The organism is Arenicella xantha (genome assembly GCF_003315245.1).
In the GTDB taxonomy this organism is placed as follows: domain Bacteria; phylum Pseudomonadota; class Gammaproteobacteria; order Arenicellales; family Arenicellaceae; genus Arenicella; species Arenicella xantha.
Genome location: NZ_QNRT01000001.1, coordinates 814,364 through 929,706, shown reverse-complemented (window position 1 = coordinate 929,706; position 115,343 = coordinate 814,364). Strand labels below are relative to the sequence as shown.

The 115,343-nt window shown below is 48.0% G+C and carries 99 protein-coding genes (1 of these 99 cut by a window edge); 60 read left to right on the top strand and 39 right to left on the bottom strand.

Annotated features, from left to right (window positions below; all coding sequences use genetic code 11):
- The 3 genes in view from DFR28_RS03910 to DFR28_RS03900 are tightly spaced (at most 50 nt apart) and all read left to right on the top strand, a layout consistent with a single transcriptional unit that may run on beyond the window.
- Positions 1–1,115, top strand: the final stretch of a protein-coding gene (locus DFR28_RS03910; protein WP_113952972.1) for a PD-(D/E)XK nuclease family protein. Its footprint begins 1,642 nt before the window's first position; 1,115 of the gene's 2,757 nt are visible here — the last part of the coding sequence; its start codon lies off the left edge, out of view; it ends in the stop codon at positions 1,113–1,115.
- Positions 1,108–4,458 carry a UvrD-helicase domain-containing protein gene (locus tag DFR28_RS03905; RefSeq protein WP_170131965.1) on the top strand — a complete coding sequence of 1,117 codons (3,351 nt, stop codon included), beginning with the start codon at positions 1,108–1,110 and terminating at the stop codon, positions 4,456–4,458. The genes DFR28_RS03910 and DFR28_RS03905 overlap by 8 nt, the downstream gene beginning before the upstream one ends.
- A 50-nt stretch (positions 4,459–4,508) precedes the next feature.
- Positions 4,509–5,561, top strand: coding sequence for an aldo/keto reductase (locus DFR28_RS03900; protein WP_113952970.1), 1,053 nt, complete (start codon positions 4,509–4,511; stop codon positions 5,559–5,561).
- Between the two features lie 71 nt (positions 5,562–5,632).
- Here the strand turns inward: DFR28_RS03900 and DFR28_RS03895 are convergent, their stop codons facing one another.
- A complete protein-coding gene (locus DFR28_RS03895; RefSeq protein ID WP_113952969.1) occupies positions 5,633–6,109 on the bottom strand; it encodes a peroxiredoxin in 477 nt (158 codons plus the stop codon).
- Positions 6,110–6,283: 174 nt separating this feature from the next.
- Positions 6,284–6,580: a hypothetical protein gene (locus DFR28_RS03890; protein ID WP_113952968.1), complete on the bottom strand. Its 297-nt coding sequence runs from the start codon at positions 6,578–6,580 to the stop codon at positions 6,284–6,286.
- Between the two features lie 324 nt (positions 6,581–6,904).
- Here DFR28_RS03890 and ung point away from each other — a divergent pair, with 324 nt between their 5' ends.
- The 13 genes from ung to DFR28_RS03825 all read left to right on the top strand — a co-directional run bounded on the left by ung (position 6,905) and on the right by DFR28_RS03825 (position 18,206).
- Positions 6,905–7,588 (top strand): uracil-DNA glycosylase, encoded by a 684-nt coding sequence (gene ung, locus DFR28_RS03885; protein ID WP_113953408.1) that lies wholly within the window; start codon positions 6,905–6,907, stop codon positions 7,586–7,588.
- A gap of 13 nt (positions 7,589–7,601) precedes the next feature.
- Positions 7,602–8,699 (top strand): DNA polymerase IV, encoded by a 1,098-nt coding sequence (gene dinB / locus DFR28_RS03880; RefSeq protein WP_211316846.1) that lies wholly within the window; start codon positions 7,602–7,604, stop codon positions 8,697–8,699.
- Between the two features lie 113 nt (positions 8,700–8,812).
- Positions 8,813–9,376: a 1-acyl-sn-glycerol-3-phosphate acyltransferase gene (locus DFR28_RS03875; protein WP_170131964.1), complete on the top strand. Its 564-nt coding sequence runs from the start codon at positions 8,813–8,815 to the stop codon at positions 9,374–9,376.
- 195 nt (positions 9,377–9,571) lie between these two features.
- Positions 9,572–10,477: a 5'-nucleotidase gene (locus tag DFR28_RS03870; protein WP_113952965.1), complete on the top strand. Its 906-nt coding sequence runs from the start codon at positions 9,572–9,574 to the stop codon at positions 10,475–10,477.
- Positions 10,478–10,538: 61 nt separating this feature from the next.
- Positions 10,539–11,867: a trypsin-like peptidase domain-containing protein gene (locus tag DFR28_RS03865; protein WP_113952964.1), complete on the top strand. Its 1,329-nt coding sequence runs from the start codon at positions 10,539–10,541 to the stop codon at positions 11,865–11,867.
- 108 nt (positions 11,868–11,975) lie between these two features.
- A complete protein-coding gene (gene rpe / locus DFR28_RS03860) occupies positions 11,976–12,647 on the top strand; it encodes a ribulose-phosphate 3-epimerase (protein WP_113952963.1) in 672 nt (223 codons plus the stop codon).
- Between the two features lie 256 nt (positions 12,648–12,903).
- Positions 12,904–14,508, top strand: a complete 1,605-nt coding sequence (trpE, locus tag DFR28_RS03855; RefSeq protein WP_113952962.1) for an anthranilate synthase component I — start codon at positions 12,904–12,906, stop codon at positions 14,506–14,508.
- Between the two features lie 8 nt (positions 14,509–14,516).
- Positions 14,517–15,128, top strand: a complete 612-nt coding sequence (locus DFR28_RS03850) for an aminodeoxychorismate/anthranilate synthase component II (protein WP_113952961.1) — start codon at positions 14,517–14,519, stop codon at positions 15,126–15,128.
- The gene (trpD, locus tag DFR28_RS03845) at positions 15,125–16,165 is read left to right on the top strand and encodes an anthranilate phosphoribosyltransferase (RefSeq protein ID WP_113952960.1); all 1,041 of its coding nucleotides are present in this window, start codon (positions 15,125–15,127) and stop codon (positions 16,163–16,165) included. The genes DFR28_RS03850 and trpD overlap by 4 nt, the downstream gene beginning before the upstream one ends.
- A 15-nt stretch (positions 16,166–16,180) precedes the next feature.
- A complete protein-coding gene (gene trpC, locus DFR28_RS03840) occupies positions 16,181–16,978 on the top strand; it encodes an indole-3-glycerol phosphate synthase TrpC (RefSeq protein WP_113953407.1) in 798 nt (265 codons plus the stop codon).
- A 72-nt stretch (positions 16,979–17,050) separates the two neighbouring features.
- The gene (locus DFR28_RS03835; RefSeq protein ID WP_113952959.1) at positions 17,051–17,464 is read left to right on the top strand and encodes an OsmC family protein; all 414 of its coding nucleotides are present in this window, start codon (positions 17,051–17,053) and stop codon (positions 17,462–17,464) included.
- A complete protein-coding gene (locus tag DFR28_RS03830; RefSeq protein ID WP_211316844.1) occupies positions 17,461–17,856 on the top strand; it encodes a VOC family protein in 396 nt (131 codons plus the stop codon). Before DFR28_RS03835 ends, DFR28_RS03830 begins: the two co-directional genes overlap by 4 nt.
- A gap of 131 nt (positions 17,857–17,987) precedes the next feature.
- Positions 17,988–18,206 (top strand): hypothetical protein, encoded by a 219-nt coding sequence (locus DFR28_RS03825; RefSeq protein WP_113952958.1) that lies wholly within the window; start codon positions 17,988–17,990, stop codon positions 18,204–18,206.
- Between the two features lie 20 nt (positions 18,207–18,226).
- On the opposite strand, the gene DFR28_RS03820 is transcribed toward DFR28_RS03825, so the two are convergent.
- The 4 genes from DFR28_RS03820 to DFR28_RS03805 all read right to left on the bottom strand — a co-directional run bounded on the left by DFR28_RS03820 (position 18,227) and on the right by DFR28_RS03805 (position 22,180).
- Positions 18,227–19,285: an ABC transporter ATP-binding protein gene (locus tag DFR28_RS03820; RefSeq protein ID WP_113952957.1), complete on the bottom strand. Its 1,059-nt coding sequence runs from the start codon at positions 19,283–19,285 to the stop codon at positions 18,227–18,229.
- A gap of 2 nt (positions 19,286–19,287) precedes the next feature.
- Entirely contained in the window at positions 19,288–20,190 is a 903-nt protein-coding gene (gene argF, locus DFR28_RS03815) for an ornithine carbamoyltransferase (RefSeq protein WP_113952956.1), read from the bottom strand.
- A gap of 16 nt (positions 20,191–20,206) precedes the next feature.
- The gene (locus DFR28_RS03810) at positions 20,207–21,358 is read right to left on the bottom strand and encodes an acetylornithine/succinylornithine family transaminase (RefSeq protein WP_113953405.1); all 1,152 of its coding nucleotides are present in this window, start codon (positions 21,356–21,358) and stop codon (positions 20,207–20,209) included.
- 198 nt (positions 21,359–21,556) lie between these two features.
- Positions 21,557–22,180 (bottom strand): urate hydroxylase PuuD, encoded by a 624-nt coding sequence (locus DFR28_RS03805; RefSeq protein WP_113952955.1) that lies wholly within the window; start codon positions 22,178–22,180, stop codon positions 21,557–21,559.
- Between the two features lie 229 nt (positions 22,181–22,409).
- On the opposite strand from DFR28_RS03805, the gene DFR28_RS03800 reads away from it, so the two are divergent.
- From DFR28_RS03800 to DFR28_RS03780, 5 genes are all read left to right on the top strand, one after another.
- Positions 22,410–23,615, top strand: coding sequence for an argininosuccinate synthase (locus tag DFR28_RS03800; protein ID WP_113952954.1), 1,206 nt, complete (start codon positions 22,410–22,412; stop codon positions 23,613–23,615).
- On the top strand, positions 23,602–24,315 hold the full coding sequence (locus DFR28_RS03795) for a TIGR04283 family arsenosugar biosynthesis glycosyltransferase (RefSeq protein ID WP_211316841.1): 714 nt from the start codon (positions 23,602–23,604) through the stop codon (positions 24,313–24,315). Before DFR28_RS03800 ends, DFR28_RS03795 begins: the two co-directional genes overlap by 14 nt.
- Positions 24,312–24,953 carry a TIGR04282 family arsenosugar biosynthesis glycosyltransferase gene (locus tag DFR28_RS03790; RefSeq protein WP_113952953.1) on the top strand — a complete coding sequence of 214 codons (642 nt, stop codon included), beginning with the start codon at positions 24,312–24,314 and terminating at the stop codon, positions 24,951–24,953. The genes DFR28_RS03795 and DFR28_RS03790 overlap by 4 nt, the downstream gene beginning before the upstream one ends.
- Before the next feature lie 174 nt (positions 24,954–25,127).
- Positions 25,128–26,177: a ketoacyl-ACP synthase III gene (locus DFR28_RS03785; RefSeq protein ID WP_113952952.1), complete on the top strand. Its 1,050-nt coding sequence runs from the start codon at positions 25,128–25,130 to the stop codon at positions 26,175–26,177.
- 30 nt (positions 26,178–26,207) lie between these two features.
- Positions 26,208–27,128, top strand: a complete 921-nt coding sequence (locus DFR28_RS03780; protein WP_113952951.1) for a helix-turn-helix domain-containing protein — start codon at positions 26,208–26,210, stop codon at positions 27,126–27,128.
- Between the two features lie 70 nt (positions 27,129–27,198).
- Here DFR28_RS03780 and DFR28_RS03775 read toward each other — a convergent pair whose 3' ends face one another.
- From DFR28_RS03775 to DFR28_RS03750, 6 genes are all read right to left on the bottom strand, one after another.
- The gene (locus tag DFR28_RS03775; protein WP_113952950.1) at positions 27,199–28,077 is read right to left on the bottom strand and encodes an SDR family NAD(P)-dependent oxidoreductase; all 879 of its coding nucleotides are present in this window, start codon (positions 28,075–28,077) and stop codon (positions 27,199–27,201) included.
- Positions 28,078–28,393: 316 nt separating this feature from the next.
- Positions 28,394–28,960, bottom strand: coding sequence for a hypothetical protein (locus tag DFR28_RS03770; protein ID WP_147250917.1), 567 nt, complete (start codon positions 28,958–28,960; stop codon positions 28,394–28,396).
- Positions 28,961–29,035: 75 nt separating this feature from the next.
- Positions 29,036–29,794, bottom strand: a complete 759-nt coding sequence (locus DFR28_RS03765) for a SapC family protein (RefSeq protein WP_113952948.1) — start codon at positions 29,792–29,794, stop codon at positions 29,036–29,038.
- Between the two features lie 42 nt (positions 29,795–29,836).
- A complete protein-coding gene (locus DFR28_RS03760) occupies positions 29,837–31,360 on the bottom strand; it encodes a tryptophan halogenase family protein (RefSeq protein WP_113952947.1) in 1,524 nt (507 codons plus the stop codon).
- Positions 31,361–31,533: 173 nt separating this feature from the next.
- Complete coding sequence (locus tag DFR28_RS03755; protein WP_211316840.1) at positions 31,534–34,308, bottom strand: TonB-dependent receptor; 2,775 nt, start codon at positions 34,306–34,308, stop codon at positions 31,534–31,536.
- 585 nt (positions 34,309–34,893) lie between these two features.
- Positions 34,894–36,024, bottom strand: a complete 1,131-nt coding sequence (locus DFR28_RS03750; protein ID WP_113952946.1) for a zinc-binding dehydrogenase — start codon at positions 36,022–36,024, stop codon at positions 34,894–34,896.
- Positions 36,025–36,479: 455 nt separating this feature from the next.
- Here DFR28_RS03750 and DFR28_RS03740 point away from each other — a divergent pair, with 455 nt between their 5' ends.
- The 4 genes from DFR28_RS03740 (at position 36,480) to DFR28_RS03725 (ending at position 41,215) form a co-directional block, all read left to right on the top strand.
- Entirely contained in the window at positions 36,480–37,505 is a 1,026-nt protein-coding gene (locus DFR28_RS03740) for a hypothetical protein (protein WP_113952944.1), read from the top strand.
- 68 nt (positions 37,506–37,573) lie between these two features.
- The gene (gene ggt / locus DFR28_RS03735) at positions 37,574–39,250 is read left to right on the top strand and encodes a gamma-glutamyltransferase (protein WP_113952943.1); all 1,677 of its coding nucleotides are present in this window, start codon (positions 37,574–37,576) and stop codon (positions 39,248–39,250) included.
- A 76-nt stretch (positions 39,251–39,326) separates the two neighbouring features.
- On the top strand, positions 39,327–39,956 hold the full coding sequence (udk, locus tag DFR28_RS03730) for a uridine kinase (RefSeq protein ID WP_113952942.1): 630 nt from the start codon (positions 39,327–39,329) through the stop codon (positions 39,954–39,956).
- Between the two features lie 29 nt (positions 39,957–39,985).
- Positions 39,986–41,215, top strand: coding sequence for a NupC/NupG family nucleoside CNT transporter (locus tag DFR28_RS03725; protein WP_113952941.1), 1,230 nt, complete (start codon positions 39,986–39,988; stop codon positions 41,213–41,215).
- Positions 41,216–41,230: 15 nt separating this feature from the next.
- Here the strand turns inward: DFR28_RS03725 and DFR28_RS03720 are convergent, their stop codons facing one another.
- Both DFR28_RS03720 and DFR28_RS03715 read right to left on the bottom strand, forming a co-directional pair.
- Complete coding sequence (locus tag DFR28_RS03720; RefSeq protein WP_113952940.1) at positions 41,231–42,274, bottom strand: hypothetical protein; 1,044 nt, start codon at positions 42,272–42,274, stop codon at positions 41,231–41,233.
- Between the two features lie 105 nt (positions 42,275–42,379).
- The gene (locus DFR28_RS03715) at positions 42,380–45,547 is read right to left on the bottom strand and encodes a TonB-dependent receptor (protein ID WP_113952939.1); all 3,168 of its coding nucleotides are present in this window, start codon (positions 45,545–45,547) and stop codon (positions 42,380–42,382) included.
- Positions 45,548–45,809: 262 nt separating this feature from the next.
- Here DFR28_RS03715 and DFR28_RS03710 point away from each other — a divergent pair, with 262 nt between their 5' ends.
- A complete protein-coding gene (locus tag DFR28_RS03710) occupies positions 45,810–47,069 on the top strand; it encodes a NupC/NupG family nucleoside CNT transporter (RefSeq protein WP_113952938.1) in 1,260 nt (419 codons plus the stop codon).
- Between the two features lie 45 nt (positions 47,070–47,114).
- On the opposite strand, the gene DFR28_RS03705 is transcribed toward DFR28_RS03710, so the two are convergent.
- The gene (locus DFR28_RS03705) at positions 47,115–48,521 is read right to left on the bottom strand and encodes an alanine/glycine:cation symporter family protein (RefSeq protein ID WP_113952937.1); all 1,407 of its coding nucleotides are present in this window, start codon (positions 48,519–48,521) and stop codon (positions 47,115–47,117) included.
- 182 nt (positions 48,522–48,703) lie between these two features.
- Between DFR28_RS03705 and DFR28_RS03700 the strand changes: the two genes are divergently transcribed.
- Together DFR28_RS03700 and DFR28_RS03695 are read left to right on the top strand one after the other, a co-directional pair.
- Positions 48,704–49,909, top strand: coding sequence for an aromatic amino acid transport family protein (locus DFR28_RS03700; protein ID WP_113952936.1), 1,206 nt, complete (start codon positions 48,704–48,706; stop codon positions 49,907–49,909).
- A gap of 70 nt (positions 49,910–49,979) precedes the next feature.
- Positions 49,980–50,933: a hypothetical protein gene (locus tag DFR28_RS03695; protein ID WP_113952935.1), complete on the top strand. Its 954-nt coding sequence runs from the start codon at positions 49,980–49,982 to the stop codon at positions 50,931–50,933.
- On the opposite strand, the gene DFR28_RS03690 is transcribed toward DFR28_RS03695, so the two are convergent.
- Positions 50,894–51,949: a TAXI family TRAP transporter solute-binding subunit gene (locus tag DFR28_RS03690; protein ID WP_211316839.1), complete on the bottom strand. Its 1,056-nt coding sequence runs from the start codon at positions 51,947–51,949 to the stop codon at positions 50,894–50,896. The two genes, DFR28_RS03695 and DFR28_RS03690, sit on opposite strands and share 40 nt — an antisense overlap.
- Positions 51,950–52,387: 438 nt before the next feature.
- Here DFR28_RS03690 and DFR28_RS03685 point away from each other — a divergent pair, with 438 nt between their 5' ends.
- On the top strand, positions 52,388–53,254 hold the full coding sequence (locus DFR28_RS03685) for a hypothetical protein (RefSeq protein ID WP_113952934.1): 867 nt from the start codon (positions 52,388–52,390) through the stop codon (positions 53,252–53,254).
- 8 nt (positions 53,255–53,262) lie between these two features.
- Here the strand turns inward: DFR28_RS03685 and DFR28_RS03680 are convergent, their stop codons facing one another.
- On the bottom strand, positions 53,263–54,591 hold the full coding sequence (locus DFR28_RS03680) for an ABC1 kinase family protein (protein ID WP_211316838.1): 1,329 nt from the start codon (positions 54,589–54,591) through the stop codon (positions 53,263–53,265).
- A 125-nt stretch (positions 54,592–54,716) separates the two neighbouring features.
- Between DFR28_RS03680 and ggt (DFR28_RS03675) the strand changes: the two genes are divergently transcribed.
- Entirely contained in the window at positions 54,717–56,504 is a 1,788-nt protein-coding gene (gene ggt / locus DFR28_RS03675; RefSeq protein ID WP_211316837.1) for a gamma-glutamyltransferase, read from the top strand.
- A gap of 45 nt (positions 56,505–56,549) precedes the next feature.
- Positions 56,550–57,149: a flavin reductase family protein gene (locus tag DFR28_RS03670; RefSeq protein ID WP_113952933.1), complete on the top strand. Its 600-nt coding sequence runs from the start codon at positions 56,550–56,552 to the stop codon at positions 57,147–57,149.
- Positions 57,150–57,442: 293 nt separating this feature from the next.
- Here DFR28_RS03670 and ahpF read toward each other — a convergent pair whose 3' ends face one another.
- Both ahpF and ahpC read right to left on the bottom strand, forming a co-directional pair.
- On the bottom strand, positions 57,443–59,014 hold the full coding sequence (gene ahpF, locus DFR28_RS03665) for an alkyl hydroperoxide reductase subunit F (protein WP_113952932.1): 1,572 nt from the start codon (positions 59,012–59,014) through the stop codon (positions 57,443–57,445).
- 74 nt (positions 59,015–59,088) lie between these two features.
- Positions 59,089–59,652 carry an alkyl hydroperoxide reductase subunit C gene (gene ahpC, locus DFR28_RS03660; protein WP_113952931.1) on the bottom strand — a complete coding sequence of 188 codons (564 nt, stop codon included), beginning with the start codon at positions 59,650–59,652 and terminating at the stop codon, positions 59,089–59,091.
- 226 nt (positions 59,653–59,878) lie between these two features.
- On the opposite strand from ahpC, the gene DFR28_RS03655 reads away from it, so the two are divergent.
- The gene (locus DFR28_RS03655) at positions 59,879–60,775 is read left to right on the top strand and encodes a hydrogen peroxide-inducible genes activator (protein ID WP_113952930.1); all 897 of its coding nucleotides are present in this window, start codon (positions 59,879–59,881) and stop codon (positions 60,773–60,775) included.
- Between the two features lie 115 nt (positions 60,776–60,890).
- Positions 60,891–61,250, top strand: a complete 360-nt coding sequence (locus tag DFR28_RS03650) for a hypothetical protein (protein WP_113952929.1) — start codon at positions 60,891–60,893, stop codon at positions 61,248–61,250.
- A 22-nt stretch (positions 61,251–61,272) separates the two neighbouring features.
- Here the strand turns inward: DFR28_RS03650 and DFR28_RS03645 are convergent, their stop codons facing one another.
- The 3 genes from DFR28_RS03645 to DFR28_RS03635 all read right to left on the bottom strand — a co-directional run bounded on the left by DFR28_RS03645 (position 61,273) and on the right by DFR28_RS03635 (position 62,951).
- Positions 61,273–61,815, bottom strand: a complete 543-nt coding sequence (locus DFR28_RS03645) for a dihydrofolate reductase family protein (RefSeq protein WP_113952928.1) — start codon at positions 61,813–61,815, stop codon at positions 61,273–61,275.
- Between the two features lie 221 nt (positions 61,816–62,036).
- The gene (locus tag DFR28_RS03640; protein ID WP_211316836.1) at positions 62,037–62,477 is read right to left on the bottom strand and encodes a DUF1801 domain-containing protein; all 441 of its coding nucleotides are present in this window, start codon (positions 62,475–62,477) and stop codon (positions 62,037–62,039) included.
- On the bottom strand, positions 62,478–62,951 hold the full coding sequence (locus DFR28_RS03635; RefSeq protein ID WP_113952927.1) for an Lrp/AsnC family transcriptional regulator: 474 nt from the start codon (positions 62,949–62,951) through the stop codon (positions 62,478–62,480).
- A 99-nt stretch (positions 62,952–63,050) separates the two neighbouring features.
- On the opposite strand from DFR28_RS03635, the gene DFR28_RS03630 reads away from it, so the two are divergent.
- The 3 genes from DFR28_RS03630 to tdh all read left to right on the top strand — a co-directional run bounded on the left by DFR28_RS03630 (position 63,051) and on the right by tdh (position 67,123).
- A complete protein-coding gene (locus DFR28_RS03630; protein WP_113952926.1) occupies positions 63,051–64,811 on the top strand; it encodes a trans-sulfuration enzyme family protein in 1,761 nt (586 codons plus the stop codon).
- Positions 64,812–64,902: 91 nt separating this feature from the next.
- A complete protein-coding gene (locus tag DFR28_RS03625) occupies positions 64,903–66,093 on the top strand; it encodes a glycine C-acetyltransferase (RefSeq protein WP_113952925.1) in 1,191 nt (396 codons plus the stop codon).
- A 1-nt stretch (position 66,094) separates the two neighbouring features.
- Entirely contained in the window at positions 66,095–67,123 is a 1,029-nt protein-coding gene (tdh, locus tag DFR28_RS03620; protein WP_113952924.1) for an L-threonine 3-dehydrogenase, read from the top strand.
- 78 nt (positions 67,124–67,201) lie between these two features.
- On the opposite strand, the gene DFR28_RS03615 is transcribed toward tdh, so the two are convergent.
- The gene (locus DFR28_RS03615; protein WP_113952923.1) at positions 67,202–68,479 is read right to left on the bottom strand and encodes a metal-dependent hydrolase family protein; all 1,278 of its coding nucleotides are present in this window, start codon (positions 68,477–68,479) and stop codon (positions 67,202–67,204) included.
- 98 nt (positions 68,480–68,577) lie between these two features.
- Here DFR28_RS03615 and rarD point away from each other — a divergent pair, with 98 nt between their 5' ends.
- Positions 68,578–69,474 (top strand): EamA family transporter RarD, encoded by an 897-nt coding sequence (gene rarD / locus DFR28_RS03610; protein ID WP_113952922.1) that lies wholly within the window; start codon positions 68,578–68,580, stop codon positions 69,472–69,474.
- A 41-nt stretch (positions 69,475–69,515) separates the two neighbouring features.
- Here the strand turns inward: rarD and DFR28_RS03605 are convergent, their stop codons facing one another.
- Complete coding sequence (locus DFR28_RS03605; RefSeq protein WP_113952921.1) at positions 69,516–70,691, bottom strand: vWA domain-containing protein; 1,176 nt, start codon at positions 70,689–70,691, stop codon at positions 69,516–69,518.
- A gap of 9 nt (positions 70,692–70,700) precedes the next feature.
- Positions 70,701–71,552, bottom strand: a complete 852-nt coding sequence (locus tag DFR28_RS03600; protein ID WP_113952920.1) for an AAA family ATPase — start codon at positions 71,550–71,552, stop codon at positions 70,701–70,703.
- A gap of 91 nt (positions 71,553–71,643) precedes the next feature.
- On the opposite strand from DFR28_RS03600, the gene DFR28_RS03595 reads away from it, so the two are divergent.
- Positions 71,644–72,261, top strand: a complete 618-nt coding sequence (locus DFR28_RS03595) for an alpha-ketoglutarate-dependent dioxygenase AlkB family protein (protein ID WP_113952919.1) — start codon at positions 71,644–71,646, stop codon at positions 72,259–72,261.
- Positions 72,262–72,386: 125 nt separating this feature from the next.
- On the top strand, positions 72,387–73,217 hold the full coding sequence (locus DFR28_RS03590; protein WP_113952918.1) for a mechanosensitive ion channel family protein: 831 nt from the start codon (positions 72,387–72,389) through the stop codon (positions 73,215–73,217).
- A 91-nt stretch (positions 73,218–73,308) separates the two neighbouring features.
- Here the strand turns inward: DFR28_RS03590 and DFR28_RS03585 are convergent, their stop codons facing one another.
- A complete protein-coding gene (locus DFR28_RS03585; RefSeq protein WP_113952917.1) occupies positions 73,309–74,934 on the bottom strand; it encodes a tetratricopeptide repeat protein in 1,626 nt (541 codons plus the stop codon).
- Positions 74,931–76,757 (bottom strand): O-linked N-acetylglucosamine transferase, SPINDLY family protein, encoded by a 1,827-nt coding sequence (locus DFR28_RS03580; protein WP_113952916.1) that lies wholly within the window; start codon positions 76,755–76,757, stop codon positions 74,931–74,933. The genes DFR28_RS03585 and DFR28_RS03580 overlap by 4 nt, the downstream gene beginning before the upstream one ends.
- A 409-nt stretch (positions 76,758–77,166) precedes the next feature.
- On the opposite strand from DFR28_RS03580, the gene DFR28_RS03575 reads away from it, so the two are divergent.
- From DFR28_RS03575 to gshA, 11 genes are all read left to right on the top strand, one after another.
- A complete protein-coding gene (locus tag DFR28_RS03575; protein ID WP_113952915.1) occupies positions 77,167–79,176 on the top strand; it encodes a UvrD-helicase domain-containing protein in 2,010 nt (669 codons plus the stop codon).
- A gap of 288 nt (positions 79,177–79,464) precedes the next feature.
- The gene (gene petA / locus DFR28_RS03565; RefSeq protein ID WP_245941728.1) at positions 79,465–80,100 is read left to right on the top strand and encodes a ubiquinol-cytochrome c reductase iron-sulfur subunit; all 636 of its coding nucleotides are present in this window, start codon (positions 79,465–79,467) and stop codon (positions 80,098–80,100) included.
- The gene (locus tag DFR28_RS03560) at positions 80,100–81,494 is read left to right on the top strand and encodes a cytochrome b (RefSeq protein WP_113952913.1); all 1,395 of its coding nucleotides are present in this window, start codon (positions 80,100–80,102) and stop codon (positions 81,492–81,494) included. Before petA ends, DFR28_RS03560 begins: the two co-directional genes overlap by 1 nt.
- Before the next feature lie 14 nt (positions 81,495–81,508).
- Positions 81,509–82,303: a cytochrome c1 gene (locus tag DFR28_RS03555; protein ID WP_113952912.1), complete on the top strand. Its 795-nt coding sequence runs from the start codon at positions 81,509–81,511 to the stop codon at positions 82,301–82,303.
- 143 nt (positions 82,304–82,446) lie between these two features.
- Positions 82,447–83,070, top strand: coding sequence for a glutathione S-transferase N-terminal domain-containing protein (locus tag DFR28_RS03550; protein WP_113952911.1), 624 nt, complete (start codon positions 82,447–82,449; stop codon positions 83,068–83,070).
- Between the two features lie 34 nt (positions 83,071–83,104).
- A complete protein-coding gene (locus tag DFR28_RS03545) occupies positions 83,105–83,533 on the top strand; it encodes a ClpXP protease specificity-enhancing factor (protein ID WP_211316835.1) in 429 nt (142 codons plus the stop codon).
- Positions 83,534–83,646: 113 nt separating this feature from the next.
- Positions 83,647–84,186, top strand: coding sequence for an ATP-dependent protease subunit HslV (hslV, locus tag DFR28_RS03540; RefSeq protein WP_113952910.1), 540 nt, complete (start codon positions 83,647–83,649; stop codon positions 84,184–84,186).
- 1 nt (position 84,187) lies between these two features.
- A complete protein-coding gene (gene hslU / locus DFR28_RS03535; protein WP_113952909.1) occupies positions 84,188–85,534 on the top strand; it encodes an ATP-dependent protease ATPase subunit HslU in 1,347 nt (448 codons plus the stop codon).
- Positions 85,535–85,638: 104 nt separating this feature from the next.
- Complete coding sequence (locus DFR28_RS03530; RefSeq protein WP_113952908.1) at positions 85,639–85,980, top strand: hypothetical protein; 342 nt, start codon at positions 85,639–85,641, stop codon at positions 85,978–85,980.
- Between the two features lie 48 nt (positions 85,981–86,028).
- Positions 86,029–86,865 carry an SDR family oxidoreductase gene (locus tag DFR28_RS03525; protein WP_113952907.1) on the top strand — a complete coding sequence of 279 codons (837 nt, stop codon included), beginning with the start codon at positions 86,029–86,031 and terminating at the stop codon, positions 86,863–86,865.
- Between the two features lie 93 nt (positions 86,866–86,958).
- Positions 86,959–88,536, top strand: a complete 1,578-nt coding sequence (gshA, locus tag DFR28_RS03520; RefSeq protein ID WP_113952906.1) for a glutamate--cysteine ligase — start codon at positions 86,959–86,961, stop codon at positions 88,534–88,536.
- On the opposite strand, the gene DFR28_RS03515 is transcribed toward gshA, so the two are convergent.
- The 6 genes from DFR28_RS03515 to ald all read right to left on the bottom strand — a co-directional run bounded on the left by DFR28_RS03515 (position 88,533) and on the right by ald (position 96,169).
- Positions 88,533–89,711, bottom strand: coding sequence for a mechanosensitive ion channel family protein (locus DFR28_RS03515; RefSeq protein ID WP_113952905.1), 1,179 nt, complete (start codon positions 89,709–89,711; stop codon positions 88,533–88,535). The two genes, gshA and DFR28_RS03515, sit on opposite strands and share 4 nt — an antisense overlap.
- Before the next feature lie 497 nt (positions 89,712–90,208).
- Positions 90,209–90,904 (bottom strand): lysophospholipid acyltransferase family protein, encoded by a 696-nt coding sequence (locus DFR28_RS03510; protein ID WP_113952904.1) that lies wholly within the window; start codon positions 90,902–90,904, stop codon positions 90,209–90,211.
- 3 nt (positions 90,905–90,907) lie between these two features.
- Positions 90,908–91,474 (bottom strand): D-glycero-beta-D-manno-heptose 1,7-bisphosphate 7-phosphatase, encoded by a 567-nt coding sequence (gene gmhB, locus DFR28_RS03505; RefSeq protein WP_113952903.1) that lies wholly within the window; start codon positions 91,472–91,474, stop codon positions 90,908–90,910.
- A 3-nt stretch (positions 91,475–91,477) separates the two neighbouring features.
- Entirely contained in the window at positions 91,478–93,571 is a 2,094-nt protein-coding gene (glyS, locus tag DFR28_RS03500) for a glycine--tRNA ligase subunit beta (protein WP_113952902.1), read from the bottom strand.
- Positions 93,564–94,466, bottom strand: coding sequence for a glycine--tRNA ligase subunit alpha (glyQ, locus tag DFR28_RS03495; RefSeq protein WP_113952901.1), 903 nt, complete (start codon positions 94,464–94,466; stop codon positions 93,564–93,566). Before glyQ ends, glyS begins: the two co-directional genes overlap by 8 nt.
- Before the next feature lie 587 nt (positions 94,467–95,053).
- Positions 95,054–96,169: an alanine dehydrogenase gene (gene ald / locus DFR28_RS03490; RefSeq protein ID WP_113952900.1), complete on the bottom strand. Its 1,116-nt coding sequence runs from the start codon at positions 96,167–96,169 to the stop codon at positions 95,054–95,056.
- 172 nt (positions 96,170–96,341) lie between these two features.
- Between ald and DFR28_RS03485 the strand changes: the two genes are divergently transcribed.
- The 8 genes from DFR28_RS03485 to DFR28_RS03450 all read left to right on the top strand — a co-directional run bounded on the left by DFR28_RS03485 (position 96,342) and on the right by DFR28_RS03450 (position 104,939).
- The gene (locus DFR28_RS03485; protein ID WP_113952899.1) at positions 96,342–96,827 is read left to right on the top strand and encodes an Lrp/AsnC ligand binding domain-containing protein; all 486 of its coding nucleotides are present in this window, start codon (positions 96,342–96,344) and stop codon (positions 96,825–96,827) included.
- Positions 96,828–96,879: 52 nt separating this feature from the next.
- The gene (locus DFR28_RS03480) at positions 96,880–98,271 is read left to right on the top strand and encodes an L-serine ammonia-lyase (RefSeq protein WP_113952898.1); all 1,392 of its coding nucleotides are present in this window, start codon (positions 96,880–96,882) and stop codon (positions 98,269–98,271) included.
- A gap of 375 nt (positions 98,272–98,646) precedes the next feature.
- Positions 98,647–100,056, top strand: a complete 1,410-nt coding sequence (gene glnA, locus DFR28_RS03475; RefSeq protein ID WP_113952897.1) for a glutamate--ammonia ligase — start codon at positions 98,647–98,649, stop codon at positions 100,054–100,056.
- Between the two features lie 191 nt (positions 100,057–100,247).
- Positions 100,248–101,312, top strand: coding sequence for a nitrogen regulation protein NR(II) (gene glnL, locus DFR28_RS03470; protein ID WP_113952896.1), 1,065 nt, complete (start codon positions 100,248–100,250; stop codon positions 101,310–101,312).
- The gene (gene ntrC / locus DFR28_RS03465; RefSeq protein ID WP_113952895.1) at positions 101,305–102,687 is read left to right on the top strand and encodes a nitrogen regulation protein NR(I); all 1,383 of its coding nucleotides are present in this window, start codon (positions 101,305–101,307) and stop codon (positions 102,685–102,687) included. The genes glnL and ntrC overlap by 8 nt, the downstream gene beginning before the upstream one ends.
- 79 nt (positions 102,688–102,766) lie before the next feature.
- Complete coding sequence (locus DFR28_RS03460; protein WP_113952894.1) at positions 102,767–103,444, top strand: TIGR04211 family SH3 domain-containing protein; 678 nt, start codon at positions 102,767–102,769, stop codon at positions 103,442–103,444.
- A gap of 123 nt (positions 103,445–103,567) precedes the next feature.
- Entirely contained in the window at positions 103,568–104,458 is an 891-nt protein-coding gene (locus DFR28_RS03455; RefSeq protein WP_170131963.1) for an AraC family transcriptional regulator, read from the top strand.
- Positions 104,459–104,609: 151 nt separating this feature from the next.
- Positions 104,610–104,939, top strand: a complete 330-nt coding sequence (locus DFR28_RS03450) for a hypothetical protein (protein WP_113952892.1) — start codon at positions 104,610–104,612, stop codon at positions 104,937–104,939.
- 71 nt (positions 104,940–105,010) lie between these two features.
- On the opposite strand, the gene DFR28_RS03445 is transcribed toward DFR28_RS03450, so the two are convergent.
- The 4 genes from DFR28_RS03445 to DFR28_RS03430 form a co-directional block, all read right to left on the bottom strand.
- Entirely contained in the window at positions 105,011–105,487 is a 477-nt protein-coding gene (locus DFR28_RS03445) for a GNAT family N-acetyltransferase (RefSeq protein WP_281268350.1), read from the bottom strand.
- Positions 105,468–106,472 (bottom strand): ferrochelatase, encoded by a 1,005-nt coding sequence (hemH, locus tag DFR28_RS03440; protein WP_113952890.1) that lies wholly within the window; start codon positions 106,470–106,472, stop codon positions 105,468–105,470. The genes DFR28_RS03445 and hemH overlap by 20 nt, the downstream gene beginning before the upstream one ends.
- 141 nt (positions 106,473–106,613) lie before the next feature.
- Positions 106,614–107,705, bottom strand: a complete 1,092-nt coding sequence (gene nadA / locus DFR28_RS03435; RefSeq protein WP_113952889.1) for a quinolinate synthase NadA — start codon at positions 107,703–107,705, stop codon at positions 106,614–106,616.
- A gap of 148 nt (positions 107,706–107,853) precedes the next feature.
- The gene (locus DFR28_RS03430) at positions 107,854–108,663 is read right to left on the bottom strand and encodes a hypothetical protein (protein WP_211316833.1); all 810 of its coding nucleotides are present in this window, start codon (positions 108,661–108,663) and stop codon (positions 107,854–107,856) included.
- Positions 108,664–108,858: 195 nt separating this feature from the next.
- Here DFR28_RS03430 and sohB point away from each other — a divergent pair, with 195 nt between their 5' ends.
- Together sohB and DFR28_RS03420 are read left to right on the top strand one after the other, a co-directional pair.
- Positions 108,859–109,884: a protease SohB gene (gene sohB, locus DFR28_RS03425; protein ID WP_113952888.1), complete on the top strand. Its 1,026-nt coding sequence runs from the start codon at positions 108,859–108,861 to the stop codon at positions 109,882–109,884.
- A gap of 134 nt (positions 109,885–110,018) precedes the next feature.
- Positions 110,019–110,213, top strand: coding sequence for a hypothetical protein (locus tag DFR28_RS03420; protein ID WP_113952887.1), 195 nt, complete (start codon positions 110,019–110,021; stop codon positions 110,211–110,213).
- Here the strand turns inward: DFR28_RS03420 and DFR28_RS03415 are convergent.
- Positions 110,210–112,981: a CehA/McbA family metallohydrolase gene (locus DFR28_RS03415; protein WP_113952886.1), complete on the bottom strand. Its 2,772-nt coding sequence runs from the start codon at positions 112,979–112,981 to the stop codon at positions 110,210–110,212. The two genes, DFR28_RS03420 and DFR28_RS03415, sit on opposite strands and share 4 nt — an antisense overlap.
- A 39-nt stretch (positions 112,982–113,020) precedes the next feature.
- The gene (locus DFR28_RS03410) at positions 113,021–115,165 is read right to left on the bottom strand and encodes a carboxy terminal-processing peptidase (protein WP_113952885.1); all 2,145 of its coding nucleotides are present in this window, start codon (positions 115,163–115,165) and stop codon (positions 113,021–113,023) included.
- Between the last annotated feature and the right edge of the window lie 178 nt (positions 115,166–115,343).

The following is a 115,343-nucleotide window of genomic DNA, read 5'->3' as shown; positions in this document are numbered from 1 at the left end:
AGGTGTTAGATCATCTGCTTGAGTGTGCCGATGAACGTATCGTGAGTTTCGCACGCAGCGCGGATCAAGATAGTGATATCGAAATGGGCCCCGCCGCTAGATTTCGTGATGCGATGTTTGTTGCTAAAGCCGCTCCTTTGTCAATAGAAGGGGATTCTCCTGTGGCGCAAAGCGAGGTTGAGCTGGAACCGTTTGTCGATGTTCAAGGTTTGCCTTGGCGTGCCGCTTTATCGCCTAAAGGTGGGTCGAGAATTTTCGAAAATCAGTCACAGTGCGCGTTCAAGGCATACGCCACGCATCAGCTGCAGTGTCAATCACAGGATGATGCTGAGTTTGGTTTAGATAATTTGGATCGTGGCAATGTCGTGCATCACCTGCTTGATAAGCTATGGGCGCAACTCCAAACCCAGAGAACTTTGAATCAAATGCCGGTTGATGAGCGCGCGCGTTTAGTGGCGTCGCTGATTGAACAAGTGTTAGAGAACAATGAGCTTGAATTGAATGCTGAGAAACTCCAGCTATTACGGCTCGAAACGCCTCGCCTGCTACGACTATTGGTGGAATGGTTAGCGCTGGAGTCCGCTCGGCCTGAACCATTTTCGGTGGTGGAGCGAGAGCAGCCTAGGCGTGGAAATATTGGCGGTATTGCATTCGACTACATCATCGACCGTGTTGATTTGACCGACGCAGGGCGCAGCGTGATTATCGATTACAAAACCGGCAATGTGAACCGCAATGATTGGCTTGAGGATCGCCTGCGAAGTCCGCAAATGCCGCTATATGTATTGGCTTTGGATGCCGAAAAAGAAAAGCAAACCTCGGGGATTGCCTTTGCGTCGGTGCGCCAAGGAGATCACAAGTTCGTGGAATTGTCAGAAACCGGAATCTTTCGCGAGGCGAAGAAGCCACAAAACGATTTGCAGCAGAAGTGGCAGGAGCGACGTTCGGTTTGGCCGCAACTGTTGACCCAGTTGGCCGCTGATTTTTTGGCAGGGCAGGCATCGGTTAACCCGATTGATGAACAAGTTTGCAATTACTGTGACTTGCACGCAATTTGTCGTGTTTCTCAGTTACGAATTGCGGCTGGCAAGCTATTAGGTGATGCCGATGATTAATGACTATCAAGCACGTCAGGATGCGCTCGACCCAGAGCGTTCGTTCATTGTGCAAGCGCCGGCAGGGTCAGGTAAGACAGGCTTATTGGTGTATCGTTTATTGACATTGTTGGCGCGTGTCGATCAGCCTCAACAAGTGTTAGCGATTACCTTTACGCGAAAAGCTACCGCTGAAATGCGCGCTAGGTTGATGGAGCTGTTGAGTGACGCGGCTCACGGCGAGGAGGCCGACAATGCTTTTGATCAACAAGGTTTGGATTTGGCGAAAGCCGTTTTAGCTCGAGACCAACAGCAAGGCTGGCAGCTGCTTGACGCGCCCTATCAATTGCAGATTCTTACGATCGACGCATTTTGTGCCAAGCTTACCGGCAGTATGCCATGGCTTAGTCGTTTGGGGGATCGCCCGCGTACTACCGACCGTGCCGATGTACATTATGCGGCAGCCATTGAACAGCTATTTGCGGAGCTGTTGGAGCCAGAATCGAGTGTTGCGTCGGCCTTGCAAGCGGTTCTTTTGGAACTCGATTTTAATTACGATAAAGCGCGTCGCCTGTTCACCTCCATGCTGGCAAAGCGAGACCAATGGTTGCGTCATTTAGTGCAAGGAGATCTGCTGGCGATGCGTTCAGAGGTAGAGTCCGCATGGTATCAAGTAGAATGCGGCACGATTGACCGCGTGCGTGAAGCGCTGCCTTATGGTGTGCTTGCGGACTTAGTTCGACTAGGCGCGGAAGCCGCGGCTAAGCGCATTGAAAAGTATGGCCCAGGATCACCACTGGATAGCCTGCTTGATTTAACATCTGCTGATGACTTGACGATTAGTCATTGGAAGGCAGTTTGCCATTTATTATTGACCGGTGAAAACTTTCGTAAAACGGTCAATATCACACTCGGGTTTGAAGCTAAGTCAGACCAACGAGAGCAAATGTTAGCGGTTTTAAAGAATGTTAGTGATGACCCCGCGCTCGCCTTAGCTCTGCTGGATGTGCAGACGCTGCCCGATTCAGAATTATCGTTAACTGATTGGCAGCAGTTGCAATCACTTGAATTGGTGCTGAAAGCGTTGGCCGGATTTCTACAGTTGCGATTTCGAGCTAGCGGGGAATGTGACCACAGCGAGGTCACGCAGCGCGCCAATTTGGCGTTGCGAGAATTGGAAAACCCCACGGATTTGGGCTTGCGGTTAGACACACACTTGCAGCACATTCTAGTCGATGAATTTCAAGACACGTCACATGGACAAATAGAATTATTAAAGCGCTTAACCGCAGGTTGGGAGATTGATGAAAGTCCGCCTAAGACCTTGTTTTTAGTTGGCGACCCAATGCAATCAATCTATCGTTTTCGAGAGGCAGACGTGAGCCTGTTTTTACAGGTGGCTGATAACGACCAAACCCGGCTGTTTCCTAATATTGCAATTGAAGCGCTTACGTTAAGTGAGAATTTCCGTTCTTCGTCGGATCTTGTTAGTTGGTTTAATCATACGTTTCAGCATAGCTTTCCGAATCGGAATAATGTGCTTACTGGTGCGATCACCTATTCAGCGGCGAGTTGCGATCGTCAGCAAAGCGGCCCTCAAGTTGACTATTTGCTGACGCTTGATGATGCACATGAGGCGACGCTGATTGTTGAGCAAGTTCAAGCGGCGATTAACGCGTTGCCCGACGACAAGGCGCAAGTGGCGATTTTGGTTCGTACCCGAACTCAGTTGAATACCTTGTTGCCGGCCTTGCAACAGGCCGACATTCATTATCTCGGCGTCGATATTCAGCCACTGCATGCGTTGCCCGCGGTAATCGATGTAATGTCTTTGTGTAAAGCAATTTGTCGTGACGATGATCGTGTTAGTTGGTTGTCGCTATTACGTGGGCCTTGGTGTGGTTTGAGTCTGGTCGAATTGAAACACCTTAGTGACCGTCCGGAACCAACCGTTTGGGAGCAGCTGTTAAATCTTGATTTCGCGTTGCTGAACGCTGAGTCTCGATCGCGTTTGACCCGATTTAAGTCGGTAATGCTCGAAGTAATGGCGCAACGTCAACAGGTTTCTTTGGCTGGCTTAACTCGTTGGGCTTGGCATCAGCTGGGTGGTGAAGCCACAGGGTTTGAGGCGACCAGTGAAGATATTGATACGGTATTTGAGCTGATTGATTCGTTGCAACGTGGCGGCGATTTGCCGTCGATGCGAGAGTTAGAAGAGGCAATGGCCAAACTTTATGCTCGTCCTCAGGTCGCGCGCGGCGAAAGCAAGGCTCGTGTTGTGGTATCGACCATGCATAAGTCTAAAGGCTTGCAGTATCACACGGTCATTTTGCCATGTTTAAGTCGGAGTGCACGTAGCAGTGACAAAGACGTGTTGATGTGGGCGGAGCACCAAGATGATGACGGCGACTCGCGCTTATTGTTGGCCCCCTTTAGTGCTCAACAAGACTCTGGAAGTCATTATGATTATTTGCGTAAACTTGAATCTAAACGAGATTCAAATGAAGCAATTCGCTTAATGTACGTGGCTTGTACACGGGCTGAGAGCAAGCTCATTCTATCGGCTAAAGTTAAATTAGATCCAAAGACTAACGATGTGCGTGCGCCTGCTAAAAATAGCTTATTAAGTACGGTTTGGGGCGCGCTTGAGCCACATTTTCAGTTATCTGAATCTGGTACGCCGTCGCCTCAGGTGACGGACACTGACATGGATCAAACACTGTATCGTTTGCCATCTGATTATTCACCAAATCTTGCCTCTTCGGTTGATTGGCAGGTGGCTACGCGTTTGCATGCTCAGCCTTCAGCGCCGGACGAGCAAGTCGAGTATGAGTGGGCGACTCAGGTTGCAACAGGGGTTGGTATTGTGTTGCATGATTGGTTGCAGTTTAATCGACACTCGGTATTGACTGCCGAGGTAGATGAATTACTCCGTAGGCGTTGGCGAGCAGAATTACTGTCGCTGCGTGTGCCAGAGGACCGACTCAGTATGGCGTTACGGCGTCTGGAAAACGGAGTTAAGGCGATTCAACAAGACTCGGATGCGCACTTTTTGTTTGATGACTATGCCATCGCAAACAACGAATACGCTATTGCGGCGTATGAAGATGGCATGGTTAATACTTATCGACTAGATCGTACCTTTGTTGATCAACATGGCGTACGCTGGATTGTTGATTACAAAAGTACCGACACTAATCGTTCTGATCTCGCCAGCTTTGTTGATGAACAGGTTGCACAGCGACATCGGCCGCAGCTTGAAAAGTATGGTGCGCTGATGCGTCAAATTGACACTAGGCCAATCAAGCTGGCAGTATACTTTCCGCTCTTACAGCAAATGCGTGTTTGGGATTTTTCAGGCTAATCACATACCGATTTGCCGCTACTACAACTAACCATAGAGAACAGCAACGAATGAAAACCGTAAAACTCGGAAGCAGCGATTTACAGGTCAGTGAAGTATGCCTTGGGTCGATGACCTGGGGTAACCAAAATACACAAGATGAAGCGTTTGCGCAGATCGATTATGCTTTAGAGCGCGGTATAAATTTCATTGATACCGCAGAGATGTACGCGGTGCCGCCTAGCAAGGAAACCTCAGGGTTGACGGAAACCTATATTGGCAACTGGATAGCGACAAACAAGAGTCGCCGTGATGAATTCGTGCTGGCGACAAAAATTGCTGGTGTTGGAATTCCGTGGATTCGCGATGGCGGTAAGATTGACGGCGATGCGATTAGGCAGGCTGTAGACGGGTCGCTACGGCGTCTGCAAACCGACTATATTGATCTGTATCAGTTGCACTGGCCGAACCGTATGTCGCCACACTTTTCTAAGCATTGGCCAGGTCAGGTTGACCCAACTGACACCGATATTGAGCAAGAGCGTGCCGGGTTATTGGAAATATTGCAGGCACTCGATGAAATGATGCAGGCTGGTAAGATCCGCCATATAGGTTTGTCCGACGATACACCATGGGGCATCAGTGAGTATTTGCGGCTAGCCGAGTTGCATGACTTACCCAAAATGGTGTCAATTCAAAATGAATTTAGCTTATTGCATCTTAAGGATTGGCCGTATTTAATTGAAAACTGTGTGTTTAACGATGTGGCCTATCTGCCGTGGTCGCCGTTGGCTGGTGGTGCGTTGTCAGGTAAATATGCAAATGGCGCGAAACCGGCTGGATGTCGTTGGACGATGCAGCAGCGTAATGGCATTTTCCGCGACACTGCTCATTCGCACGAAGCGATTGCGGCGTATAAAGAAGTTGCAGACCAGCATGATCTGAGTTTAGTGCAATTGTCTTTAGCGTGGGTTTATCAATTAGCTGGTGTAACCTCAACCATTATTGGCGCAACCTCAATGGAGCAGTTGGCCGAGGACTTAGATGCTTACTCAGTCGCGCTCTCGGCCGAGGTTTTGGCGGATATTGACGGCGTCATAAAACGTTTCCCTCAACCGTTTTAGTTGGCTCAAACAAAGTAAAGTGAGATCGACCAGCAGCGATTAGCTGGTCGATCATCAGTTCAACTACAGTGTTATGTCAGTTGTCCTAAGATTGTCTCTGCGTCGCTGACCTCAAAGCCATTTGCAGGTTCTACATTAAGCTGAGTGACTACGCCATTGTCTACCATCATGGAGTAGCGTTGCGAACGTACGCCACCGAAATCGCCGGTATTCAGAGTGAGCCCTAAAGCTTCAGTCAGGGCTGCTCCACCATCGGCAATCATAGTGAGGTTCTCGGCATTCTGACTTGCTTGCCAAGCCTTCATGACAAACGCGTCGTTTACCGATAAGCAGGCTACCACGTCAATGCCTTTTGCAATGAAGTCATCATATTTAACTACAAATCCAGGCAGGTGTGCCTCAGAGCAAGTTGGTGTAAACGCACCAGGAAGTGCAAACAGCACGACTTTTTTATTGGCAAAAAACAGTTCAGCGCTAGTGCTTGCCTGACCATCTTTGTCGATTGTGGTAATGCTTGCTGCAGGAATAGAGTCGCCAATTTTGATCATGATAGTTATTTCCTAATTTTGGGTTGTTGAGTGAGATTCGTTACGCCTCAGTATAGCCTAAGGTGTGTATTGCGCTTCATTAGCTGGGCGTTAAAAAGCCCGGCGATGCCGGGCTTCGAGTGATACTAAATCGCATTTCAATTTTCAATAGCGTTTTAAAATTTGCGTCACAGCTTAATCATCAGTATTCCAAGTTTGCGGTTCTTCATTGAGCTTCTTGGTGGCTGCGTTGATGTCCTCAGCGAGTGCATCTTCGGCCTTAGCCGCGTCGGCATCAGTTAATTTACGACTCTCTACTGGAGCTAATTTATGGTCGGTATTGGTCATCTCTTTTAATTCAACAATTCGCTCTTGTTTGGGCTTTTGTTCAGATTCATGCTGACCAGCGTAGCTTGCCAAGCCGATCAAGGCGAAGGTCGCAACGGTCAATACCTTGAGGAAGTTGGGCAGAACTGGGTTTTTATTTGACATAGGAATTACTCCTGATTATTTGTGGTAGTGGGTAGTTTTTATGATTGCAGCGATTAATAGGGTAGGCTGGCAATCGATGCAATTTTAGGATGGGTACATTTGCGGCTCAATGAGACTTAAGTTTCGTTAATTCATATTCTTGATTTATGAACGAATTGTTAGACAGGCAATGGCGCGTAGTTTGAGTAAAAAACTGCTGTAAACTAGGATTTCTGCGAGAGCGATGGATTATTTATTATTAGTGACGATTGTTAGCTACTGGATATTTCCTTCGAGTTCTTACCTAATGTTAATAAATACGGTGTCATTAATTCGCTTTTTATGATGATTGATAGAGAAATTAAGCTTGAAGATCAGTGGCTTAGAGCGTTGAAGGGTGAGTTTGAGCAGCCCTATATGGAGCTGCTTTCAGCATTTCTTCGAGAGGCTAAAGCCAGTGGTAAAGTGATCTACCCGAGTGGTGCTGATATTTTTTCTGCATTTAATGCGACGCCGCTGGACGATGTCCGGGTGGTCATCCTTGGACAAGATCCGTATCACGGGCCCGGTCAAGCTCATGGCTTAAGTTTCAGTGTGCCGCCAGGCGTAGCGATTCCGCCATCACTACGGAATATGTATAAGGAGCTGACGACTGATATGGCGTGTGACTATCCATCACACGGCAATCTAACTGAATGGGCTAAACAAGGCGTGCTGTTGTTAAACTCGGTGCTGACCGTTGAGCAGGGGCGTGCTGCAAGCCATCAGGGCAAGGGTTGGGAGCAATTTACCGATCGCGTGATTAATGTAGTTAACCAGCGGTGCGAACATGTGGTGTTTTTGTTGTGGGGTGCGTATGCGCAGAAAAAGGGGCAAGTCATCGACCGGCAGCGTCATTTAGTGCTAACCGCTCCGCATCCTTCACCGTTATCTGCACATCGAGGTTTTATAGGGTGTCGGCATTTTTCGCAGGCTAACAATTATTTAGTCCAGCATGGTAAGGCTGCCATCAATTGGCAGATTCAATGAGCTAGGCTAGCCGGTGACTCGCAAAATTGTACACATCGACATGGATGCTTTCTTTGCATCGGTGGAGCAACGGGACTTTCCAGAATTGCGCGGCAAGCCAGTCATTGTGGGCGGTAAGCCGGAGAGTCGTGGCGTTGTTGCGGCGTGCAGCTATGAGGCCAGACAGTTTGGCGTGCATTCGGCGATGCCGTCGTCGCGTGCGGTAAAGTTGTGTAAAGACGCGATCTTTGTGCCGCCTAGGTTCGATGCGTATCGTCAGGCGTCTGCTGGTATTCATGAGGTGTTCAAGCAGTACACCAGCATGATTGAACCGTTATCACTAGATGAAGCCTATTTAGATGTAACGGAGCGAGCGGCGGCCTTAGGGTCGGCTACCGCAGTGGCGCAAAGAATCAAGCAGGACATTAAGTCGACTGTTGATTTGACCGCGTCGGCCGGTATTTCATACAACAAGTTTTTAGCCAAGATTGCTTCTGATATGGATAAGCCTGATGGCCTCTATGTTATTCGACCAGAGCACGCTGACGCGTTTATACAGCAATTGCCGATTCGAAAATTTTTTGGAGTGGGTAAGGTTACCGAACAAAAAATGCAGCGCTTAGGTATTTTTACTGGCGCCGATTTGCGCTCACGTACCGAGGTGGAATTGCAGACTGAGTTTGGTCAAGCTGGAGCGTATTATTATCGCGTAGCTCGAGGTATTGATGAGCGACCGGTTAGAGCGCATCGAACGCGTAAGTCGATCGGTCAGGAAACCACGTTTAGTGGCGACGTGGTTGATAAACAGTTTATCTGGCAGACCTTGCAAACTATCGCGGCTAGCTTGGAGTCGACACTTGAGGCTAAGCAACTGGCCGCACGGACCTTGACGTTAAAGCTGCGTTACTCGGATTTTCAGCTCAATACACGCAGCAAAACTACGGCGAGCGTATTTGTTAGTGTGTCAGATATTACTGGGACCTTGCCTGAGCTATTACGCCGAACTGAGGCTGGGCATCGTCCGATTCGATTAATTGGTATCACGCTGTCCAATTTGGTGAAACATGACCCAGAGCAAGGCTCGCTGGCGATTGTCGAGGTGCGTGAAAGTTCCCAGCTCGGCTTGTTTTAATTAGATGATTCAGCAAGTAAATCTTGTTGTGTCGCAACTTGACTGCCGTAGATCGGAAAATTGTTTTATTATGGGCGATTGCGCGTCGCGCCAATACAAACAAGTTGAGTAATGTGAAACAGAGAATTTGCCACTATATCTTGTTCAAGCTGCTTGGCTGGCGGATTATTGGCGACCCGCCAGTGGACGAAAAGTATATCTTTGTGGCGGTTCCGCACACCAGCAATTGGGACTTCGTTTATGGTTGGTTGGCGATCCATGCGCTGGATCTCAATGTGAAGATCTTTGCCAAAGATGCATTTTTCATCTGGCCGTTGAATTATCTCTGTCGGTTTCTGGGAGTCGAGCCGATCAATCGTCGTAAGCGCACAAATTTTGTTGACTCGATGACCGAGCGCTTCGAACAAGCGGATGGATTACGTTTGCTGATAACACCAGAGGGAACGCGTGGCTATCAGGAAACGTTAAAGAGTGGCTATTACTATTTAGCTAAGAAAGCCAATGTGCCGATTGTGGTGGCGGGTCCTTGTTTTCAAAATAAGACATTTACCATCTTGCCGCCGCGCCCGCCATTGGCTGACTTTAAAACTGACCAGAGCCAAGTCATCGCATTTTGTAAAACGCAGGTTGGTAAGAATCCTGAGCAAACCTTTAGAGAGCCGCGCGTCGATGATTAACTACCCATGGGCGCCGCACATAATATGTTATTGACATGCTTAGCTGAGGTGAAATTAAATAGAGTATCTATTTTGCACTGCGTGAAATGTGTCGGGACTCTAAATAGTTTGTTAGCTTTGCTTGCGAACTAAACAATATTGATACACTGATTCAATGGTAGGAAAAACAGCATTATTAAATGGGGTGGGGTGCCGATGAATGATGAGCAAAAGTTGGTGATTGCCATTTCGTCGCGCGCGTTGTTTGATCTTGATGAAGGGCATAAGGTCTTTGAGCAAGAAGGTATTCAAGCCTATTGTCGATATCAAATAGAGCGGGAAAATGACCTGCTAGAACCTGGTGTTGCGTTTCCACTTGTTCAAAAATTACTCAAATTGAATGATCTCAGCCCAGTTCGCGAGCGAGTTGAAGTGATTCTTCTGTCACGCAATTCTGCCGATACGGGTTTGCGAATCTTTAATTCGATTCAGCAGCACAACTTACCTATTACGCGCGCTGCGTTTACTAATGGCAGCAGCCCATTTAAATATGTGGAGCCGTTTGGTGCGGATGTCTTTTTATCGAGCGATCCCCGCGATGTGGCAAGCACCTTGGCGGCAGGGTTCGCCGCGGCCACCATGCTGCCGTCTAATTTTAATAAATCGGCTGATCATAATGCGCAGCTAAGCATTGCCTTTGACGGCGATGCTGTGGTGTTCTCCGACGAAGCAGAGCAGATTTACAAACAGAAAGGTTTGGTGGAATTCTCACGGCATGAAGTAAAATCGGCTAAACGACCACTTCCAGGCGGGCCATTCCGAAACATGTTGGCAGCACTACACAGCATTCAATCTGAATTTTCGGTCGACGAATCGCCGCTTCGAACTGCAATTATTACGGCGCGTTCTGCGCCGGCACATGAGCGTGTTATTCGAACTTTGCGGGCGTGGAATATTCGAATTGACGAGGCTGTTTTTTTGGGTGGCTTACCCAAGGGCGAGTTTCTTCGCACGTTTGGGGCCGACATCTTTTTTGACGATCAGGAAGGGCATTGTGATTCGGCCCGGCAACATGTTCCAACTGGGCATGTGCCAAACGGAATCGCAAATTCTAAGAGTTAACCGAGATTCAGGAGTGACGCATTAGACCTCGCACTGTAATCCGTAGTTGTAGAGAGAGAATATGAAATCATTAATTGCTCTATGTTATTTAGGGTGGCTGGTTTCGCTCACCGCTAACGCAGCATTGCCGCTCGCGGTTGAGGGGCAGCCATTACCGTCTCTTGCGCCGATGATAGAGCGGGTTCAGACCGCCGTGGTTAGAATTTCGGTTCCGGCTAGAGTGCAGAGTCGCCGCGACCGCTTCGATGACCCGTTTTTTCGACGATTTTTTGACCAGCGCCGGATCCAAGCTACCGATTCGTTTCACCTCGGAGTTGTGATCGATGCTGACAATGGGCTGATTTTGACTAATGAGCACAGTGTGCGTGGTACCAATACAGCGGCTGTTACCTTGAGCGATGGTCGTGAGCTTGAGGGGCGCGTGGTGGGCAGTGATTTGGCTTCCGATGTGGCAATTCTTGAAATCGATGCCAAAGATCTATCTGCGATTCCGGTTGGAGACTCGAGCCTCATGCGGGTTGGCGATTTTGTTGTATCAATTGGGGATCCTTTGGGGGAGCAGAACACTGTGGTGACAGGCGTGATTAGCGCGTTGGCGCAACGTAACAGTCTGCAACCACACCGCAAATTTATTCAAAGTGATGCCGCCGTTGGCAGTGGAATATTGGTTGATCTTGATGGCAAACTCGTCGGTTTGAATACCGCAAAGACCGCGCAAACCGCGAGTAGTTCACGAATAGGGTTTTCGACACCGGTCAATATGGCGTTGCGCATCGGTGAGCATTTAGTTAAATATGGCGCACCGCAACGTGGATTTTTGGCGGTTCAGGTGCAAGACTTAACCCCTGATCTGGCGCGTGCTTTTGATATAAAACAATTAGGCGGTGCAGTGATAACCAATGTCATTGCGGGTTCCAGTGCTGAGCAAGCAGGCTTGACGCCGGGTGACGTTATCTTGGCCGCTGGCAGTCAAACTATTTACCGAGGTAATGATTTAAGGTCATTAGTCGGTCAGCAGTTCGCTGGCGATACGCTTGAGTTAACAGTGGCACGGCAGGGGCAGCGCGTTACGCTCAGCCCGATCTTAGAGTCATCGACTAAACCTTCTAATACTGGCTCGATGGTGCACCATCAACTTGACGGTGCTACGTTGGGCAATATTGATGCTCGACAGGTCAGTACCAGTGTTGGCGAAGGTGTATTGGTTCGCAATGTTGAACGAGGCAGTGTTGCTTGGGAGCACGGGGTTCGAACTAACGATATAATCGTATCAGCCAATCGCAAGCCGGTTAGAGATATGGATTCGTTTCGCAAAGCCATTCAAGGTAAGGAAGTGCTGATGCTTAATATTGTGCGTGGCAACGGGGCATTATTTTTGCTTTTACAGTAAATCTTAACTTTTGCGATAAAAAAAGCGCTGGCTTGGTTATAATTGGCGCGCTACTAAGCTAACCCATGCTCGCATGTTATTGCTGAGTGAATCGATAGAGAATTTGCCATGACCGACTATGTAATCGCGCCGTCTATTTTATCCGCCAATTTTGCCCGCCTGGGTGAAGAAGTTGATAATGTGTTGGCAGCGGGTGCTGACTGGGTGCATTTCGATGTTATGGATAATCATTATGTGCCGAATTTAACTATTGGGCCGATGATTTGTCAGGCTTTGCGAGATCATGGTGTGACAGCCCCTATCGACGTACATTTAATGGTGGAACCGGTAGACCGTATTATTCCCGATTTTGCTGATGCTGGTGCATCGATGATTACTTTCCATCCTGAAGCCAGTAAGCACGTTGATCGTACCCTCCAGCTCATTAAGAGCCATGGTTGCCAAGCCGGATTGGTATTGAATCCGGCTACTCCATTGAGTATCTTGGAATGGGCCATCGAAAAAGTTGACATGGTGTTGCTGATGTCAGTCAATCCAGGCTTTGGTGGGCAGTCCTTTATTGAGCACGTAAAGCGCAAGATTGTCGCCACGCGCGCCCTAATCGATGCCAGTGGGCGCTCGATTCGGCTCGAGGTTGATGGCGGTGTAAAGGCGAATAACATCGGCGAGTTGGCGGCCTTAGGTGCTGATACGTTTGTGGCGGGTTCGGCAATTTTTAACGCGGACGACTATGCGAGTGTTATTAGTGAAATGCGTGCCAATATCGCGCAGTCTGTGTAGGCTTGATACAGAATTACTTGACCTAGACCAAAACTCAAGCAATCATTAGCAATACAAGGATTTTCCTTATTTCAAATACATGCAATATCAGGTAAACATACAGATCAAACATTGCCAGACAATAGAGTCTTGGCGAAGCTGGCGAGTCTAATTCGTTTCGCTTAGCTGTGCCTGAGCGGTCGGTGCCCTACTTAGGTGGTGGCCTGTTTGATTTTTTGCGGTGTATATCCGCTGCTTTTCCTGAGAATTTATTGTCATGTCTTCCAATACCAACTTGCACTACAATGTGCCCCGCGATACGTCAACGTCGGTTAATGCACCGCACCAATCTCAAGCTTCGTCACCGTTGAATCAAGAGCGTCAAGCGTTTAACCAGCGCGCCGACCGGTTGCGAGCGCAGGGTTATACCCACCTGCCGGTAATTCGCGAAACGTTAGCCGATTTAGATACTCCAGTTAGCACTTACCTGAAATTGGCGGCGCAGCCATACACTTACCTATTTGAATCGGTGCAAGGTGGCGATAAATGGGGGCGATACTCGATTATTGGCTTACCGTGCAATAAGGTCTACCGCTTTTTCGGTTGCGAGCTTGAAGTTGAAGAACAGGGAGAGCTTACTGAGTCACGTAGTGTGGCTGACCCATTGGAGACCGTGCGTGAGCTACAAGCTCAGTTTAAGGTTGCCGATGTGGCTGGCGCTCCAGATATGTTGGGAGGCTTGGTGGGATACTTTGGTTATGAAATAGTCGGCCATATTGAGCCGCGTCTCAACTTAGCGAGCAAAGAGGATGCCATCGGTACGCCAGATATTATGTTAATGGTGTCTACTGATGTGTTGGTATTCGATAATTTGTCAGGCCGTATTTTTATGGTGACCTTGGCCGATTTATCGGTGGATAATGCCTTTGACATAGCGGAAGCACATTTGGATGCGTGCGTAGCAGGCTTGGCGTCGAGTTTTGCAGCACCGGTTGTTAAGGCTAATGAGCAAACCACCACAGAGAGCGAGTATCAGTTGCATTTCAGTCAACCGGAATTCGAGGCTGCGGTTGATCGATGCCGCGACTATATTCGTGACGGCGACATTATGCAGGTGGTTTTATCTCAGCGATTATCGGTGCCGTATGCTGGCCGACCTTTTGACCTGTATCGTGCATTACGCACCATCAACCCGTCGCCCTATATGTATTTTATGGACATGGGTGGCTTTGAAATTGTAGGTTCGTCGCCAGAAATATTGGTGCGCCTACAAGACGATTCGGTAACGGTTAGGCCGATCGCTGGCACGCGGCATCGTGGAGATACTCTGGAATCCGACCAGGCGCTTGAGGTCGAGTTGCTCAATGACGATAAAGAGTTAGCAGAGCATTTAATGCTCATAGATCTAGGGCGCAATGATGTCGGGCGAATTGCCACCATTGGTTCGGTGCGCTTAACCGAGAAGATGCAAGTTGAGCGGTACTCACATGTGATGCACATAGTGTCAAATGTCGATGGCACGATTAAGCCAGAGTATGACGCGATTGATGTGCTGAAAGCCACGTTTCCGGCAGGCACTGTCAGCGGTGCACCGAAGATTCGAGCGATGGAAATCATTCATGAGCTCGAGCCAATTAAACGGGGTATCTATTCAGGTGCGGTAGGCTATTTAGGCTGGAATGGCAACATGGATACCGCCATCGCGATCCGCACAGCCGTGATTAAGGACGGTGTGCTAAATGTGCAAGCTGGCGCCGGAATTGTGGCTGACTCGGTTCCAGCCAGTGAATGGGAAGAAACGCTCAACAAGGCGCGTGCCATGGTGAGCGCTGTCGAGATGGCAACCCAAGGTCTAGGGTTTAACAAACGCCCAAGCGTTTAGGAGCTGTTATGTTAGTAATGATCGACAACTACGACTCTTTCACCTACAACTTGGTTCAATACTTTGGTGAGCTAGGTGAAGAGGTTAAGACATTTCGTAATGATGAAATCACGCTGGCTGAGATAGATGCGCTAAAGCCAGATCGAGTGGTGCTGTCCCCCGGTCCATGTACGCCAGATGGTGCCGGTATATCGCTCGCGGCAGTGTCGCATTTTGCCGGTCGTATTCCTCTGCTGGGGGTTTGCCTGGGGCACCAAAGCATAGGCCAAGCGTATGGTGGTAAGGTGGTTCATGCCAAGCAGATTATGCATGGTAAAACGTCAGCAATACAACATATAGGAGAGGGAGTTTTTGACTCCTTGCCGAATCCGTATATTGTCACTCGCTATCATTCCTTGGTGGTCGAACAAGCCTCGCTACCTGCATGCTTAGAGGTAACTGCGTGGACTGATGACGGTGAGATTATGGGGTTGCGACATCGAGAACTGGCGGTGGAAGGGGTGCAGTTTCACCCTGAATCGATACTGACCGAGCACGGGCACGATTTACTTAAGAATTTTCTCGAACAAACCGAACCAGTAAGAACCATTCCAACATCAGTAAACGGTGGCTTATCATGAACATTCAACACGCTATCGCTCAGGTCGTTGATGGCCATTCTCTAAGTCGTGCTGAGATGCGATCCGTTATGCAGCAAATTATGACAGGCGAATGCACTGATGCGCAGATAGGCGGCTTACTTATTGGGCTGCGAATGAAGGGTGAAACGGTAGACGAAATAACCGCTGCCGCTGAAGTGATGGCCTCTTTGGCTGATGCAGTGTCGGTGAATACGGATAATTTGATCGACATAGTTGGCACCGGTGGCGACGGCACGAGTACGTTTAATGTCTCGACTGCCGCGTCGTTTGTGGCTGCTGGTGCTGGCGCTAGTGTGGCCAAGCACGGTAATCGGTCGGTCTCCAGTAAATCTGGCAGTGCTGACTTATTGGAGCAAGCCGGTGCAAACCTGTCTCTAAATGCAAACCAAGTCGCCGCTGTGATTGAGCAATCTGGTGTTGGTTTTATGTTCGCTCCAATGCATCACAGTGCGATGCGTTATGCGATCGCGGCACGTAAAGAAATGGCGGTTCGCACTTTGTTCAATGTGCTGGGGCCGCTGACCAATCCCGCTGGCGTAAAACGTCAGGTGGTTGGTGTGTTTTCGCCGTTGTTAACAGAAATTTTGGCGCATGTATTGCAGCATCTCGGGAGTCAGCATGCGCTAGTGGTGCATTCGGATGATGGTATGGATGAAATTAGCATTTGCGCTCCAACCCAAATTACCGAATTGTCGAATGGCACAATCAGAACTTATCAGGTGCAGCCAAGTGACTTTGGTTTAAGCGCGGCAAGCATTGATCAGATCGTGGTCGACAGCCCAGAACAGTCGTTGGCCTTAGTGGATCAAGTATTAGCTGGGCAGCCTGGTGCTGCTCGCGATATCGTTTTACTCAATGCCGGCGCTGGAATCTATGTGTCTGGCTTAGCAGAGTCACTTGCTGATGGTGTGCAGCAAGCGGCAAATTCGATTGACAGTGGTCGAGCGCGTCAGGCTAAAGAAAACTACATTGCGGCAACCAATCACGAAACCAATGCTGCAAAGCAGGGGGCTTAAATGACGCATGCCGTTATGTCGACCGGTTCTGATGTGCTGGACAAAATCATGTCATACAAACAACAAGAGGTTGAGCATGCTAAGCGTCAGCGCACGTTGGCGGACGTTCGATCTGAGGCTGATGACACGGGGCCATGTCGCGGATTTGTTAGTAGTTTGAATCAATCCGTTGCAAAGGGGCACTCTGCGGTGATTGCTGAAGTTAAGAAAGCGAGCCCTAGCAAAGGTGTGATTCGTGCTGATTTTAGGCCAGCCCAGATTGCTGAAAGTTATCAGAAATATGGTGCTGCGTGTTTGTCGGTGTTGACTGACGAACACTTCTTTCAAGGTTCTGCTGATTACTTTGCGTTGGCTCGCGAAGCTTGCACCTTACCGATGTTACGCAAAGATTTTATGTTAGACGACTACCAAGTCTACGAAGCTCGAGCAATGGATGCCGATTGTGTTTTATTGATCGTCGCGGCCTTGGAAGATGGCTTAATGCAGGACTTGGCTGGTCGTGCGTTAGAGTTGGGTATGGACGTGTTGGTTGAAGTTCACAATGAAGAAGAGTTGCACCGAGGTCTGCAACTCGATATGCCGATGATTGGCATTAATAATCGCGACTTGCGTAACTTCAGCACATCACTAAACACTACGCTTGATCTGCTAAGCTCAATCCCCGATGGCGTGCTAGTGGTGACTGAAAGCGGTATCCATGAGCCAGCAGACGTACAATTGATGCGCGACCATCAAGTTAACAGCTTCTTAGTTGGAGAAGCGTTTATGCGAGCTGACGAACCAGGCAAACGTTTGCATGAACTGTTCTTTTAGTTAAGCCGAGTTGGCCAAACTACTAGCTAACCTATTACTACGATCGACAATATAACAAGCGAATACCAGATTATGAAAGCAGTCGTTGAGTTACAGAAAAATGTGAACTTTAAAGCCACATCAGGGACAGGTCACACCATTCAAATGGACGGTGCGGAACAGTACGGTGGCGAGAATATGGGCGCACGACCGATGGAGGTGTTGCTGATTGGTATGGGCGGTTGCGCGTCATTTGATGTGGTGCATATATTACGAAAGCGGCGCTTAGAAGTCACTGGCTGCGTCGCAGAGTTGGACGCCGAGCGTGCTGAAACCGACCCGAAAGTGTTTACCAAAATACATCTTCATTTTAAAGTTAGTGGAACAGGCTTAACCGATAAAGCCGTCGCGAAAGCGGTGCAGTTGTCGGCTGAGAAGTACTGTTCTGCATCGATTATGCTTGGTAAAACAGCCACTATTACCCATTCACATGAGATTATCGAATGAGCTTAACTAGACCTCCGCATGCTGGCATGCGACATGTCGCATTGAATGTGCTTGACCTTGCCTTGGTCGAATCGTTCTACGTAGATCTGCTTGGATTTAATGTAGAGTGGCGTCCCGATCAAGAAAACGTATATTTATGCAGCGGTGTCGACAACTTAGCGCTGCACGTGGTGGAAAACACGGGTGACAAGGCGCAAGTTTTGGCGCACACCGGCATAATTGTGGATGAGATTGAGCACGTAGATGCTTGGTATAATTTCCTACTAGAGAACAAAGTTAAAATGGCAGCCGCACCAAGAACGCACCGCGACGGCGCGCGGAGTTTCTATTGTCATGACCCTGAAGGGACTGTGGTTCAAGTTCTTTACCATCCTCCGCTATCTAAGGGTTAAGGTATCGATTAGTTTTCCTCTTTAGCCCTAACCTTAAATGTGCCTGTAAAGAGCGCGTCACATGGCTGCATTATACTGACAAGTAATTACTCGTTGATGTGCTGTCAGAGACTAATTATTAGGGGGAGACTATGACCGTTTTAAGTGCAAAATTTAATCGTCGCAAAGCAACTCGTTCACACAATTGGCTTACCGTAGTGAATCCGATAAATCAGCGTTCGCTACTCCAAGCATGTGACGACTGTGGTGTTGTTAAGTCAGAAAATTCTGTTGCTCGATGCTGCAAGGCACCAAAGGGGCGGGCACTGATTTCAGGCGCTATGGCACTCAATCAGACTATCGCGATCTAAGCTCTACGCGTGCGGTTCGTTTAGGCCGGCTGTTGTTCGAAGCAGACAAGGTGGTCGGCTTCTATGCTTACGCCTATTACGTCACCAATTTCGTAGTCGTCATGGCTTGGTACCAAGCTAAGCAGTGTGTCGCCGCTTTCTGTTTCAATAGTGTAGAGCGTTTGCGCACCTTTAAATGCTTTGCGGGTAACGCGCGCGCGAATCGGGCTTTCAGGAGCATATTTAACGTCATCAGGGCGGATTAGCATGTCGACATCTTTGCCAATATGTTGATGATTGACACTCTCACCGCGGACCTCACCGAAGTTTGTGATGACAACATTGTCTTCCACCATTTGACCTCGAACAAACACACCGTCGCCAATAAAATTTGCCACAAAGCGATTATTGGGCGCGTGGTAAAGGCCGAAGGAGCTATCCCATTGCATTAGTTGGCCGTTGGCCATCACACCGACTTGGTCGCCTAACGCAAATGCGTCGTGTTGGTCATGAGTCACCATAATGGCGGTAATGCCGGACTCTTTCAACAGAGAGCGTACTTCATAGCCTAAGGTTTCACGTAGTGCGGTATCTAGGTTTGAAAAGGGCTCATCCATTAATAACAGCTTCGGTTGTGGGGCCAATGCTCGCGCTAACGCAATGCGCTGACTCTGACCACCTGAAAGCTCATGAGGGTATTGGTTTCGATAATCAGCCATGCCCACTAGATGAAGCATGTCGTCCACTCGTTGTGCTCGCTCAGAGCGGGCTAGTTGGTGCAGACCAAAGCCGACATTGTTGGCTATGGTGAGGTGCGGAAATAGCGCGTGATCTTGGAATACCATTCCTACATTGCGGCGCTCTGGTGGAACTGAGGTTTTGGCGTCTGATAATAGCCGACCATCTAAATAGATGCTGCCTGAGCGAATCGACTGAAAACCACTGATGGCTCTTAAGATAGTCGTCTTACCGCAGCCGCTAGGGCCGAGTAGGCATGCTAGTTCACCTTCTTTCAGGCCAAAGGTGACATTGTTTACGACTACTTCGTGCTGGTCGTATGCAGCACTCAGTTGGTTTACCTGAAGAAAGGAGTCGGGCATTTCTATGCGAGTAGTAGCTCTAACAAGGCTTTTTGCGCATGCAGTCGATTTTCTGCTTCTTGAAATACCACACTTTGTGCTCCTTCGATCACCTCAATAGAGACTTCTCGTCCACGATACGCGGGTAAGCAATGCATGAACAAGGCATCTTTATGCGCCAATGCCATTAGGCTCGAGTCAACACAATAGCCGTCAAACGCCGCTTCACGTTTAGCTCGTTCAGACTCTTGGCCCATACTGGCCCAGGTGTCCGTGACTACCGCGTCGGCACCGGTTACTGCGTTCTTGGGGTCATGGCTAAGTGAAATGTGGTTATGGTTCAATGCAGTAACAGCTTGATCTGGTTCGAAGCCTTTTGGTGTGGCGATTTGCAGCGTGAATCCGAAAATTCGAGCGGCGTTCATAAATGAATGACAAACGTTATTACCATCACCAACCCATGCGATGGTGGCGCCTCGAATGCTGCCACGAGTTTCTTGAAATGTTTGAATATCAGCTAACAATTGACAAGGGTGATAGTCGTCAGTTAGGCCGTTTATCACCGGTACGCTAGAGTGCGCGGCGAGAATTTCTACATCATGATGCGATGCGGTTCGAATCATAATGCCGTCGACCATGCTTGATACCACTCTGGCGGTATCTTCGATCGGTTCGCCGCGCCCAATTTGGGTGTCATTAGGGCTCAGGTAAAGTGAGCCGCCGCCGAGTTGACGCATGCCGACTTCAAACGAGACGCGTGTTCTGGTGGATGACTTGCTGAATATCATCGCCAGACTTTTATTGCGGAGTGGTTCGTAAACTAAGCCCTGTTTGAACTCGGTTTTCAGTTCGATAGCGCGATCAATAAGCTGCGCTAAGGTCGCCGCGTCTAGATCGTCTAGGGTTAGAAAATGTTGTACTGACATTGTTGTGCTCCGCTGACTACAGGCTAGTAATTACGTCGCGAATCGTTTCCGCGATTTGTTTGGCTTGTGCTTCAGTTAGGAGCACTGACGGGAGTAGTCGAATAACTTTGCCAGCGCCAGTAATGTTGACGACTAAACCTTGTTCTAGGAAGGTCATGGCTAGATTTGGGTAAGCATTGTCTAACTCGATGCCGAGCATGAGTCCTCGTCCTCGAATGTCGACGACTTTTTCGATTATTCCGAGATGCTGTTGCAGCTGTTTCTTTAAATAGCATCCGATTTGGTCTGCGCGCTCGATTAAGTTCTCTTCGGTAATAATATCGATCACAGCGTTTCCAACCTGACTGGCGAACGGGTTGCCGCCAAAGGTTGTACCATGTGAGCCTGGGCCGATAAGTTCGGCTGCCGAACCGCGCGCGGCACAAGCGCCAATAGGAATACCATTGCCGAGAGCCTTGGCACTGGTCAAAACGTCGGGCTGGATACCCTCATGCTGATGCGCAAACCATTTTCCGGTACGGCCTATGCCAGTTTGAATCTCATCCAAAATAAGCAGCCAACCGTGTTGGTCGCAAATCTCGCGTACTGCCGCCAAGTAACCCGCATCAGGCACCAAGATGCCGCCTTCGCCTTGAATCGGTTCCAGCATGACAGCTACCACATTGGGATTGCTGGCATAGGCGCTAATAGCGTCAATGTTGTTGAATTCAACATGAATAAATTCTTCCACTAGCGGTTCAAATCCGCGTTGAATATTCGGATTGCCTGAGGCAGACAAAGTTGCCATTGTGCGACCGTGAAATGCGTGATTCATGGTGATAATAGCTGGTCGTTCGATGCCTTTAGTGCGCGCATGTAAACGTGCAATTTTAATAGCGGCTTCATTGGCCTCGGCTCCGGAGTTCCCAAAGAAGACTTTATCCATGCCAGAAATCTTGCAAAATTTTTCACCAAGCTGAGCTTGTTCTTGAATGTGAAACAGGTTGCTTGTGTGCAGTAACTTGGTGGCTTGCAATGAAATGGTTTGGCTAATTCGCGGATGACAGTGGCCGAGAAAGGTAACCGCTATTCCGCCTAGAGCGTCGAGGTATTGTTTACCGTCGGCATCCCACAGTGTGCATGCTTCGCCGCGCACAAAGCTCACAGGTAAGCGCGCATAGGCATTCATTAGCGCGGGTTCGGGATAAGCTTTTTTGGTTTCTTTGCGGAATTTATTAATTAAGTTTCTTAGCATGATATTGGTGGCTGATAGTCATCGATTGGAATCGCCAAGACAAAAAATAAAAGCGCCCGTAGGCGCTTTTATCGTCAGGTTTTACCGAGTTTACTCGGTCTGAGCGGAATTTGAAAACCCCAAATGCGTGCTTTACAAAAAGTACAGTACGCCAGCCAGTGCAGCAGTTAGCAATAAGCTCATATGAACCACGCCGGCAACCGACGCTAATGGTCCCTGTTTGCCGAAAATGGCGTTCACTTCGAGCAATATCACGATTGCTAGAGCGGCCCATAATCCATTGCTCAAGCCTTCAGTTGGCATTTGTGCTTTGTGCGCCGACGCCAGCATGAAATAAGCCATAGGCGCGGAAAATAAGGTGTTGGTGCGCGATGCGAGGAGCGCTTTGGCGCCGGCGGCGGGACCATCTCCTGATTTCATACCAAGCGCGATTTGTTGTGCCGGCCAGATAATTATCCAAACGTTGAGGAACATTAACGTTCCGAGTGTGGCGCCAACGATAATGTACTCATTGAATTTTAGTGATGCGCTTATCGTGTGTAGTAAGTACAGACCGGTGATAAAAGTAAACATGGCGCCCCATCGGAACCACCATAAGGCGCTAGGAGCAAGTTTGGCTTTTGCATCAGAGAGTCCTTCAGGGCTGGCATTTTTAAAGTAGCCGCCTTGTACAAAATTGAAGTAGTACAACATGCCGATCCAAGTGATGCCGAACAGTAAATGCCCCCATCGTGCAATAAAATTGAGTTCTTCCATCATGTCATTACCCTCGTAATAGTTGGTTTATGCATAAACCAAATTTGGTGGTGAGTTATTATTTTGTTAGGCAATCTGCACATTTGTGTAGCTACCGCCCCTTTTTATACACGGTTTTAGTGATTTGCGCACGGCTTGTCTTAGCATCAAGCCTGCAGCGGCTTGACCTTTTTGGTATAAAACCAGACACTACGCGGTTCTATAAGACCTTTAATCCAACACTCAAATCATGTCTGATATTAAAAAAGTTGTCCTCGCTTACTCTGGCGGCCTCGATACGTCGATTATCTTGAAATGGCTTCAGGAAGAGTACGATTGTGAGGTGGTTACCTTTACGGCTGATATTGGCCAAGGAGAAGAGGTTGAGCCAGCGCGTGCGAAAGCAGAAGCGATGGGGGTTAAGAGCATTTATATTGATGACCTGCGTGAGGAGTTTGCGCGCGACTATGTGTATCCAATGATGCGTGCCAATGCCATCTATGAAGGTGAGTATCGACTCGGCACCTCAATTGCTCGCCCACTTATTGCCAAGCGTTTGATCGAAATTGCCAATGAAACTGGTGCTGATGCTATATCGCATGGCGCAACAGGCAAGGGTAATGATCAAGTGCGCTTTGAGCTCGGTGCGTATGCCTTAAGACCGGATATCAAAATTATTGCTCCGTGGCGCATGTGGGATCTCAATTCGCGTGAAAAGTTGATGAGTTATGCCGCGCAACACAATATCTCGGTTGAGAAAAAAGCTGACGGCAAGTCGCAGTATTCGATGGATGCAAATTTGTTACACATTTCCTATGAGGGCGGGATCCTGGAAGACCCTTGGGCGGAAGCAGAATCAGATATGTGGCGCTGGACCGTTTCTCCCGAAGAAGCGCCGGATCAAGCGCAATATGTTGAGCTGGAATTTTCGCAAGGCGATATCGTGGCGATTAATGGTCGGCCTAAGTCACCTTCGGCGGTGATGGAGTGGTTGAACAAAGTCGGCGGTGAGCATGGCATCGGGCGCGATGATATCGTTGAGAATCGTTACGTTGGTATGAAGTCGCGTGGCTGTTATGAAACCCCTGCAGGAACCATCATGCTACGCGCGCATCGTGCCATCGAGTCGCTCACTCTTGATCGTGAAGTTGCGCACCTTAAAGATGAATTGATGCCGAAATACGCGTCGATGATCTATAACGGTTATTGGTGGAGCCCTGAGCGAGAAATGATGCAGACTATGATCGATGCATCGCAACGACACGTGAACGGCACGGTTCGGGTTAAATTGTATAAAGGAAATGTGTCTATTGCTGGTCGCCAATCAGAAAAAGACTCGTTGTTTGATGAGCGCATCGCCACCTTTGAAGATGACGAGGGCGCGTACAATCAAGCTGATGCTGAGGGCTTCATTAAGTTAAACGCGCTACGTTTACGGATTGGTGCCAAACGTTAAGCATCAACCCAGCCGCGACATAGCCGGACAGCAGAATTGGGCAATTATTGTTCCAATTTTGAATGAAGTAGCTAGCTTACCGTATTTGCTTGAACACTTGATTGAGCAGCAAGCTGACCAAGTCATATTGGTTGATGGTGGCAGCACTGATGGAACACGCGAATTATTAGTCGAATTACCGGCTAATTTTCGCGTAGTTTATAGTGCTATGGGGCGAGCCAAGCAAATGAACGCCGGTGCATCGGTGGCGAGTAAAGATGTCTTATTGTTTCTGCATGCAGATACACGACTGCCACCAAATGCCGTGATCGAGGTTAAAAAGGCCAAAGATTGGGGCCGCTTCGACGTGCAGTTTGATAGCGACTTACTCGCGATGCGAATTATTGCTTTTTTCATTAATGGCCGTTCACGCTTAACTAGCATTGCAACCGGCGATCAAGCGCTGTTTATTAGACGTGGTTTATTTGAGCAAATTGGTAGATATCCTGAGCTGCCGCTAATGGAAGATGTGGCGTTTTGTAAGCAGCTAAAATCAACGGTTAAACCGTACTGTTCAAAACTGAAAGTCACCACCAGCGCTCGACGTTGGCAACAACATGGGGTAGTAAAAACCGTGTTGCAGATGTGGCTATTTCGTTTGGCTTTCTATTTTGGCGTGTCGCCCGAAGTGCTTAAGCGTCGTTACCTTGACCCGCGATGAATGCCGATATTCCGCTAATTCTGTTCGCGAAAGCGCCGATTCCCGGTAAGGTGAAAACGCGTTTACAATCACATTGTTCGGCACAGCAAGCCGCGTACATAGCCAGTTATCTGATGGAGGCATCCATTCAAGCTGCTACTCGCCATTGGCCTGGGTCGGTTTATCTGAGTGTGTGGCTGGATGAGCACCATTCTTTTTTTGAAACCATGCAGACTCGTTACCCAGTGCGCATGACGGTACAAACGGATGGCGATCTTGGCGAAAAAATGCGTCACGCATTACATTCCTTTGGCTACCCCGCGGTGGTGATGGGTTGTGATGCGCCGCATACGGCTGCGGCCACCTATGTCACTGCATTTGAACGACTGCAACAGGGCGAGTCCGTTATCGCACCAAGTGACGATGGTGGCTATTATTTGCTGGGTCTAGCTCAGCCCGCGAATGCGTTGTTTTTAGATAAGCCATGGGGGACTGCTGATGTGTTGTCACAAACCATGCAGTCGGCTGCAACGTTGGGATTGTCTTTGCATGAGCTAGATTCTTTGAATGATATTGATGAATGGAATGATCTTATTGCTGTGTTGGATCAGTTTGATGATCTACGAGAATACCTATCCTCTGAGGGTCTAATTCTCTAAAGCTCGCCTTGTTGCGCTGACTTCTACAGCGCACTAAAAAAGCGCGTCAGTATTCGGCGCCTTAATTCACATTATTATCTGCGGTTCGACTCTCGGTTGAGCGGTCAAATCGTCTAGTTACGCTACAGTAAACCTCCAATTTAATTCAATTTTTAAATATGTGTGAGGTTTTATATGAATTATCATTCTTCTTTTGGTTTCCAAAAAAAACTTAGTAATAACATCAAGATACTATCTGTAGGGACGCATCTTCCTGATGAGGTGGTTAAGTCAACACACCTTTTTGAGGAGTTTCAATCTGAGCAACGCTACGGTATTCGTTTGGACTGGATGGCAAACGATATGGGTATCAAAGAACGTCGAGTGGCGCCGGCGGGCGTATTACCGTCAACATTAGCGATTCCTGCTGCTCGAGAAGCTATTGCAAACTGTCCCAATCTCGATCCTGCGAAAATAGGATTGGTGATTTTCTGTGGCATTGAGCGTGACCAATCCGAACCAGCGACAGCGCATACAATTCAAAGCGCGCTGGGCTTGAAGGCGGATCATGCGTTCGACGTATCGAATGCATGCTTTGGTTTTATGCACGGTATTGAGATTGCAAATCACTTTATCAAAAGCGGATCGACCGATTACGCGTTGGTGGTGACCGGCGAGATTCCAAGTCGCGTGTTACGCGCGGCAATGGCAAAGCTCCAAACTAATCTGAGCAAAGACCAAGCGATGGATATTATTGGCGCGTTGTCGGTCGGGGATGCTGGTGGAGCGGTGATCCTAGGGCAGGCTGGCTATGGCGAGAACTGTGGGTTTGAGCTGTTTAATACCAAGACAGACAGTTCCCATGCTGAGAAATGTTTTTATCGCGTCAATGGTGACGGTTCTATTGAAGGGCAGATGAAAATGGGGCCGATCGTGGGAGCGTCTATTTGGATGCATCGACGCATCATTAATGACACTTTGCAGCAACTGGGCTGGGATCAGTTCGACTGGGTGCTGAGTCACCAGACTGGTCGCCGTCCATTTGAGAAGTTTTCCACTTTTAGCACCGTGCCGGAGCAGCGCATGATCAAGACATACCACAAATTAGGTAACATTGCATCGGCAACCTTCCCCCTTAACTATGCCAAATTGCTAAAAAATGGTAAGGTGCGTAAAGGAGATCGTATTGGCGGTATTCATTCGGGCTCAGGGTTAGTTGTAGGAGAGTTTGGATACCAAATGTAAAACAAATACGGGTTTGGAAGACAATTTAGTATGGAATATTTTGTATTGCCAGCAATGCTGGCGTTATTGCTCAAGCTGTCCGTTATATTTTTAGCGCGCGACGGTCAAGGTACCTCTCGGATTTTCATGGCGATGGTATGTATTTTTGCCTTGCATAATCTCACAGAGGTGCTAGTAATTCTTGGCTTGTTCAGTGGCATGGCGTCTGAATATATGCTGCGTGTTTATTACGCGGTATCGTTCTTTGCGCTTGCTTATATTGGGCTGTATGCGCTCGAAGTCAGTGCGCGTGGTCAAACCAAGTTTTTGTCCTATAGCTTAGTAGTAGTCGCGTTGGTGTTGGCTGCGTTATCCTTGATGACGAATTTCATTGTCGCTGGAGCGGAGTCAATTGGTTACACCATAACCGCTGTACGCGGGCCCTATTATTTTGTTTTCCAAGCTTTTACCGTGTTTATGTATTTTGCCGCTATGGGTATCTTATGGTGGGGATACCTGCGGGCCAGTAAGCAGCAGGTACAAATTCAGTGCTTGTATAGCGTGGTGGCCATTTTACCTATGGTGCTAGCTAGTATTGCGGTATTAGTTATCATGCAGCTTGGTTTTCACTTTTCGGCAGCATTAATAATACCGTTGGCTTCCAGCGCATTTTTGATATTGACCTTACGTAGTGAAACGGTGCATGGTCTGACTGATATCGGTCGATTTCTTAAGCCTTCTGAACGACGCCTAACAGCTAATATTGTGGCCGACCTTACGACCCAGTATTTGTCCGATGAGGTTAGTTTAAAAGAGGCTAAAGATCAGTTCGAGCGACAGTTGTTGCAGCATAACTTAGATCGTTTCGGTAACAATGTTTCAAAAACGGCTAGAGTTCTAGGCATGAAACGCACCACCATTTATTCAATGGCTAAGAAACACGGTATTAGTGTTCAAGACAAAGAGTCATAAACCATTAGCGTGACGGCATTTAGAATGCTGGTCACGCTATTGGCCTAAGGTTGACTCTAATTCCTCGGCTTTACTCGAAACTAAAGATCGGTTGATCGTCAATGTCTTGTAGTAACGGACTGTCGGCTGCGCGTGCAAACGCTGCGTCAATTGCCTCTGCCCGTTGTTTAGTAATCTCTCGATGACTAGGGTGTGTGAATATATACAGTTCATTGGCATTCAGCGCTTCGACGACGCGCTTACCAACGATTTCCACAGGGATGCCGTTTTCAACTAATTCTTGAGCTTGGTTTTTGCCACCTGAGCTACGTTCAGAGCGTGGTGCATCATCTTTATACTGGGTCTGCCGATTGCGGTGCGACAAATGGATCCGAGTTTGTACAAAGGCTGGGCAAAGTACGGACACGTGGATATTGTGCTTTTTCAATTCGGCATACCAAGATTCGGACATACCTACCACGGCGACCTTGGTGGCCGTATAAGCGTTGGCATATGGTACGCCCATCATGCCTGCCATCGACGCAACATTGATAAGCCAACCACCTTCACCGTGTTGCTTGATTAACGGTACGACGCTCTCGGCGCCATAGACTACGCCCATTAAATTTGTGTCAATAACCCAACGCCAGTCATCATGCTTGGTGTGCTCAATGGGACCTGGTGCGCCACTAACGCCAGCGTTGTTCACCAGCATGTGAATTTTTCCGAAGCGTTCGATAGCTTGTTCTGTTACGCGCTGCCAGTCCTGGGGCTTGGTGACATCCATTTCTAGTACCAACACTGGTACGCCTTGTTTGCTTAAGGTTTCTTCCGCTAACGCTAGTTGAGCCGGATCGATGTCGCCCAATACAATATTCATCCCTTGCTCGCCCAGCGCGACTGCAATACTTAAGCCTATCCCTTCAGCGCCGCCACTGATGACGGCCGTCTTACCGTTGTAATCTGTCATGAGTTATCTCGTGAAATTCTTGTGAGCCGTCATTGTAAGGGGCTTTTTAGTAGAAAGGATGAAAAAGCCGCGCTTTATGGTCGATTATTGGACAATTTGTCTCCGACGTACTAAGCGCAAATTATTAGCTAATGACGTCGCCTTATTGCTTGGCGGGGTAATAGTTAACTCGACCGCGTTAAGTAATTAGCGGTCTATAAAAATGTGATTTTATGCGTGCGCCGGAAGTGAGCCTATCGGAAGATATCACTTGATAGGCTCATTCCTGTAAGCACTAGTGCAATAGGGTGTTGATCCAAATAAACACCTGCTTTGCTTAGTACAGGCCGCGTCCGCGCGTTAACTTGCCGTTTTCAAAAACGATGGTAAGTTGTACGAAGCGGCTAGTCCAATAGACCCATTGGTTGGCATTCGTGGTTGGTGTTTTGTGTCTTGGTGGATAACCTCGAGTCATAATGGCTTGTTCTTTTGACATGCCAAGCCGTAATATGCCGCTTTGGATGTCCAATTGGCGGTCTTTTGCAAACGACGCAAGTGAGACCTTGTTCGGTGCCAGCATTTCTTCGGCTATTTGCTTAATATCCCGCAAGGTAAATTTTCTTACGTTTTCGATCATAATCTTGCGGCCATCAACGTCCAACACCATGGTCTTTCCGCCGATTGACTCTACTGTAACAGCCGTGTTGAGCGGAATCAGTTCGCCGCGACTGTAATTGGTAGTGACATGCTTTTCTTTCTCTACCCAAATATTGTACTGAGTGAAATATTGCTGTCCGACGCTTACTTTTGCGTACAGTGATGATGAACCGCCCAGCATAAAGAGGGATGTCAGCCCAAGTAGGATTGCGCGTCGAGAAAAAAGGTTGCCGTATAATTTGGTCATTAAGGTTCTCCGGTTACGGTGATGTCGTGAGCAAGCGAGACTGGTGTGAGATCCACGCCAGGCTCATTGCAAATGTTAGGCACTTGGTTTTGGCGCTTCTAGTTTGACTTGGCCAACGCGGCGTAGATCGCCGTACTCGTTATGTCGCTTGATCATTGCATTAAGCTGAAAAATTGACATTAACAAGCCGTATACCGGGCCGAGGTAGCCACTCGTGCGAAGGTCGTCAATTGCGCTGATGTCCATGGTTTGCAATTTCTCTTCATCAATTGTGTGTAATCCTTTTAGAGTATTTACCGCACCTTCGTTATAGAAAACTAGTAAATCCATCGGTTTTATTAGTCCCAGCTCATCGAGTTTCTGCATAAATCGATAGCTGTGTATCTCGTTTTTGATGTCGTTCTGAAGTTGTGCGGTAACTTGACTTAGGTATTCAGTTGCCTTGTCATTTTCTTCGAATAAAGACTGACCGTCTTCAGTGTTAAAGGCCGGGTTGGTTTCGTCGATACCCATTGTGAATTGCCCCTTTTCGCTCGGCGAATTCATCAAGAAAAATGGGTAAGTCTGCATGCCAGTAGGTTGGTAACTAGCTTGCCAGGCGTCATCTTTGACAAATAGGTTGGAATCGATTTCAAAACTAGTAATCGCTGAGATCGCCCAATCGCTTTGGTCGCTTACGCGAGTAAGAAACACTGGGAAGCTTGTCATAGCATGGCCAATTTCATTAACTTTTAGGTTAATTAAATGCTGTTTTTGTGCCACCTTGATTGCGCAATTGGGCGCTACCTTGAGGTTGCCGTGATCTTTGGGGTTTAGTTCTTTTAGTTCAGCCATGGCTGTGTCTCATCCGTTTGTTATTGTTGTGCTTGTTCGTTATTAGCGTTGTGTACTGGCCATCCAACGATCAATTAGATCGCGGTGGGCCGGCAGCGACTTAAGCATTTGTTCGGTAATTTGCCGGTTCTGCTGCATGATACGCTGGGCTTTCTGTTGCTCCTGATACAAGTACGCCTGTCGAGAAAAGTCAGGTTTGAACCCCATTCCATACATCACGTACTGATAGCTCGCGGCGGGAAACAACTCCACCGCACTGTCAAAGTCAGAGTTGACCGGACCGCGGTGGCCCCAAATCTCTAAGTCTTCTTTCAGCGAGTCTGGAATACTATCGCTTTCAGTGTGTGCTTGCCAATACGGTTCGGTTCTTTTCGTGAGCATGTAATGAAGCTTTAAGAAATCTATGATGCGTCGCCAGCGATAGTCCATCTGTTCATTGAAGCGTTTTTCAGTAATACGCATGATGCTGGTGTCGGGCGGTAAGTTTTCAGCGATGTATCGCGCCGCCACCTCGACCAACATGATCGCGGTAGCCTCAAGCGGTTCGACAAAACCTGCTGACATGCCTACGGCGACACAATTCTTTTTCCAAAACTGCGCTCGGTGTCCAGAGCTAAAGGATATTTTTCGGGCGCTTAGTTGGTCGCTCTGAGGGCCTAAGTAGCGGCGTAAATTAGCTTCAGCTTCATCGTCACTTAAATACTCGCTGGCGTACACATGTCCAACCCCGCGACGGTGAGTCAAGCCTATGTCCCAGATCCAACCGGCGTTTTGCGCGGTCGCAACCGTGTGAGTTACGATCGGATCTTGTTCATCGGTGTACGGAATATGCGCGGATAAGGCTGAATCGTTAAACAAATATTGGTCGGCGGATACGAATGGCACGTTTAAGTGTTTTCCGAGTAACAGTGAGCTGAATCCTGTGCAATCGACATACAGGTCCGCCGATACTGTGCCTCCATCATTTAATAAAACCGATTCGATAGCGCCGTCATTGCCAAGTGTGACATCGCCAACCGTGCCGATTTGGTGAGCGACGTTTAGTTCATTCTTGCAGAACTCTTTTAGCACTTGGGCAAATGCGCCGGCGTCTAAATGATAGGCGTAATTACATTGGCCTTGATATTCGCCTTCCGACAATGATCGGGGCGCGAGTCCAGCTTCGCAAATGTGGTGCTGAAAGTTGGACTCGATGGCAAAGTCCTCGATTTGCGAAACATAGGGTGCTAAATCAATGCGACCGTAGCCCAATGGAACGGTAAATGGATGGTAGTAGAAGTCACCATTCCCGTGAACCCAGTCGACGAATTTGCCGCCTTGTTTAAACGCAGCATGACATTTGGCGAACAACTCGCTCTCTTTAAGGCCAATACGATGAATCGTGTTCTTCATGGTCGGCCAGGTGCCTTCGCCGACCCCCACGGTTGGAATATCCGAGGCTTCAACCAATGTGACTTTTAGCGCATTGGGATCATTGCTTTTATGATGCGCGGCAATAATAGCGGCAGTTAGCCAACCAGCGGTGCCGCCACCGATAATGGCAATCGATTTTATTTCTTTTGACATGGCTAAACTCGTGTTGATTCTCGACAATCGTTCATGCTGCCCAATACTACGGGATTAAGGATATTGATTACGCGAAAAGTTACCATAAAAAAAGGCCCGCGTAGGAGCTGCGCGGGCCAACTAGACTTTCTAGTAGTGACGGTCGTGTCTTAGGCGACCGTCACTGATTTGCGCTAGAACTTACCTCGGATACCAACCGCATAACGCGATCCGTTGTCCTGAATATTGAAGGTTTGTACTGCGAATCGGCCGGTTTGCACCAACTCTTCTTCGGTGACGTTAATGCCTTCGAAGAATACGGTTAGCATGTCGTTGATATCATAGCTCGCGCTGATGTCGACTTGACCAAAATCACTGGTGTTAACCGGCTCGCCATTGAAGCCATTGTCGATTTGACGCAAGAACGCCTCACGATTGTTATAGGCTATTCGAGCCTGCCAGCTATCAGCTTCGTAGAACACGATCAGGTTTTGAGAATCGCCGAGACCTTCTAATGCGAAACGCTCAGTGGTGTCGCTACCCAAGCTAACGTTGCTATCAACAAAGGTGGCGTTAGCTGAGATGCCGAAGCCATTGTCAAACAGGTGAGTAATCGCGATTTCAAAGCCATCAACCTTAGCTGACTTGCCATTTTGTGGGCGTGCCACGGTATACACTTCTGATTCGCCGATTAATTCTTCAGTAGTAGCGACAAAGTCTTGTCCGGGAATTAAAGCGCCTGGTGCGCACAATGCGTCGGCACAACGGAAGCCATTGGCGGCACTCCGGTCAGCTAGAATGAATGTTTCAGAGCCGGTTAGAGTGGTTATAAAGTTACCAACATCTTTGTTGAAATACACGGCAGAGAATACGTTGCTGTCGCCGTAGTACCATTCAAATCCGAAGTCAAAGTTTGTCGACTCAAATGGCTCTAACGCTTGGTTACCGCCTTGAGCTGTCAAGTTTTGGCGACGAGGCTCATTAAACGTTGTTGCCGGAGACAGTTGTGACAGTGTTGGTCGTGTTAACGACTCGTACGCGGCAAAGCGCAACAGCATTGAATCATTGAGCTCTAACTTAGCGTTAATGTTAGGTAAAAAGTGATCGTACTTACCGCTTTCAGTAATGTCGGTTGCTGGACCAAATCGATTGGCGAACAACGTTAAATCACTGGTTGGCACCACGTCACTAACAAAGCTTTGTACCGCGGTTACGTCTATGTCAGTTTCGGCGTAGCGACCACCAACATTTAGGGTTAACGGCATTTCTCCTACAGCGAGATTGAAAGTAACATCGGCATACAAGGCAGTTACATCTTCATTAATCGTGAAGCGGTTATTTTGCAGAGTAGGAACGATTGGGTTACCGGTCGACGCTAGATAATCTATGTAGGCATCACCATCATAGCTATAAAATGTGTCGATCAAGCCAGGGAAGAAATTTTCAACAGTAAATGGAGCTAGCCCAATCGTGCTATTGGGAGCGGCCACTTGATAACCGCAAAAAGCACACTGACTGCCAGTGATTTGAAAGCGACTGTTTTCACGTGACGTGGATGCAGCACCAAATTTGATGCTTTGGACGATGTCTGAGTCCATGTCATACACGAAATCGAGTTTAACTTGGTCGATTTCGTCTTGGTTGGTGGTGCCACTTTTCTCGTTGTAGTGCATGCGAGTGCGGTCTTCGCTTGGTAGCGAGCCGTTTTCAAAGCCATCATGTTGGACTGTCGCAATGCCACCAGGGTTACCGTTAAATGAGTAGCTGTTGATAATGCCGACAACATTGAAACGGTTTCGACCAGCTTGATCATTTTCAGCTGACGAAGTTGATACGTCGAGTGTTCCGGTTAGCTTATCATTTATAGCCCAATCTACGTTTAAACCAAAACCGTCGGTGGTAGAGTCTCGGCTATTACGTGTAGAGGACACGAAATCACTGGCTGGGTCGCCTGATCCTTGGTGTAAGCCAACGCCTTGTGTAAAGCTCAGAAGCGTGCCGGTAGTTGGGTCAATCGTACCACTGCCTACTCGATCAGGCTCAAACCACGATGCTAAGTCAGTTACTAAAGAGTCGACTTCAAACTTAGATTGGAAACCATCAAGAGTGATGGTTAGGTCGTCTGATGGTGCGTACTGCAATACCAAACTGGCATTGGTGCGGGTACGTTCTTGTTGATCGACAATTTGGTCCCAGTTACGCGGAATATAGGCGTTCTCGAATAATACGCCATCATTGCGATTCGAGATTGTCTGTCCAGAGCGCCAGCCAGCGGTGCCGATGCCGTTGGTTTGAACATTTCGCTCTTGGTGACTTACCGCTAAGGCAACGCCCACAGTGTCATCTGCGAAGGTGTTGCTGATAAGAACTGAGGCCGCTGGTGTTGTGTCTTCTGACAAGCTTTCATAGATCGCTTTAACCGAACCGGCCACTTGCAAACCAGGGGTATCCAGCGGTCGTGCTGTCTTCAAATTAATGGTTGCGCCGATGCCGCCTTCTTGCAAGGTCGAGTTACCGCTTTTGTATACATCCGCACCAGTAATTTGCTCGGAAGCTAGGACATCGAAATTGAACTCTCGGCCGCCCGAATCAGTAGCAATTTGGCGTCCGTTCATAAGAACTGTGTTGAACTGAGGGCCAAGGCCTCGCACGGTCACTTGCTGGCCTTCACCAGCAGAACGATCTATAGAAACCCCTGGAATACGTTGTAATGATTCAGCCACATTGAGGTCGGGGAATTTACCTAGATCTTCCGCAGCGATTGAATCGACTACGCCAGACGCATCACGCTTGATGTCTTGTGCGCGCTTAATACTGCTTCGAATGCCGGTAACGACGATTTCTTCTAACGCCTCGGCTTGAGCTGACGCGGTTTGCGGTGCCATCATTGGGATGGCGCCCGAAACAGCGATAGCGATAGCCGTTCTGGTGAGGGCTTTGCGCTTGCTGTGAGTACGATTGTTTTGCATAACTGTGCTCCTTTGATTTAAGAATGTCTGTGTTCAGAAATTGATTGCGGCAACAGCGAACGAGGTTTCGAGCAGCGAGGAGGCCACCTTAGGTGGAATGCCTAGTTATGAATTTCCTCTCCCGAAAGACGCCTTGTTTTCTGCGTACCAATGTCTAAAAACTAATTCCTCTCAGATTAGTTTTAGTCATATCAATCATCGACAAGCATTTTGGCTGCTCTAAATTGCTCACCTCATAACAAGGTAAAACAAGCGGCTCTCTCAATGCATTCAATGACTGATTCATCTGTTTTATCATATAAATAAGACACAATCAAATGGACTTGCGGCATATGGAGGGGTGGTTGCACAATATTGGTTCATGTTTGTCGCTTGATGCACCGTTATTGAGCTTTGAGAATTCGAGTTGGTGCCGGCTACATCGACTGGTCGAACAGTGTACTCAGACGTGGGTAGTTCGTGCTCTGGCGATGCGATATGCAGAGATGGCGGAGCGTTTACTTAGGCGGTAGAGCCGTGCAGACAATGAATTAGGAGGGGGTACTAACTGACAACGAGGGGCGAGTGCCCCTCGTTACAAAAAAACTATAAATCTTTGGCTGGATTGATGAAGTATTTTTCACCAGTTTTCTTGGCGTTGTACTTAATCGCGGTAGCGGGATCCATCGCTTCCTTAAAGCTTAGTTCCGCAGTGAACGGGTTAGCAAATGTCGTATTGATTTCATCCGCGACTCGTTTGTGTAGTTCCATAATGCGATTCGGTTGAAGCTTAGACAAAAAGCGCATGAGTAACCATCCACCTACGCCCCATGACATACCGTAAGCGCGATTTAAAACAGTTGGCGAAAAGTCCAGTCCACCGTATATATAGGCTTGTTTATGATCAGGTGACCCGTAAGTGTTAAAGCCTTTAATATCTTTGCTGCCGGAGCGTTCCATGGCGCTTAAGATATCGCTGACTAAGTCACCGCCGCCGATTGCGTCAAATGCCAATGTCGCGCCGGTCGCGTCAATTGCCTTATACAAATCTTTTTTGAAGGTCTCATCACTGGAGTTAACGATATGCTTTGCGCCAAGATTTTTAAGAATCTCGACTTGCTCAGCTTTACGCACAACGTTTACCAGTGGCACATCTTCAGCTTGGCAAATTTTGTTGAGCATTTGGCCTAAACTCGAAGCAGCCGCGGTATGCACAATGGCGGAATGACCTTCCATTCGCATAGTGTCGACCATGCCAAGTGCGGTAAGCGGATTTACAAATGAAGACGCTGCTTGTTCCGCAGTAGTGCTGTCATGATGTGCAATACAGGCTTGTGCTGGCACGCAGCAATAAGTGGCATAGGTTGCCCCAGAAATGATGCCCACGGTCTTGCCCATCAGGGCTTGCGCCGCGTCGCTGTCGCCGGTGGCGATCACTGTACCCGCGCCTTCATTGCCGACTGGTAAAGTTTGATCTAGCCGTGAGTGGACGCGAGCGGCCATACCTGGAAACAATGGTGCAGTCATTGCGCGCTCATTGGCATCAAAGGTCAATTTGGCTTGCGATAAATCAGCTGGGCCAAACATCGGCCACATATCAGATGGGTTTATCGGAGCCGCTTCTATTTTAACCACCACCTCGTGGGCTTTAGGCGTGGGGATATCGCGCTCTAAAAGCGCAAATTGCAGCTCACCGTCGGCGGTGATAGTCGAGAAAAGTTGATGCATTGTGTTCATGGAATGTGTCCTTTAAGTTAACTCAAGCGGTGTCGATCAAGTAATTTTCAGCAAGACATTGTGTATGACAAATCGCCTTCTGGCAAATACAGTTACCGGATTTAGTGAAATAGTAAGGTATATCAAGTTGAGCTTTCGCAAAGCGTTAATCGGCGGTATTGCGCACGTTACACTTAAATTCTGCGGAACTGAAAACCAGTTTAGCTATGTGATTAAACTCTTTTTTTGTGTTGTTGCTGCTATCTGAATTATGAGGCGCCTGACTATTAGAGGAGGTGGTCATGTCGAGAGCGATCATGGCTACCTAGATCATCTTGATTGGCACCATGTTGACACCTAGTATTGTTAGGTTTTCCAGAAAAACGGTGAAAGTTTCACAATTAGTTGGCCACTTTCACAAATATTTAAGAATCAATCGTGATAATTCAGCCTGTTTCTAGGTCTTGGAGTGCATCATGAGTGTGCCACTATTTAAAACTGTACGACCCACATCTCTGCCACAACCAAACCGGTTTGGCGAGACGCCGCTTAACTGTGCGCCAACAATCCGTTTGCAAAATGGGGCGATGGCGGTGCCTCAGCAGTTTCTCAAGGTTGAGCGAACGTTGGAAAACCTTGAAAATGTCTTAGCAGAAATATCATTACCAAAAGACTATTTGCTTTTTGCCGGACAGGATTCAGGATTGTTGTTCATAGTTGTTGGCGTACTCGGCGTTGAAAACTACCCGCGGCAAGGAGTCGCAAGCAATGAGCCAAAAATCGTCTATGGCCGACGTTGGTTGATCGAGCCGAGCACGCCTACTTCCGAAATCGTACAAACCGCTTTGTTAGCGGTAAAGAAAGCTCGGGAGCATGAGTTGCGGGAGCTTTTCGTTGTCCGGGCGGTGGCCGGTGCTAAGGCGACGCCGTTTAATTGTCATCAAGACTTGCCGCTGATGGCCGGTAATAGTGATGTGCTGAAATCCGCTAAGCAGCGTTTAGATGGGCCCGACGCGTTAAAGGATTTACTCAGCCGTGTCAGCATAGATGGTTGTCAAATTGAGTTGTCTGAAATCGCAGCGATTAGCAGCGCTTACGTACTGTCGATAATTCTGGTTTCCGGTTCTCCAACATCACACTTTAACGATTTGATGGGTCGCCAGATTACCTTCGTGTGTCAAAATTTGGAGCTTGATCATGTGTTGCATAGCGTGTTTAACGCTTGTTTGGCCGAGAGTGATCGCTGGTTAGAAGAACACCTTAGATTTTTAGGCTTTGCGCGTTTTAGCCAGAATTTGTCGCCCATCGCGATCGCTGAGTTTTCTAGTCGTACTCGCCGTGTGCGGGCGACTAATAAGGAATTTGTCGATGAGTTCTCGGACATGAGCTACCAAGTCGATTCGGCTAAAGCGCCGAGGTTTAATCTAGGTGAGCTCGGTAAAAAGCAACGATGTGTAGTGGACAGTTTTACCGGCCTACAAGGATATTTGCCCAAAGAGTAGTTGCCATTTCTAGCTATTAGAGTATTTTTGAAGATCCTTAGATTTTTGAAAATGCTTACGCTACGCCTATGCTCCGTCTACATTTTTTCTGTATATCTCTAATTGCACTTGCGCTTTCTGCCTGTGTATCCCAGCCAGTTGACCGACAGCAGACTCAAGCGGCGGCTTATGCGATGCCAGACAAATATTCCGCACAGGTGGTCGAGGCGGTGCTGCGCGAAGGTGGTAATGCGATAGATGCCGCTGTCGCTGCTGGCTTCACGCTGGCGGTCACGTTTCCTGAGGCTGGTAATATTGGTGGCGGTGGATTTCTTCTGACTCGCTTCGAGGGTCAGAACTATTTCTTGGATTATCGTGAAAAAGCGCCGTTGGCAGCGCATCGAGACATGTATTTGGATGCGACTGGCGAAGTGGTCGATCGTGCTAGTTTGGTTGGGATACGAGCCGCCGGTGTGCCAGGCACCGTTGATGGTCTGTGGCGAGCACATCAGAGGTTTGGGCGTTTGCCGTGGCAACGCTTGTTAGAACCTGCGATTCAACTTGCAGAGCAAGGTTTTGATGTCCATCCGCAAACAGCCGGTGAAGTTAAGGATGCCATTGAGTGGTTTGATGGACAGGTTAATTTTGCCGAGCACTTTGGTGCTATGCAGCAAGCGGGCAAGTTTGTGCAGCCGGAGTTAGCTAAGGTCTTGCAGCGTATTGCCCAGCATGGCCCAGCGGATTTTTACTCAGGAGAAACTGCCCGGATGATTGTCGCGCAATCTGTTCGTGATGGTGGTTTGATCACCGAACAAGATTTAATCGGATATCAATCTGTGTGGCGCGAACCATTGGTGGCTAATTGGCGAGAGTTTGAAGTCGTTACGGCACCACCACCGAGTTCCGGCGGTTTTGCGGTCATACAGTTACTTAAGATGAAGGCATTGCTAGATCCTGAGTTCGATAAGTTGTCGCTCAATTCTCCACAATATGTGCACTTAATCGCCGAAATGGAGAAGCGAGTATTTGCCGATCGTGCGCAGTATTTTGGCGATCCAGACTTTGTCGATGTGCCAATTAAGCAGCTCATTAGCGACGCCTATATTGAAGCACGTGCGAGCGAAGTTCAGCTCGACACCATTAGTCAGCTTGAGTCGGTTGTACCAGGCTTGGAGCCGCCGAGTACCACGCACTACTCGATTATGGATCAGTGGGGCAATGCAGTATCTAATACTTACACAATTAACTGGAGCTACGGCAGCGGCGTGGTCGTTGAAGGCGCGGGGTTTTTGCTTAATAACGAGATGGATGACTTTAGCATTAAGCCAGGGGTCGCCAATGTATATGGGGTCGTTGGTGGGTCGGCTAATGAGATACAACCGGCTAAGCGCATGTTGTCGTCGATGAGTCCAACTATTCTGCTCGACGACACGGGCGTGCGTGTGGTGGTTGGCACGCCCGGCGGATCGACTATCTTCACCTCGGTATTCCAAGGGATCGTCAATGTAATCGATAATGATATGAGCGCGACTGACGCTGTCAGTGCGAGTCGCTTTCATCATCAATTGTTACCGCCCGAGTTGGTAACCACCAGTATTCGCTTTCCACTACCTGAGTCGACACGCACTGAATTAATTGAAAGGGGATATAGAGTAGAGCCTCATGCTTGGGAATTTGGTGACGTGCAATTGATTCATCACCGCTTAGGAGACACCGACGCTGCATCCGATCCTCGAGGAATTGGTGTTTCGGGTGTGATTGAGTGAGCTAAGTATTAATTGAAAGGGTGACTCATGATAAGGTTAGCCCCACGTCACAAACGCAGTTATTTAGGAGGTTGGGTTGGCCCAATCCATCATTGCCATTGTTGGGGCATCCGCTTCCGGCAAAACATTATTCACGCAAACGGTCTATAACGAGTTAAGCGCCGAACTCGGTGGCAGTTCGTTGGCTGTGCTTGAAGAGGATGCGTACTATCGTGACCAGAGCCATTTGCCGGTTAAGCTACGCGAAAAAACCAATTATGATCATCCTGATGCATTTGAGCATGATTTATTGTTATCGCATCTTGAATCACTGCGGGCCGGCGAAGCAATCGATGTGCCAATTTATGATTTCACGCAGCATAATCGCTCGCTCAATACGCGCCGCGTTCCACCGGCTGGCGTGGTCATCGTTGAGGGGATCTTGCTGTTAACTAACCCGGCATTGCGCGATTTCTTTGACATTAAAGCTTTTATAGATACCCCGCTTGATGTGTGTCTGTTGCGTCGAATTGAGCGCGATATGCGTGAGCGCGGCCGGAGTTTTGATTCTATCGCCGAGCAGTACGAAAACACGGTGCGGCCAATGTATTATGAATTTATTGAGCCCTGTAAGCAGCATGCTGATATCGTAGTTACCGGCGGCGGTAAAAACCGAGTTGCAATCGATATGGTCAAACATAATATTCGATCGACGCTTGCCAATTGAGTAAATAAAAAATTTCAGAGGATGCTGCATTGACCACATTGATTAGTTTGTTGGGTATCGCTACGTTGTTGCTCGTGGCGATCGTATTTTCCAAGTATCGGAGTTCGATTAACTGGCGCACCATAGTGGTGGCATTCTTGCTACAGTTTTTGATCGGCGCGTTTGCGCTGTACTTCCCTTTTGGGAAGTCGGTGCTGGAAAGCATCTCTGGTGGCGTGTCTGGTGTGCTCGGCTATGCTCAATCAGGTATCAGCTTCCTATTTGGTAACTTGGGAAGCAGCGGCAGCCCCAATATTGGATTCGTGTTTGCGTTTCAGGTTTTACCTATCATCATATTTTTCTCAAGCTTGGTGTCAGTGCTGTACTACATCGGCATTATGGGATGGATTATTCGCGCCATTGGTGGTGCGCTGCAAAAGTTATTGGGCACCAGTCGTGCTGAATCAATGTCAGCGACGGCCAATATATTTGTTAGTCAAACCGAAGCACCATTGGTGATCAAGCCGTTTGTTGGCAAGATGAGCAACTCTGAATTGTTTGCCGTTATGGTTGGTGGAATGGCAACCGTGGCTGGGTCGGTGTTAGCGGGCTACGTTGCGCTTGGCGTTGAGATGAAGTATTTGTTGGCAGCTAGCTTTATGGCAGCGCCTGGTGGCTTTTTGATGGCTAAGCTACTGATGCCGGAAACGACTGAAGTGAATGATCATGAAGAAGTAATCAAAGAAGAGCATGATCAATACGCTAATGTTATTGATGCCGCCGCCGGTGGCGCGGCAGCGGGTTTGCAGCTGGCGGTTAATATTGGTGCGATGTTGATAGCCTTTGTTGCGCTAATCGCAATGCTCAATGGTTTGCTCGGCTGGGTTGGCGGTTTAGCCGGTATGCCGGAACTGTCGATGCAGTTGGTGCTTGGCGTGCTGTTTAAGCCAGTAGCCTTTTTGTTGGGCGTGCCGTGGGAAGAGAGCTCGGTAGCCGGCAGTTTGATTGGTCAGAAATTGGTGCTTAATGAATTTATAGCATTCGTCGGCTTTGCGGAGCAGGCTGATGCACTAAGTGCACATTCGAAAGCGGTCATTACGTTTGCCTTGTGTGGTTTCGCTAATTTTTCTTCGATTGCCATATTGCTCGGTGGGCTCGCAACAATAGCGCCACATCGGCGCTCAGATGTAGCCAGAATGGGGTTGCGCGCAGTATCCGCCGCATTTATGGCAAACTTAATGAGTGCGGCCATTGCGGGTTTCTTTTTGTCGTTGGCCTAAGCGTTACTGATGTTGCTAGTCCGAGCTTGGCTTGGTCTTCACTTGGCTAGGGCTTGGTAGCGCGATAAAACCAAATAGAGTTGCTGGATGTTTGTCGGTCGCGACTAAAAAGCCGATATCGTCCAGCCGCACTAAACCTTCCCAGTTGCGGCCTTCTTTGCCCAACATTTGCAGCTGGATCGGCGGCTGTTGTAGCCGAGTGATCCCGTGCGCCGTGAGCTCAAATTCTACTAGTCGTTCGACATTATAAAATTCCGCATGCGTTGCGCCTTCACCGTATTGTTCAACTAGAGGATCTCTTGCTGAGCGGCTGAATTTGTCACCACTGTACTTATAGTTCATCAGCCAAAACCGATTATTTTGATCTAGGGCTGTACTGTCGGTGACGCGAAATGGTAGGTGTGGGAAGTCAATATGGCTTTGTTGTGCAGTGCTTGGATCAATCACTGATGCGCGGGCTGATTTGACTAAACGCGGGTCGTTAATTTCATGAAACGTAATCACTTTTCCATGGGCTAACAGCATCGCTTCTTCGCCCATGTTGTGCATACGACTAGCCGAATCAATATTCCATAGCTGCTTGGAGTCTATCGTTATGTGTGGAGTTGGGTCGTTTAAGCTGATATTGGCTTTCACCACGTAACCTTGGTACACAGACAGTAAGTTAACGGCCTCGATGCTTAGCCACAATTGATTGTCATCGCAAGCGAGCGCCTCATAGCCGTCAAAAATAGGCACGCGTTTGCGTAAGTCGCCTTCAATGAGTGTTATTGGCGTGGCACGCAGTGGTGTTGATGACTCGCCGTTAAGGTAAGCGTAGATGTCGGCCTTATCGATTCCGAAAAAATGGCTTTCTTCATCGCCTGACAGTCGGTCGGGATACTGTGGCATGACGATTAGCGTGTCGCCACACCAAGCTAGGCCAGAGATTTCAGCATCGGGCCGATCCAAGGGTGCTGCTAATGGGATCAACGTGACTGCGCTTTCCGGTGCAGCGATTGATATTGATAAGGTGGTTACGCAAAGTAGGGTAGCGATCAGTAAGGTTCTTAATTTCATCATTAAATTTTAATACAACAGCCAGTTGCTTGTGTCGAAATACGTGCAGTCAAAAAAAAGGGCCAGCGAACGCTGACCCTCTTTTAAACATACAGTAAAGTGAGATTAGAACTTTACTTCAATACCAACACGAGCTTCCCATACTGAGAAATCTTCGATAAGTACGCTAGTAGACGGATCAGCGAATCGTTCGAATACTAATTGACCATCGCTATTCACGCTGGTTTCAACGGCTTGTTCGCTAACGAATTGAGCGTCATATTGAGCGCCCCAGCTGTTGTTTAACATGTTTAGAAGGTTGTTAACTTTTAGGTACAAACGCGGCTCGAAACCACCAATGCTTGGTAGCTCTTGATCAATTCGTAAGTCGAGGCGAGCACTGGCTTTTGAGTCAGCTTCGTTACGACCAACAAATTGTCCGCGAGCCAAACCTTCAGAGGCAATGAATGCATCGAAAGAAGCACGATCAAACCCTTCGCCATACAGTACCGCAGTATCATTTGTGCGAGGTACATATAACAACTGGCGATTTCCGAACCCATTGTCTTCAAGGCCGGTATTGCTCATTGTGTAGCTAGTGCCTTGGCCTTCTTTTAATACGCCGTAGACTGAGAAGCGTGTATTCAAATTGCCGAAAAAGTTTTTCTCGGTGTTGAATTTCATAGTCAAGCGGTGCTGAGTATTGTACTCCGAGATGCCAGCTTCAACGTTATTCGGGTTGCTAGTAGCAACACCGTCAAAGTTAGAGCCTGCGACTGAGGAGTTCATGCCCGCTACGTCTTCAGCTTCGCTGTACGCATAACCTAAGCTTAGTTCGGCACCTGACTCAAAGGCTTGACGCAATGCTACCGATAAGGTGTATGAGTTGGCATCGTTGCTTGAGTTAGTCAGCATGTAGTTGTCACTGCCACGTACGCTTGCATAAATCGGCGCGCCGTATTGAGTACGGCCAACTACATCTTGCGATAAGTCAACATAAACTGCTGAATCACGTTGCTTCGAATACAAAAGATCAGTGTCGATTGAAAGTTCATCAGACACATCAAACGTTGCACCAATCGCGAATTTCAACTCGTTTGGCTGCTCGTAGTTTGGATCAACCAATGCCAAGTTGCTGGTAGCCGCTGAATCAACAGAAGTGTTAGCTACTTCATCAACCATCGATTGTGGTACGTCGAAACCAGGGCGACCCGCGCCGCTCAACGGAAGGTTGAATATTGAGTCGTCAAATGAGCGTTGTAATTGAACGTTGGTAATACCATCGTTGCTATACGAGTTTGAAATCCAAACGTTTGGATTGCCGCCTGCGAATACCCCAACACCACCACGTAGAGTAGTTGTATCGGTGAGGTCCCAAGTGAAGCCCAAACGTGGCATTAACAGGTCAACGCCGTCAATGTTGGCATTGTTAGCAACGCCGTTGGCTGCGGTGAAAGCAGGGTTGAATACAGGGCGGTCATCAATGCTGAATTTTTCATAACGTAAGCCACCAACAACGGTTAAGCCTAAGTCATCAAAGAAATACTCATCTTGAATGAACAGTGAACGCTTAGTTGTTGTGAAGCTGGCCGCTGCATCGTTGGCATCATTGCTGCCACCGGCGCTACCGTAGTAGATGCGATCAGGTAAGCCTTGCTCAAACTTTTCAATACCGCTTAAGCCGCCATCGAATGAATCGTCGAAGAAGTCGTACTCACCGCCGCGTGAATGTTGCACGAACTGGTTGAATACGTCTAACTCATCTTGTTCAAAACCAGCAGTAATCACGTGATCACCAGCTAAATATTGCAAGTTGAATTTGATTAAATCAGATGAGTAGTTTAATGCGTTGGCTTGACGTGAGTCATCCGCACCAAGGTAAACCACATCGCGATTGATGCTGATTTGGAAGTCAGCGAAATCTGGGTCGCCAACGGTAACTTGTGAGTCTTCTAACTCATTGCGGCCGATGAACAACTCAGTTGATAAAGTGTCTGTCCACTGCGAGTTCAATTTCAACACGGTGGTGCTGAGATCGCTGCCTTTACGGTAGAAGTGATTTGAGAATTCAAATTCGTAAGAATCGCCGTCAGAAGCACGATCTTCGAAGCCTTCGAATTGGTTATAAATCAACGACATACGGTGTTGGTCGTTAATGTCCCAATCTAGGCGGGCCAATAACTTGTCAACATCGTTTAAGCCTTCACCAGGTTGACCACCTGGGTCATAACCGTAAATGCTTTGCGCGGCATTAAGAATTCGGCTGTAGTCAGCTTCACTTAACCAGTCGCGCTCTGAACCATTGCCTGATCCGTTGTAGCCCTGTGCAGTAAAGCGAGGAGACTCTTCTTGTTCGTAAGAAAGGAAGAAGAACAACTTGTCTTTAATAACTGGACCACCAAGAGTGAAACCTAAGGTCTCTTCGGTGTAGTCTTGGCCGCCACCGACGTCGATTTGTTGTCCGTCGACATCAATGCGATCGCCACGAAAGCTGTCGCTTGAATATTCGTAGAACGCATTACCAAACCACTCGTTGCTACCTGACTTAGTTACCGCGTTGATCGCGCAAGCTGAGAAGCCACCGTAAGTGACGTCAAATGGCGCTAGTTCTACCGATACTTGTGATATCGCGTCAAACGGAAATGGCTGACCATTCGCTGTTGCGTAGCCGTTGCTGTTTAAACCGAAGCGGTCATTTTGTGAAACGCCATCGATCGAAATACCGTTAAAGCGTGGGTTTTTACCCGCACAGTTAACGCCGGCGCCGCGGCTTGAGTCATCCAAATTGATGCGTGGGTCGTTGCTGAATACGTCTTTGATGTCACGGTCGAAAGCGACAGCTGTTTCAAGGTCGTATAAAGAGAACACGGCTGATGGGCCTGAAGCTACATCTTCGAGTCCAAGCGATTTACCTGTCACTACGACTTCTTCCATGGTGCTGGCGGCAGCGCCTGCAACTGGAAGGTCGTCGATATTCAATTGGTAGATATCGCCAAGAGCGATGTTCTCTACTTCAACAGTTTTGCTGCCATTGATAGATACTTTGTAAGGACCACCAACAACTAGGTTTGAAGCGAAGAACGTACCGGAGTCGTTCGAGCTTACCCGGCGAGTTGAGCCAGTACGTTGGTCAGTAACTACTACTTCGGCGTTGCTGACTGGATTACCGCTGGTATCCAGCAGTTTTCCGCGGATTGAGGATGTTGTGCTCTGCGCAAGAGCAGCGGTCGTAAACAGACCAAGCACGATTAAGGTTAAGGCTTTAGAAAAGCCAATGGCAAGTCTATGCGACATGATAAGCGACCTCTGGACGATAGTGAGTCCGGTTGCGTTGACGTGGAAACACTCAAAAAACAACAGAGAGTGTATGAACTAAATTTAACGTGGGCGTTAATTGTTGTTTTTATACATGCGAAGTGTTGCAGAAAAGTTACAGCGCGTCTAATAACCTGGGGTAATACTTATAATCAGATATCGGGCATATCACGCTTATTTGTTGTGAGCTTGGCCAAAGCAAAGTAAAGTTGGCCCTTCTCCAATATGACGACACTCTCGAATGGACTACCTTCCAAATCTTCAAAGCGCATTGGGCCTCGTTGCGTTCCCTTTGATCGCACTGCTATTTTGCCGTGGTCAACGACGCATCAATGTCAAATTATGGCTCGCCGCGGTATGCCTCCAAGTGGTATTAGCCCTGGTATTCCTTAAGTTGCCGTTGTTTCAAGCGCTGTTCGGCGCAATGAACCAAGCCGTGTTAGCCTTGCAAGCGGCTACTACAGCGGGAACTTCTTTTGTGTTTGGTTATCTTGGTGGTGGTGATTTACCGTTTGATGAGCTGCGGCCAGGCACCAGCTATATTCTTGCTTTTCAGGCATTTCCATTGATTATCGTGATTGGCGCGCTGACCGCATTGTTGTCGCATTGGCGAATTTTACCGTTGATAATTGAAGGACTGGCAAAAATATTTACGCGAACTTTGAACATTGGCGGCGCAGTGGCCTTGTCTGGTGCGGCAAATATATTTATCGGTATGATCGAAGCTCCGCTATTTATCCGCAACAGTATTAAAAAATTGAGCAATTCAGAGCTTTTTATGGTGATGACGCTCGGCATGTCAACGGTTGCCGGTACTGTGTTGGTTTTGTATGCCACCTTTCTCAATGAGGTGATTTCGAATGCCGTGGGCCACATTTTGACTGCGTCGATTATGAGTGTGCCAGCGGCGGTCATGATTTCGCTCACGATGGTGCCGCAAAATGGTGAACCGACCTCATCGGATGCCGAGGTGGCTTTCGACTATTCCGGTCCGATGGACGCCATAACCCAAGGTGCGGTCAGCGCCATGCAGATGATGCTGGGTATTTTGGCATTAATTATTACTTTCATTGCCTTGGTCACACTGACTAACTCTATGTTGGGCTTATTCCCCGACTATGCTGGAGCGCCGCTGTCTTTGGAGCGTGTTCTTGGTTGGATCATGGCACCATTATGTTGGTTGATGGGTATTCCTTGGGATGAAGCGCCAACGGCGGGAACCTTGATGGGCGTTAAAACCATATTCAATGAATTTTTGGCATTTATTCAACAGAGCCAACTGCCCGCTGACGCATTGAGTCCACGCAGTGATTTGGTGATCAGTTACGCCCTTTGCGGTTTTGCCAATTTTGGAAGTCTCGGGATCTTGATCGGTGGGCTGTCGGCCATGGCGCCAGAGCGTCGCAAAGAGATTACTCAATTAGGACTATTAAGTATCGTTAGTGGTACTTTGGCTACATGTATGACCGCCAGCGTGATAGGGGTATTGACCTTAAGTTAGTCTCCGGCGGTCTCGCTCTCTCTCATAAGCGCTTGAGTTTTGGGGCTAGTTCCAAATGCCGGGTTCGGTGTCACCTTGTACCGGGCATTTGGTTTTGTCGAATGTGGGTTTTAGGCCTTGTGCGTGTTGCGAGAAATAGTCTCGCGATACCGCAACAATGGTCGGTGTTAACAGTACTAAGGCTGTTACATTGACAACCGTCATTAGGCCAAGCGCCATATCGGCGGCGGCCCAGACTTCTTTTAGGGTTGCTCCTGACCCCCATAACACCATGCTTAGGTAAGCCACTGTATATCCGGCATTGCCGAATTTATTGTCGAGCCGGAACACGCGTAAATTGCTTTGTGCATAAGCGTAATTTGCTACCACTGAGGTAAATGCAAATAGGGTAATGGCTAGTGATACAAAGTGTAGACCATAACCACCAATGTGATGGGTCATCGCCTCTTGCGTGAGTCGAATGCCCGTCATATTGCCGCTTGGAATGTCACCAGCCAATAGGATAATCACAGCCGTGCAGGTGCATAAAATAATGGTGTCAAAAAACACGCCAAGCATTTGAATAAACCCTTGTGTGGCTGGATGATTGGGATTGGGCGATGCACCGGCCGCCGCGTGTGGAGCGCTGCCGGACCCAGCTTCGTTGGAATACAGTCCACGCTGGATGCCTGCTTTAATGGCGGCGCCAAGTGCCCCAGCACCGGCTTCTTGTAAGCCGAACGCTGAACTTATGATATTGCCGAGCATTTCAGGCACCAAGCTGATATTCATCAGTGTGACACCGAGGGCAGTAATCACATACAGCACGCCCATGACGGGAACGACTAGCTCAGCGAAGCGCGCGATGGTGCGTAGTCCGCCAATGACAATAGCCCCAGCCACCGCAGTGATGACTATTCCGGAGTAGAGCGTATTAACTCCATAGGCGTTGTTTAAGGCATCCGCTATGGTATTGGCTTGCATGGCGCTAAAAAATAGACCGTAGCCCAAGAACAGGCAAATAGAGAACAAGACCGCCAGCCAGCGCTTCCCGAGCCCCATTTCAATGTAGTAAGCAGGGCCGCCGCGAAACTCCTTATGACTGTCGCGCACTTTGTAGACTTGTGCGAGTAAGCTTTCGGCAAAGCCGGTTGCCATGCCGAGTAAAGCAATAACCCACATCCAGAACACCGCACCAGCACCGCCGACAGAGATCGCTAGTGCGACGCCAGCGAGATTGCCGGTGCCGACTCGTGCCGACAAGCTAGTGCACAAAGCTTGGAACGAGCTAATGCCGTCTTTATCTGAGCCGGTACTGTTGCGAATCAGCGCAAACATATGACCAAAGTGCCGAATTTGAATGGCTCCAAGCGAGATGCTAAACCAAAGACCTGCCAGTACTAACAGCACGATGAGAACTTGCCACTGCCCCCATAGCACATCGTTTACTAGGGCAATAATTTGATTAAGCATAATGTATTCGGTTCCGCTGATCGGTTGGAAGGTCTGAGAGCATCATACCGTGGAGTGAGTGGGATCGAAAACTGAGTGAAGTAACAGTCGCTTAGATCCGCTATTGCGTGCTTAAAAATATGCTAGTTAGCCATGCTAACAAACTGGTTGGAGGCGACGTGGTTAGGCGGTAAGCTAGCGCAATGAAATTAAGCGAAAAGCCTATTTGGCATGGCGTGGCCTTGGTGGTGGGAGGCGCGATTGGTGCCGGCATGTTCGCCTTGCCGATTGTGTCTTCGGGCATGTGGTTTAATTGGGCTGTACTTGCCATGCTGTTTGTCTGGGGTATCACCTATTTGGCAGCGCGCTTATTGGCAGACGTCAATATGTTGTTTCCCGCTGGTACAAGTTTTTATACTCTAACCAAGCGCGTGTTAGGGCAAGGGCTAGCTTGGTCGAATAGCGTATCAATTGCGTTTATTTTGTTCATTTTGCTGTATGCCTATATGACTGCCGGGGCAAGCATCACTGAGCATTTGTTACAGACCTTTGGACGTGATGTGCCGAGTTTGCCGAGACGTTCGTTGAGCTTAGTATTTGCGCTGGTGTTGGCATTGCTAGTGAGCATGGGGACGACGTTGGTGAGTCGTATAAGCTCGGTGCTGCTAGTGGGCATGGTTGTGGCATTTGCTAGTGCGAATTACTCACTGCTTGACCATGTGCAACTGGCTAGATTGGATGTCGGCCAGTTGTCACCAGAACTATTCAACTACAGCTGGGCCGCGTTGCCGGTGCTGGTGACTGCATTCGCCTGTGGTGGGCTCGTGCCAAGCTTAGTGAAGTATTATCCTGAGCGACCAAAGGCGGTAGTCAATAGCTTGTTTTATGGTACTTTGCTGGTTCTCGTTGTGTATGTATTGTGGTTGCTAATCACCTTCGGTGCTTTGCCGAGGTCAGCCTACTTGCCGGTGATTGAGCAAGGAGGCAATGTCGGTGATTTGGTGGCCGCTATACGGTCCGAATCATCAACCGGGCCAGCCGGCGCAGCGCTAGCTTGGTTTTCTCGATTTGCGATTGTGACGTCCTTTTTGAGTATTGGCTTGAGTCTGTTTCACTTTGTTGGGGATCTATTGCACTGGCAAGCGGGCATAGCGGGGCGGTTCAAGACCGGGTTGGTGACGTTTGTTCCACCGGCTTTATTGAGTTTCATATTTCCCTATGGCTTCGTTTCGGCAATCGGGTATGCCGGATTGATGGTGGCCTTTAGCTTTTTTGTGTTGCCGGCACTGATGCATGGGCGCCGTTTCGGTTGGAGTGCCGCATCACGGTTGGTAGTTGCAGCCGGGCTGTTGATTGCTCTACTTAAGGTGCTCTCGATGTTGTCGCTACTGCCGGTCTATGCGGCTTAATCAACGCACGCGTTGATTAAATGTTCACAACCCTAAATGGGCGATCACGCGCCGGTGCTACTATCCGAAAATGAACCAATTAAAGCTCTCTGTGATCGTCGTTCTTCTGATTTTTTTGTCTGCCTGTGGTGTGGCTGAATTTTTTATTAAGCGCACGGTCAATGGTTTGGAAGACAAGATTGTAGATGAGTTTAGCGCTTATGCCGATTTTACTGCTGAGCAGGATCGTGAGATTGAATTGTTTGCGCGCGACACGGCTAACTGGGTGCGTTCTAATAGGTTGCCTTTGCTGGTGAAGCATCTCGAGCAAACGGCGGCGGATTTGGAGAGAAACGGGCGTTTGTCAGAAACAACCTGGCGTGACTTCGTATTGTTCTTGGAGGATCCCATGGTGCTGTCGCAAGCACCTGATGTGGTTTACCGCTTGGCGGACTTAGCGTATAGCTTAGATTCCCAACAAACTCAGCAAGTGTTGGATCGTTTAAGCGAGGACTTTTCTGAGAGTTTGGCGGAGCGCCAAGATCAAACGGCTGATGATCGACACGATAAAATTATTAAGGGGACTAAGCAGATATTTAAGGCAATTGGCATCAAGCGTTCGTCATCGCAACTCAAACAAGCTCGCACCATGCTACAGAATCGTCACGACTATGCTGAGCAAAATATCGCATCCATGATTCAAAACCATACTAGCTTTACCGAGTTACTAACCGACAAGGGCGAAAATCCAAGCGAGTTTCGAGCGCGATTTTTGGCACAATGGAAAGTTGCAGAACGCCCACCGAGCGAGTCAGTCCCCGATGCTTGGGAGCATAATTTCGTTGTTAGCTATGGCATGATGAATTACTTGCTGCAGGACCTAACTAATGCCGAGCAGATTGATGCCGTGCAAGGAGTGCTTGACTACGCGGCTTTGTTTAGGGAGTTATCGACAACTGATATTCAGCTTGGTTCAAACACTCTGAATCAGCTAAAGCATACAATCTACGACTCACCAGGCAGCATGCCCGTTTCACTAAAGTAGCGTTTTGCACCATCATGCAGGGGCACCAGCGGGTTGCTTGGAGCCATTTCAGCTGCTTCAAGCGATTTAAATGCCGGATGCATTTTTTGCATCGCGCCTAAATTTTCGAATACGTCTTTCACTAGCAAATAGATAAGGTCAGGCGAAATAGCTTGAGATGCAATCAACGATGCTCTAACCCCAATGGTTTCGGTGTCCTGCTTGTTTCCTCGATACATGTCGCCAGCAATGCGCATACGCTGGTAATAACGATTGCTGTTAATTAAGCTATCTACCGCTTCACCAGTTACTGGTATTAAGCGGATTTTGCATCCATTTGCGGCTTCCTTTATGGATCCGGCTGGATGACCAACCGAGTAAACGAAGGCGTCAATGATGTCGTCGCACAGCGCGCGCGAGTGATCGATTGACGTGAGCTCGTGTACCGACGCGAAATCTTCGGAAGTCCAACCCTTAGCACGCATCAAGGCATTCATGGTTTGGCGTTGACCAGACCCTGGTCGACCAATATTAACCCGCTTACCTTTAAGATCATCAAAGGTCTTGATACCTGACCGCTCACTTGCCACGACGGTGAACGGTTCAGCGTGTAGGTTGAATACCGTGCGCAGGTTTTTATTGGCCCCGTATTTAGTGAATACGTCGGTACCGTTATAGGCATGATATTGCGTATCAGACTGGGCAATTGCAAGGTCGATGTCGCCGTCGCCTAAGGTGTTTAGGTTAGCAACTGAGCCGCGTGTGCTTTCCACTGAGCAGCGAATTCCTTGTTCCTTTCGGTAGCGGTTTACGATGCGACAAATTGCACCGCCGGCTGGGTAATATACGCCGGTTAAGCCGCCCGTTCCGATGACTATAAACTCTGGTTTGGGGGCGGCAGATTGTGCGTTCGTCCAGCTTAATACCATCAGTAAACACAAGATGGTGAACCTAACGGTGCGCCCTAGTTTGATGCGTTTTGAACCGAGAATTGTTAGCGATTTACGGCGCCAACTGGATTTAGTTGATATGGGCATCTGCGTGTGGTTTAGTGGCTTGATTAAATAGCTTAGTAGTTTGGTGCTTACCCGTGTTCGGTAAGCTGCTTATGGTTGAGCCGCTTATGCTCTCAACGGCTCTTGTGTTACGGGCATATAGTTGCTTATTTACAATGGACGAGTCAACGACCTTCTAAATTAGCTAGTGCAAGCTTAGCGTCATATCTCTCAATTTGAATGGTATATCACGTGGATTTAACTGAGACAATGCGGTGCTGATTAGCGTGGTGTCAAACACTGTCAATTTTTGTGGTATTACGTGTACTGGCAAGGTTTAGCAGATGCAAATATTTTGTCTCAGTGCTATATTTTGCAACGCATGAAAGCCGCACGGTCACTGTTGGATGCGTGCTAAACATGCGTAATCACTTCACGAGGCTTCGCCCTCACTTACTGGATTGGGCTGGACTGTTTACAATGAAAAAATATTTTTTTTGGTTGGTTGTTAGGCTTTTGTGCGCAGTCTCAATAGGCCTTGTCGGCGTCGCTCCGGTTATGGCGCAGACTGTCGGTGCCATTGGTGTTGGTGACGTTGGGTTTGCTCCGACAGTTGATGTCGATGCGCAAGCAGAGCAGAACGTGGTCGCAGCGATTACCTCACGTTTGAATGAAGCGCTCACTAAGACGCGAAAATTCAATGTTCTGCCGTATTCTGAATTAACTCAAAAGTTACAGAAGCAAGGCCTTAGCCTAGATGGTTTTTACAATAAAACCTATGCCGGTTCTGACTTTCACCAAGCCGGCTTAGACTACATTCTAACGACCAAGGTCACTGAATTCGGTTTGTTTAAGAAAAGCGCTACCGACCCTGAGAATGCAATAGGTTTAATTGACTTGGAATTTACGCTGCATGGCGTGGCTGATCGCGCAGTTGACTTCAGTTCGAGTATTTCGTCACAAGTGTCAAAACGTACTGCCAGTGCGAGTGATGGTAGTGCGTCTAATATCTTAGACCAAGCAATTCAAAAGGGTGTGGATGATTTGGTGGCAAAAATGGTGGCCGCGGTATTTCCGCTAAGCGTGATTCGTATTGATGAGTTAGGCAACATCATGCTTAACTACGGCGATGGTCTGTTGGCACAAGGAGACACTGTTTTAGTTTACCCATCAGGAAAAGCGGTGCCCATGGATGCCATAAAAAACGATGATAATACTGGTGCTAGCCCGATTGCGACACTACAAATCATGTCCACCGACACGCGTTTTTCGATTGCTCAAGCGCTTAACGGTACGGATCAATTAGTACGTGGCCAGAAAGGCAAATTGCTGGCTTCTGGTAATTAGTTCGAGAATCAGTCGAGTCGTTGTAGATACGGCTCGAGCAGGGCATGCGCATTAACGCGGGCCTTGAGCCGCGTTGCTAACATGAATACACCGCCCAGTTTACGGTGTAAGTACAGGATATCGGTGGGCGGGGTTTGCCAAAACTCCTTAAAACCGTAAACCTCATCAGTGAGTTCAGAGAGGCGCTCTGATAACCTAGCCGTGGCGAAATCATAAAGACCTTGGTGAGCTAATGGCTCTAGTGCCACACTAAACAGTGCGATCAAAAAACGTTGATATTCAATTGGTGCACTACTCGCTTGATAGCCTAATCTGTCAGCGGCCTTGAGGATCGCATCTTCATCATGGCTGACTACCGCCCGCAATAGGCGTTTATAGTCTATGGTGAATTTTTTACTGAATGAACGTGTGGCACCAAAATCCAATAAGACGATTTTTTTTGGCAGGCGCTGATACTGATAGTTAGCAAAGTTGGCATCGGTCTGCATTGTGCGTAACTCAAACAATTCTCGAAATGTCAGTGCAAACAGTTTGCTGGCTAAGCGGTCTACGTCAGCAGGGTCAATGTCGCCCAGCGTTTCAATTGGCGTTCCGTCGACGTATTCCATTGCCAAAATTTGCTTAGTACTCAATTCGGGGTAGAGCTTTGGAACGCAATAATCGTGGTCATCCTGCAGCAGCGTATAGAACGCACTTAGGTGCTCAGCCTCTCGAAGGTAATCGGCTTCTTCGTGCAGCTGTGTCTTAGCATCAGCCAGCAATTGGCTGATGTCCATATGCTTGGGTAGTAGCTTGGTTACGCGCAACAAGGTGGCGATGTTGTCGACATCGCTGTCAATACTTTCGGCCACGCCCGGGTATTGCACCTTCAACACGATACTGTCGCCGTCCAGAGTTGTTGCTCGGTGGACTTGGCCGATTGAGGCGGCAGCTAAGGGTTGATAGTCGAACTCGGTAAATTTGGCTTGCCAGTTGTCACCGTAGGCATTTTGTAAGGCAGCCAGTAACTGCTTCTTGGGCATGGTAAAGGCTTTGTCGCGCAGCTGTGCCAGAATGTCCGAAAGCTCCTGTGGCAAAAAATCGCTGGTTTCCATCGACAGCAATTGGCCGACTTTCATAGCCGCACCTCGCATGGTCGATAGCTGTTTGGCGACTCGTTTGGCATTGGCCGGGGTCAGCAAGAGATCGCTCATTTTCGGGCGATTGCCTTGGCCTAGTTGGCGCGCGCCTTCGCCGAGCATACCGGCAGCCACGCCGCCAGCCATCCGTGCCACGCGACTAAAGCGTCCGAATCGAGATCTCGGGATCGCTTTTTCTTTTGATTTTTCATTATCCATTGGCCTAGTGTAACTCAGTGATTCCAATGGCATGTATAGGCTGTGTGTCGAAACCGTGGATCTTGATACATATTCGCCGTGAGCGCGGTACAATACGCAGTAATTGGCTTACTTGTGAGATCCTTATGCGAACTATTATTGGACTATTATTTGTTATCGGTTTAACGGCTTGTGGTGTCGTTAAAACTCCGCTATCTGTGCCACCAGGCGGCGTAGACGCCAAGCAAACACAGGCCGAGCAGGTACCAGCGCAAGTCATATCACAAGGTATGGTCGTCACTGCCAATCCACACGCTAGCAAAGTCGGTGCCGATATTCTGCGAGCCGGTGGTTCAGCAGTTGATGCAGCGATCGCGATCGAAGCGGTATTGAGCCTAGTTGAGCCACAGAGTTCTGGTTTAGCTGGTGGTGGTTTCATGTTGTACTTCGACAACAAAACTAATCAAATTACGGTTTACGACGGACGTGAAACGGCGCCGGCGAATGCCAAGGCCGATATGTTCCTCAACCAAGATGGTGAATCCATCGGCTACCTCAATGCTAAGCACAGCGGGCTTTCCACTGGTGTGCCCGGAGTAGTGTCGTTACTCCAGTTGGCACACGAGGATCATGGCAAGCTGCCGTGGGGAGCGCATTTTGAACGTGCTATTCAGTTAGCCGAAGAAGGCTTTGAGATATCGCCGCGCTTGCACAGTTTTATTCAACGGTTCGGCAAGTACATACCTGCTAAATTAGCCGATGGGCCGGTGGATGCCTACCAATATTTTTTCGATGCGAATGGCGAGCCGCGTGCGTTAGGCAGCAAGCGTACCAACTTGGCGTATGCGAAAACTCTACGAATCTTGGCGCAAGATCCGGCTGCTTTCTATCATGGAGAAATAGCGCAAGAGATTGTTGAGCAAGTTGGCTTGCTGCCTCGTGCGGGCAGTTTGACTCTTGCCGACATGGCAGCCTATAAAGCGCAGCGCCATCAACCGTTGTGTAAGCGATATCAAAGTAAGCGTCTTTGCGGTCCGCCGCCATCTTCGTCATGGGTTGCTGTGGGTATGATCGCGGGCTTGCTTGAGTCAGTGCCAGCATTCAGCGTGGGCGGTGCTGATGATTCATTGAATTGGTCGATCTTTGCTGATGCTCAACGTTTAGCCTATGCCGACCGTGACCAATACGTAGCTGATGAGCAGTTTGTTGAAGTGCCATTATCGGGCTTATTAGATCAACGTTATTTAGATAAACGAGCTGAGCAAATTCAGCGCGGTCAAGCAATTCAAGTTATCGCTCCCGGCGATCCATGGCCATATGAAGAACAAGCCAAAGTCGCCTATGGTCTCGATGCGACCAATGATGTGGCCGGCACTACGCATTTTGTCGTGGTCGATGGTGATGGTAATGTGGTGTCAATGACCGCCAGTGTCGAGAGTATCTTTGGCTCAACTCGGATGGCTGGTGGTATGTTTCTGAATAACCAGTTAACCGACTTTTCGTTCACTCCTCGTGATGAAAGTGGTCAGTTAATTGCCAATCGTGTTGAACCCGGTAAGCGACCGCGCTCTTCAATGTCACCGACTATTGTGCTGGATGCTAATGATGAGTTCTACATGGCCACGGGGTCGCCTGGCGGTAATTCGATAATCGCATATACCGCGAAGACCTTAGTGGGCGTAATAGACTGGGGCTTGAGCCCGCAGCAAGCCGTGAATTTACCCAATATGGTGGCGCGTGGCGATAGCGTGCGAATTGAAAAAGATCGTGCCACCGATGAATTGATAGCTGGTTTGCGTAAAGCTGGTTTTGAAGTCAAAGAGAGTGCTGGAGAAAATTCCGGCTTGAGTGTAATAGTTCGGCAAGCCGATGGTCGTTTACAAGGTGGGGTTGATCCGCGGCGTGAAGGAGTCATTGAGGTGGTTGATTACTAATCGCTTGAACAGCACTCTAATAACCAGACAACTAGCGAGCTTGCAATGTTGATTCTACCTGAAGCAATTGATGCCTCTCAAATGTATAAACTGTTGATCGGTGCGGTGACTCCTCGACCGATCGCCTGGGTTTCATCGATGTCTCAATCGGGGCAGGTCAATCTTGCGCCTTTTTCGTTCTTTACAGTGGCCAGCGCCAATCCCCCAGTGCTGTGTTTTAACCCCCTGTATCGTGGCGCGCGCGAAGAGAAAGACACGCTGGCCAACATTCGAGAACAAAACGAATTTGTGGTTAATACGGTAAGCTACCGTGATCTTGAGGTAATGAACCTTTCGTGCCACGATTTGCCGCCGGGCCATAACGAATTTGAATATGCCAATGTGGCGTCTGAAGCTTCGAGCAAAGTGGCACCACCGCGAGTTGCAAACTCCGTAGCTAGTTTTGAGTGCCGGCTTAATCAAATAGTTGACCTCGGTGATCAGGCTTTGTCGGGACACTTGGTATTAGGCGATGTGGTGGCTGTTCATGTACAGGATAGCGCCATTGAGGACTACCGCATTGATAGTGATCAGCTTGATGCGATTGGGCGTATGGCTGGAACTGATTACACATTGACCCGCGAGCGAGTACAGCTTAAGCGCTAACCTTCCGCCTCTTCGTCGATTGGTGATTTTGTGGCTATTGGGGAATCTTGAGCTGGGCGTGCGTTGCTAGGATCTTAGCGCCACGTTTGCAGTCGCGGCATCGGTGCAATGGTTGAATCGAATACTAGGTGAGCTGTTGATCTTGCTGCCGATTTCTCGGTTGCTGTGGACCCTTGAATAAACGGGTGCTCGCTGCATAATAAAACAGCGTGACGCGGTCTATTGTCGTCGTCACGCTGTTTTAGGTAGCAACTTAAAAAAGTTGCTCTTGAATCGTTGTTATCGAATCGTTGTTAGGCAGCTAAATCTTCGCTTACCGGCTCATATGCCATTAAGTATTCGAATGCGGCGAGCGATGCTTTAGACCCTTCGCCCATGGCGATAACGATCTGTTTGTAGGGCACTGTGGTAACGTCACCGCAGGCGAAAATTCCGTCTTCTGATGTGTTGCACTTTTCATCGATAACGATTTCGCCATACTGTGTCATATCGACAATACCTTTTAAGAACTGGCTATTTGGTATCAACCCGATCTGCACAAACACACCGGCTAGATTGAGCATACTCTTTACGTCGGTTGCGCGATCAGTGTACTCGATCGCAGTCACTTTACCGTCGGTTGCTACGATTTGATTAGTCGCTACATTCTTTAAGATCGTAATATTGTCGCGCTTTTCGGCTTGGTTAATTAGTACTTGGTCGGCTTTTAGCTCAGGCATGAATTCAAACACGGTGACTGACTTCACAATGCCGGCCAAATCGATAGCCGCTTCGATACCAGAGTTTCCACCGCCGATCACTGCTACGTCTTTGCCCTTGAAGAAGGGGCCGTCACAGTGTGGGCAATAGGCGACGCCATTACCGATATTTTCTTTTTCTCCCGGTACGCCGAGCTCTCTCCAGCGTGCGCCGGTTGCGATTATTACGCTTTTGCTGGTAATTAATTCACCAGAGGATAAGCGGATTGTTTTAACGTGACCTTTCTCGAGCGATTCGACACGCACATGCTCTTTGATAGTGACGTCGTAGTCGTCCAAATGCGATTGCATATTGCCGGTTAATTCAGGGCCAGTGGTTTTGGGAACTGAAATCAAGTTTTCAATGCCCATGGTGTCCTTAACTTGGCCGCCCACACGTTCGGCAATCATGGTTACGGCTAAGCCTTTACGAGCGCTATAAATAGCTGCTGCCACGCCTGCTGGGCCGCCGCCAATTACCGTTACGTCTTGCAATGGTAGCTGCGGTGCATCGCTCGTGGCGGTCATCGCTGGAAAGCGTTCGATTAACTTATTAACTAAGTCGCTGACTTCGACTTTGCCATTAGCGAACAGTTCGCCGTCTAAGTACACTGAGGGTACGCCCTGAATGTCACGCTGTTCGATCAAGCTCGGGAATAAGCCGCCGTCGATCATCTCGCTTGTAATATTGGCGTTAAGCAATGCAAATTGATTGAGTGCTTGAACGACATCTGGACAGTTATGACAACTCAGACTGATAAATACTTCAAAATGCACAGGCTGGTCGAGACGTGCGACCATAGACTGCAAGTTTGAGTCAAGTTTCATCGCTGTGCCAGACGCCCACAATATTGCCAAGATCAGTGAATTAAATTCATGCCCACTTGGAATACCTGAAAACTGCACACCGGTATCCGACTCTGTTTCAAGCGCAAAGCTGATCGGGCTGCGTAGCCCTGCGTCGCGTTCGACTAGTGTCAATTGGTCAGACACACCGGTGATTTGAGTTAAAAAATCAACCAGCTCAGCACGTTTAGAGTGCTCACCGGTTTGCAATACAAGGGTGACGTTGTTTTGCATTGACGCTGTGTAAGTTTTCAGCGCATTTAAGATATCGGGGGTTAACATGGTTGATTCCTCATTAATAAATTCGGGTTTGCCGAGCAAGCTAAGTTCGCTCGGCAAACCAACTAGCGGCAGGTTTAGATTTTGCCAACTAGGTCAAGTGATGGTGCTAATGTTGCTTCGCCTTCTTTCCATTTGGCTGGGCAAACTTCACCTGGATGTTCGCGTACATACTGAGCTGCTTTTACCTTACGTAGTAAATCTTCAGCGTCACGACCAATGCCTTCGGCGGTAATTTCCATTGCTTGGATGATGCCGTCTGGGTCTACTACGAATGTCGCGCGGTCAGCCAGTCCAACACCGGGGCGCATAACCTCAAAGTTAGTTGTAATAACGCCGTTCGGGTCACCTAACATGGTGTATTCGATTTTGCCGATTGTGTCTGACGCGTCGTGCCAAGCTTTGTGTACGAAGTGTGTGTCAGTTGATACGGAGTATACTTCTACGCCGCGGCTCTTTAGTTCAGCGTATTTGTCTTGTACGTCGCCAAGCTCAGTCGGGCACACGAACGTGAAATCTGCTGGGTAAAAGAAGAAAACCGCCCACTTTCCTTCGACGTCTTTTTCGCTTACTTCGATGAACTCACCGTTTTTGAATGCTTGAGTGGTGAAGGGTTTGATTTTCGTATTGATTAAAGCCATTGAGTTTTCTCCATGTGCTGTGGTTTAAATTAAAAGGTTAAATTTGGTCTTGCGCTTTAACCGCCTTGCGGGGCTGTTAAATGCTTCAGTAACGACACTATATCGAATTCACTTTAATAATTAAAATAGAATGATTAGAACGTCATGTTCGGTAAAATAGAACAATGAGCAATTCCAATAGGCGCTAGACTTAATGTCAATATCGCTATTAAGAACGAGGCATTCGATGATTTCATTTAAGCAAATTCGCTATGCGCTGGCTATCCAGAAACACCTACATTTCCGTAACGCAGCGGAAGAATGTGCTGTTTCACAATCTGCTTTAAGTACTGCGTTATCTGAAATGGAGCGGATCATCGGATTTACCGTGTTCGAGCGTGATAACAAAAAAGTGTTGGTCACGCCTATCGGCGAACAGTTCTTATCTAAGGCTAAGGCAATACAATTACAAGTGGATGACCTAATGGCTTTAACTCAGGTGCGTGATGCAGTGTTGAGTTATCCGATGTCGGTGGGAATTATTCCAACTATTTGTCCGTACATCCTGCCTAAAGTGCTACCTGCGTTGAGTGAGGAATATCCAAGCTTTCAATTTAATGTGGTTGAAGAGCAGTCAGCACCGTTGCTCGACATGGTCAGAGATGGTGAGATTGATGCCGCCATCTTGGCACTTCCATATAAGGTCGATGGGTTATTGTCGTTTGAATTTTGGGCAGAAGACTTATATTGGATCAGTCATACTGAATTGGCCAACGGTAGCAGCGAGGTGATCACCGCCAAGGAGTTGGAAGATAAACGCCTAATGTTGCTGAAGGATGGCCATTGTTTGAAAGATCAAGCATTGAGCGCTTGTAAGATTGGCAGTGACAAAGCGCAAAGTCTAAGCGCGACGAGTCTTAGTACATTGATTCAATTAGTGATTGGTAAGATTGGCACTACGTTGATTCCTGAAATGGCCTTAGCGCAGCTAGTAGAAGCAAACCCAAGTCTGGTTGCCAAACGTCTATCTGAGCCAGGTCCGCATCGGCGCATCGCGTTTGTGGTGAGACCTAATTATCCAAGTTTGCACAATATCGAAGCTTTGATGACATTGTTTAAAGGCCAACTTGGCAAGCTAGTCTAGTCTTACTATTTAGTCGTGCCTGAAGTTTCTAGGTATGATGACGCCGTAGTAATATTGTGTGCGGCTGGGCGCTCGATTATGCTGGTTAAAACTGTCGATTTATCAATAGAGAATCATGCTGCGACAAATTGTGGATGTTAGGCAACAAGCGGGCGAATGCGAAAAGCGCTGGTTTAACTCCAGTGAAGTGGATTTGTTTATTTGGTTCGATAGCCTTGAAAACATCATTAGCTTTCATTTAATTTACGATAAGCATCGCGACGAAAAAGCGGTGATTTGGAATAAGCTAAGTTCGGCATTGCATGTGCGTGTCGACGACAACAGTCGGCCCGGTCATTATCCTTCAAGCCCCCTGCTCACTGAGCGAGTCGCGTTGGATACGCAGCGGTTGATCTCATTGTTAGGCGTGCAAATGCAGAACGTTGATCCTGCGATTACAAGATTTATTCTGCGGATAATCGACGCTTTGGATTGATGCACGCTAGTACTGCTTGTGGCTACATGTTTTTATTGATTAGGTACTCATTTAAAACCACACCGTTCGGATAAGTCTTGGACGACGTATGAGTTAGGCTAACCGGGTTATTCAAGCCACAAAATAGTTGGCGGCCAGACCCGAATAGAATGGGATTAACCTTTACCGTTAATGTGTCGATTAATCCTTTATTCAATAGATAGCCAGCCAGTTCGCCGCCGCCACACAGCCATATATCCTTGCCATTCATATTTCGTAGTTCATTTACTTTGTCGCAAACAGATGTGTTGACTAAGGTAACGGAATCCGACGACTCAAAGCTAAGCGAGCGCGAGAAGACATAATGGTGCAAACCTGGGTACGCCGGCTGGCCTGGTTCTAGGCCAAACTGAAAACCAAATTGATAGGTTTTGCTGCCCATCAGAACTGCATCGTAGTTTTGCAATGAACTAACAAAATCATCGGCATGGGGGCCTTCCATTAGAAACCCGTCGATGCTGGCATCTTGGTGACAAATATAGCCATCCAATGTGACAGCAATATGGTAATTGATTTTTCTATTCATTGTGTTGTTGCTAGCGTTGTTGATGACGCGACCTTGATCGTACTAAAAGCAAATTTATCGATAGGTCTTGTAGGGTCGTTGTTGTGTGTTAAACCTTTTAGCAAGTAAAGCCATGTTTTTCCAGACAGATGCCTTGTTTGTTAATGATTGAGCAGAGTTAAGCGCTACCTGAACCCAGCTAATATCGATAACACGGCCTATTATGGTGGCTGTTGTGTTGACTATTCACCAAGCAGTGGCAAGTGCTTCAATTTATGGTATTTGAAGGCCAGCAAAACACAATGTTCGAGTTCGGCCAATGGCAAATCGTTCAGCGTATCGGTAGATTGATACGGGACGACAATTGATCTATTGGCGCTGAACGATAATGACTCTTTATAGAGCTCACGAAAGGTTTCTACTAAGCTGGTTTGACAGTGAAAGTACAGGCCGACTTGATCCGGTTGTTTGGCTTTCCAGTCGATTCGCACAGGGCTGCCACCAGTAACCGTGTAGCTTGGTTCGCCCCATTTTAGGCTTTCGTTAACCGGCCCGAGCTGCCATTGTTTGGCCACATCAAAGATTAGTTCTCGCAGGCACTGCATTACAGTACGTATTTCGGTTGGATAAGCGTCAAAGGCTTGTTGTACGCTAGTCGGCATCGGCAAGTTATTGGCTTTCATTTATTCTTTGCTGAGTGTGTCGGGGAGGTTCCAGTTTTTCACTGCTTGGTAAATTACCGCCGTTTCAATATGCGCTACTTCGGGTCGCTCGGCAAATGAGTCGAGCACAAAATCGCGTAAGGTTTCAGCATCTTTCACAGCGATATGCACCATGAAATCATTTGCGCCACTTAGATGGTATACCTGCAAAACCTCGCTGAAGCTTAAAACATATTGTTGAAATGCTTCGAGACCGACGCGCGAGTGTTGTGCCAAGCGGATTGCGACCATGGCCTGCAGCCCCAAACCAAGTGCGGCTAAATTAACTTCGATGTGAGCGTCGCGAATGTAGCCTCGGGCGCGTAAGTAACGTACGCGCTCTAAGCAAGAGGATGGTGCTAACCTAACTTGGTCAGCTAAGTCCTTGTTCGTCATCCGAGCATTGTTCCTTAATGCGGCAATTATTTCGAAGTCTATTTGGTCTATATCGCTCATGCGGACTATTTCAGAATTATATTCGGTGGTGAGTGTTTCTATCAAATATTGTATATGATCTAGTGCTCTTCCACGAATAACTAATAATAAGAGTTTAGTATGTCCTCATCTCAAGATAAGCTGTTTGATTCCGCCAAGAAGTTGTCGCCACGACGTAATTCTACCGAAGCTCATTCGATTAAGGAGCTGGCAGCTGAGCAGCTTAGCCATTTCAATATTGAGGTCGACGGCGAGCTAGGGCGGACACTACTGGAGGTAGTTGAGCGTGTCTATGAGTGTCAGGGGAATGTCGAGCTTATGTGGCAGGCCTCAATGGACGGCATGCAAAACCTTGATGCGTCGGAAAAAACCGCCCTATTCAATGCCAAAAAATTCTTATCATTCCAGCTCGCAAAAGTACTGGATACCTTACAAAACCCATTTCGGACCAACTATCAACAACTCGGTTTTAGTCAGTCGACTTTGAGCGCGAAATCCGCTTATCCGGTGTTTGACAATGTTAATGCGATTTTCTCGGCTACGCCGGTGATTACGCGTACGGCCACCTATATTTATGCTTGTGCTGAGTGGATCAGTGATGCGTTCGAAGGTAAGGAGATGATGCTTGATATCTATTCGCGTCTGCTCAACCCCACATCGATCTCGCTGGCGAATCATATTGTTGATCTCGAAGCGGGCCCTTATGCGAATGAGTATCTAGCTTGGAACTTTAATAGCGGCATGGCGGCGATTGACGCCACCTTGTCGCATGTTTTGGGGCATGAAGATATTCTGATTGCGAGCCAAAATATTTACGGTGGCGCGCATCAATTGATTCATGATTGGTTTGCTAAGCCATCTAATCTGAACGTGGCGGTTAAGCAGTTCGCTGGTGAAGAAACGCAGGCCTTTGTTGATACGCTGGCCGCGGTTAAAGAGCAGTACGCGGACCGCATTGCGGCCGGCAAACAGATCTATTTGTATATCGAGTCACCGTGTAATCCACATGGCTACGTGTTAGATGTGCCTGAGCTATGTAAATTGGCGCATGCCGCTGGAGTTCGAGTGATTTTGGATGCCACGGTTGGCACTCCCTTTTTAGTCCAGCCATTACAGCGCGAAGATTCTAATGAGCGCCCCGACTTTGTGATTCACAGTTACACCAAAGATCTTACGGGTTCAGGGTCGGTGATAGCTGGCTGTGTGATTGCGCGCAATGCCGATATGTTTATTCCTAAAGGTCAGGATGGTTGGGACAACACCATGTTCTGGAATGTGTACTACATTAAGGGCGCGTTTTTGAATGCTGATACCGCATTTGAGGTCATGGCGGGTATGCGCACATTGGAAGTTCGAATGTTAAAGAAATGCATCACGACTCAAGTGTTCGCCACGTTTATGGATTCGCATCCGATGATCAAGGTGAATTGCAATGGTTTAGCGACCAATAAGAATCGAGCCTTGGCTGAAAAAAACCTGTTCTTGGGCTTTCCTGCCGGTTTGTTCACTGTGGATATGGGTAAGCAGGTGCCGGACGAAGCTTTTCATCGCTTCTTTGATTGTCTTGAGCCGGCATTCGCGCACATGATTAGCCTTGGCCAAACCAACAGTATTGTTAGCTGCCCGGGTTTAACAACTCACTCTGAATTAAACGCAGAGCAGCAGCAAGAGGCTCAAATATTTCCGACCACTATTCGATTCGCGATGGGAATTGAGAATCCAGTCGATCTAATTAAACATTTAGTGATTGCCACTGAGTTGTCAATCGATCAAGCGATTCCAGGTTTTTCAAAACAGTTTATGTCGATAGACGAAGCGCGTAAGATGGCACAAGAAATTTACGTGGATATGCACCAGCGTTACAGCCAAGCCGTAATGTAAGCGCACCACAATTAACCAGTGATCACTAAGGGCGCATACGCGTGATGCGCTCTATTTTTAGTCAACTTATTTTAAGCAGGTTGCTATCAGCATGAGCCAAGCATTTATTCAGCATTTACAAAACGAACTTGCCGACGTTACCGAGGCGGGGTTATATAAAGCCGAGCGTATTATTACCTCTGCACAACAAGCCGAAGTATCGGTGGCCGGTGCGCAGGTGCTCAATTTCTGTGCGAACAATTACCTTGGCTTGGCCAATCATCCCGCACTGATTGAAGCCGCTAAACTCGGTTTGGATGAGCATGGTTTCGGTATGGCGTCAGTGCGCTTTATTTGTGGTACCCAAGATATTCATAAGACCTTGGAGAGCAAGCTGAGTGAGTTCCTTGGCTTTGAAGATACGATTTTGTATTCCTCATGCTTTGATGCCAACGCCGGCTTGTTTGAAACCTTGTTAGGCCCAGAGGACGCGATCATTTCCGACGCATTAAACCACGCCAGTATTATAGATGGCGTACGTCTATGCAAAGCACAGCGCTATCGATACGCGAATAATGATATGGCCGAACTCGAAGCACAGTTGCAAGCTGCGGTAGCGGCCGGCGCACGTTTTAAATTGATCGCGACTGATGGTGTGTTCTCTATGGACGGTGTGATCGCTAATTTGCGTGGTATCTGTGACTTAGCCGACAAATACGACGCCATGGTGATGGTTGACGATTCACATGCGGTCGGGTTTATTGGCGACAAAGGGCGTGGCACGCACGAATACTGCGAGGTTATGAGTCGAGTTGATATTATGACCGGCACCTTGGGTAAGGCTATGGGCGGCGCTTCTGGTGGTTATACGTCGGCCAGCAAAGAAGTCGTTGATTGGTTGCGCCAACGTTCGCGTCCGTATTTATTTTCCAATTCATTGGCACCGGCTATTGTGTCAGCGTCGATTCGAGTTCTAGAGATGCTTGAGCATGGCGATGACTTGCGTTCTGCTTTGCGTCGCAATAGTGAGCACTTTCGTACTCGAATGAGTGCGGCGGGCTTCACTTTGACCGGAGCCGACCATGCCATTATTCCAGTGATGCTCGGTGATGCAAAAATAGCGTCAAACATGGCTGCTCGCATGTTGGAAAAAGGAATTTACGTGGTAGGCTTCTCGTTTCCAGTAGTGCCGAAAGGGCAGGCGCGTATTCGCACGCAAATGTCAGCGGCGCACACAACCGAACAAATTGACCAGACCATCGATGCGTTTATTGAGGTCGGTAAAGACATGGGCGTAATCTAATATGAAAGCACTGGCAAAATTACATCCTGAAAAGGGTATCTGGATGACAGAGGCTGAGATACCAGTCGCGGGCCCCAATGATTTGCTAATTAAGATCCGCAAGACCGCTATTTGTGGTACGGATATTCACATCTACAGTTGGGATGAATGGTCGCAGAATACTATTCCGGTACCGATGATTGTGGGGCACGAATATGTTGGCGAAGTCGTTGGCATGGGGCAAGAAGTCCGTGGCTTTGAGATTGGTGACCGAGTTTCCGGCGAAGGGCACATCACTTGCGGACATTGTCGAAATTGCCGCGCGGGACGCCGTCATTTGTGTCGCAATACCGTTGGTGTTGGGGTAAACCGCCAAGGTGCATTTGCCGAGTTCCTAGTGATCCCAGCGTTTAATGCATTTAAAATTCCGGACAATATTAGTGATGAATTGGCCGCAATTTTTGATCCCTTTGGCAACGCAGTGCATACCGCATTGTCATTTAATTTAACCGGCGAAGATGTACTTATTACTGGTGCTGGCCCGATTGGTATTATGGCGGCGGCAGTTGCTAAACATGTCGGTGCACGGCATGTGGTCATTACCGACGTGAATGAATATCGCTTGTCGTTAGCGCGTGAAATGGGCGCAACGCGGGCGATTAACGTGGCCAATGAAAATATACGTGACACCATGCAAGAGCTTGGTATGTCTGAAGGTTTCGATGTTGGTATGGAAATGTCAGGCGTGCCCGCTGCGTTTACCAGTATGCTAGACACCATGAACAATGGTGGCAAGATTGCGATGCTCGGAATTCCGCCTAAAGATATGGTGGTCGACTGGACAAAGGTGATCTTCAAAGGCTTGGAGATCAAAGGTGTCTATGGGCGTGAAATGTTTGAGACTTGGTACAAAATGGCAAGCTTGATCCAGTCCGGTTTGGATCTTACGCCCATGCTGACACACGAATTTCCGGTCGATCAGTTCCAGCAGGGATTCGAATTAATGGCGTCTGGGCAGTCTGGCAAGGTTGTTTTGAACTGGGCTGACTAGTAAGAGTCGGGCTGACTAGCAAAAGTCCAATAGCGTGATCGCCACGCTGCTAATCAGCGTGGCGACAGATATTGACTATTAACGAGATTTTTTGACGATTTTTCCGTCTTTCATTACAAAATCAATTGTTTCTAAAATTGAGATATCGTCCAACGGATTGCCTTTCACGGCGACTAAGTCGGCGAACTTGCCCACACTTAAAGCACCAAGATTGTCAGACTCTCCAAGCAGATCGGCGGCATTAACAGTGGCCGCACGGATTGCATCGATTTCCGACATGCCTTGGTCGACCATCAATTTGAATTCACGAGCATTATCGCCGTGAGCCGAGACGCCGCTGTCGGTGCCAAATGCAATTTTGATGCCGGTTTCCAGTGCCTTGGCAAAGTTCGCTTTCAGCTGTGGCCCAATTGCTGCCGCTTTTGGTCTGACGATCTCAGGAAAATAACCGTCAATCTTGGCTTTTTCAGCGACGAATTCGCCGGCTAAGATAGTCGGTACCAAATAAGTGCCATAACGCTTCATTAGGCGACGTGTTTCGTCGTCCATCAATGTGCCGTGTTCAATGCTGCTAACCCCAGCCTTGATGGCGCGCTTCATGCCTTCGGCGCCATGTGCGTGTGCTGCGACTTTAAAACCATAGTCTTTCGCTGTGCTGATAATGGCCTCTAACTCGTCACTCATGAATTGCGGATTTTGGCCACTCTTAGCGGTGCTAAGTACCCCGCCGGTGGCGGTGATTTTAATTAAATCGGCGCCTTCTTTGTAACGCTGACGCACCGCTTTACGCGCTTCGGCAACGCCATTTACCACGCCGCTTACTGCGCTGGGATCGCCCATTAGATCAAAGCTATGGCCGTTTGTCGGGTCTGCATGTCCACCGGTTGTGGCCAGTGATTTACCTGCGGTGAATATTCGTGGGCCGGTTGCGAAGCCTTGTGCAATAGCGCTGCGCAGTGCGCGCGTTACGGTGCCGTCATCACCTAAATTTCGTACTGTGGTAAATCCGGCCTCTAGAGTGATGTTTGCATAATTAGCCGCCCGGAAAGCATAGTCAGCGGGATTCAGCGTAAAGCCTTCGATGTAAGAACGAGGGTTGCTTTGCGAAGTGAGATGCACATGCATATCGATTAAGCCCGGCAAGCAGGTGTAGGTGCTGAGGTCGATTACATTGGCGGCGGTGCTGGCGACATTGTCTACCGCACTAATTCGACCTCCGTTGATGGTAAAGCTGCGTGGACCGGTGAGTTCTTGATTAACGACATCGACGGTAGCGCCGCAATTAACAATCGTGTCAGTGGCGTATGCCGAAAGCGGAGCTAGCGTCAGTGCTAGGCCTAGAATGACTTTTTTCATAGTGGATTTCGCGTGTTGATGGGATGGTTCATACCCTAGCACATGTTACTCTTCGTGTTTATACCTAGCCCAGCTTCGATAAGCAGATTTCGCCGACAATGAACGATAATAAAGGACTTTTTTACGCCATTGGGGCGTACACGTGGTGGGGCTTCATTCCAATATTTTGGAAGCAGCTCGACCATGTTGGACCTGTCGAAATTGTGATGCATCGCATGGTGTGGTCATGTGTCATGGTAACGGCATTGATTGTGATGATGGGGCAATGGAGCGAGTTTAAGGCGTTGTTTCGTGACTATAAATTACTGTTTCGCATGGCCATCGCTTCTCTGTTGGTGTCGGTCAACTGGGGCGTTTTTATTTGGGCGGTCAACACCGGGCGGATCGTGGAAACTTCAATGGGGTACTTCATTAATCCGTTGATTAGCGTGGTGTTCGGTGTGTTGTTTTTTTCCGAGCGATTGCGCTTAACACAAGTTTTAGCGGTCGGAATTGCCGGCTGCGGTGTGCTTTATCTGATTTTCGGGCATGGTGAATTTCCACTGGTCGCATTGTCGCTGGCGGTTACCTTCGCGTTATACGGAGTGGTGAAAAAATCCCTCTCGATTCCGGCAACCCACGGCTTGGCGCTTGAAACCTTATTGATGTTTGTACCGGCTGCAGCGTATCTAATCTATGTGCAAATTAATGGTGCGGGTATTTTTGGTTCGAACCTTGCGACAGATTCTCTGTTGGTATTGGCTGGCTTGTTTACACTCGTGCCACTGCTGTTGTTTTCTGCGGCCGCCAAAATGATCAGCCTGACCGCGCTGGGGATGAGTCAGTACATTGGGCCATTTTTGCAGCTGGCGCTTGGCGTATTGGTATACAACGAGCCGTTCGGTAGTGATCGTATGATCGCGTTTGGCTTGGTTTGGATCGCGCTGATTATCTATTCAGTTGACCAGCTTAACCATCGGCGTAAAACCCGTAGAGCGCTGCGAATGTTGTCGTAAGTATGCGTTAATTAGCGGCCGACTTAATTCGGCTCACCAAATTAACGGCTTAAATAAGCCATCGCCTCTTCCATGCCTTTAAGTGTAAGCGGGTACATACGGTCTTCCATTAAATCTTGAATAATCTTAGTGGAATGCGTGTGTTGCCAGTACTCTTTCGGGGTAGGGTTAAGCCATACGGTTTTATCGAAGTTTTGGGTAAAGCGTTGTAACCAATTGCTGCCTGGCTCGCGATTCATGAAGTCGATGCTGCCACCAGCGTGGGTTATCTCGTAGGTGGCCATGGCGGCGTCGCCGACAAAAATCACCTTATAGTCACTGCCATATTTATGCAGCACATCATGGGTTGGCGTTACTTCGTCATAACGCATTTCGCTGTTTTGCCATAAGCCGTCGTAGATGAAGTTGTGGAAGTAGAAATATTCCATATGCTTAAATTCGACACGTGCGGCACTGAACAACTCTTCACAGGTGCGCACATACGGATCCATTGATCCACCGACATCAAAGAGCAATAGAACTTTTACTGAGTTGTGGCGTTCTGGCACCATTTTAATGTCGAGCAAACCGGCATTGTGTGCGGTTGAACGAATGGTGTCGTCGAGGTCTAATTCTTCTTCGGCGCCACTGCGAGCGAATTTGCGCAACCGACGTAAGGCCATTTTAATATTGCGTGTGCCGAGTTCAATGCTGTCGTCTAGGTCTTTAAAGTCGCGGCGGTCCCATACTTTGACCGCGCTTTTATTGCCTCCGCTGCCGCCAACCCGAATACCTTCAGGATTGTAGCCGCTGTTACCAAATGGTGAAGTACCGCCAGTGCCGATCCACTTATTGCCGCCTTGGTGACGTTCTTTTTGTTCTTCGAGACGTTTTTTAAACGCCTCGATTAGTTCCTCTAGTCCGCCGAGGCTTTCAATTTTAGCTTTTTCTTCTTCGCTTAGTGTTTTCAGAAACTCACTTCTGATCCAGTCTTCCGGGATCAGCGCTTCGATAAAATCATCGATTTTTTCTAGTTCAGTAAAGTGCGCTTTGAACGCTCGATCGAACTTGTCAAAGTGTTTTTCGTCTTTCACCATCACGGTGCGAGCCAGATAATAGAATTGCTCCATATCGGCAAACACAATGCGATGTTCTAGCGCGGTGATTAAATCCGACAGCTCCCGGATGGTGACCGGTAGCCCTTGGCGGCGCAAAGTATCAAAGAAGTTTAATAACATCAGTCAGCGCTACTGGTTGCGGCTCTCGCGACGGTGCATGAACGCTAAACGTTCAAGCAACTGCACGTCTTGCTCATTTTTCAAAAGCGCACCGTAGAGAGGCGGGATCGCTTTGTGGTTGTCGCGGTTTTTGAGTATGTCGTCAGGGATGTCGTCAGCCATCAGCAGTTTAAGCCAGTCAATTAATTCAGACGTGGAGGGCTTTTTCTTCATGCCAGGCACTGAGCGAACTTCAAAGAATACCTCTAGCGCTTCTTTAACTAGCTCTTGCTTAGCGTGTGGATGGTGTACCGCCACGATCTGCTCCATAGTGGTGCGATCTGGAAAATTGATGAAGTGGAAAAAACAGCGGCGCAAGAATGCGTCTGGTAGTTCTTTTTCATTGTTGCTGGTGATAATGATGATCGGACGGTGTTTGGCTTTAATCACTTCGCCGGTTTCGTACACGTAGAATTCCATTTTGTCGATTTCTACCAACAAGTCATTCGGGAACTCGATGTCGGCTTTGTCGATTTCGTCAATTAGTAGCACGACTTGCTCTTCGCTTTCGAAGGCTTCCCAAAGTTTTCCCTTGTCGATGTAGTTCTTAATGTTTCTGACATCTGCGTCACCAAGTTGTGAGTCTCGGAGGCGTGATACCGCATCATATTCATACAAGCCTTGCTGGGCTTTAGTGGTGGATTTAATGTGCCATTGGATTAGGCGCTTGCCTAATGATGCCGCCACTTCTTCGGCCAGCATGGTTTTGCCAGTGCCGGGTTCACCTTTTATTAGTAAGGGTTTCTGTAGAATGATCGAAGAGTTCACCGCCAGACTCAGGTCGTCGGTGGAGATATAATTGTCGCTGCCGTTAAATTGCATGTCTTACCTTTTGCCGCTCGATAGTGTGGCGATAGTGCTCGCCATGATGAAACCAGTCGCACAGTATAAATTAATTTAGTGATCATTTTGTATGACAAATACGCCAAAACAGCTAGGTCTTCTGGGTAAGCGGACGGATGTCTTGCAACTGCCTGATGCAGACATTGAATATCGACCTGGTTTTCTCGAGCATGCCGCGGCAATGGCGTTATTTGAACAATTGTTGGCAGAAACTGATTGGCGACAGGAGACCGTGCAGGTTTACGGCAAGTCTCACCTTACGCCGCGGCTCTCATGTTGGATGGGGGATGCTGGGCTAGACTACCAATATTCAAATATGACTATGTCTCCGACGCCGTGGAGTGAGCTATTACAAACGCTAAAAGCCCGATTGGAGTCGGCAACTGGCGATAAATTCAACAGCGTATTAATCAACTTGTACCGTGATGGTGCGGACTCAAATGGTTGGCATAGCGATGATGAGCCGGAGTTGGGAGAGAGCCCGGTGATCGCCTCAGTGAGCTTAGGTGCGGTGCGTGATTTTAAATTGCGCCGTAAAAATAAGTCTGGAGAGAGCTATTCGCTAGCACTGGAGCACGGCAGTCTACTCATGATGCGCGGTTCAACTCAACGTTACTGGCAGCACCAAATACCTAAGCGGGCGCATGCCGGCCCACGCATTAATTTAACTTTCCGCTTTGTTTATTAGCATTTAGGGTTGCGCTAGCTTGTTGTTAGCAAGTGGTAAAACTGACCCCAATCCTCGTCTAATCGTGTTTATAATCGCGCCAACTAATCATTTAACGAACTTGTAAAATAAGGCATTAAGCTACTATGGATTTAAATTTAGACACACTTCAAAAATACTCGGATCTATTCGTCGAGTATGGATCAATTTATGCTTGGAAGATCGTCCTAGCGCTAATCATTTTCTTGGTTGGTAAACGCGTTGCGCGAATCGTCACTAATTTGATTGTAAAAGGCTTGCGCAAGAATGGTGTTGAGCAGGAGTTAATTGGTTTCTTCGACAGCCTTTTTTATTGGGGCTTATTTCTGGTTGTTTTGATAGCTGCATTGGGTCAGCTGGGAATTGAAACCGCGTCTTTTATTGCCGTGCTTGGTGCGGCCGGATTAGCTGTTGGTTTAGCGTTGCAGGGTTCACTTTCCAATTTTGCTGCTGGCGTATTAATTATTATGTTGCGGCCATTTCGCGTCGGTGAAGTCGTCGATATTGCCGGCGAGATAGGCACGGTTCAGTTTATTAAGATTTTTACCACTGAGCTGCGCACCGGCGATAATAAGTGCGTGATTATTCCCAACTCACGGGTGCTGGCCAGTAATATCATCAATTATTCATCTACCGGTACGCGGCGTGTGGATATGGTGTTTGGTATTGGTTACGAGGCAGATATTGATCATGCGCGCAGTGTCATTAAATCTATTTTGGATGCTGATGAGCGCGTGATGGATGAGCCTGCACCGAAAATTGCAATAATGGAGTTGGCGGACAGCAGCGTTAACTTTGTGGTACGCCCTTGGGTAGCTACCAGTGACTACTGGCCAGTGTTAATGGATACCCATGAGCAGATCAAAAAGCGCTTCGACGAAGAGGGTATATCGATCCCATTCCCGCAGCGTGTAGTAACAATGGTTAAAGATGACTGAGTGCTAGCCTCTAAGGTGGTTAACAAGTCTAAACTTCGGTTTGGTCGACCACGTTTGGCTTGACCCCGTCTGTGAGCGTTTCTCAGCGGGGTCAGTCGGTCACTATCAATTCTCTAAATCGGGCTGCAAAGCGGTTTAGGTCACGTACTCCAGATTGGTTAAAAGCTTGTTGGTCTATCGGCTCGTCGCCATCATTTACTAGCGCTAAAATACGATTGCGATAATCTCGTTGGTTATCGCAGAGCCAGTCTGCTTTACCCAACTGCTTCAACAGCCCGGCGCTTTGCTTGGCCGGAAATAATGACCCTTCAACAGCAACCAGTATCGCTCCATGGCTGATCGCATTGGCTGCTGCGACTGGGTCATTCTGAACGAAATTATCGAGCACAATAGTGCCTTTGCCGGGGCGAGCTTTAGCATCGAATGACAGTCTGTCTGGCTCGATGTCGTGTGCGGCAAAGCGCTCGATTAGGAGTTTGCTAACCAACTTGTTGGAAACATCTAAATGTAGCTGCCATTCTGGTAGTCGTCGTAGCACCTCGGCCCAGACCTTGATGACGCTATGGCTTAAGCCGTGTTGGCATCCTATGCCGGCTAGCATTTTTCCGGAAATCGGTTTTGTGCGAGCCGTGAAAGATTCATATTCTGCTGATACAAAAAAACGATATTCGCCGAGGGCATCATCCAATAATTTCACTAATGGCGTTGCATAGCGTCCCTCGTGTGCCAGCCAGCCAAACTCTTTGCCAGCCACTTGCAATCCGAGGGCTCGTTGTCGTGACCCGCGACGCATGCCGCATACGTCTATCAAAATTTCTATGTTGTCGTTACGTACTTTGCGAGCGAAATCTGCGTCACTAAACCCTGGCGAATTGACCACTGTGACAGCGCTATTGAATAAGCCTTCGCGTAGCTTTTCATCATGCCAGTAAACGTTAATCGAATCGTTACCGCTTGCGAGTTTATTGATGACTGGTGCTACTGTGGCTTCTAACCAATTCTCTGGCAATGAGCCGATTAGAAAGCCAATGCGAACCTGCTTGGGATTCTGGATGCTGTTCGCGGTATAGCGGTTGTCTTTGGGAATGAAGCGATCTTCCCAGAGTCGAAGTTCCTGCAGCAAGCCTTCAGTTGTCAGCGCGTTATTGTTGACTGCTTGGCAAATGTAATTGCTATGGCTTGGAGCGTGTTTGCTGCGTAATAAGCGGACGTAGTCGTAAGCGCGAATGGCTTCTTCTTTATGCCCTATAACCGATAAGCAGTCAGCTAGCTGAAAGGCCGCTCGATCGTGGTCTGGTTGGTGATCTAATGTGCGACGGAAGGTGATTATTGCGTAGTCGTAGTTGCCAACCATACGGTGTGCTAAGGCTAAGTTGTAGAGCCACTGACTACGTTCGCCAAATTGGTCGATCAACGACTTCAGTAAGCCGGCTGCGGAGGCCGGTTGTTTGGCTTCTAATTGCAGGCAGGCTTGATTGTTCAGCACAAATTCTGATGTCGGATTGAGTTGCGCCGTGCGTCCGCCGAGTTGTCGCGCTTGTTCAAATTTTTGCGCTTTGAATAAGCTGCTAAATTTGACCGCATGTGCCGACGCATGGTCTTTTTCGTGTTCGAGTATTTGGTTGGTTAATGTGATTGCCTCTTGATATTGACTATTGCGCATTGCGACCATGGCCTTGCTGAGCAACTCGTTGATTTGTTCGGGAGTTGTTGTCATGACAGGTCTCCGCTGGAGTGTCTTTCAGGTGCCTGAGTGTCGGCTTCTTTCTCTCTGTCTTGGCACCAGGCTCGCCACTTTTCGCGCAGAGCGTTGCCAAATTCTCGGCCAAATTGTTGGCTGTTCATTAATGATGATTTTTCCATCTGGTGGCGCAGACTGTGGCGTAATTCATTTCGTGATTCACCTAATTCACTCATCTCTTTCGCGCGGTTTGCAAACTCGGTGACACTGCTGGTCGCCATGCCGTCTAAATTGAGTCGTCGCAGGATGCTCGCTGAAATACGACTGGCATGGGTTCGGCCCACCATTGAGACAACGGGCACTCCCATCCAGAGTGATTCCAGTGTAGTGGTGGTGCCGTTATATGGTGTTGTATCGAGGGTTAAATCTATTTGGTTGTAGCTATCTAAGTGTTGGTCAATTTTAGACTTAGCCGAATTCAGAATGATTCGCTGAGGTTCGATTCCGCGCTCAGAGAATTCGCGTAAAAAGAAGTCTTGTGTATGTTTGCTTTTGAGTTCTTGGCGCTTTAACTGCAAGGTTGAGTTTGGCACGGCATGCATAGCCGCCGCCCAGCAATCTAGAGTTAGGCTGGATATCTTTGACAGGCTGCAAAATGCGCCGAATCGTATCTCGCCATTGCCGTCTACTGGGGCTATTGCTGGCGCTGTTTCAAGTGGCTTGTAGCATAGGAAGCCATTGGTTAAGCGCACTAGTTTCTCGCTGTAGAATTCGTCGCCATCGCCAATTGGATCCGCAACGCGGTCGGTGATGCGATAATTAATGCTTTTCAGTCCAGTGGTTGATGGGTAGCCCAGCCAGCTTAGTTGGATTGGTGCTACATGCTTGGAAAATACGCTCAGTCGGTTGCCGGTGCTGTGGCCGTTTAAGTCGACCAAAATGTCGATCTGGTCACTGGCAACCAGTGCAGATAATGATTTGTCGGTGCTGCGGGCGACATCGTGCCAGCTATCACATAGCTTGCGAATAGATTCGGTAATGCTGTCGGATTTTTTTGAGTCGTTGTAGGCGGTGATATGGAATTGGCTACGATTCAATCCTTCTAGCAACGGTAAAATAGAGAAGCTAACCGAATGTGCGCAAAAATCTGATGAGATAAAGCCAATGCGCAACTGTCTTTCAGGGTTAACCGTTCGCCACGTGTTAGTTCCGGATTGATTATTGGGATGTGCTTTTTGTACCCAGAGCTTGGTCAGTTGGTAATTGCTCTGGGGAGTGGTTAGCTCTGAGAAGTTGCTCCAATAGATCAATCGCTGTAAGTAATTCGGATTCTCTGGCTCGAGTGATGCGGCCATTGAGTAACTGTTGTAGCCAGCCTTAACGCGGCCAGTACGGCAATAGATTCGCGCGAGTTGGGCGTGTGAGTTGGCATTCATGGGCTGCAGTTCAATGGCCCTATTTAAGGCTAACTCCGCGCCGTCGAGCTCGTCATTGCTGTTTAAGGCGAATGCGTGCTCACGATGTAAGGAGGCAACCTCTGGGCTTTGTTCACACAGTTCTTGCATGATTTGGCTCGCTTGCTCAGCTTGCCCCTGTTCAGCGAATACTAATGCAATGTAACGTAACTGATGATTACGTTTAGAGGTGTTAATGCGATATTCATGTGCCTTGTTGTTGAGCGTTTCAAACAGCTCATTGGCAAAAATTACTGAATCGGCGCCATGGCCCATAGCACGCAAACAGCGCAATCGGGTCGTGTCACGCCATGCGCTGGGTTCGATATGTTCTAGGCCATCCAGCGCTTCTAAAAATTTTCCACGCTGAAAATACTGCTCGATTTGACTTCTTTCTACGCGCACGTTCTTGAGTTTCCTGTGTCGACTTGGGTGAACTGCTTACAATGACTTTAGCGACATTGTTTTGGATATAGTTTGCAATCTTTTACCGCCTACCCTTAAACCCCAATCCGCTGAACGAGTTTACACCAAAGACTCGCTTACTCAAGCAAAGAGTGTCGTGTGGTGTAAAATTTGGTGTTGATCTAGAGGTGCTTGGAAAGTGTTCTATTATAAATGGACGCACGCGTAAATAGTTTACAATTGCTCGGCTTGAGCTTAACAATTGTCATCCAAATCGCCCTGTGTTGTGTGTGCTAACTTATCTGGAGGCGAATTGCTAAAAGGGCTTTGCGCAAGTCACGTTACCCCGTAGAATCCTGTTCTTGATCTCCCTAGTTTTAACCTGACTCAGTTACGTCGCGAGGCAATCTTGTTCCAACAACTCAACCCTCAACAGCGCGCGGCCGTGCAAGAGTGTGGGCGCCCGATGTTGGTGCTAGCGGGCGCTGGCAGTGGTAAGACTCGTGTAATCACCTATAAAATAGCGTGGTTGCTGTCTCGCTTAGGTGTCGATCCGCGACATATATATGCCGTAACCTTTACCAATAAAGCGGCCCGTGAAATGAAAGAGCGGGTAACTGAGCTGCTGAGTGCGGATCAGACTAAGGGGTTGACGATTTCGACTTTTCATAGCTTGGGTATGGCGATTCTGCGTGAAGAAGTCGATGCGTCAGGCCGAAAGCCTGGGTTTTCGATTTTTGATCCTTCTGATTCTTTGTTTGTCGTCCGTGAGTTGCTTAAGGCAGACTTAGATGACAATGGCTTAGTTGATCGAGTGCGAAATCAAATATCCAGCTGGAAGAATGATTTGGTGTCTCCCGAGATGGCGATGCAGTTGTCGATGACAAATCCTGTCGAAGTGGCTGCGGCTAAAGTTTACGGTGAATACGAGCGTTATTTGCAGGCATGTAATGCGGTGGATCTCGATGACATGCTCTATTTGCCAAATGAGCTGATGCGAAAATTCGACAATGTGCGGATTAAGTGGCAGGCGCGAGTTCAGTATATGTTGGTCGATGAATATCAAGATACCAACGCTGCACAGTATCGACTGGTTAAGACGCTAGTCGCCGGTTCCGACGGCAATGGTTTGACCGCGGTGGGCGATGACGATCAGTCAATTTACGCTTGGCGTGGTGCGCAGCCAGAAAATTTATTGCAGCTGCAGACGGATTTTCCGGCACTGGAATTGGTGAAGTTGGAGCAGAATTATCGATCTATGGGGCGTATTCTAGCGCTTGCAAATCACGTTATTCAGAATAATCCGCGTCCGTTTGATAAGAATTTATGGAGTGATCTAGGAATCGGTGATCCGATCGTGGTGATGAGGGCCGAGAATGACGAGCGTGAAGCTGAAAAAGTGGTTGCTGGTTTGATGCAGCACCGCTTTCAGAATCAGCGGCCCTACAGTGATTACGCGATTCTCTATCGCGGCAACCATCAGTCTCGAATGCTTGAGCACAAGCTGCGTGAGATGCATATTCCGTACTATTTAAGTGGCGGCTTATCGTTTTTTGATCGATCCGAGATCAAGGATGTAATGGCCTATTTGCGCTTGGTGACGAATCCTGCCGATGACAATGCGTTTGTGCGTGCTATTAATACGCCGCGCCGCGGTATTGGCTCGAGTAGCTTAGAGGCGCTAGCTGAAGCGGCTCGTTCATCGGGTTGCAGCTTGTATGCAGCAATTCAACGCTCGGCATTGCATGAGCATCTTTCGCCGTCGAGACAAGCGCCCCTGCGTCAATTCGAGCACTGGTTAGATGGCATGATAGCCAGCGCTGAGACCGATTCGCCGGTCAGTGTAATCAATAAATTGTTGGAAGATATCGGCTACCAAGAATGGATCGTTAAGCAGAGTGCGAGTCCAGAACAGGCAGAGATGCGGTGGCGGAATGTTGAAGATTTATTAGGATGGGTAAAGTCAATTGCGAGCAAAGGTGAAGACAGAAAGCTAGCCGATGTGGTGTCGGTAGTCAGCTTGATGGGAATTCTGGAGAAAAACGACGACGATACCAACTCTAATGTTGTGTCCTTGATGACTCTGCATGCATCTAAGGGTTTGGAATTTCCGCATGTCACTATTGTTGGTATGGAGGAGGAGATACTGCCGCACCGGACCAGTATTGAAGACGACATGGTAGAAGAGGAGCGGCGCTTGTTTTATGTGGGTATTACCCGTGCGCAACGTGAATTGGTTTTGTCATATGCGAATCAGCGAAAGCGTTACGGGGAAGTGATGCAATGTACGCCGAGTCGATTTTTAGACGAATTGGATGAGCAGCACATTGTGTGGGAAGAAAAATTGGCGAAAGATCCTCAGCGTAAAGAAGAGGTCGGGCAGACTCATTTAGCCGCGATGCGCGCCCTGTTGGGGTAGCGATATTCAGCTGATTGATGCTCGTCAAAGTGGTTGGGGTTCACAAAAGTACATGAAAAACCGCTATTATAAAGGCGACAAAGCAGCAAAAGGCTTGACACATCTGGTACAATCGCGACCCAATAAAACGAATCCATCTATTGGCTTCGAGTGGGGTTGCGGTGTTTCGATTGAAAGGCGTTGTAACTCACTGTATTTATTAGAAATGCTCGTGCAATTCGTGCGGTGCAACATTAAATTAGCGAATAATTCTGATCTTTTTCAGGTTGGACAATTTTAGGAGCTCGTATGGCTGACAACCAGGTTAGCAGCGCAAATGTCGATGACATGAGCGTTGAAGATAGAAAGAGGCGTCGTTTCCTCACCGGCATTACGGCTGGCTTTGGTGCCATCGGTGGTGCTTTTGCGATTACTCCATTTGTGCTCAGTATGAGCCCAAGTGAGCGCGCTAAGAATGCGGGCGCCCCAGTTCACTTTGATCTAGCTAAAATTCAACCAGGCCAGATGGTCAAGGTTGAGTGGCGCGGTAAACCAGTAGTGCTGCTCAAGCGTAGTGATGAGATGATGATTGGGTTGGATAAAATCACCGAGCATTTGGCTGATCCGAACTCATTGTCCAGCGCTCAGCCGGGTTACGCGCAAAATAGTGCGCGTTCAGACACGGCTAACCCTGAGCTGTTGGTGATGGAAGCGGTATGTACTCACTTAGGTTGCTCACCTGTCGAAAAATTGGCCATTGGACCAGATCCTCAAATGGGGCCTGATTCACAGGGCGGTTTCTTTTGCCCATGCCATGGTTCGAAATTTGATCTTGCCGGACGCGTTTATAAGAACGTGCCTGCGACAACCAATATGGCTGTGCCACCTTATATTATTAACGGGACAGTCATCACCATCGGTGAAGACGGCGGGAGGACTGCATAATGGCTATTCATCGTCATGACAATCACAAAAGCGCCAATGGCTTCATGCAATGGGTGGATGATCGATTTCCAGCGACTAAGGTTTGGAACGAGCATTTAGCCGAGTATTGGGCGGCCAAGAACTTTAACTTCTGGTATTACTTTGGTTCGCTTGCGATTCTTGTTCTCGTCATTCAATTGATGACGGGTATCTTTTTGACTATGCATTACAAACCTGATGCCCAATTGGCGTTTGCTTCCGTTGAATACATTATGCGTGACGTGCCATTTGGTTGGCTCGTGCGTTATCTGCATTCGACCGGTGCGTCGATGTTCTTTGTGGTGGTGTATCTGCATATGTTTCGCGGCGTCATTTACGGGTCCCATCGTCAACCGCGAGAATTGGTATGGTTGATTGGCTGCGTGATTTTCGTAGCTTTGATGGCAGAAGCCTTTATGGGGTATTTGTTGCCTTGGGGCAATATGTCGTACTGGGGCGCTCAGGTAATTATCTCGTTGTTTGATGTAATCCCTTACTTCGGTCCAGCGTTGACTGAGTGGATTCGCGGCGACTTTGTTATCTCGGATGCCACGCTAAATCGTTTCTTTGCGTTTCATGTGATTCTAATGCCATTAATTTTGGTGGCACTGGTGTTCTTGCATTTAGTTGCATTGCATCATGTTGGTTCAAACAATCCTGATGGCATCGATATTTTTGAGAACCTAGATGAAGATGGTAAGCCGGTAGATGGCGTGCCTTTCTTCCCGCATATTGTCATCAAAGACTTGGTCGGCGTTTGTGGATTCTTTATTATCTACTTAGGCATCGTGTTTTTCTGGCCAAATTTAGGTGGCATCTTTTTAGAGAAAGATAACTTTGCACCAGCTAATTCGTTGCAAACGCCTCCTGATATTGTGCCGTTGTGGTATTTCACACCGTTCTACTCTATCTTGCGAGCGAGCACTGAAACATTATTAGTATTCTTTGCCTACTCGAGTGTTGTGATTGCCGTAGCGGCGGCGGCGTTTACCAAGGTTAGTTTTAAGTTGCGTTTTGCGTTTCTAGTTATTGGTGCAATTGCCTGCGTAGTGTTCCTGACTTCAAGTGGTAAAGCTTGGGGCGTTATTCTAATGGGCTCCGCTATTGTGTGCTTTTTCTTGTTGCCATGGTTGGATCGTTCACCGGTTCTGTCAATTCGTTACCGTAGTTGGCCGTTTAAAGTGGCGCTGGCTTTGTTCTTGGTTGCCTTTTTTATCTTGGGCTACCTTGGTATGAACGCGCCAACACCAGGTAAAACGTTGTTAGCACAGGTATGCACCTGTATTTATTTCGCGTTCTTTATTTTAATGCCTTGGTTTACCAGTATTGGTAAGACTAAGCCGTTACCTGACCGCGTTACCTACGAAGCGCACTAAGCGAGGGATAAATGATGAAAAAATTTACCATTTTATTGATTGCCTTAGTGACCGGTTTAGCGGCAGGCTCCAGTGCTCTTGCTGCTGGTGGGCATGGTGCAGTCGAAGACAAAGTATATTTGAATATGTCAGATAAAGCGTCGCTGCAAAATGGCGCTAAACTGTTCATGAACTATTGTTTGGCTTGCCACAGTGCCGAGTATTCGCGTTATGAACGTGTTGCGACGGATCTAGATATTCCTTTGTATCAATTGAAGGAAAATTTGATGTTCACGACTGAGAAGCCTGGTGATTTGATGAAGACCACTATGCCCGCTGAGGATGCTAAGAGTTGGTTCGGTGTTGCACCGCCTGATTTGTCTTTGGTAGCTCGAGTGCGTGGTTCAGATTGGATATACACCTACTTACGTGCTTTTTACCAAGATGAATCGACCCCAAGTGGTTGGAACAATTCTTTGTTTGCGAATGTTGCCATGCCCCACTCAATGTATGAGTTACAAGGCGTACAGCGACTGGTTAAACGTTTAGATGCGCACGATCTAGCCTCGGCTAGCGGCCATGATGCAGAGCCGTTAGCCGCTAACCAAAAATTGGTTGGCGATGCGATTTTCGAATTGCAGCATACAGGTAAGATGACTCCAGCCGAGTTCGACAAGTCGATCGCTGATTTGACGGGTTTTTTGACCTATCTTGGTGAGCCTGCTCAACTACAACGTAAAACAATCGGCGTGTACACATTAACCTTCTTGATTATCTTGCTATTGCTTTGCATGCTACTTAAGAAAGAGTACTGGCGTGACGTCCACTAGACTTAGATTAAGATAATATTCTCTAGTCGGATAGAAAAAGCGCGGCATGGGCAAAGCCTATGTCGCGTTTTGTCCTTTTTAAAGAGTGCAGTTCTGATAAGGATATTGCGCTCTAATATTCACATATACATAGGAAATTAATCATGAGTACACTCGCAACCAGACGATCAATAATGACGCTTTATTCTGGAACCGACTGCGTGTTGAGTCATGCTTGTCGAATCGTCGTACGAGAAAAAGACATAGAGTGCGAGGTTGTTTATACCGACCCGTCTGATACTTGTCAGGAACTAGCGGAATTCAACCCATACTACGAGACACCGACGTTGGTGGATCGTGACCTTATTTTGTATGACCCTTACATCATCAATGAGTATTTGGATGAACGTTTCCCTCATCCACCGTTGATGCCGGTAGACCCCGTGTCGCGGGCTAAGCAGCGCCTAATGATTATGCGCCTTAACCGTGATTGGTTGGGGTCGTTCAAAGCATTGCAACAAGATTCAAAAGACAAGGACGCACACAAGACTATTCGTGACGGTTTTATCGCAATTTCGCCGTTATTTGCCGAGCAAGAATTTGCGATGGGCGATGAGTATTCTTTGGTCGATGTTATTTTGGCGCCATTGTTGTGGAGATTGCCAATGTTGAACATCGTGTTGCCTAAGCAAGCTCAGTCCGTTGAAGAGTATTCAGAGCGTTTGTTTGCGCGTCAAGCGTTTCAAGACAGCTTGAGTGATACCGAGCGCGATCTACGCGGATTTTAATTTTTCGAGCGCCGCGGCGCTCGAAGTGAATCTTATGACTTCCACCAAACCTTATCTACTGCGAGCAATCTTTGAGTGGGCCGAAGACAATGGCTTTACCCCTCAGGTTTTAGTTAACGCAACAGCTGACGGCGTTGAAGTGCCAACTGGCCATGTTGTTGATGGTCAGATTGTGTTGAACATTAGCTCTTCGGCGATTCAGTTACACGTTATGGATAACGAGTGTCTGAGCTTTTCCGCTCGCTTTAGCGGCATAGAGCAAGATATTTTCTTGCCGATCGACTCTATTTTGGCAATCTTTGCACGGGAAAATTCGCAAGGTATCTTTTTTGAAGAAGGGGATGATGAACTCGATCCAGACCCCAATCCAAGTGCCGCTAAGCGAAACGTGTCTGAGCCAACAAAGCTCGAGCCTAAGCAGAAGGCCAAGCGAGATGCATCGCACCTTAAAATCATTAAGTAACCCTTCGCCTAGCGTGCTTCGCTAGGCGATTCGGCAAGGATTCCCGAACTGCTACTTGAAACTGTCGAAAGCATCTCAACATACACAAGATGACATTCAGTTAGGAGTTACCTATGCCCGAATTTAGAGGCACAACCATACTCTCGGTACGCCGAGGTAATAAAGTCGTTATTGGCGGTGATGGCCAAGTTTCAATGGGCAATACCGTGATGAAGGGCAATGCACGGAAAGTTCGCCGTTTGTATAAAGGGGCTGTAATTGCAGGCTTCGCCGGTAGCACTGCCGATGCGTTTACCTTGTTTGAGTTATTCGACGCAAAGCTAGCCAAGCACCAAGGAATTCTCACTAAAGCCGCGGTCGAGTTGGCTAAAGAGTGGCGTACAGACCGTATGCTGCGTCGCCTAGAGGCTTTATTGTGCGTGGCGGACAAAGAAGCGTCTTATATTATTTCTGGCAATGGTGATGTGATCGAGCCTGAAGAAGGCGTAATGGCGATTGGTTCTGGTGGATCATTCGCTGAAGCGGCCGCCCGTGCTTTGACCCAAAACACTGATATGGGAGCTCGCGAAATAGTCGAAGCGGCACTGAATATTGCCGGCGATATCTGCGTGTTTACCAACCATAATCAGACGATTGAAGAATTGGAGTTCTAAGATGAGTGAAATGACCCCCCGCGAGATTGTTCAAGAACTCGATAAGCACATTATTGGTCAGGCGGATGCCAAGCGTGCCGTGGCGATTGCCTTGCGTAATCGTTGGCGTCGTACTCAGGTTGCAGATGAAGCATTACGCGCCGAAATTACCCCTAAAAATATTTTGATGATCGGGCCTACCGGTGTTGGTAAGACTGAGATCGCTCGTCGTTTAGCGAATTTAGCCGACGCACCTTTTCTTAAAGTCGAAGCGACCAAATTCACCGAAGTTGGTTATGTTGGTCGTGAAGTTGATTCAATTATCCGAGATCTCGCCGATATCGCCGTTAAGCGTCAACGTGAAGCCGAAATGCAGAAGATGCAGGTGCGAGCGGAAGATGCCGCTGAAGAGCGTGTCCTTGATATTTTATTGCCCCCCGCGCGCGACGTTGGCTTTAGTCCAGCGAGTAACACATCTGAAAGTAATGATGGTGCGGCGCGTCAGAAATTTCGCAAGAAGCTTCGCGAAGGTGAATTGGATGAGCGCGAAATAGAGGTTGAGGTTTCAGCAGCAAGTGCCGGAATGGAAATTTTTGGCCCGCAAGGCATGGAAGAGCTGACTAATCAATTGCAAGGCATGATGAAAAATATGGGCGCTGGAAAAAAGCAGTCTCGTAAAATGACCATCAAGGAAGCCTTGAAAGTATTGACTGAGGAAGAGGCGGGTAAGTTAGTTAATGAAGATGATATTAAGCTGGCCGCGATACAGCGTTTAGAAAATCATGGCATCGTGTTTATTGATGAGATTGATAAAATTGTTGGTCGGTCGGAAGGCGGAAAAAGTCCAGATGTGTCGCGAGAAGGCGTGCAACGAGATTTATTGCCGCTGGTCGAAGGAACGACCGTCTCCACTAAGCATGGCATGGTCAAGACGGATCATATTCTGTTTATTGGGTCAGGTGCGTTTCAATTATCTAAGCCATCGGATTTGATTCCCGAGCTGCAAGGTCGTATGCCGATTCGAGTTGAGTTGTCAGCCTTGAGCGTGGATGATTTTAAGCGAATTTTGACCGAGCCTGATGCGTCGCTAACGGAGCAATACCAAGCGTTGATGCAGACCGAGAACGTTAAATTAGCGTTTACTGAAGACGGGGTTGTGCGAATAGCCGAGTTGGCTTGGCAGGTCAACGAGAGCACCGAAAACATTGGTGCTAGACGTTTACATACTATGTTAGAGCGATTATTGGAAAGCGTCTCATTCGAAGCGAGTGACCGTTCCGGTGATAGCGTGTCGATTGATAAAGCTTATGTAAATGAACACTTAGATGAGCTCGCCGAAGACGAAGATTATGCGCGCTACATTCTTTAGCGCATGCTGAATACACGCAATCTCAGCCGCAGTACTCGCTTGATTAGGCAATGTCTTAATCAGGCGATAGTGCTCAATAACGTACTCGATGCTGAGAAATTTAGATGATTTTTGCGCTGCTCTTTATTCTTGCGTTTGTCATTAGTTTGGTGGTTTATCTAATCAGTAATCGTTGGTGGCTGGGCTCGTTGGTGTGCGCTGGATTGTTTGTGTTGAGTACCATCAGCGATACCGATGCGCGTGAGTTTTGGTCTATTACACTAATATTCGGGCTGCCGATTGTGGTGGTAGCAAGCATCTTAGGTGCCTACGTAGTTGAACTACGTCGCGGAATCGAAGATCCATTTTCTGGTGAGAAGCCATTTGCCAATGAGGGGCCATTAGCTAATGAGGAGCCTTCAGCCGATGACGATAGCTCAGACGACAACGCCGCGTCGACGCGTTAGAATCGATTCTTAGATACGATTCAAACTACCTAATCGAGGGCACTAAGTATGAGCACTACATTCAATAACAAAGTTGTTTGGATCACCGGGGCTTCTTCTGGAATCGGTGAAGCGCTTGCTTTAGAGTTTGCCCGAAGGGGGGCTATTTTAGTGCTTTCAGCGCGTCGTAAAGACGTGTTGAATGCGGTCAAGGTCGAGTGTGAAAATTTGCAGAAGACTAAGGTTGGATGCCATGTTGTGGCGTTAGACGTAACGGATTCCAAACAAATCGACAGTGCGGTCCGTCAGGTCGTAGAGACCTGTGGGCGCATTGATTTGTTGATTAATAACGCAGGCATCTCGCAACGCTCGAGTTGCTTAACCACCGAAATGAGTACCTACCGAGCATTGTTCGAGGTCGATGTGTTTGGTCAGATCGAGCTTACCAAAGCGGTTTTGCCCCTTATGCTCGAGCAAGGTCATGGTCATGTGGCCGTTACCGCCTCAGTGGCGGGCAAAATTGGTGCGCCTTTTAGAACCGGTTATTGTGCCGCTAAACATGCTGTGATGGGGTTTTTTGACTCCCTGCGAAGTGAAGTGTCTCAGCACAATATTCACGTTACAACGATTGTCCCTGGCTACATACGAACTAATATTTCCGCTAATGCGGTGGCCGGAGATGGTTCTAGGTTCGGTAAAACAGATAGCAATATCCGCGATGGCATGTCAGCTGAAGAGTGTGCCAGTATCATTGTGAATGGAATGCAAAAAGGTAAGTCAGAAATATCCGTCGGCAAAGGTCTTGAGATGCATGCGCTGTGGATAAAACGTTTTTTTCCCGGACTATTATTCAAATTGGTCAATAAGCAGTACCATAAAGCGGCTCAGCGTGACGGGTTTGAGTAATATATCTCGAAGTTGTGTGTGTTGACGCGCAGCATTCAATCACGAAATAATGCACTTACGTTGCAGTAAGTGCCATCTTAATGACGGATAACCATGGTTAATTCAGATTGTACTTCTACCCTAAGCTTAATTGATTCTGAGCTTGCGACCACGCTAACGGACATTGTTCGTGGGGTCGAAAAAGAGGGGCTGCGTGTCACAACTGACAACCATGTGGCGCAAGACCATCATCCGACAGCATTGGGGTCGACCCTGACGCATCCCAGTATTACTACCGACTACTCGGAAGCACTACTTGAGTTCATTACGCCAACCAGCACTAAGGTGCAGGATACGGTCGATTATCTCGAGCGTCTGCATAAGCTGACGCTGGAGAATCTTGATGAACAAGTTATTTGGCCGGTCAGCATGCCGTGTCGGCTCGACGGCGATAAAAGTATTCCTATTGCTGATTACGGGACGTCTAATGTCGGTACACTTAAGCATGTATACCGACAAGGGCTTGGCGTGCGCTATGGGCGTATCATGCAGTCGATAGCTGGGATTCACTATAATTTTTCTCTGCCTGATCAATTTTGGCCGTTGTATCGGAGTAAGATGCAAGCCGATAAACGGACCGTCGGTAGCTCTGTTCAGGACTTCAAGTCTGCTCAATATTTCTCACTGATACGCAATTTTCGTCGCTATTCCTGGATACTGCATTATCTATTTGGGGCATCCCCGGTGCTGGATAAAAGCTTCTTGAATGGTCGCTCGCATCAGCTGCAAGAAATACAAAAAGACACTCTCGGACTGCCTTATGCGACGTCACTGCGAATGAGTGATCTAGGCTATCAAAACACTGCTCAGCAAGGTCTCCATGTGTCTTATTCGTCGCTAGAAGAATATGTGACCACGCTTGGCGAGGCGATGCATCAATCGTATCCACCGTATGACGAAATTGGCATTAAGGTCGACGGGCAATATCGCCAGCTTAACGCAAACGTGTTGCAAATTGAGAACGAGTATTACAGTGACATCCGGCCTAAACGTGTTACGCGTTCTGGTGAAAAGCCAATCGCTGCGTTGCGTGACCGCGGAGTTGAGTACATTGAGGTTCGAATATTAGATATTAACCCGTTTGTGCCGATTGGAATTAGTGCGTCTCAGATGCGATTCCTTGATGCCTATCTTTTGTATTGTTTATTTTCTCAGTGCCCTGAAGTCAGTAATACCGGATGTCCAGAGATACGCGGCAATCAGCGAGAAGTGATTTTGCGAGGTCGAGATCCAAGCCTCACCTTGACTCGTAATAATCAGCAAGTGCCATTTAAAGAGGCAGCTCAGGAACTGCTTGAAGCGGTAATGGGCACGGCTAAATTGCTTGACCAAGCAAATCAAACCAATGAGTATTCAGAGTCGGTGCGGCAACAACAGGCAAAGGTTGTTGATAGTCATTTGACGCCGTCTGGTCAAATGATGGATGAACTCAATCAAGGAACTGATTTTGTCGAGCTCGCACGACATCAAGCAGACAGATTTAAAGACTATTTTGATGCTTTGCCACGTGATCCAAAGTTTGACGTGGAGCATGCTGAGATGGCGCAACAGTCTTTGGCCAAACAGGCAGAATTAGAGGCATCAGACACCCAGAGTTTTGACGATTTTCTGGCAGAATATAACGCCTCTTAGGACTCTTCGTGTTTTATCGTGATGTCGCGTTTAGGGAATGGGATTTCGAGTTCGTGTTCCCTGAAAGCAGCATGGATCTTTTTGAACATTATATGGGTAATCCGCCCACGGTCGGCAGGCTCGTTGATCCAGCCCATTAGTTGTACGTCTATGCCGCTATCGCGAAATCCTCGTACGCGAACCCTTGGTGTCGGATGCACGTTTATTTCGGGCTCATTCTCAGCCAATTCCATCAACAATCGTTCTACTTCGTCTAAATCCGCGTCGTAAGCACATTGCACGTCCAAGCGGATACGCATCGCAGTATGTGAGCCGCCACTTTCATTGACAATTTTGGCATTGCCGATTACTCCGTTAGGGACGGTTACTTCGATATCATCACGGGTCAGGAGTCGAGTACTGCGAATGCCAATATGAGTGACCTGACCACGTTCGCCGCTGTCAAGTATCACAAAGTCGCCAAGTTTGTAGGGGCGATCCGCCAAAATAAACACACCAGAGAACAAATTGGCTAAGGTGTCTTTAGCTGCAAAACCGACTGCGATACCAACGATTCCAGCTGAGGCCAGTAGCCCCACAGGATTGATGCCCCAAACCATTAGCACCATGTAGGCTGAAATAAGCATCAGCACTATCTTGCTAGTAATAATCAGTAATGGCTCAGTGCGGATGTCGAGTTTTCTAAAGCGGACTTGATCGCGCGATAACGTGGTAATTAGTTTTCCTGAAACCGACAAGGCCATGCGCGTTAAGGCCAATAAAATCATAGAGAGCGCGATCGGCGTAATAAATCGATAAGCTCCGTCGGTAAAGCCGGCCGATTGAGTTGCTACGATTACTCCAAACCAAAGTGTGCTCGAAAAAATCGGGCCGCGAATTTCAGAGATGATTGCATCGTCTAAGTCGCTTTTAGTTCGCTTAGATAGGTTCTCAATAAGCCGGATTACATAACGGCGAATCAGGTACGCGCCGGCCCAAAACACCAACATAATAGCGAGTGCTTCACCGGCGGGGTATTGCTGCACGAATTGCCAGTAAGGCTTAAGGACTTCCGGCAACAGCTCGACGAATTGCGGAACTTGATCCACTACGTCTTGTGCGGTCTCGGTAACGGATAGAGCTGCTTGAGGGTCCGCGGTTGGCAGACTGGCAGTGGATGATTTTAGGTCGCTCATGAATAATCTAAAGGCGATAGCTTGTATTATGCCTTGTTATAACACGCCTGCTAGTAGACTGCTCTGATCAGGGTTGGCTGTTTTGCTTGAGTCAGCCTTAAATTTTGGGGGCTATTTGCATTCTACGGTTGGAACAGGTCTATTTTTTCTACACTCTAAACGGATGTAGGTAGTTGAATTTAAGTAATTCGTATTACTTCTTTGTGCCATAAGCAGTCAGTCGTGCTTCCATTGATTGAACTCAATTTTTCTACCAATTTATGGCTCTTGGTGTGACTCAGCAGTTGTTTAGATAACGAGGTATCTATATAAATAAGGCAACGCAGCAATATTGCGACTACCTTGAAGGATGGGAATTGGTTGTCGGGCAAGAATGCCCGGCTATCGCTCATAGCCGACCTACCAAAATTTCACAAAACAGATGTTTTTCAAATTAGCAGAAATTGTGATTTCTAACACCAGAATGCAAATAGCTAATTTTTCAAGAGATGCTCTGCTTACAGGTCTTGAGATTCAATCCAATGTTGGATTTCCTTAGTGATTTCAGTGTCGGTTTTACCCTGCACCGAAATCTCAGGGCCCATTATGCAGCGAATTTTCCCCGGCTTGATCCACCAACTCTTGCTTGACCAGTACTTGCCTGCGTCATGAGCGATTGGGATAATTGGTACGTTAGCCGCTACTGCTAGCTTAGCAGCGCCTTTTTTATAGCGGCCTTGGGCGCCCCACGGAGTGCGAGTTCCTTCTGGGAATATTAATACGTAACGGCCTTCTTTGAATTTCTCTAAGCCTTGTTCGATCACTTGATCGAGCGCGTTCTTGCTGTCTTTGCGATCTATAGCAATTGGGCCGGTCGCGCGAAGTCCCATGCCGAATACCGGAATATTTAATAATTCCTTTTTTAGAACCCAGGCGAGTGGTGGCAAGAAGGTTTGTGTTGTGATGGTCTCCCACGTTGAGGAATGTGCACAGGCGAGTACGCAAGGGCGTTCTGGTAAATGCTCCATTCCTTCTAATGAGTGGCTTAGTCCACAGGTGATTCTTAGCCACCACGTGACGAATCGAGCCCAGCCAGCAATCAACTCCGAACGGCGACGGGCCGGTACTAGTAACGCAATGATAGAGACAAAGAAGAACGGAATGGTCGACAGACCTTTACCGATGTAAAACAGTACAGACCGAAATTTAATCATAATTTACGCAACAACTTGATCTGCTAGAAACGCATCAACGAAACTAGACAAATTATCGTATACCGGGGTCGTATCCCAATCCGCATCTTGCGAAATTTGCTTCATGGTCTTTTTGCCGTTGCCAGTTTTTACCAGCACTGGCGATGCACCAGCGGCTCTTGCCGCTTGTAGGTCGCGTAGTGAATCGCCGACGCTGTAAACGCCTTGAAACGAAATGTTTAGGCGTGTTGCCAACTCATCGTACAACCCGGCTTTGGGTTTGCGGCAAGCGCAGTCGTCGTCAGGATGGTGCGGGCAAAATAAGATGCTTTGGATCTTACCGCCGTACTGCTGTACGTAGTCGATCATGCGAACATGTATTCTGCCTAAGGTATTGGCAGTCAGTAAGCCGCGTCCGATACCGGATTGATTGGTGATGACCACAACGTCGATGCCGGCTTGTGATAAGCGTGCGATCGACTCCAGGCTGCCTTTGATGGGCAGCCACTCGTCTGGACTCTTGATGAACTCTGGGGAGTCTTGGTTGATTACCCCGTCGCGGTCCAAAATTACTAATTTACCTGAAGCCATTGACTAATTTTGCAACCGTGCGATATCAGCGACTCGAAGAAATAAATCTTGAATACGCTTTAGTAAGGATAAACGGTTTTGCTGCTGTGCCGGATCTTCAGTCATTACCATGACATGCTCAAAGAACTCGTCAATTGGGCTACGTAGGCCTGCTAGTAACCCGAGCCCAGCTTGGTAGTCACCAGCGTCAAATAAGGCATTACACTTGGCTTCAATCTGATTAATAGCGGTCAGTAATTGTTTTTCGGCAGGCTCCTCTAATGCAGCTTCATCGATGTCATCACTAATTACCGTAGTTTGCTTGCGCAAAATATTGCTGATGCGTTTATTGGCAGCCGCGAGGTCGGTGGCTTCTGGTGCTTGCCGAAAAGCGGCTACGGCTTTGACTCGTTGATCAAAGTCTAGCGGGCTGTTCGGTGAGCAGGCCATTACAGAGTTGATTGATGATGTATCAATTGACTGTGCCTGGTAAAACGCCATCAAACGCCCGCGAATGAAGTCAACGATGCCACGTTGAGTATCTGCATCGACCGCAAAATCTTGATTTTCTTGATAGACCTGAGCGCTATTACTTACTAATTTGGGAATCTCAAATTCGTGTTCGCACTCAATTAAAATGCGTAACACACTAAGCGCGGCTCGGCGCAAAGCGTAAGGATCTTTGTCGCCAGTCGGGACTTCGCCAGCCGCATAAATTCCAACTAAACTGTCAAGTTTGTCGGCTAAAGCGACGGCTTGTGCTTCGGCGCTAAGTGGTAGGTCGTCGCCCGCAAATTTAGGCCAATAGTGTTGTTCAATACAAGCGCCAACTAGCTCAGCTTCGCCGTCTCGGTCAGCGTAATAGTGGCCCATAATGCCTTGCAGTTCATCAAATTCACCAACCATGTCAGAGGCTAAGTCAGCCTTGGCCAAATATGCACCGCGTTGCGCAACGTCTACGTCGGCATTCATATCGGCGGCGAATAATCCGGCTAGTTTCTGTATTCGTTTGGTTTTGTCGAGTACGCTGCCCAATTTGACATGGAATAATACCGAGTCGAGTCGCTCTACACGGTTTTCCAGCTTCACCTTTTGATCGGTTTGCCAAAAGAACTGTGCATCAGAAAGGCGAGCACGCAATACTTTTTCATTGCCGCTGCGAACTTGTTCTGGATTGCTGCTTTGAATATTACTGACTGTAATAAACTTAGGCAGTAACTTTCCGTCGGCATCGACAATATGAAAATATTTTTGATGGTCACGCATTGACGATATCAAGCACTCTTGAGGAACTTCCAAAAAAGCAGGGTCGAAAGCGCCTAAAATTGCTGTGGGGTATTCCACTAGTCCAGTGACTTCGTCCAGTAGCGATTGATCTTCTTCAATGTGACCGCCAGCTGCTGTTGCTAGCGCGTGTGTTTGAGACAAAATCATGGCTTGTCGTTGTTGGAAATCAGCGACTACATGACCTTGCTCTGTTAATACATCTTGATAATCATCAGCGTGCTTGATCTCCAAGTCGCCTTGACTGTGAAAGCGGTGTCCACGCGTGGTGTTGGAGGCCGCCACGTCAAGTATCTGAATCGGCACGATCTCTGCGCCGTGCATAACCGTGACCCATTTTACTGGGCGAACAAATTCAGCTGTGCCATTGCCCCAGCGCATTCGCTTGGGTATCGGTAGTCGTTTTAGTGCCGCGTCAACTACCGAGCTTAGGAGGGCAGACAGTGGTTTGCCTTGCTCGGTAATGCTGGCGCTTAACCACTCGCCTTTGTCGGTCTTGGTGCGCCCTAATTCGTTAATCGCTAGGCCGCAAGATTTAGCAAAGCCGATTGCCGCTGGCGTTGCTTCGCCGGCGTCATTGAATGCAGCTTGCACTGCTGGGCCGCGACGCTCGCTATGTTGATCTGGTTGGCTAACAGCGGTGTTCGGTACGCTCAGTGCTAGACGCCGTGGCGTCGCATAAGATGACGCTGCGGTCAGTTCTTCGGAGCTTATTAGGCCACAGTCGAGCAATCCTTCGAGCATGCCTTGGCTAAATGCATCGGATAGTTTCTTAAGAGACTTTGGTGGCAGCTCTTCAGTACCAATCTCGATTAGTAAAGTTTGCTTAGACATGATCGCCTCCTTCAGATTTCATTCCACGTGGGAATCCGAGAGCTTCACGTGATTCGTAATACGCTTGTGCGACTCCTTTTGCTAACGCGCGAATTCTGCCGATATAACGCGCTCGTTCGGTCACACTAATGGCATGTCGAGCATCCAGTAAATTGAAACTATGTGAGGCTTTCAGTACTTTTTCGTAGGCTGGCAACGGCAGATGGTGTTCTAGCAACTGTTTGCTTTCAGCTTCGCAGGCGTTGAACTGGTGAAACAGTTCGTCAACATTGGCATGCTCAAAATTGTAGGTTGATTGTTCGACCTCATTTTGATGGTAAATATCCCGATATGTGAAATCGTCGGTCCATTGTAGATCGAAAATACTATCGACACCTTGCAAGTACATTGCTATTCGTTCAAGCCCGTAGGTGATTTCACCGGTTACTGGTCGGCAATCTAAGCCTCCGACTTGTTGAAAGTAGGTGAATTGAGTGACTTCCATGCCGTTTAACCACACTTCCCATCCAAGCCCCCATGCACCGAGAGTTGGTGATTCCCAATTGTCTTCTACAAATCGTATGTCATCGGCCAGCATGTCGATGCCGATTTGGCGTAGCGACTCTAGGTATAACTCCTGAATATTATCGGGGGATGGTTTCAGTATTACTTGGTATTGAAAGTAGTGCTGGAGTCGATTGGGGTTTTCGCCGTAACGGCCATCGGTCGGGCGACGACATGGTTGCACATAAGCGGCTCGCATTGGCTCTGGCCCAATAGCGCCCAGAAATGTTGCTGAATGAAAGGTGCCTGCGCCCATTTCAATGTCGTAAGGCTGCATAAGCATGCAGCCCTGATCAGCCCAGTAGGTCTGGAGGCGGAGGATTAAATCTTGAAAAGACAGTTTGTTACTCATTTTCCATGCGTGTCGTTGTGCGCGATCTACGTTGAGAGTATCTATCGCTCAACGAGTGATGTGCCACTAAAAAAGGCGGATCAACCCGCCCGTAGTAAGATCGATATTATAGCCGTCGAAGGCAAATATGCGAGCCTTCAATGCCTCTTTATGACGGTTCTGGCTTTCTTATGCCGTCTTTGCCCACATATGACGAGCGTGAGTAACTAGACAAATTGTCTAGATTATGACTTTAATTCATGTCTGTGTTAACAAAAAGTTATAAAACTATGGACAACTGATTAATTATCGCGTAACTTTGCGCACAGACTGAGGTCAAGCCCAAGTCGCCTAGGAGTGAGGAAAGTGCAACTAATAGCACGACTCATGAAAGTAAAAAGACTCGTTAACAAAAATAATAAATGGCGGGTCTTTTTATTTTCGTACTAGCTGGATTCCCCGTAGCTAGTTCAATGGACATTCAATTCTCTGAAATACTTTCCGCTGTTGGCACATTATTTTCTTGTAAGCTTATTTCCGTTAGCTGGCTGGCTTGGTGGTAGGTCGCGGAATTGCCGTCCGTGGCATTCCGTTTCAATGGGCGTGAACTATTTGATTAGTGTTGCCGGATCAGTGTATTCAAGGCCTTGTGCAGCGGCGACGGCTTGATACGTTAGTTTGCCGTCGTGTACGTTTAGGCCGTGTAGCAGGTCAGCATTCTGTTGCATCGCGCCTTTCCAGCCTAGGTTTGCCATCGCTAGCGTAAACGGTAGTGTGGCGTTATTCAGGGCATACGTAGATGTTTGCGGAACTGCGCCCGGCATATTGGCTACACAGTAGTGCACAACACCATCTACCACAAAGGTTGGGTCTTGGTGAGTGGTCGCTTTGGATGTCTCAAAGCAGCCGCCTTGATCGATTGCCACATCAACCACCACGGAGCCTGGTTTCATTTTGCTGATGATCTCGCGAGTAATCAATTTGGGAGCATTGGCGCCCGGAATGAGTACAGCGCCGATGACTAGATCTGATTCAATGGCGTAGCGTTCAATTGATTCTGTTGTTGAGTAGACGCAGTTAGCTTTGCCTTGAAACTCAATGTCTAGTTCGCGCAACTTGGAAATCGATCGATCAAGAATGGTGACATTGGCGCCCATGCCGCGTGCAATATACGCTGCATTTTGACCTACTACGCCGCCGCCGATAACCAGTACCTTGGCTGGCTCGGTGCCTGGTACGCCGCCCATAAGCACGCCGCATCCACCTTGTGCGCGCTCTAAGCAATGTGCGCCAGCTTGCGCTGCCAATCGGCCGGCGACCTCACTCATTGGTGCTAATAGCGGTAATGAGTTGCCAGGGCCTGTGACTGTTTCATACGCAACCGCGGTAACGCCTGATTCCAGCAGTAGGCGGGTTTGCTCTGCATCTGGAGCAAGATGAAGGTAGGTGAATAACAGCTGTCCGCGACGTAGCTGGCGGCATTCATCGGGCTGAGGCTCTTTTACTTTAACGATCATTTCGCTATCGGCATAAATGGCTTCGTTTGAAGCGGCAATCTTTGCGCCAATGGCGGTGTAAGCATTATCGTCTAGACCGATTCCGGCCGCGGCGCCGGTTGCGATGGTTACTTCATGTCCGTTCGCGATTAGTTCACGGGCACTAGCAGGGCTTAAGCCAACACGATATTCGTGGTTTTTGATCTCTTTTGGTACACCAATTTTCATTGAAATTTCCTAGCATTGACGGAGTGATTTATAGCACTAAATTTTACCGATGATTTGAGATGTCAGTAAGCGTTTTTTTATTTATATTGAGGCCTTTGCAATTAATATTTATTTATATTTCCTAATTATTGGTTATATTTACTGTCATATTAGAATTAACTAGTGATTTTCAATGTATGACTATAATGCTGACGAGCAATTAACCCTCGATAAATACGATCGTAATATCCTGACCGTGCTGCAGCGAGATGGACGGGTTTCTTATACCGACCTAGGAAAGCAGGTCGGTCTCACCACCACGCCGTGCATCGAGCGAGTTAAGAAGCTTGAGCGCGCTGGGTACATCGAAGGCTATTCAGCTCGGTTGAGTGCCAAGCATTTAGATGCCGGCTTAGTGGTATTCGTACAAGTGAGCTTGGACCGTTCAAGCAAGCAGAGCTTTGAAGACTTTCGCGCGGCAATTCAATTGCTCGATCAAGTGCAAGAATGTTACTTGGTGACGGGGAGTTTCGATTTTCTGGTAAAAGCACGGGTACGCGACATGCGGGCTTATCGTGACTTTCTGGAGGAGGAGCTGCTGGCGGTGCCAGGAGTTTATAGTTCAACCAGTATCGCGGCGATGGAAACGGTGAAAGAAACATTGGCGATTCGAGTATAGTCCGCCTACGATAATAATGAGCATTCAGCACCATGAATGAAGGAGATAGATGATGAGTATTAGTGCGTTTGATTTGTTTTCAATCGGTATCGGCCCGTCTAGTTCGCACACAGTTGGTCCGATGCGTGCTGCTGGGCTGTTTTTGGATGCGTTGCAAAATGCCGATGCTATTCATCAAACCGCTCGGATCAAGGTTGAGCTGTTTGGGTCGTTAGGCGCTACCGGCAAAGGTCATGGTTCACCAAAAGCCGTAGTCTTAGGTTTAATGGGGGAGACGCCAGAGTCGGTCGATGTGGCTACCGCATTGACTCGCTACGAATCTGTCAAAGAGCAAGGGGTTCTTAATTTGGCAGCTCAAAAAGAGATAAAGTTTGATCGAGAAAAGGACCTGATCTTACATTTCCGTAAATCGCTACCGGGTCATAGTAATGGTATGACCTTTATGGCGTACGATGAGTCTGGTGCTGAACTGGTCGGAAAGACGTATTACTCAGTAGGGGGCGGCTTCGTCGTGCCTGAAGGTGGTGAAACATTAACACCCGATACTACGCCGTTGCCTTACACGTTTGCTTCTGCTGACGAATTGCTCGCATTGTGTGATGAGCATCAATTGTCGATTTCAGAGCTCATGTTGCAGAACGAGAAAGTGTGGCGGAGTGAGGCTGAGATTGAGCGCAGATTGCTGGATATTTGGGCTGTGATGCAAGAATGTGTGAGTAATGGGCTGCGAAATAGTGGCGTGTTGCCGGGCGGCTTAAAAGTCCAGCGGCGTGCCAAAGAAATGCATGACAAATTGTTGGCATCACCTGAACGCTCGTTGTCTGATCCGCTAGCTGTGCTGGATTGGGTAACGCTTTACGCGCTTGCGGTGAATGAAGAAAATGCAGCTGGCGGTCGTGTTGTCACTGCACCAACTAATGGTGCGGCAGGAATTATTCCGGCGGTATTGCACTACTATACGCGCTTCACTCACGGAGCTTCTGAGCAGGGCGTGATGCGGTTTTTACTTACCGCCGCGGCAATTGGCATTCTTTATAAACGTAATGCTTCCATTAGTGGTGCTGAAGTCGGATGTCAGGGCGAGGTGGGCTCGGCTTGTTCTATGGCTGCAGGTGCACTGACTGAAGTTCTGGGGGGATCCACACGCCAAGTAGAGAATGCGGCCGAAATTGCCATGGAGCATAACCTTGGACTTACTTGTGACCCGATTGGAGGGCTGGTTCAGGTGCCGTGCATTGAGCGTAATGCTATGGCGTCAGTGAAGGCCATTCACGCCGCCAGAATTGCTCTAAAAGGCGATGGTTCGCATTATGTATCCTTGGATAAAGTGATCAAGACTATGCGCCTAACTGGTAAGGATATGAAAGATAAGTATAAGGAAACGGCTCGTGGCGGCCTTGCTATTAATGTGGTGGAGCTGCCGGTTAATGTCGTTGAGTGTTGAATTTCTGCACCAATTAGGTGCTAATATTGCGGAATAGCACCATTTTGGTGCGCGAATGCATTATTTTCTGGCATTATTATTGTGCAAAGCCCCTAAAATGGGGCACTCACTACTGAATAGTTGTTTCGATAAAGTTGGCACAGAGCTTGCTTTGTTAAGTCGACCAATCGCAGTGCACAGTGTTGGTCAACGTTGCTATTGTTCAGCGGCGGTTACTTGTAGATGCTAAAACGTTAAGCATTTGCAAACAGCTCGAAGAGTAGCCTAATCGGCTGCTCAATTGAGTTGTGACCGCGGTTGCAGGGCGACACCTGAGAAGTAACGGCTTTTGCGAGCTGTCACCAAAATTTAATTAACAGTTATCGAGGTAACAAAATGTCAGTCAAAGACGTTTTAAAGCAGATTAAAGACGAAGATATCAAGTATGTAGATTTTCGTTTCACTGACACACGCGGTAAGGAACAACACGTTACAGTTCCGACTAGTGTGGTCGACGAAGATATGTTCGAAGAAGGCAAAATGTTTGATGGGTCATCGGTTGCCGGTTGGAAAGGTATCAATGAATCCGACATGATTCTAATGCCTGAAGCTGATTCTGCTGTTATTGATCCGTTCTTCCAAGATAAGACTTTGAATATTCGTTGCGACATTATTGAACCATCGACTATGAGTGGCTATGACCGTGATCCACGTTCGATTGCCAAGCGTGCCGAAGCTTATTTAAAAGAGACCGGTATTGGTGATACGGCGTATTTTGGTCCAGAAAACGAATTTTTTGTTTTTGACGATGTGCGTTTCTCCACTGAACCTCGCGGCGCGTTCTTCGAAATTGATTCGTCAGAAGCTTATTGGAACTCTGACAAGCCTTATGAAGGCGGCAATATGGGGCATCGTCCGGGCTTGAAAGGTGGTTACTTCCCAGTGCCTCCGGTTGATTCCTTGCATGACCTACGTTCAGCTATGTGTCAGTCGTCAGAAGCGATGGGCGTACCAACTGAAGTGCATCATCATGAAGTTGCCACAGCGGGTCAGTGTGAAATCGGTACGATTTTTAACACTTTGGTGCGCAAAGCTGACGAAGTCCAGATCTTTAAATATGCGGTTCACAATACGGCCCATATGTTTGGTAAGACAGCTACCTTTATGCCTAAGCCAATCGTTGGTGATAATGGTTCTGGTATGCACGTTCATCAGTCGATCTTTAAAGACGGTGAGAACATGTTTGCCGGTGACGGTTACGGCGGTCTTAGTGAAACGGCGCTATATTATATTGGCGGTATTTTTAAGCATGCTAAAGCCATCAATGCTTTCGCTAACGCGTCAACAAACAGTTATAAACGCCTAGTTCCAGGCTTTGAGGCGCCGGTATTGTTGGCCTATTCTGCACGCAATCGATCAGCTTCTTGTCGAATTCCTTACGTGACTAATCCCAAAGGTCGTCGTATTGAAATTCGTTTCCCTGACTCAACCGCTAACCCTTATTTGGCGTTTACCGCGATGCTGATGGCGGGTATTGATGGGATTCAAAACAAGATTCATCCTGGCGATGCTGCTGACGAAGACTTGTACGAGTTGCCGCCAGCTGAGCAAGCTAAAATACCAACGGTTGCGGCCGGCTTGGATTACGCGCTTGAAGCATTAGATGCAGATCGTGAGTTCTTGCTTGCTGGTGGTGTATTCAGTGATAGCGCCATTGATGGTTACATTGAGTTGAAGCAGGCGGAAGTTGATGCGCTACGTATGAGTACGCATCCAATTGAGTTCCAACTGTCTTACAGCTGCTAGTCATTAGCGAGGAAAACGCCTCAGATATCTGGGGCGTTTTTGCCTCCACTTGCCATAAGTTTTCAGTCTAGGATGGACAGATAGCTTCATAACGATCTTTCTTTTTGGGTAACTGAAGGAAAGTCCACACCTCTTTGCACTATAATGGTGCAATCGGGTCTTTTAGCCGAATTGAAATGTGACCGAGTACTGTGGATAGTCAAGATCTAATAGAGAGCTTAGAATGCGCCTTGTTGTTGGTCGACACAGGCGGCAAAATCGTGCGTGTAAATATCGCTGCTGAAACGCTGTTCTGCCAAAGTCGACGGTATCTAGTTGGTCTTTCTATTCCGGAACTTATTCCAGACGAGTTAGTGCAGTCCTGTGTTCACAAATGTATGACGCAGAACGCTAAGTTCACCTTGCGCGAAATTGAGTTGGAGATATCTGGTTACCAGGCGTTGGTGGATATGACGTTGTCCGCGGTTGGCGGTACTGCCAAATCGGGTTCGGCTACTTTGATTGAAATTAATTCGATTAATCGTATCTCTCGCTTCATGAAAGAAAAGAATCAGCTTGAGCGGCAGCAATCCTTTCGCTTAATGATGCGAGGCTTGGCGCATGAGATTAAGAACCCTTTAGGGGGAATTCGAGGCGCCGCTCAGTTGTTGGACCGCGAGATCAAGGATCCATCGCGCAAAGAGCTAACCGACATACTCATTAAAGAAGCCGACCGGTTGACACGCTTAGTTGATCGCGTGATGGGCTCACGAGAGCAGCTCAAACCGGTGCGACTTAACATTCACGAAGTGCTAGAGCATGTGGTGCATTTAGTCAGTGTAAAAAACAGCAAGCGTTTGGTGGTGAATCGAATTTACGATCCTGCGTTGCCCGAAGTAAGCGTGGATCGTGAGCAGATGATTCAGGCGGTGCTAAACATCGTGGGGAATGCCATTGAGGCGCAAGACGGAAAGCGTTTTATCACCTTAGGCTTGATCACAAAATTCGAACGCTTTGTTACGATTAATCAAGCGATGCACCGGCAAGCATTGAAAATCAAGATTTGGGATGAAGGTCCCGGTGTGCCGGAAGAAATGAAAGAAATATTGTTCGACCCTTTGATCACTGGCCGGCCAGAGGGCAGTGGGCTTGGCTTATCGATCACGCAAGAAATAGTGCAGCGTCATAACGGCGTGGTTTTGCTAGAGGATTATCACGGCAAAACATGCTTCTCCATTTATTTGCCGTACACGTCTGAGGAAGAAAGCGATGCATAAAGTTTGGATTGTGGATGACGACTCATCTATTCGCTGGGTACTCGCGCGCGCGCTCAGAGCGGAAGACTTTGAAGTGAGTGACTTCGTTGATGCAGAGTCAGTCTTGAGTGCACTGCAGGACGGTGTTCCGGACGTGCTGATGACCGATATTCGTATGCCCGGAATGAGTGGCCTCGAGTTGGCTAAAGAGCTGCATGATAAGCATCCACGTGTTCCGTGCATCATTATGACCGCGCATACTGACCTCGATAGCGCCCTTGCGTCATACGAAAGTGGTGCTTTCGAATACCTGCCTAAACCTTTCGACTTGGATGAGGCCGTGCGATTAGTGCGGCGGGCGGTTGAGCCCGCAGATGGGCAGTCGACCGAAGCAAGCTTGCCGGAGAGTGAGGTCGAAATTATCGGCGAAGCGCCAGCCATGCAAGAGGTATTCCGCGCTATTGGGCGCCTCGCAAAGTCAAATATTAATGTAATGGTATGTGGTCAGTCTGGTACCGGTAAGGAGCTTGTTGCCAATGCGTTGCATCGTCATAGTCCACGAGCTAAAAATCCATTTGTCGCGATTAATATTGCTGCTATTCCGGCTGAACTTTTGGAGTCGGAGCTTTTTGGTCATGAGAAGGGCGCCTTCACCGGGGCGCAAGCTCAGCGTAAAGGTCGCTTTGAGCAAGCTCATAAAGGCACCTTGTTTTTAGATGAAATTGGCGAAATGACAGCCGAGCTGCAAACTAGATTGCTGCGTGTGCTGTCAGATAGGCGATTCTATCGAGTTGGTGGACGCGACCTTATTTCGGTCGACGTGCGCGTTTTGGCGGCGACAAATCGCGATTTAGAGAAACAGGTCAGCGAAGGAAAATTTCGCGAAGACTTGTATCATCGTTTGAATGTTATTCGTATCGACTTGCCTACTTTAAGTGAGCGGTTAGAGGATATTCCGTTATTAGCTAAGCGTTTCTTGCGTTCGAGCGCCGATGAACTTGAAGTTGATATGAAAGTACTTTCTGATGAAGCCATGGTGCGGATGATGGCGTACGACTGGCCGGGTAATGTGCGTCAATTAGAAAATATCTGTCGATGGATCACGGTAATGGCTCCGGCGACAACGGTTGGTGTTGAGGACTTGCCTAAAGAGGTGCTTGGTGAGCCTGCCGAAACACGAATTGTTAACTGGGAAGCTGCGTTGGCTAAAGTTGTGAGACAAAAGTTGAACCTCGGGCAGCACGATGTACTCCCAGATTTGGTGAAACAGTTTGAGACCACTTTGCTAAAAGTCGCCCTTGATCACACTGGTGGGCATCGACAAAACGCCGCTAGATTGTTAGGTTGGGGGAGAAATACACTGGCGCGTAAACTAAAAGAGCTAAACTTAGACTAAGGTGTGGATAGACGGTCGGAAACCGTTGGCGCAGTGTATAATTATCTAACTCCGTTAACTACAATATTTCCGTTATCGTATGAATATCAAGGTCGGTTTTCTCATTTTTTGTAGCGTATTGTCGCTTCTTTTTGTGTCGGCTAGCTCCGCTCAGACTCGCTACGTAACCGATGATTTTGAAATCATGCTGCGTACTGGGCCTAGTGTGCAGAACAAAATTGTTAAGGCGCTAAAAAGTGGAACACGGTTAGAAGTATTACGCTTAGATGCCGGCAATGGCCATAGCCAAGTTCAAACATCTCAGGGCGAGATTGGGTATGTGTTGACGCGTTTCTTAAGTCAAAATGAATCGGCACGCAATCGTGTTCGATATCTCGAGCAGCAGCTCAAGCAATTGAGCTCCAAGCCAGGAGAGCTACAAACGCTGTTGGCGAATAGCCAAGCAGAAAATCAAGATTTAATTCAGCTGAATACGAGTTTGACAGATCAGTTGCAAGCGGCAACCACAGAGCTTGCCGATATCAAGAAAATTTCGGGAGATTCTGTCAACTTGGCGCAACGCAGTCGTAAGCTGGAGAGTGAGGTTCAGCAGCTTCTCCTGCAATTAGATGATATACGTATCCAAAACGAAGTGCTTAAAGACCAAAGTGCAAAGCGATGGTATGTGCTTGGTGGCGGTACGGTTTTTATTGGTTTGTTGCTCGGCTGGATATTATCGATCGCAAAGCGGCCTCGCCGACAATCTTGGGGAGCTTAGGCGTTGCTCGAATACGCCAACATTAGCCTGAGGCTTCTGTCCGTATCTCAGATATTACTCTTTATGTTTCTGATCGCCTGCTCAGATAACCCTCAGCGGGTTAGAGGAGTGGGAGCATTGTTGATGATCGGGATAATTTCATATTTGTGCATGCCGTTGCTGAAAGCGTATACCCCATACAGCGAGCACGTTCGATTCTTTTGGTACTTTTCGGCTATTACGCCCTGCTTGCTACTCGTGTTCTCATGGTTTATTTTTGAGGAGAACTGTCGCATACCAATTTGGATGGTAGTGTTAGTGGGTTTTTCTTTGCTCGCGTCACTGTGGTTTCAGTTCACTGAAGCAGGGTTGCCGGGTTCACCAATTTGGCTGCAAATGCTAAAAGCTTTGATTGCCGCGATGGCGATATTTGTGGTGTGGCGCGGGCGTGATAATGATTTGGTCGAGATGCGGGCAAAATTACGTAACATCTTTACCTTACTGCTAGCGCTGCTTATTTTCATCGTATTCTGGGTAGAAGTGCTTACCGACTTCAATCCGCCATTGGAGCTAGCGGTGATGACTGGTTTGGTGATTTTCGTGTTTTCGTTCACCTTGAATTACTTTTTGATTAAGTTAAACCCAACTGCGCGACTCATTAGTCTTCCGGTGCCTACTCCTGCTGTAAGTGATGATCCGTTGATGCGTGAGCTATTGGTCAAGATGCGTTCTGAGCGCCTGTATGCTGATCACGATTTGAGAGTGAGTACCTTGGCTGGGTTGTTGAATATTCCCGAGTACAAACTACGAAAAAAAATAAACCAAGAGCTCGGTTATCGTAATTTTAATCAGTTTATAAACAATTATCGAATCGAAGAAGCCGGGGTAAAGCTCAGGGAAGATACTCGGATACCGGTTCTGAGTATTGCCTTGGATGTTGGGTTTCGTTCGATATCATCATTTAATAGCGCCTTCCAAGCGCAATTTGGCGTGTCGCCAACTAAATATCGTGCCGAATTCCTTTCGGATAATTGAAAACTCTATCGAATTTTAAAATTCAGCAGAGTCTCTCAACTATTCGGCAGAGTTTCAAAAAGAAAAGAGTTGAAATACGTTCCAGTCACAGGGTCGCTGATTGCTGGTGCTCCATGACTGAACCGAATACTCACTCTAGGAGCACTTTATTATGAAACGCATTATCAACACTCTCACTCTACTCGCCATTTCTTCAATCGCAGCATTAACAATTGTGCTGCCGGCTAACGCGGCTGATGGTCGCTCTGATAGCGCTTTGCTGTCTGATTGCACGGCAAATGTGGCGGCTCAATTTGACTCAGCGGATAGTATCAAGGCTAGTAATATCACCTCTCGAAGAGGTGTTTTTAAAGCCAAATTTCGAGTCAGCACCGACGGTGAACGATCTACCGTGTTGTGCACTATCAGAGATGATCAAGCGATTGCCTTGAGTTGTGTGAGCGGTGCAAACTGTACGGCTAGCGGCATAGCATCTAAGTAGCACGATACTGATTTACTACTATGACCCTCGATTTAGGTCTTGGCCGAAGGATTGTGTCCTTCGGCCATTTTTTAATAGGTCTTTAGCATGTATGAACAATTTTCGAGAGGAAGTACTTCAGGATATTGTTCAATTGAAAATCCGAAATTTTGGTAGGCTGATAAAGCGGAATGGTTATCGTTTAGTACGAACAATGACACTTCGTTGGTGTCAAATTTTTCGCGGCCAAAGGTAATTAACTGCGTCATCAATTGGGCAATAAGCCCTCGTCCGCGATGCGCTGGGTTAATCACCAATCGTCCTAAATGGCAGCGGCTCAAGCGTTCGTAACATTGACCAAACCCGAGTAGGCGGTTCGACTGGTCTGTTAGCGCAAAGCTATCTAGCTCAGATAGCTTTAAATCTTCTTTAAACGAATGGATGCTTAACGGAAACCTAAACCCGGGCCCTCCCCAACTGGTGATCTGTTGGTCGCTAGTGAACCACGTCATCATTTCGCTTAGGTGGGCCTTTAATGGTGGTGAGAGCCTATTTCCTTGTGTGGTCACGGATAATTTCGGCCATTAGCGCGGCATGCGCTGGTGAATCATTTAAGCATGGAATGTAATTATATTTTTGCCCGCCAGCCTTCAAGAAGTACTCTTTGTTTTCACCCTTAATTTCTTCTAAAGTTTCTAAGCAGTCTGCGCTAAAGCCTGGGCAAATCACATCAACTGAGGTGACACCCTGTTGGGGCAGTGCCTTCATGGTTTGGTCGCAATATGGCGTTAACCATTCTTGAGCGCCCAAGCGCGATTGAAATACTAGCATCCATTCGTCGGATGCTAGCCGCAAATGGTCAGCAATTGCGTTGGCCGACTGTTCGCATTGAGCTTGATAAGGATCACCACGCTCAATATATTTTTTAGGTACTCCATGAAACGACATAATTAGTTTTTGGCTGCGACCGTGCTTCTGCCAATGGGCTAATATTGAGTCGCCGATGGCTTTGATATACGAGTCGTATTGATAATAGTCGCTGACAAATTGCAAGTTCGGTACCCAGCGTTGCTTGCGGAATGCTTTACCGATGGCATCGAATGTCGAACCGTTGGTGCTGCCACTGTACTGTGGATATAGTGGTATGGCTATTACATTGCGAACCCCTGCGTGGTGGAGTTTGCTTAGTTGCTTTTCAATGCTGGGTTCGCCGTAGCGCATGGCTACTTCGACATGGAAGTTATCATCAAGAAGTGCCGCTGTGGCTTCGCCTAATTGCACGGTATTAAGCATTAGTGGCGAGCCATTCTCGGTCCATATTTCGCGGTATGTGGCGGCACTTTTGTGTGAGCGCACATTAACAATAATACCCCTTACCAGAATTGCGCGGAGTAGCGAGGGCAGTTCGATCACTCTTGGGTCCATCAAGAATTCAGCCAAATAAGCGCGCAAGCTTGGGCAAACAGGTCTTTCAGGCGTGCCTAAGTTGATTAGTAGAACGCCTGTCTTGGCGTTGCTGTTAGCGAAATCGCTCTCTTGACCTAGATATTTCATTTGGACACGGTGGGTTAGCAAAGTTGCGAGCTTACGCCGCTGCAACGATTTTTATGTGAATAAGACCTTCAAAGCCAATAGTGAACGGGAATCGGTTTGTAATTCGCGTGCGATTCCCGTCTTGGTCGGCCTGATGCCGGGTTATGCGTCGCCCGTCACCTTCATGCCGGGCCGGATGTGCTCATTGGCAAAATCAACCATTCGTTTCAATGAGCGTTCTGCTTTAGCACGCACTTCTTCATCAATCACAATTTCATTGTGTCCGGTATCCAGCACGCGTTCTAAGCGTTGCAGGTCGTTCATTTTCATCCACGGGCATTGTGCGCAACTTTCGCAGGTGGCACCAGAGCCGGCTGTCGGCGCTGCGATAAATTCCTTATCGGGCGAGTATTCCTTCATTTTATGGAAGATGCCATCTTCAGTAGCCACGATGAATTTCTTGTTCGGGAGTTCACGTGAGGCGTTAAGAATTTTACTGGTTGACCCAACTACATCTGCTAGGTCAACAACGCTCATTGGTGACTCAGGATGAACCAGCACTGCGGCATCGGGATGTGCTTGCTTCATCGACAATAAAGCTTCGGCTTTAAACTCTTCGTGAACGATGCATGAGCCTTGCCACATGATCATGTCTGCGCCGGTTTCCTTCTGAATGTATGAGCCTAAAAAGCGGTCCGGGCCCCAGATGATTTTTTCACCACGGTCACGCAAATAGGTGCATATTTCCAGTGCTATAGAAGACGTGACTACCCAGTCTGCTCGGGCTTTTACTTCGGCGCTGGTATTCGCGTACACCACCACTGTTCGATCAGGATGTTCATCGCAGAATGCTGAAAACTCATCGATTGGACAGCCAATGTCGAGCGAACATTCAGCTTCGCTATCAAGTAGTAGTACGCGTTTATTTGGGCTGAGTATCTTTGATGTCTCAGCCATAAATTTGACCCCGGCTACAATAATGGTGCTAGCTTTGTGTTCGTATGCGTAGCGAGCCATTTCAAGTGAATCTGCCACTTTGCCGCCGCTTTCTTCGGCTAGGTCTTGAAGGTCGTCGTCGACGTAGTAGTGAGATACCAATATTGCGTCTTGTTCCTTCATTTGCTGCAACAGCTTCTCCTTGAGCTGTTTCTCGGCGGTAGTGCCAAGCACACTGTGGGTTACTGAGCGCGCTTGCGCAGCAGTTACACTAATTTCGTTTTCAAGACTTTTGGGTATGTCTATCGCTTTTGACATTGTGTTCTCCAACGGCGAGATTTCTATAACACCAGTATCGTATCATAGCTGTTCAGAAAACTGCGTTGTTGGATTAGCAGAGTTTACAATGCTGTGACATAAAACAGCCACCGATTATGGTGGCCGTTGAGCCGTATGTGACGGGCGCCTAAAAAGGGCGTGGAATACTGAGTCCGGCAGCCTTCTTCTTAGCGGTCTTTTTCTTAGACACCTTTTTGGTTGCTTTCTTAGCGGCCTTTTTCTTAGATACCTTTTTGGTTGCTTTCTTAGCGGCCTTTTTCTTAGATACCTTTTTAGCTACTTTCTTAGCGGCCTTTTTCTTTGATACCTTTTCAGCTACTTTCTTAGCGGCCTTTTTCTTAGACGCCTTTTTAGCTACTTTCTTAGCGGCCTTTTTCTTTGATACCTTTTTGGCTACTTTCTTAGCGGCTTTTTTCTTGGACACCTTTTTGGTTACTTTCTTAGCGGCCTTTTTCTTAGACACCTTTTTAGCTACTTTCTTAGCAGCTTTTTTCTTGGACACCTTTTTGGTTACTTTCTTAGCGGCCTTTTTCTTAGATACCTTTTTGGCTACTTTCTTAACGGCCTTTTTCTTGGACACCTTTTTGGTTACTTTCTTAGCGGCCTTTTTCTTAGATACCTTTTTGGCTACTTTCTTAACGGCCTTTTTCTTAGATACCTTTTTGGTTACTTTCTTAGCGGCCTTTTTCTTAGACACTTTTTTGGCTACTGCCTCAGCGGTCTTTTTCTTGGAAGCCTTTTTAGCTACCTTCTTAGTTGCTTTCTTTTTGGAAGCTTTTTTAGCTGCTTTTTTAGCAACCTTCTTCTTACTAACCTTTTTGGTGACCTTATTTTCTGACGCACCTTCTGCGCTAGCAGCTGCTTCTGGTTGCGATTCTGAAGGGGTCTTATTTGAGCTTAACTTCTTAGCTTTTTTCTTAGACTTTTTATTGGCCATTTTGCTTCTCTCTCATGAACTTAAGTGTCGACTTAAGGGTGGTTAGCAGATATTAGCTAGTGCGATTGATAGAGTACAACTGTAGACCAATATAGATGAAGGCAATTAAAAGTCAAGTATAGGCACTGTGGAGCTAGTTTGGATGTTGTTCGTCGGTATAATGTCGTCCTCAAAAAACTACTTTAGTATTGTTTCATGTCCGAATTCTTATTCTCATATGGCTTGTTTATCGCCAAGGTTGTCACCAGCCTAGTGGCTCTTTTGTTTGCCGTCGCAATAATAGCTGGAGCCCGAAAAAAGGATGAAGGGCCGAGCCTTAAAATCACCAATTTGAATGATCGTTACAGCGAGTTAAAGACGACTGTTTTGCATGCTCTTATGGATAAAAAGCAGTTCAAGCAATATTCAAAGGCGCAAGCCAAGGCCGAAAAAAAGGATAAGCGTTCGAGCGATTCGGCTGAGGAAAAAGCTCGCTTGTTTGTCCTCGAGTTCGAGGGCGATATACGCGCCTCCGAGGTGGAGACCTTGCGCGAGGAAATTACCGCGGTGCTAAGCATTGCCGAGCCTCGTGATGAAGTGCTGTTAAGGTTGGACAATTCCGGCGGTATGGTACATGAGCACGGGTTGGCGGCATCGCAATTGCAGAGAATAAAAGATGCTGAGCTGAATTTTACTGTGTCAGTTGATAAAGTGGCTGCGAGTGGCGGTTACATGATGGCATGTATTGCCGACCGGATCGTTTCTGCTCCATTTGCAATTCTTGGGTCGATTGGTGTGTTGGCGCAGTTGCCGAATTTCAATCGCTTGCTCGACAAAGCCGGTATTGATTTTGAGCAGCACACCGCTGGAGAATATAAGCGCACCGTTACTATGTTTGGTAAGAACGGCGAGAAAGAGCGTGAAAAGCTACAGACTGAGTTACAGGAAACCCATGTATTATTCCGTGACTTTGTGAAGGAGCACCGTCCGGTGTTGGATATCGACAAAGTGTCGACTGGTGAGCATTGGTATGGAAAACAGGCTCTTGAGTTAAATTTAGTTGATGAGTTGATTACCAGTGATGACTATTTAGTGAATGCACTTAAGCAGTTCAATATCTTTGAAGTCAAGATGGAACTTCGGAAAGGAATTCCCGAAAAGCTAATGGGTGGCTTGTTTTCGAGCATTAATCAGGCTCGAGCGCGAATCGCCGACGTGCAGAATATTTCGAAATACCATTAGATTACAGGGAATCGTGCGGTCGTTATGACTGGGATTCTTAACTTAGGTGTTCTACAGTAGCCAGAAGGGCGGTTAGTGGTCTATTAAGATCATTAGCCGCGTCAAATTTTGAACCTAAGTAAGGTTATACAAACGTGGCTAGCACGACAAAACAGGTTGGTTCGTCCAATCCTAAGAATCCGCATACAGATCAACGTGTTGCGGACAGCGCAGCGATCTTAGATCCTGAATCGAAACGAATCATTCAACACAAGCACTGGATGCGAGTGATGATGGAAGGTCAGTCGACCCCCGACCGTACCTATCAGCGTGCCAATAAGAGCGGTTAAAGGCCTGGTGGAGTCCATTTGCCATCGCCATCATAGTCGATATAGATGGGGTTGCTAAACGCATAAGGGGTCATGCCAGGGTATATAGCAGCGTAGTCTTGCTCAGCTGGGCCACTTATTTCAACGGTGACAAACGCGTCTTGATCAAAAGACATTGGAATCAATAAGGTATGTTCAGTTTTATTGGAGTCCAACGAATACTCTTCAATGGTGACTCCATTAATTTGTAGCTTAAGCAAGTTGACTGGAATCCAGTCAGTAGAGAATACCTTAAGACTTAGTTGCCCGCGTTGTCCGCTAAACATTTCTCCCATCACCTTATCGCCGAGTGAGATTTCGAGCATCGGGCCGGTGGTGCCGTAGACGTTGCCAGCTTTGAGAGAGCGAAGAAACTCCGCTTGATTAAACGCTGTTACTTGGTCATTCGACATGTTTACCATGGTGCGTGGAACAGCTACCTGCACATCACTTCGATGAGAGTCGCTATTGGCCGTGGCAACCAGTTTTTCGCCTTGTTTCAATAATGACAACCAGTCTTGACGAATGGCCCGAATGCGCTGTTCGTGGTGTTCTCCACCGGGATTAATGACTTCAATTAAATCGAAGTCTATATCACGCATGCCGGTTACCGGGTCTGGTTCAATTAATACGTTATTTGGCGCTGAGCTAAGCGGTAGGTGTGGGTTGTATGGATGACCGGCACTCCCCATGTGATCTAAAAATTGGCCGTTATCAATGATTTCCTGCCAGTCGCTAGGCAGTGATTTGCCGCTGAGCCGGAGATCAAGCCGAGGATGATTAAGTTGCACCACCACGTCCGGCTGTTGCTGTTTGATGTCGTGAATTATGTTCCGCCAGCGACGGTTTTCATGGTTGATCATCCCGCGGCGAAAAGCCAGAGGGTCAGGCTGGTAAGGGAAAAAATTCGCATGCCCGCTGGTGTATGGATTAAGTTCAGTTGGCAGCAAGCTGGTGACTTCGGCCGCGGCGATCGAGGTGATTTTATTTTGTACGCCAAGAGCTTCAATGCGTGGAGCGTAATCCACCGGTATGTCGTGTTCGCTTGAAACCATGACTTCCCCGTTCTCAGCGACAAACGTGCGTACTCGTTCGGTTTCTGAGAAGGCGTTATCGAAGCTGACGCCTGAATGCACATGGAGGTCGCTCGCGATATAACCTGGTGTGGCAATCTGTCGCTTCGGGGCGGCGATCTCAAGTGTCGTCAGTGAATCATCGCCGACCTCGATCTCGACCTTTTGTAAGTCATGTTCAGGTCCGTGTGTTGCGTATACCCGATACTTTCCTGGGGCGACCTTAACCGATACCGGATCGCCTTCGACACCAGCAAGAAAGAGCTGAGGCACCGGATTCAAAAACGTTTCGCCATCGTCGTCGCGCACGGATGAGCCGGTTAACGTGTCGGCGAAATTTGGATTAGGTGTGCCATCTAAGCCTTCAAATACCAGACGCATTGGTTGGCCTTGGGGCAATTTAATGGTAGCTGTGGTCGGCAGCTCGAAGGTATCTAACGTGATTGCCGTGGCGCCAATTTCAATGTCTCGCGAAATCGTGCGCGACGCGCTGCCGCGGACCTCGAAACGGTAGCGTCCGCGGGGGATACGCAAGGTGAATCTGCCGTCGTGGTCTGGTCGTACATGCGTTAATGGCTGACCATTATCTTGCCAAATATGAAGTGCCGCATTGGCCTCAGTAATCTGGCCGCTGACCAGCGTGGTGTCAGTCAATAGCTGGTCGGTGATTGAAGCCACATCACCACGTTTTCCTACGTAGATGATCTCTTTGGTTTCAATCGCATCTTGGTCTAAATCGAGCAACAGCAATTGCGGCATCTGTAGCCAGCCAATGCTCGAACCATCGCCAATATAAAACGTATCGCTGAGAATGAGCATGGCGTTGGACGAGTCATCTGCCAGCACAAAATGAGGCACTGGATAACGGTCGTCACCGCTCACACGTTCGGCACTCAGCAGTTGCCAGCCATAGCTGATTCCGTGTTCAGCATCAGGTGGGCTTACCGTAATAATGGTGTCGGCGTGTCGCGCGGCTACCGAAATAGCGCTTTGGCCACGGCTTACAAAATCCTCGTTCTGAAAACCGGTTGATTGGCGCGGGTTTTTACTCGAAAAAACAAACGACTCTAGCGAATGATAATTAAAGTTCAGCGTGGAATAGAAATTTAGATCGTCAGCTTTGCTGAGGCGCTTTTGAATATGTAGTTGAGTTGGGCTAGTGGTACTGAGTCGGTACTCAGTCTGCATCACCGCGCCGTCGCGTGTGCTGTCGACAATGATCGAAGCACTGTCGGATGTTTGTTGGATTCGAATAGTTTGGCCATCTAATGGCCGCAGTCGGCTGCCTTGCAGTAGGTCGTAATAGGAGTTGTAGTGATCATCGGCTCGGTTACAAAAACCTAAGTCGACCAATGACCCTCCGCGTGTAGAAAACTCTCCTTCATGGTCTAGGTCTGAGACTACTGCACACAAGGTGCCATTGCTTATTAACCAATCATTGACGCCGCTGATTGCATCGGGGCCTTGGGGCATTAAATGCGCGGCATTGCTCGGTGTGATCTGCGTTGCGATTACCGCACTTTGAGTACGATGCGGCGGTGCGTCATGCTCAGTAGTTACTGATTCGTGTGCTTGGCCGCTGTGAGCGTGGGCAGCGGATGCGGCCAATAGAAGCTGGCCGCAGGTGACTAAACTAAAGTAAAGTGGATTAGTTGCGCGCCGTGGACATTTGGACATGGGTATTATTACCTTGCCGAAGTGGCTGAAAAAATTGTGCTAGTGCTTTGGCGCTGCGTCAACTTGCGTAATTACGGCCTTATTCGATTGATTAAAGTCATGCATGATGTGAGCTGCTTCGGTATGAATAACCGTATTCCAATGCTCGTCTTCGCCAGGCAAGGGGTTGTCCTTGCGCGTCTCTTCGGTCACAGGTTCGAGACCGAGTGAGGCACGATAAGCATTTAAATTATCCAGAGAGTCTTTCTCTTGTTGATCTCGACGAATTTGTCGTTCTTCAAGATTCAGTGACAACTCTTTGATCTTTTTATTCTCAAGAATGCGCGAGGAATTTTTACGCAATAAGTCAAACGCCGGAGAGTTGTCGGTTCGTCTTAGGTGTTTGGCTTTGAGCGTTTCCAGTAATGTTGGTGAAAACGACCCAGCGGTATAGTCGGCGGGTTCGGTTTGTGACCACGGCAATGCGTTGTCATAAGAGCGCTCACCAAACTCGATGTCTTCTTCGCCCGAATTTAGTAGTAAATCGGGCACTACGCCACGGTGCTGAGTGCTGCTTCCGCTGATTCTGAAGAATTGTGCGTTGGTGAATTTGATTTTGCTTTTACGATCGGTATTGCGGTCTCTAAGTGCTCGAGGGTATTGTACTGTGCCTTTACCGAATGAGCGTTCACCTACGATGAGGGCTCGGCCATAATCTTGTAATGCGCCGGCGAAAATCTCGGAGGCAGATGCGCTATAGCGATCAATCAACACAATCATTGGGCCGTCGTAAGCGACGCGAGAATCGGTGTCACGGTGCACTCGGCGCTGCCCTGGTTGTGACCCAACGACCTGTACTACCGGCCCTCGTTCAATAAACAACCCGGTTAAGCTAACTGCTTCGTTCAAGTAGCCGCCGCCGTTGCCGCGTAGATCCAGAATTAAGCCTTCAGAGTCAGATTTTTTGACTTCTTTGATTAGGTTTTCCACATCGTTGGTGGTTGCAACTAACTTGCCGCCGCCGCGCGCCACTTGATCGGCATTGGAGTAAAATGATGGCACGCTGATCACTGAGTACGTGTGTTCGCGATTACCTTCGGGAATTGTGACCTCGGTTAGTTTGGCCGCTTGGTCCTCCAATTGAATTAGGTCGCGCACAAGTTCGAGTCGCTCTGGTGGCGAGCCAGGGGCTTTATCACCGGCTAATACGTCGAGTCGAACTTTAGTTCCCTTGTCGCCGCGAATCATTTGCACTACGTCCATCAAGCGCCAACCGATAACGTTAATCATCTCTTCGCCTTCTTGACCAACGGCAATGATTTTATCTTCGGCTTTGATAGCCCCACTTTTCTCTGCGGGCCCGCCTTTAATAATGCGATTGATTACGGTGTAGTCTTCGTCAGTGCTCAGTGCTGCACCAATGCCAGTCAGCTGCAATGACATGCTGATGTCAAAATTTTCGGCGGTAACATGCGACATATACGTAGTGTGTGGACCGTGGTCGCGGGTAAAGGAGTTCATAAACCATTCAAAGACTTCGTCGGCTTTGAGTTGGTATATTACATCGCGCTGACGCTGATAACGACGCTTCAAGTTGTCGCGTACTTCCTCTATTGGCGTTTTGGCCATGACTTGTTGCAGTGTGTCGTTTTTAATGCGCTTTTCCCAGCGCGAATCGATTTCTTTAGAATCTTCTGCCCAAGTGTAGGTATCTCGGTCAATATTTAGTGCGTCATGTGCGGTGAAATCAAATTCGCTGTCGATTAACTGCATGATTTTGTCAGTTCGATCCTGTAGACGCTTACGAAATACTTTGAAAATTTCAAAAGCCACTTCGGCGTCGCGACGCTTCAATAAGTCGTCGAGTTTGAAGCGATATGGTTCAAATGTGTCGATGTCTTGTTGGGTAAAGTACACCTTATTCGGGTCGAGCGTTTTTAGGTAGTCTTCAAAGATTCTAGCCGAATAGTCATCATCTAAGCTCTTAGGTGAGTAGTGACCGAATTGAAGGAAATAGAGAGTCTTATGTATGTCAAAGCTTAAATCTTTGGTCATGGTCAACTCTGAGTCAGCCACCTCTTGCACATCGGCGATTGCTGGGCTTGAGCCCAGTAGCCCGATGACGGCAATGCTCATTATTGAAACAAATGCAGTGGTTCGGCTTAGGTGGGTAAACAGCTTATTTCTCATCAATTCTTTTTTCATCAAATCTTCCAACAGACGTCATTAGTGACACGCTCCACCATTATAGAGGATGCGCGTGTGTACAAATTGGTTACTATTTCGAAACGGTAATCCCCTAGACACGTTGCAAGCGTATCATTGGCTTTGGAGCATTCACTGTCTTTACGTAAAGAATCGTAAAAACAAGCGCTCAAGCGGT

Coding starts and splice junctions, on each gene's coding strand:
- DFR28_RS03905 (WP_170131965.1), top strand. CDS start 1,108: ATGATTAATGACTATCAAGCACGTCAGGATGCGCTCGACCCAGAGCGT.
- DFR28_RS03900 (WP_113952970.1), top strand. CDS start 4,509: ATGAAAACCGTAAAACTCGGAAGCAGCGATTTACAGGTCAGTGAAGTA.
- DFR28_RS03895 (WP_113952969.1), bottom strand. CDS start 6,109: ATGATCAAAATTGGCGACTCTATTCCTGCAGCAAGCATTACCACAATC.
- DFR28_RS03890 (WP_113952968.1), bottom strand. CDS start 6,580: ATGTCAAATAAAAACCCAGTTCTGCCCAACTTCCTCAAGGTATTGACC.
- ung (WP_113953408.1), top strand. CDS start 6,905: ATGATTGATAGAGAAATTAAGCTTGAAGATCAGTGGCTTAGAGCGTTG.
- DFR28_RS03870 (WP_113952965.1), top strand. CDS start 9,572: ATGAATGATGAGCAAAAGTTGGTGATTGCCATTTCGTCGCGCGCGTTG.
- DFR28_RS03865 (WP_113952964.1), top strand. CDS start 10,539: ATGAAATCATTAATTGCTCTATGTTATTTAGGGTGGCTGGTTTCGCTC.
- rpe (WP_113952963.1), top strand. CDS start 11,976: ATGACCGACTATGTAATCGCGCCGTCTATTTTATCCGCCAATTTTGCC.
- trpE (WP_113952962.1), top strand. CDS start 12,904: ATGTCTTCCAATACCAACTTGCACTACAATGTGCCCCGCGATACGTCA.
- DFR28_RS03850 (WP_113952961.1), top strand. CDS start 14,517: ATGTTAGTAATGATCGACAACTACGACTCTTTCACCTACAACTTGGTT.
- trpD (WP_113952960.1), top strand. CDS start 15,125: ATGAACATTCAACACGCTATCGCTCAGGTCGTTGATGGCCATTCTCTA.
- trpC (WP_113953407.1), top strand. CDS start 16,181: ATGTCGACCGGTTCTGATGTGCTGGACAAAATCATGTCATACAAACAA.
- DFR28_RS03835 (WP_113952959.1), top strand. CDS start 17,051: ATGAAAGCAGTCGTTGAGTTACAGAAAAATGTGAACTTTAAAGCCACA.
- DFR28_RS03830 (WP_211316844.1), top strand. CDS start 17,461: ATGAGCTTAACTAGACCTCCGCATGCTGGCATGCGACATGTCGCATTG.
- DFR28_RS03825 (WP_113952958.1), top strand. CDS start 17,988: ATGACCGTTTTAAGTGCAAAATTTAATCGTCGCAAAGCAACTCGTTCA.
- DFR28_RS03820 (WP_113952957.1), bottom strand. CDS start 19,285: ATGCCCGACTCCTTTCTTCAGGTAAACCAACTGAGTGCTGCATACGAC.
- argF (WP_113952956.1), bottom strand. CDS start 20,190: ATGTCAGTACAACATTTTCTAACCCTAGACGATCTAGACGCGGCGACC.
- DFR28_RS03810 (WP_113953405.1), bottom strand. CDS start 21,358: ATGAATGCCTATGCGCGCTTACCTGTGAGCTTTGTGCGCGGCGAAGCA.
- DFR28_RS03805 (WP_113952955.1), bottom strand. CDS start 22,180: ATGGAAGAACTCAATTTTATTGCACGATGGGGGCATTTACTGTTCGGC.
- DFR28_RS03800 (WP_113952954.1), top strand. CDS start 22,410: ATGTCTGATATTAAAAAAGTTGTCCTCGCTTACTCTGGCGGCCTCGAT.
- DFR28_RS03790 (WP_113952953.1), top strand. CDS start 24,312: ATGAATGCCGATATTCCGCTAATTCTGTTCGCGAAAGCGCCGATTCCC.
- DFR28_RS03785 (WP_113952952.1), top strand. CDS start 25,128: ATGAATTATCATTCTTCTTTTGGTTTCCAAAAAAAACTTAGTAATAAC.
- DFR28_RS03780 (WP_113952951.1), top strand. CDS start 26,208: ATGGAATATTTTGTATTGCCAGCAATGCTGGCGTTATTGCTCAAGCTG.
- DFR28_RS03775 (WP_113952950.1), bottom strand. CDS start 28,077: ATGACAGATTACAACGGTAAGACGGCCGTCATCAGTGGCGGCGCTGAA.
- DFR28_RS03770 (WP_147250917.1), bottom strand. CDS start 28,960: ATGACCAAATTATACGGCAACCTTTTTTCTCGACGCGCAATCCTACTT.
- DFR28_RS03765 (WP_113952948.1), bottom strand. CDS start 29,794: ATGGCTGAACTAAAAGAACTAAACCCCAAAGATCACGGCAACCTCAAG.
- DFR28_RS03760 (WP_113952947.1), bottom strand. CDS start 31,360: ATGTCAAAAGAAATAAAATCGATTGCCATTATCGGTGGCGGCACCGCT.
- DFR28_RS03755 (WP_211316840.1), bottom strand. CDS start 34,308: ATGCAAAACAATCGTACTCACAGCAAGCGCAAAGCCCTCACCAGAACG.
- DFR28_RS03750 (WP_113952946.1), bottom strand. CDS start 36,024: ATGAACACAATGCATCAACTTTTCTCGACTATCACCGCCGACGGTGAG.
- DFR28_RS03740 (WP_113952944.1), top strand. CDS start 36,480: ATGAGTGTGCCACTATTTAAAACTGTACGACCCACATCTCTGCCACAA.
- ggt (WP_113952943.1), top strand. CDS start 37,574: ATGCTCCGTCTACATTTTTTCTGTATATCTCTAATTGCACTTGCGCTT.
- DFR28_RS03720 (WP_113952940.1), bottom strand. CDS start 42,274: ATGAAATTAAGAACCTTACTGATCGCTACCCTACTTTGCGTAACCACC.
- DFR28_RS03715 (WP_113952939.1), bottom strand. CDS start 45,547: ATGTCGCATAGACTTGCCATTGGCTTTTCTAAAGCCTTAACCTTAATC.
- DFR28_RS03710 (WP_113952938.1), top strand. CDS start 45,810: ATGGACTACCTTCCAAATCTTCAAAGCGCATTGGGCCTCGTTGCGTTC.
- DFR28_RS03705 (WP_113952937.1), bottom strand. CDS start 48,521: ATGCTTAATCAAATTATTGCCCTAGTAAACGATGTGCTATGGGGGCAG.
- DFR28_RS03700 (WP_113952936.1), top strand. CDS start 48,704: ATGAAATTAAGCGAAAAGCCTATTTGGCATGGCGTGGCCTTGGTGGTG.
- DFR28_RS03695 (WP_113952935.1), top strand. CDS start 49,980: ATGAACCAATTAAAGCTCTCTGTGATCGTCGTTCTTCTGATTTTTTTG.
- DFR28_RS03690 (WP_211316839.1), bottom strand. CDS start 51,949: ATGCCCATATCAACTAAATCCAGTTGGCGCCGTAAATCGCTAACAATT.
- DFR28_RS03685 (WP_113952934.1), top strand. CDS start 52,388: ATGAAAAAATATTTTTTTTGGTTGGTTGTTAGGCTTTTGTGCGCAGTC.
- DFR28_RS03680 (WP_211316838.1), bottom strand. CDS start 54,591: ATGGATAATGAAAAATCAAAAGAAAAAGCGATCCCGAGATCTCGATTC.
- ggt (WP_211316837.1), top strand. CDS start 54,717: ATGCGAACTATTATTGGACTATTATTTGTTATCGGTTTAACGGCTTGT.
- DFR28_RS03670 (WP_113952933.1), top strand. CDS start 56,550: ATGTTGATTCTACCTGAAGCAATTGATGCCTCTCAAATGTATAAACTG.
- ahpF (WP_113952932.1), bottom strand. CDS start 59,014: ATGTTAACCCCCGATATCTTAAATGCGCTGAAAACTTACACAGCGTCA.
- ahpC (WP_113952931.1), bottom strand. CDS start 59,652: ATGGCTTTAATCAATACGAAAATCAAACCCTTCACCACTCAAGCATTC.
- DFR28_RS03655 (WP_113952930.1), top strand. CDS start 59,879: ATGATTTCATTTAAGCAAATTCGCTATGCGCTGGCTATCCAGAAACAC.
- DFR28_RS03650 (WP_113952929.1), top strand. CDS start 60,891: ATGCTGCGACAAATTGTGGATGTTAGGCAACAAGCGGGCGAATGCGAA.
- DFR28_RS03645 (WP_113952928.1), bottom strand. CDS start 61,815: ATGAATAGAAAAATCAATTACCATATTGCTGTCACATTGGATGGCTAT.
- DFR28_RS03640 (WP_211316836.1), bottom strand. CDS start 62,477: ATGAAAGCCAATAACTTGCCGATGCCGACTAGCGTACAACAAGCCTTT.
- DFR28_RS03635 (WP_113952927.1), bottom strand. CDS start 62,951: ATGAGCGATATAGACCAAATAGACTTCGAAATAATTGCCGCATTAAGG.
- DFR28_RS03630 (WP_113952926.1), top strand. CDS start 63,051: ATGTCCTCATCTCAAGATAAGCTGTTTGATTCCGCCAAGAAGTTGTCG.
- DFR28_RS03625 (WP_113952925.1), top strand. CDS start 64,903: ATGAGCCAAGCATTTATTCAGCATTTACAAAACGAACTTGCCGACGTT.
- tdh (WP_113952924.1), top strand. CDS start 66,095: ATGAAAGCACTGGCAAAATTACATCCTGAAAAGGGTATCTGGATGACA.
- DFR28_RS03615 (WP_113952923.1), bottom strand. CDS start 68,479: ATGAAAAAAGTCATTCTAGGCCTAGCACTGACGCTAGCTCCGCTTTCG.
- rarD (WP_113952922.1), top strand. CDS start 68,578: ATGAACGATAATAAAGGACTTTTTTACGCCATTGGGGCGTACACGTGG.
- DFR28_RS03605 (WP_113952921.1), bottom strand. CDS start 70,691: ATGTTATTAAACTTCTTTGATACTTTGCGCCGCCAAGGGCTACCGGTC.
- DFR28_RS03600 (WP_113952920.1), bottom strand. CDS start 71,552: ATGCAATTTAACGGCAGCGACAATTATATCTCCACCGACGACCTGAGT.
- DFR28_RS03595 (WP_113952919.1), top strand. CDS start 71,644: ATGACAAATACGCCAAAACAGCTAGGTCTTCTGGGTAAGCGGACGGAT.
- DFR28_RS03590 (WP_113952918.1), top strand. CDS start 72,387: ATGGATTTAAATTTAGACACACTTCAAAAATACTCGGATCTATTCGTC.
- DFR28_RS03585 (WP_113952917.1), bottom strand. CDS start 74,934: ATGACAACAACTCCCGAACAAATCAACGAGTTGCTCAGCAAGGCCATG.
- petA (WP_245941728.1), top strand. CDS start 79,465: ATGGCTGACAACCAGGTTAGCAGCGCAAATGTCGATGACATGAGCGTT.
- DFR28_RS03560 (WP_113952913.1), top strand. CDS start 80,100: ATGGCTATTCATCGTCATGACAATCACAAAAGCGCCAATGGCTTCATG.
- DFR28_RS03555 (WP_113952912.1), top strand. CDS start 81,509: ATGAAAAAATTTACCATTTTATTGATTGCCTTAGTGACCGGTTTAGCG.
- DFR28_RS03550 (WP_113952911.1), top strand. CDS start 82,447: ATGAGTACACTCGCAACCAGACGATCAATAATGACGCTTTATTCTGGA.
- DFR28_RS03545 (WP_211316835.1), top strand. CDS start 83,105: ATGACTTCCACCAAACCTTATCTACTGCGAGCAATCTTTGAGTGGGCC.
- hslV (WP_113952910.1), top strand. CDS start 83,647: ATGCCCGAATTTAGAGGCACAACCATACTCTCGGTACGCCGAGGTAAT.
- hslU (WP_113952909.1), top strand. CDS start 84,188: ATGAGTGAAATGACCCCCCGCGAGATTGTTCAAGAACTCGATAAGCAC.
- DFR28_RS03530 (WP_113952908.1), top strand. CDS start 85,639: ATGATTTTTGCGCTGCTCTTTATTCTTGCGTTTGTCATTAGTTTGGTG.
- DFR28_RS03525 (WP_113952907.1), top strand. CDS start 86,029: ATGAGCACTACATTCAATAACAAAGTTGTTTGGATCACCGGGGCTTCT.
- gshA (WP_113952906.1), top strand. CDS start 86,959: ATGGTTAATTCAGATTGTACTTCTACCCTAAGCTTAATTGATTCTGAG.
- DFR28_RS03515 (WP_113952905.1), bottom strand. CDS start 89,711: ATGAGCGACCTAAAATCATCCACTGCCAGTCTGCCAACCGCGGACCCT.
- DFR28_RS03510 (WP_113952904.1), bottom strand. CDS start 90,904: ATGATTAAATTTCGGTCTGTACTGTTTTACATCGGTAAAGGTCTGTCG.
- gmhB (WP_113952903.1), bottom strand. CDS start 91,474: ATGGCTTCAGGTAAATTAGTAATTTTGGACCGCGACGGGGTAATCAAC.
- glyS (WP_113952902.1), bottom strand. CDS start 93,571: ATGTCTAAGCAAACTTTACTAATCGAGATTGGTACTGAAGAGCTGCCA.
- glyQ (WP_113952901.1), bottom strand. CDS start 94,466: ATGAGTAACAAACTGTCTTTTCAAGATTTAATCCTCCGCCTCCAGACC.
- ald (WP_113952900.1), bottom strand. CDS start 96,169: ATGAAAATTGGTGTACCAAAAGAGATCAAAAACCACGAATATCGTGTT.
- DFR28_RS03485 (WP_113952899.1), top strand. CDS start 96,342: ATGTATGACTATAATGCTGACGAGCAATTAACCCTCGATAAATACGAT.
- DFR28_RS03480 (WP_113952898.1), top strand. CDS start 96,880: ATGAGTATTAGTGCGTTTGATTTGTTTTCAATCGGTATCGGCCCGTCT.
- glnA (WP_113952897.1), top strand. CDS start 98,647: ATGTCAGTCAAAGACGTTTTAAAGCAGATTAAAGACGAAGATATCAAG.
- ntrC (WP_113952895.1), top strand. CDS start 101,305: ATGCATAAAGTTTGGATTGTGGATGACGACTCATCTATTCGCTGGGTA.
- DFR28_RS03460 (WP_113952894.1), top strand. CDS start 102,767: ATGAATATCAAGGTCGGTTTTCTCATTTTTTGTAGCGTATTGTCGCTT.
- DFR28_RS03455 (WP_170131963.1), top strand. CDS start 103,568: ATGATCGGGATAATTTCATATTTGTGCATGCCGTTGCTGAAAGCGTAT.
- DFR28_RS03450 (WP_113952892.1), top strand. CDS start 104,610: ATGAAACGCATTATCAACACTCTCACTCTACTCGCCATTTCTTCAATC.
- hemH (WP_113952890.1), bottom strand. CDS start 106,472: ATGAAATATCTAGGTCAAGAGAGCGATTTCGCTAACAGCAACGCCAAG.
- nadA (WP_113952889.1), bottom strand. CDS start 107,705: ATGTCAAAAGCGATAGACATACCCAAAAGTCTTGAAAACGAAATTAGT.
- DFR28_RS03430 (WP_211316833.1), bottom strand. CDS start 108,663: ATGGCCAATAAAAAGTCTAAGAAAAAAGCTAAGAAGTTAAGCTCAAAT.
- sohB (WP_113952888.1), top strand. CDS start 108,859: ATGTCCGAATTCTTATTCTCATATGGCTTGTTTATCGCCAAGGTTGTC.
- DFR28_RS03415 (WP_113952886.1), bottom strand. CDS start 112,981: ATGTCCAAATGTCCACGGCGCGCAACTAATCCACTTTACTTTAGTTTA.
- DFR28_RS03410 (WP_113952885.1), bottom strand. CDS start 115,165: ATGAAAAAAGAATTGATGAGAAATAAGCTGTTTACCCACCTAAGCCGA.